A 115343-nucleotide genomic window follows, 5' to 3' on the forward strand; every position below is an offset into this window, starting at 1 on the left:
TTACGTTGTCACAGGGCTTCAACCTTAGGATTTCTCCACCAGTTGCCTGTCAGCTAATGAGCGTCTTGGTACTTACTCAGATTGGACTTTCACCAATTAGCAATTAACGGCTTGCCTGGGCACGCAATAATAAAAAAGCCTGCAAGCAGGCTTTAATCTCTTAACTTCTCCCATAATTCAACTACAAAAAACTTCACTTTTACGGGTTCTTCATCTTCTGGTGTATAAATTTTCTCAGCATAATGATTTTCCTGTTTTGGATCACTTGTGTCATTGGGCCCCAGAAGCTCATTCTTTTGGGCTATCTCGTCTTGCTGCCTGCTATTGATAGTGGCTTTTTCAGAAGCCTTTTTGCCGTCATGAGCAGCTTCATTTTCAGGCGGATTGCTAGCTTCCTTTTGACTGGTTTCCTTTACCGATTTGGAGTTTTTCTCTCCAGCATTCTCCTCTATTTCTTGACGGTTCCCTTCATTCTCCCCGTCTTCAAATCCTGGCGATCTGACGGCTGTTCCGCTTGAGAAATCGAGGAAACAGAGTGGCGGAAACAAAACGCACCACCAGTTCGCTCCCTTTCCTTCACCGAGCGTAATTAGAATCGCTTCATACTCGCCCGCTGGATAGAGATACTCCCCATAAAGCTTTGTCGGGAACTGCACTTTACCGAATTCAGCTTTTGCCTGCTGCGAAGAACCGTTTTCCTGCAAAACTTTTCTGGCTTCCGCTTCTATTTCAGGCAAATGGCTTTGAATAACCATTCTCGCTTCATCCAGATTTGTCAGTTCAGAAACCCATTCGGTTATCCTTTCATTTACAGCGTCACGGACCATCCTCTTCAGTTCCTGATCTCCTTGCCGGTCACTATTAGCAAGGATTCTCAGCCGGATTGCCTCCCCCGGAATCACAATTTCCTCTTTGCCCGCCGCTTTTGTCTGAGGCGCATATAGATTCGCGATTGTCGCGATTGATAATACAACAAGGTACAGCCATACTAAAGTTTTGTTTTTCATTTCCCCCACCATCCCTTCACTATCAACAGTGTGGTCAGAATCGGAGAATCGTAAACTAGCATATTGGCCTTTTTGCAAAAAAGGAGGGGGGTATCGGGTGGGTCTGGCTTGAAATGAAGAAAGCGGTCTATACGCGAGGCGGCTTCGGACAGCCGTAGCGAGATTTGGTTGATGGCTGTCCAAACATGAAGCACCTTGGGACAAGGCGTGAATTAATTATTCGTAAATTGTCCCAACTTTGTCCATCTCGGGACAGCTGACGGCTGTTTTGGTGAATTACTGTCCCAACATGAAGCACCTTGGGACAAGGCGTGGATTAATTACTGGTAAACTGTCCCAACTCTGCCCACCTTGGGACAGCTGAGGTCCGCGTGGGTGAATCACTGTCCCAACATAAAGCAACTTGGGACAAGGCATGGATTAAATCGTCATACACTGTCCCAACTTTGCCCATCTCGGGACAGCTGAGGCCTGTTTTGGTGAATCACTGTCCTAACATGAAGCAGCCATCAAATTAATTTATACATATAATACTCATCAATGTAGCAACCATCAATTTTCAATGAATGGTGCTTCGTTCCTTCTATCATGAAGCCCATTTTTTCGTAGAGGGCTATGCCGGCCTTATTATGCGTTATGACTGTCAGTTCTAATCGGTGGATTCCTGCCCGCGGCGCCCATTCTTCGAGTGCTTCAAACAGCAGCGTCCCGACCCCCGTTCCCCGGTGGGCCTCGGCGATACCGACAACGAGATATGCACAGTGCCGTTTTCTAGGAGCGCCGCCTCCTATAGCAATGAGGTAGCCAATCAGCTCATTTTCTTTTTCCGCAACAAAGAGGACAGAACATTCATCTTGGGCAAACCGGCTGATCATCTGTTCACCCTGTTCGGGAGTCAGTTCCCTTTCACCGGCGCCAAACATCATAGAATCAGATGTCGCTTCCACATGCTTGATTAGTTCTGCGAGCCGGGCACCGTCGCCCCGGACTGCTTTCCGAACCTTCGTGGCCGCTTCCCCCTTCTTACTTACCGCTTGTAAGTTCTACAAATACCATTCGGTCTTTCCCATTTATATCATTTACGACTTCAACTTCGGCAGTAGGGAAGGTTTTTTTGCAAAAAGAAGCAATGGCCTCCCCTTGCCCAGCCCCTATTTCAAACCCAACCAATGCCCGCTCGTTCAAGACTGCCGGCAGCTCAGCCATAAAACGTTTATAAAAATCAAGGCCATCACTTCCCGCAAAAAGGGCCCTATGCGGCTCATGCTCGGTTACTACATCTGACATCGACGTAATGTCATCATCTGGAATGTACGGTGGGTTCGAAAGGATGATATCAAACTTAGAACGAGACGCAAGGAACGGCTGGAGAAGGTCGCCATGGACAAACTCAACGTCGGCTCCCAGTCGGCTGGCATTTTCCCTCGCCACCTTCAAGGACTCCTCCGCTATGTCCGTAGCGGTTACGTTTAGCTTCGGCTCCTCTAACTTCATTGATATCGCAATCGCTCCGCTTCCGGTACCGATATCGGCCAACCCAAGTCCATCCGCTTCTCCAAACAACTTCCTAATCCGCTTGAGCGCACCCTCCACTAACTCCTCGGTCTCCGGACGGGGGATGAGCACCTCTTCATTGACCAAAAAAGGCCTTCCATAAAACTCTTCGTGCCCGATAATATATTGAACCGGCTTCCCTTCTGCATGCTGGCGGACCATCTCTTCAAACCGCTCCCAAATACCGGAAGGAAGGTCCTCGCGCATTTCAGTAAACAAACGGGTACGGTCCCAGCCTGCACTGTGCCTAAGCAAAACTTCACCTGCAAATTCTTCCCGGCCGGCTTCCTTTAAAAAAGAAGAAGCCCAGTTGAGGGCTTCAAACACTTTTTTACTCATCGGAAGCACGTTCCAGCTTTGCGGACTGGTCTTCCATAATTAATGCATTAATGACCTCATCAAGCTTTCCTTCAAGAATTTGGTCAAGCTTCTGAATGGTCAAGCCGATGCGGTGGTCAGTGACTCGGTTTTGCGGGAAGTTGTAGGTGCGGATCCGCTCAGAACGGTCTCCCGTCCCTACAGCTGATTTTCTAACCTCGGCATATTCAGCCTGCGCTTCCCGCTGGAACTTATCATAAACACGGGCGCGAAGGATTTTCATCGCCTTATCCCTGTTCTTATGCTGGGACTTTTCATCCTGCATGGACACCACAATCCCAGTCGGGATATGTGTCAGGCGGACCGCTGACATTGTCGTATTGACGGACTGGCCACCGGCGCCGCTCGATGCAAACGTATCGAAACGGATATCTTTATCATGGATTTCAACTTCAACATCTTCCGCTTCCGGCAGGCATGCGACTGTCGCGGTGGATGTATGAATCCTTCCGCCTGATTCCGTTTCCGGGACACGCTGGACACGATGGGCGCCGTTTTCGTACTTAAGCTTTGAGTAAGCGCCTGTTCCGTTGATCATAAAGATGATTTCTTTAAATCCGCCAAGTCCGGTTGAATGCGCGTCCATCATTTCCGTCTTCCAGCCCTGTGATTCCGCATACCGGCTGTACATCCGGTAAAGATCGCCCGCAAACAGCGCGGCCTCGTCACCGCCCGCAGCTCCGCGGATTTCAATAATGACGTTCTTATCATCATTCGGATCCTTCGGAACGAGGAGAATCTTCAGTCTTTCTTCAAGCTCTTCCATTTTGTCGGAAAGCTCGCTCACTTCCTCTTTCACCATCTCGCGCATTTCAGCATCAAGCTTATCATCGAGCATTGCTTTTGCATCGTGCAGTTGTTCTTTCACTTCTTTATATTCGCGGTAAACCTGGACAGTTTCCTGTATATCCGATTGTTCTTTCGAGTAGTCACGCAACTTTTTCGTATCACTTATAACGGCTGGATCGCTTAAAAGTTCATTTAGCTTTTCATAGCGGTCCTCGACAGCCTGGAGACGATCAAACACTAGCATTCACCTCAGTTTTTAGTCCATATCTTTTTTATTATAATACAGCCGGAAATCTCAGTCAAAGAGACGTTTGGGATACAAAATATGCGCTTAAATTTAGCTGTTGATTTCCGCTTCGCAAAGGAAAGCTTCTGAGATTAAGCATCGCAGGGACAGGCGGGTTTTGCCTGTCACGAGGCACACGCTTTCCGCGGGGCGTCAGTGGAGCCTCCTCGGGGCTAAAAGCGCCTGTCAGTCTAGCTACAGTGCCTAGGGGCTCGGGGTCTTAAGCCAATCCGTCAAGAAGGCAAACTGCGCCTTCTGGCCGGCTTGTCTTAAGCCTGTCGCCCCTGACCAAGGCGCTTCCGCTTTTCATGGGTCTCCACATTGCCGCTACATCCCACCGGAGTCGGGGCCCTCCACTTCAATCAACGTAGTATAAATATTAAAAAAAGAGGCCTGTCCATTCACAAAATTGGATAGCCTCTTTTCTCTTATAATGCTTTTATATTTGTTATAGCTTTATTGGATTCTTTAACCGCTCTAGGCACCTCATGATGGTGTCTGCAGCGCGGTTCATATGCTTCAGACGCGCCAACCAGTATGATGGGATCATCATAGGAAGCCGGACGGCCATCAATCAGGCGCTGGGTTCTGCTAGCCGGTGATCCACATACGGCGCAGACAGCCTGGAGCTTTGTCACAAGCTCGGCAATCGCCATGAGCTCCGGCATTTTGGCAAAAGGCTCGCCCCTGAAATCCTGGTCAAGGCCAGCAGCGATCACCCGGTAGCCGCTGTTGGCAAGATGCTGGATGACATTGACGATTTCATTGTCAAAAAATTGAACTTCATCAATGGCGATCACATCTATTTCTACATCAATATGGTCGAAGATGGCTGTCGAATGGGAAACTGGCATGGCAACAAAAGATGATCCGTCGTGGGAAACAACAGACTCTTCACTATAGCGATTATCGATTTTCGGCTTAAAAACAGCAATCTTTTGTTTAGCGAACTGCGCCCTGCGCACACGGCGGATCAATTCCTCGGACTTCCCCGAAAACATACTGCCGCAAATGACCTCAACCCATCCGCTTTGCTTCATTACATACATTCTGCTGCCTCTCCTTCCACTCTACCCTGATCATTATTATGTATTGATAAAATCGTTTTTAAGCATTCTTTGGCAAAATCGGGCCGCTCTTACTGTAGCTTTACCCTATTCATTATTCGAAAATTCCCAGATGACATGATTCGAGGAAATTCACGTATTGGAAAGTAAAAAAACAGGCAAGCGATGTTGATTCTTGCCTGTTTTTGAACAGTTGTAATTATTGTTGTTGCTGCTTAATGCCGTATTTCTTATTGAAACGGTCAACACGGCCGCCAGCTTCAGCAAATTTTTGACGTCCTGTATAGAATGGATGGCACTCGGAGCAAGTTTCAACGCGGATTTCGTTTTTTACTGATCCGGTTTCAAATGTATTGCCGCAAGCACAAGTCACCTTTACTAGCTTGTAATTAGGATGGATTCCTGCTTTCATTCTTGTCATCTCCTTCCGCCCTGAGTCATTTCGAAACAGAGTTATCACATGGGTCCATATAGGCCCTCGGTAAAAAAACACTGTTATCATTATAACAAGCGCATTGTCGTTTTGCAAGATGGGATTTTTGACCTTTTTCAAAAAAACTTGATGTTGATTTCCACTCCGGGCACGCGCTTTCCGCGGGGCGTCAGTGGAGCCTCCTCGGCGCTTAAGCGCCTGTGGGGTCTCCACCTTGCCGCTTCATCCCGTCGGAGTCGGTGCCCTCCGTTCCAATCAACGCGATAAAATATCAACTCTAGCTTTAACCCCTATAAGTTGGTCCTACTGCTGTTGCCTGCGGGTGCCGCTCCCTTTCATTTCCTCGCTTACTTGGGCGAAAAATTCCTCGTTGGATTTTGTTTGCTTCAGTTTTTTGAGGAATCGTTCGGCGAAATCCGGGCTGTCGGTCATTGATTTCCGGATTGCCCATAGTGTATCAAGCTGTTCTTTTGGCAAAAGTAGCTCTTCCTTCCGCGTGCCAGAACGGCGGATGTCGAGGGCAGGGAATATTCTTCTTTCGGCAAGTGAGCGGTCCAAATGGAGCTCCATATTACCTGTTCCCTTAAACTCTTCATAAATAACATCATCCATGCGTGAGCCAGTGTCGATGAGCGCAGTCGCAAGGATCGTCAGGCTGCCGCCTTCTTCAATGTTCCTGGCCGCGCCAAAGAAACGCTTTGGCCGATGGAACGCTGCCGGGTCAATCCCTCCGGAAAGCGTCCGGCCGCTTGGCGGAATGACCAGGTTGTAGGCTCTTGCCAGCCTGGTGATGCTGTCCATCAGGATAATGACATCTTTCTTGTGTTCGACAAGGCGCATAGCCCGTTCCAGGACGAGTTCAGCAACCTTGATATGGTTTTCAGGCACTTCGTCAAACGTTGAGCTGACAACATCGCCTGCAACTGAGCGCTCGATGTCGGTCACTTCCTCGGGACGCTCATCAATCAAGAGGACAATCAGCTCCGCCTCCGGATGGTTGGCTGTAATGCTGTTTGCGATTTCCTTCAAAAGCATCGTTTTCCCGGCCTTAGGCGGTGCAACAATCAATCCACGCTGTCCGAAACCAACCGGTGCAATGACATCCATAATCCTTGTGGATAGATGCTTCGGCGTAGTCTCCAGTTTAATTTGCCTGTCTGGATAAAGGGCGGTTAGAGCCGGAAAGTGAACGCGTTCCTTTGCCGATTCAGGGTTCTCGCCATTGACTGCCTCTACATGCAACAGGCCATAGTAACGCTCACTTTCCTTTGGAGGCCTGACTTTCCCGGAAACCTTATCACCATTCCGTAAATCAAAACGGCGAATTTGGGAAGCGGAAATATAAATATCCTCCGAGCTCGGCGAATAGTTAATCGGACGGAGGAAACCAAAACCTTCTGATTGAATGATTTCTAGGACGCCTTCCATAAAGAAGAAGCCCTGCTGCTCCGCACGCGCCTTCAAAATGGAAAAAATAAGTTCTTTCTTTGTCAGTTTGCTGTAATACGATACTTTATACTCACGGGCAAGCTCATAGAGCTCTTTTAACTTCATGTTTTCGAGACTGGTAATTGTTAATTCCATGTAGGACACCACACTTTATTATTTTGTTTCTTCTCTTTGCCGCACCCTGAAGGATGCTCTGATTCCTTTTATATGAAAACGGACTGAAAGCCTAGGGGTTCCTATCCAATTTTGCAAAAGTTAAAAAAGGCCTTGTTTCAAGCAGAGAGGGATATTTTTTGTTTTGAAGGATTCTGGAAGTTTAATTGGAAGATTAGCAGATGCTTACAAAGCAATTTCTATTTTACCCGTTCTCACGGAAAATAACCATAGTTTTATGAAATAGGGTGCTTTTCCCGCATAAGCGGAGCCCGGACCGGATGGGGCCAGGCTGAGTTTTTTAGCCGATGACTAGGTTTGGTTTTTTATGCAGGCTGTGGCGCCCTTCTACGAAGCGGACAGTGCCTGATTTCGCGCGCATGACGATGGAGTGCGTCGAGCCGTAGGAACCTTTGAACTGAACGCCTTTTAGAAGTTCCCCATCTGTCACACCTGTAGCCGCGAAAATGGCGTCTTCCCCGCAGACTAGGTCTTCCATCCGGAGTACCTTATTGAGATCGAGACCCATTTTTTTGCATCGTTCCACCTCTGCATCGTTTTGCGGGACGAGCTTGCCGATAATTTCCCCGCCGAGGCACTTCAGGGCAACGGCTGCAAGGACACCTTCTGGCGCTCCTCCAGACCCGAACAGGATATCCACTCCTGTAGTGTCGAAAGCAGTATTGATTGCTCCCGCAACATCCCCGTCGTTAATGAGCTTAATCCTTGCCCCTGCCTCGCGAAGCTGGGCAATGATGTGGGCATGGCGCTCCCGGTTGAGAACCGTTGCCACCACATCCTCAATATCTTTATTTTTCGCCCGGGCAACCGCTTTCAAATTATCGAGAACAGATGCGTTAATATCAATTTCCCCAACTGCTTCGGGGCCTACTGCAATTTTATCCATATACATGTCTGGGGCATGGAGTAAATTGCCATGATCAGCTACTGCAAGGACAGCAAGCGCATTCCAGCCTCCGGAAGCGACGATATTCGTTCCTTCGAGCGGATCGACAGCGACATCCACCCTTGGTCCGTATCCCGTGCCAAGTTTTTCACCGATATAGAGCATTGGCGCTTCGTCCATTTCCCCTTCGCCAATAACGACTGTGCCCTTCATTGGGACTGTGTCAAATACATTCCGCATCGCGGAAGTTGCGGCATCATCCGCTTCTTCTTTTTTTCCGCGGCCCATCCAGCGGGCCGAAGCGAGTGCAGCTGCCTCTGTTACCCGGACGAGTTCCATCGTTAAGCTTCTTTCCATCGGTTTTTCCCCCATTATTGGTCTATTACTTCCAATCTTTCAATTTCGGGCAGCTAGTCTATCAGGCAATTTCAAAAGACGCTTCCCGACGTGGCAAGCGCCTTCCGTTTTCGGCCTACGTATTTTTGAGCTGCTCGACTTCTTCTTCCGTCATGGCTTCTCGCCAAACAGTCGCACCGAGTCCGTTCAGTTTTTCCACAAGATTGCTGTAGCCTCTGTCGATATGTTCCAGGCCGGTTACCTCGGTGATGCCTTCCGCTATAAGTCCGGCAATGACGAGGGCCGCGCCGGCTCTGAGGTCGCTGGCTTTCACCTTTGCTCCCTGGAGTTGGACGGGACCTGAAACAATTGCAGAACGCCCTTCAACCTTAATGCTGGCATTCATTCTTCGCAATTCATCAATATGTTTAAATCTCGCTCCATAGATAGTGTCCGTAACCATGCTGGAGCCTTCCGCCTTTGTCAAAAGGGATGTGAACGGCTGCTGCAAATCTGTTGGGAATCCCGGATAGACAAGTGTTTTAATATCAACTGGTTTCAACTTTGAAGAGCCGCGGACATAAACCTGGTCATCACCCGCTTCTATATAAACACCCATTTCACCAAGTTTGGCAATCAGGGACTCCAGATGCTGGGGAATCACATTGTCAACGAGGACGCCTTCACCCATAGCGGCACCAAGGATGATATATGTACCAGCCTCGATCCGATCAGGAATAATCGTATGGCGGCAACCGTGAAGAATGTCGACTCCATCAATACGGATGACATCTGTTCCGGCACCTTTGATCCTTGCACCCATATTAGTCAGCAATGTTGCCACGTCGATAATTTCAGGCTCTTTTGCGGCGTTTTCGATAATTGTCCGCCCTTTTGCGCGAACAGCGGCAAGCATAATGTTGATTGTTGCCCCAACACTGATAACATCCAAATAAATACGCGCTCCCCTTAGTTCTTCCGCCCGCAGATAGATCGCGCCCTGTTCATTTGTCACGTGGGCGCCAAGAGCTTCAAATCCTTTAATATGCTGGTCAATCGGCCTTGGCCCAAGATGGCAACCACCCGGAAGTCCAATTACGGCCTTTTTAAACCTGCCGAGCATGGCTCCCATCAGGTAGTAGGAAGCCCTGAGTTTTTTTACTTTTCCATTCGGAAGCGGCATTGAAATCATGCGGGACGGGTCAACATTCATCTCATGATCGGAGAGTTGCACCTTTCCGCCAATCTCCTCCAGCAGCCCTTTAAGAATTTCCACGTCGGAAATGTCAGGAAGCCCCTCGATTGTTACGGGGGAATCCGCAAGAATTGTGGCAGGTATTAAGGCAACTGCGCTGTTTTTGGCTCCGCTTACGCGAACGGTTCCTTTAAGGGGATATCCGCCGGCAATTTTAAGCTTTTCCATTTTCGACTCCCTTTCCAGCCATCGAACATGTTATTTCGGCTGACTGGAAGGAGCCAGCCGAAATTTAAGGCATTATTTTCCATTAGCAATAGACGCAATCCGACAGTTTGTCATATCCATTAGTTTACACGAAAAATCCCTTTTCATGTACTGATAACTAAAAAAGTTCCAAAAATGGTAAGCAAATTTCATTTGCTAAGTGCAGTTTTTTCTTATCGGGAATTCCAATCCTTCAGGAATGCCTCAATCCCTTTGTCTGTCAGAGGATGGTGGAAAAGCTGCATCAGCACTTTGTAAGGAATTGTTGCGATATGGGCTCCTCTTAAAGCAGCTTCCGTTACATGCATCGGATGCCTAATCGAAGCAGCAATGATTTCAGTCTCAATACCATGGACGGCAAAAATCTCTGCGATTGTTGAAATGAGATCAAGCCCATTTTGGCCAATATCGTCCAGCCTGCCGAGGAACGGAGATACATAAGAAGCACCCGCACGGGCAGCGAGCAAGGCCTGGTTCGCATTGAAAATAAGGGTCACATTCGTTTTAATTCCCTCTTTTGAAAAAGCATGGACGGCTTTTAAGCCTTCCGGTGTCATCGGAACTTTAATCGTAATATTCGGAGCGATTTTTGCCAGCTCCATGCCTTCACGAATCATTCCTTCCGCATCAAGAGCAATGACTTCAGCGCTTACAGAACCTGGAACCAGATCTGTAATTTCCTTTAGCCTGTCCTCGAAGGAAACATCTTTTTCTTTTGCGACAAGGGTTGGGTTGGTTGTTACACCTGATAAAAGACCAAGCGCATAGGCTTCACGGATTTCATTCATATTGGCAGTATCGATAAAAAACTTCATAGTTCGCCTCCAAATCATGTTTTGGGCCTTTTGACAAAAAAATGAATTGAAACCGCCACTGACCCAGGGGCGGTTTCACCTATTTTACAGCATACAGTTCAGCCAGGATTACTCTGCTTTACCCGAAGAACCGAATTCACGCATTTTGCCAATGACAGTTTCCTTAATGGCATCACGGGCAGGCCCGAGGTATTTACGTGGATCATATTCATTTGGTTTGGCAGCCAGGACTTCGCGTACGACTTTGGCGGATGCCATCTGGTTTTCTGTATTCACATTGATTTTTGCTGTTCCAAGTGAAATAGATTTTTGGATGTCCTTGAGAGGAATTCCTGTCCCGCCGTGAAGTACAAGTGGTACTCCAGTCGCCTGTCCAATTTCCTCCATTTCCTTGAAGCCTAGGTTCGGTTCGCCTTTATAAGGTCCATGTACAGAGCCTAAAGCCGGAGCAAGGCAGTCGATGCCGGTTCTCTGGACGAGTTCTTGACATTCTTTTGGATCTGCATAAATGACACCGTCTGCGATGACATCATCTTCCTGTCCGCCAACGATACCAAGTTCAGCTTCAACGGACACACCTTTTGAATGGGCATAATCAACCACTTTTGAAGTCGTTGCGACGTTGTCTTCGAACGGACCATGGGAAGCATCGATCATAACAGATGTAAAGCCTGCATCAATGGCCTCTTTACACTTCTCAAAACTTGAACCATGATCAAGGTGGATGGCAACCGGAACAGTAGTGTTGTAGTCTTCCATCAGCCCTTCAACCATTTTTACAACGGTTTTGAAACCGCCCATATAACGCGCTGCACCCTCGGATACCCCAAGGATAACAGGAGACTTTTCTTCCTCCGCAGCCATAAGGATTGCCTGTGTAAACTCAAGGTTGTTCAAGTTGAATTGTCCAACCGCATAGCCTTCCGCATTAGCTTTTTGGAGCATTTCTTTCATGGAAACTAAAGGCATATCTTTATTCCTCCTTTTAGTTAGCTGTCTCTTTTTTAACCCGTGCTCCCATCTTCTAGAAGCATGTCCTCATTGCCGGCTATATATGTATCAATGGCAACGGTCAAAAAGAGGAAAACAGCCTTTCAAACACCACTAGTATCATAACAAACCAGATGCGAAAATTCCATCAATCAAAAAGAATTACGCAAACTGACATAATGTAAGCGTGAACACTAGAGTTTTACCCCAAACCTGGGAAATGAAACGTGAAAGGCGCCTTCCGCAACTGCGCATTCATGGATGTTTGAGTCTTCACTTGTTGGAGGTATATTCCTTTACGGCACTGCGGATATCATCAATATCAAAAGGTTTTGCAAAATGAGTGAGTGCACCAAGGTCCTTTGCCTCCTGAATCATATCAAGCTCCCCGTAGGCAGTCATGATAATCACTTTAATGTCAGCGTCAATTACCTTCATCCTTTTAAGAATCTCGATTCCGTCCATGCCCGGGATTTTCATATCCAGAAGGACAAGATCAGGCGAATGTTTCTTTACAATTTCAAGAGCCTGGATGCCATTGGCAGCCTGGAACGTTGTATACCCTTCTTTTTGAAACACTTCATTCAAGAGAATGCGAATTCCAAATTGATCATCAACGATTAATATTTTACGTTTCATGCCATCTCGCCCCATTTTCCCATTTATTTTATCTCTGCACTTTAATTTTTCTTTTTTTGTCCCATCTGACTATTTCTCCGTTTCTTTGCAATTTCCTGCATTTTTCCGGCGTTGTTTTTCCGACATTTTTTGCATGGGATGAAAAGTTGTCTATAATGGGAGGAAAACAGTTACTTACGGAGGTTATCATGCTTAAAATGTTCTCAACACAGCTTGCCGGGCTGTTTGGCAGAATACACGATAAACAGGATGAAAACTTTGAGGATGCCGCAAGGCTTTTGGCACAGGCGGTTGCCGGTGACGGGCGCATTTTCCTTTTCGGGGTAAAGGAAATGGAAGCAGTCGGGCTTGAGGCTTCGATTGGGACCGAGCCGCTTGACCGGGTTGTCATCTGGGACGGGAAGGAACGGAATGATTTTTCCGCTGCGGACAGAGCGCTAATCGTGTCAAGGTACTCGGCAGATGCGGAAGCTGTGAAAGCTGCGCAAGTTTTGCAAAATAACGGAATCCTCTTCGCGGGAATTTCAACAGCCGTTGAAGGAGAGGCAGATGGCGGATCACTCGCTGATTTGGCGGATGTCCATCTAGACCTTATGCTAAAAAGAGGACTCCTTCCCGATGAAACCGGCGGAAGGTTCGGATATCCGGCCCCGTTGGCCGCGTTGTTTGTTTACTATGGTTTGAAGTTTACAATTGATGAAATATTGGCGGATTATGAGTAAGGAAACGGGATTTGGCGCAGGTGAGGGGTTGGGTATTGACGCGAGGATTCCGTAACGAGCCGATGTACAGGGATTCTGGAAACGAGGTTCATTGCTGAGATTTTTGAAAACTTGGTCTAGTTGTTCCGAAAGAGTGAGTTGGACAGACGGCGAGTAAATATCTGGGGAAGCGTTCCAATGCGGGGCTTCTTGGGACAAACTGCAAGGAAATATACGGGCTACTGTCCCAACATCGAGCAGCTTGGGACAGACTGCAAGGAAATACACGGGCAACTGTCCCAACATGGACCCAACATCGAAAAGCTGTCGCGAAAGCAACGAATTCAAATAAGTTTTCTACCAAAACGAAGATGCGCAACCCTAGCCCTAATCCATTTACACAAAAAGCCGGCCCTCTCAAAATAGAGAGGAACCGGCTTTACTTTTGCAAAACAGATTGGGCAACTGGGCGCCACTTTACACTAATTATTGATTGTTTAAAGAAGCATGAATGAACTCGCGGAACAATGGTTGTGGGCGGTTTGGCCTCGATAGGAATTCTGGATGGTACTGGGAGGCCACAAACCACGGATGGTCCTTTAGTTCAATTGTTTCAATCAGCCTGCCGTCCGGGCTTGTCCCAGAAAAGACGAATCCGGCTTTTTCCATGTCTTGGCGGTAATGGTTGTTGAACTCATAGCGGTGGCGGTGGCGTTCATACACAACCTTTTCACCATATGCGTCAAAAACCTTTGTTCCTTCAACCAATTTGCATGGATACAGGCCGAGGCGAAGTGTCCCGCCAAGGTCTTCGACATCTTTTTGCTCAGGCAAGAGGTCAATGATTGGGTGTTCCGTGTTCGGATCAAGTTCAGCGGAATGCGCATCCTTCAACCCAAGGACATTCCGCGCATATTCTACCGTTGCAAGCTGCATGCCAAGGCAAATGCCAAGGAATGGAACCTTCTGTTCACGCGCATACTTGATAGCGGAGATTTTCCCTTCGACTCCCCTGTCACCAAATCCGCCTGGAACGAGGATGCCGTCCGCATCGCCAAGCAACTCGGAAACATTTTCCCCGTTTACTTCCTCAGCGTTGACCCACTTGATTTCAACGTCTGCGTCATAGGCATAGCCTGCGTGTTTCAAGGCTTCTACAACGGATAGGTACGCGTCCTGCAGCTCGACATACTTGCCGACAAGGGCAATCTTTGTTTTTTCAGAAAGATTCATGACCTTTTCGACGAGAGCCTTCCATTCAGTCATGTCTGCTTCTGTGCATTGCAGCTTCAGGTGATCGCAGACAATCTGGTCAAGATGCTGCTCTTGCAGTGAGAGCGGGACAGAATACAATGTTTCCGCATCCTGGCACTCAATGACTGATTTTTTATCAATGTCACAGAACAGGGCGATTTTGTCCTTCATATCCTGGGAAACAGGCATTTCAGTGCGGACAACAATGACATTCGGCTGAATGCCAAGGCTGCGCAATTCCTTCACACTATGCTGGGTAGGCTTCGTTTTCATTTCACCGGCAGCTTTAATGTATGGAATGAGCGTGCAGTGAATGTACATCACATTGTTATGGCCAATGTCACTCTTGATCTGGCGGATCGCTTCAAGGAAAGGCAGTGATTCGATGTCGCCGACGGTCCCGCCGATTTCCGTGATGACGACATCCGCATTCGTTTCATGGCCTGCGCGGAATACACGTTCCTTGATTTCATTCGTAATGTGCGGAATGACTTGGACCGTTCCGCCTAGATAATCACCGCGGCGTTCCTTTTTCAGGACAGTTGAATAAATTTTCCCGGTCGTCACGTTGCTGTTTTTCGTCAGGTTGATGTCGATGAAACGCTCGTAGTGGCCAAGGTCGAGGTCTGTTTCGGCACCATCTCCGGTCACATACACCTCACCGTGCTGGTATGGGCTCATCGTTCCCGGGTCAACGTTGATGTACGGGTCAAACTTCTGGATGAATACATCCAACCCCCTGTTTTTCAAAAGACGGCCAAGGGAAGCGGCTGTAATTCCTTTGCCCAGCGAGGATACAACCCCGCCTGTTACAAAAATATATTTTGTCATAATAAATCCCCCTCTAATACAGTTTGTGCAATCCTGGTTTGTTTACAGCTTTTTCGCAAAAAAAATAAAGGCGGCAAGCGGCAATCTTCATACGAAAGGGGTCATAATTCCCCAAATAAAAATAAAAAAGCGCCCATCCTGCAATGGTAGCAAGGGAGCGCTTGATAGCTATATGTGTGTCCGTTCCTTTTTTAAGGAGCCCAAAAATGATTCTACAGGCATCGACATGGAATGTCAACCAATTAAAGGTCTTCTTCTTCCTCGTCATCTGCAAGTTCTTCTTCCTCTAATACCTCAAGGCTTTCTTCTTCGAGTTCCTCTTCCAGTTCGCCTTCGAGTTCCTCATCAAGATCCTCGTCAAGCTCTTCAGCTTCATCAAGTTCGAAATCCTCAGCCTCTTCGATATCATCGAACTCTTCTTCTTCTTCTTCATCAAGGACTTCCTCTTCTTCTTCCTCTTCGAAGTCGTCGAGATCGTCATACTCCAAATCTTCTTCGAGATCTTCATAATCTTCAAGGTCATCTTCGACCTTTTTCTTCGCCTTTTTCTTTTTAGGCTTCACTACAGCAACCTGTTCTTCTTCAACCGTATCAACAGGATACCAGACACGGAGGCCCCACTTGTTTTCACCAAGGCAAATGAAACGGCCATCTATATTTAAATCGGTATAAAATTGTGCAATCCTCGCCTTGACTTCATCGGCGGATATGTTGCCTACAGCAGCAATTTCATCCAATAATTCATTAAAGGATACTTGCTCCCTCTTGCTCTTTAGCAACTCATAGGCCATTTCAATCAAAGACATTTCCTTTAACTGCTCTTTTGAGTACTGTTCTAAACTCAACGTCGGCACTTCCTTTCTCATTTGAACCACCGGGTCCAGGAAGGGGTTCTTCCAAAATACATATTCTTCATTATAAACAAATTCATCCCGTTTATGCCAGTTCTATTTTTGCATTTCGGGAAAATCAAGTACGAGGACCGTTTCCCTCGCCACTTTCCTTCGCTTTTCTCTCCTTTTCAGCAGAGAGTTCCTTGATGGATAAATAAAGAAAGAGGATCGCGAGCAGGAGAAACGATATAGCCCCCAATTGATGCTGATATAAATAATAGAGTGGCCAGGCTAATAATATAAGGATAATGACAACATATTTAGGTTTCATTCGTTTTCACCAGCCGTTCTCCAGTTGTATGCCCATATTATATATGAAACGGCAAGAAATTTAATGCTTTTCAATCATTTTTGGAAAAAATATTTTGGGAAGTGCGGACAATGGGGATGGCAGCGGTGCCATCCCCATGGTTAAAGAGCGTTATTGGTTAGCTATATAGGTTGAACTTAATTTTTACACAAATTAGCCAAGGAAGCAGGTTGATTGAAGCGGAAGGCACGAAGACTCCCGCGGAAAGCGAAGTGCCTCATGACAGGCAAAAACCGCCTGTCCCTGCGATGATTAATCTCAGAAGCTTTCCTTTGTGAAGCGCAAATCAACCAAGATCACCATGAAAAGAAAATTTCTAGTTCAACCTATATAGTTACATATTCCGCCTGTACTGGCCGCCCACTTCATACAGCGCGTTAGTGATTTGGCCGAGGCTTGCAACCTTTACTGTTTCCATTAGCTCGGCAAAAATATTCCCGCCTGATACAGCCGTTTCCTTCAATCGCTTAAGGGCCTCCGCAGTTTGGCCGGCATGCCCGTCCTGGAATTTCCGCAGGTTGGCGATTTGCAATTCTTTCTCTTCCTTGGATGCCCTTGCAAGCTCCATATTATCCATCTCATCTTCTGACGGAGGATTTGGGTTCAAATACGTGTTGACGCCAATGATTGGCAGTTCACCGGAATGCTTCTTCATTTCATAAACCATCGATTCATCCTGAATTTTTCCGCGTTGATACTGGGTTTCCATTGCACCTAGCACGCCGCCGCGGTCATTGAGCCGTTCGAATTCCTGAAGGACGGCTTCCTCAACCAAGTCTGTCAGTTCATCGATAATGAATGCACCCTGAAGCGGGTTTTCATTTTTGGACAAGCCATGTTCTTTCGTAATGATCATCTGAATCGCCATTGCCCTCCGTACCGATTCCTCTGTCGGAGTCGTAATCGCTTCATCATACGCATTTGTATGAAGCGAGTTACAGTTATCTTGCAATGCCATCAGCGCCTGCAGCGTTGTCCGGATGTCATTGAAATCAATTTCTTGTGCATGAAGAGAGCGCCCGGATGTCTGTACATGGTACTTCAGCTTCTGGCTCCGTTCATTCGAACCGTATTTATCCCGCATCGCCGTCGACCAGATCCTTCGGGCAACCCGGCCAATCACTGTGTATTCTGGATCAAGCCCGTTTGAGAAAAAGAAGCTCAAGTTCGGCGCGAAATCGTCAATCTTCATGCCGCGGCTTAAATAGTATTCAACATACGTAAACCCGTTAGCAAGTGTAAAGGCAAGCTGCGATATCGGGTTCGCTCCCGCCTCGGCAATATGATAACCCGAAATCGACACGGAGTAGTAATTGCGGACCTGATTGTCGATAAAATACTGCTGTATATCGCCCATCATCCTGAGCGCGAATTCAGTCGAGAAAATGCATGTATTCTGACCTTGGTCTTCCTTTAGGATATCCGCCTGGACCGTTCCGCGGACACTTTTAAGCGTAAAGGCGCGCACTTCGGCAAATTCTTCTGGCGTGAGCATCCGTCCGAGCTCCGCTTCTCTTTTCTCGACTTGCTGATGGATGGCTGTATTCATGAACATCGCCAAAATAATTGGCGCCGGGCCGTTGATTGTCATTGAAACAGACGTTGACGGGTGGCACAGGTCAAAGCCTGCATACAGCTTTTTCATATCCTCAAGCGTACAGATGCTGACGCCGCTCTCGCCGACTTTCCCGTAAATATCCGGGCGATAATCCGGGTCTTCCCCGTAAAGCGTCACAGAATCAAATGCTGTGCTTAAGCGCTTGGCATTGTCATCTTTTGATAAATAGTGAAAGCGGCGGTTGGTCCGTTCTGGCGTCCCTTCGCCAGCAAACTGCCGTTTCGGGTCTTCGCCTTCGCGTTTAAACGGAAAGACGCCTGCTGTGTATGGGAAAGAGCCCGGCACATTTTCTCGGTAAACCCAGCGGATAATTTCTCCGTAGTCCTTATATTTCGGCAGAACCACCTTCGGAATATCGAGGCCGGACAGGCTCTTGGACATCAAGGCCGTCCGGATTTCCTTATCACGGATTCGGACAACGTACTCGTCTGCCTTGTAATCTTTCTTTAGCTTCTCCCATCCACCAAGAATTTTCTTCGTCTCAGGCGTCAATTCCGCTTCAGTTTGCTTCTTAAGGCGCTGTAATTCGGCAATGGTTTCTTCACTTCCGCCGCTGCCCAACGCTTCCAAGACACCTTCTAGCTGGAACAGCTTCCGGGCAAGGTTCGCCTGTTCCTCCGCTTTTTTATGATAATTGCGGACCGTTTCGGAAATTTCCCTTAAATAATAGCGGCGGTCCGTTGGAATAATCACATTTTGCTTTTCCACACGGGCTTTTTTTGCAAAAGAGGTCTGCCAACCTGTGCCAGCTTTCTCATTAATTTTTTCAATTAATGCCGCAAAGACAGCATTCGTTCCCGGATCATTGAACTGGCTTGCGATCGTCCCGTAGACCGGCAGATCATCCGGATCCTTTTCAAATAGCAAATGGCTGCGCTGGTATTGCTTTTGCACTTGGCGCTTCGCATCCTCGGAGCCTTTTCTCTCAAACTTGTTAATCACAATCAAGTCGGCAAAATCGATCATATCGATCTTTTCAAGCTGGGTCGGGGCACCAAATTCGCTCGTCATCACATACATGGAAACATCGCAAATTTCGGTAATCGCCGCATCTCCCTGGCCAATCCCGCTCGTTTCCACAACGACAAGGTCAAAGCCCGCCGCCTTCACAACCGCGACAGCATCCTTGATGGCCAGCGACAATTCACTTCTTGACGCCCTCGTCGCCAGGCTGCGCATATAAACGCGCGGGTTGAAAATGGAATTCATGCGGATTCTGTCCCCGAGAAGCGCGCCGCCTGTTTTTTGCTTTGTCGGATCGACAGAAAGGATTGCCACTTTCTTATCGGGAATTTCATTGATGAATCTCCGGATCAGCTCATCCGTCAGCGAGCTCTTCCCTGCTCCGCCTGTCCCGGTAATCCCGACAACCGGAACAGGCGCGGCGATGGACTTCACTTTTTCGATTATTTCCGTTGCTACAGCAGTTTCCTTATCGGCGCCTACCTGGTACTCGGCAAGCGTGATCATTTTGGCAATCGCCTTCGTGTCCCCTTGTTGGAGAGATGCTATTTCGGCTGCCGGATCCTTCGGCAGTGTCATAAAGTCGCATTCCTTGATCATTTGGTTAATCATGCCCTGAAGGCCATGCTTGCGGCCATCCTCAGGCGAGAAAATCCTCGCAATTCCGTAATCATGAAGCTCCTTTATTTCGCGCGGGATAATGACACCGCCCCCGCCGCCGTAAACGCGGATATGGCCCGCTCCTTTTTCCTGCAAAAGATCAACCATATATTTAAAATATTCAACATGGCCCCCTTGATAGGAGGAAATTGCTATCCCCTGCACGTCCTCCTGGATCGCCGCGTTCACGACTTCCTCCACTGACCGGTTGTGGCCGAGATGGATGACCTCAGCTCCACTTGATTGGAGGATTCTTCTCATGATGTTGATTGAAGCATCGTGGCCGTCGAATAAACTAGAGGCTGTTACGAATCGGACATGGTGGACTGGCTTGTAAGTTTCCTGCGTACTCATCTTTCTCCTCCTCCCATTTTTGCGGGCCCGCTTAATTGCCCGCCAATGTTCCCTTTGCCTATTCCCGACAGCAGCAATTCTGTCTGATGGTCGATATATTCCTCAAGCGTGAATCGTTTTGCCAAAGACCAGCGCCGGAAAGCCCACATCTGGCCGAGGACGATAATGTCATGGGAGATTAATTCCGCTTCTTTCTCGGATAAATGAATCTCGCCATTTTCCACACAGCGGGCCAGCAGCTTCCCGAACATGGACGCCATTTCATTTTCTTTCCGGAGGACGTAAGGAAGCGCGTCATGCGACAATGACTTCGCTTCCTGGTACATGACAAGCACCTCATCCTGCATTTCATCCACAATCCGGAAATAATCGGCAATCGCGAGCTTTAAATGTTCAAGTGTCCCGCCCTTTCCTGTCAGGCCCTTCAGCAATTTGCCCGACACCTGGTCATAGATACTGTCACAGACAAGATAGAGGACATCCTCTTTCGTGCGGATATATTCATAGAGGGTACCGATGCTGAAACCCGAGGCCTTTGCGATTTCCCTCGTGGTTGTACGGTGGAACCCCTTTTGCTTGAACAGCGCGACCGCTCCCCTGATCATCTGGCTGCGCCTCCTTCTGACTAGAAGCTCATCTTTGACAGAAGCCTTGACCTCCCGTTTTTTCAAAAGCCCCACCCCCCTTTTTTAGCGACTGTTAGTTGTATTTTCTTAAAAGATAATTTTGCGAAGTTCCTTTTAACGACCGAACGGATGAAAATTTCCTGGCCTTCGGGCTCTAAATGACCTCTTAGCGACCGAACGGACGAAAATCACCTGGCCTTGGGGCTCTAAACGGCTTCTTGCCGGCCGATTTACTCATGAGCGCCAATACCCATTCCCCGTTCAGAAAGAATCTTCTCTGTTATTTCGTCAGCATCCTCGAGATGACGAGGCGCTGGATTTCCTGGGTGCCTTCGTAAATTTGGGTGATTTTCGCATCGCGCATGAAGCGTTCAACCGGATAATCCTTCGTATACCCGTAGCCGCCGAACACCTGGACTGCTTCGGTGGTCACATTCATGGCTGTATCCCCGGCAAAAAGCTTCGCCATCGCGGAAGCCTTGCTGTAAGGAAGCCCTTCCGACTCCAGCCATGCAGCCTGGTAGGTCAAGAGGCGGGACGCTTCAGTCGCCGTCGCCATGTCAGCCAATTTAAAGGAAATCCCCTGGTTGGCTGCAATCGGCTTGCCGAACTGGTGCCGCTCTTTCGCATAATCAACAGCCGCATCAAGCGCTCCCTGGGCAATTCCGACCGCCTGGGCTGCGATGCCATTCCGGCCGCCGTCCAGTGTCATCATCGCAATCTTAAATCCTTCGCCTTCTTCGCCAAGGCGGTTTTCAACCGGGACGCGGCAGTCTTCAAAGATAATTTCAGTCGTCGGTGACGAGCGGATGCCAAGTTTCTTTTCTTTTTTGCCTACCGAGAAGCCAGGTGAGTCTTTTTCGATGATAAACGCCGTTGTTCCGCGCTGCTTGCTTGTAGGGTCGGTCAGGGCGAACACGACATAAATATCAGCAATGCCGCCGTTTGTAATGAAAATCTTTGCGCCGTTCAGCACATAATGGTCTCCGTCAAGGCGGGCAGTCGTTTTCATCGCGCCCGCATCGGAACCGCTGCCCGGCTCTGTCAGGCCGTAGGCGCCAATTTTTGAGCCTTCTGCCATTGGGCGGAGATATTTCTGCTTCTGCTCTTCAGATCCGAATTTATAAATCGGCCAGCCGGCGAGTGATGTGTGCGCCGACAAGGTTACGCCTGTTGACGCGCAGACTCGGGAAAGCTCTTCGACAGCAATGCAGTACGCCAAGTAATCGCTGCCGATGCCGCCGTACTCCTCAGGCCAAGGAATCCCTGTCAGGCCTAGCTCGGCCATTTTGTCAAAAATCTCCCGATCAAAGCGCTCTTCCTCGTCGCGCTCTGCCGCGGTCGGAGCGACTTCGTTGCGTGCAAAATCGCGGACCATTTTTCTGATCATTTCATGCTCTTCTGATAGTTTGAAGTTCATATTGATATCCCCCTGCTCAGGTTTGGAATTGACGTATGTACCGCCAGACTGCTAAAGGTTTTTGCTTCAGGACTTGAGGCGCTCCTTGCATCCGCTTCAGCTTCCGCGGTTTTTCTTTTTGCCAAAAGTCTGTTACAGCTGTCTTGCGATGACGTGCCTTTGGATTTCGCTTGTGCCTTCGTAGATTTCGGTGACTTTGGCGTCGCGGAAATAGCGCTCGACCGGGTAGTCCTCGGTGTAGCCGTAGCCGCCGAATACTTGGATGGCTTCGGTTGCGGTTTGGACTGCCGTTTTCGAGGCGAACAGTTTTGCCATTGAGGCTTCCTTGCCGCATTTCAGGCCCTCTGACCTTAAGGTTGCGGCACAGTAGACGAGGAGCCTTGACCCTTCAACCGCGGTTGCCATGTCGGCCAGCTTGAAGGCGATTCCCTGCTGGGCAGCAATTGGTTTGCCGAACTGGCGGCGCTCCTTCGCATATTCGGTTGCCGCCTTTAAAGCCGCTTCGGCGATACCTAACGCCTGTGCGCCGATGCCGATCCGGCCGGCGTCAAGGTTGGACATGGCAATCTTGAAGCCTTCCCCTTCCTCGCCAAGCAGGTTTTCCTTCGGCACTCTCATATCCTCGAACGTCAGCTGGACTGTCCGCGAGCCATGCAGCCCCATTTTTTTCTCATCTTTACCGATGATCAGGCCAGGTGTGTCTTTTTCAACGATAAACGCGGAAATCGCATCCTGGGCCGTCCTGGCAAAAACGATATAAATATCGGCTTCACCGCCGTTTGTAATGAATACTTTCGTTCCGTTCAGTACATAGTGATCCTCTTTTTGGATCGCCCGCGAATTCAGATTCCCTGCATCCGAGCCTGCGCCAGGTTCCGTCAGGCAAAAGGCGCCGAGCCATTCGCCGGCGGCCATCTTTGGTACATATTTCTGTTTTTGTTCTTCTGTGCCGAAATAAAGAATCGGATTTGTTCCTACCGAAGTATGGACCGAAAGAATGACCCCAACAGCGGCACTGACTCTTGAAATTTCATGAATGGCGATGATGTAGGACATGAAATCCATGCCGGCACCGCCGTATTTCTCGGGAACTGGGATGCCCATCAGCCCGAGTTCCGCCATTTTTGTAAGGACTTTACGAGGAAATTCCCCTTGTTCCATTTTTTCAACAAATGGCGCGATTTCCTTTTCGGCAAAATCACGAACCATTTTTCTCATCATTTCTTGTTCATCTGTAAACGTGATATCCATCTACCATCCCTCCCAAAGAGCGGTTCGCCTACCTTCCTTCTATCGCAGAGGGGGACAGGCGGTTTTCGGACCTCTTTCATAGACCAGTTGCCAGGCCAGAAGCCTTTTAGTATTCATAAAACCCGCGGCCTGTTTTTTTGCCGAGCCAGCCGGCCTTTACATATTTCCGGAGAAGCGGGCAAGGACGGTATTTACTGTCGCCGAAGCCTTCATAAAGGGTTTCCATGATGTAGAGGCATGTATCAAGCCCGATAAAATCGGCCAGCGTCAGAGGGCCCATCGGATGGTTCATGCCAAGCTTCATCACTTCATCAATTGCTTCTTTTGTCGCGACTCCTTCATAAAGCGTGTAAATGGCCTCGTTGATCATCGGCATCAGAATCCGGTTCGAAACGAAGCCCGGGAAATCGTTGACTTCAACAGGTACTTTATTGAGCACTTTTGTCATGTCCTTAATTTCCTTGTAAACTTCATCAGCCGTCGCAAGTCCGCGGATGATTTCCACAAGTTTCATAACCGGAACAGGGTTCATGAAGTGCATCCCGATTACTTTTTCCGGCCTTTTTGTCGCCGCTGCGATTTCCGTGATCGGAAGCGAAGAAGTATTGGTTGCGAGAATCGCATGTTCAGGGGCGAGTTCATCAAGCTTCCTGAAGATTTCTGTTTTCACTTCCATATTTTCAACTGCAGCTTCAATTACGAGATCAACGGTGGCGGCATCTTCAAGTGAGGTTGAAGATGAGAGCCGGCCAAGTGTTTCCTCTTTTGCCGACGCTTCAAGACGCCCTTTTTCAACTGCGCGGTCAAGATTCTTGTTAATTCCGTTCATTCCCCGTTCAACAAATTCAGGTTTCAGGTCATTTAGGATAACCGTGTAGCCTGCCTGAGCGCATACTTGGGCAATACCCGAACCCATTTGCCCGGCGCCGATCACCATGACTTTTTTGATTGCCATTCTATCCCCTCCAGTAAGCAGGGCGGAGTCCGGGTGAATCCGGAGGCCGCCTCTTTAGCCTTGTAATCTAGTAAACTGATTTCTTGATACAGAATTATCGTTTCGGCACCTCAATCATGACGGCATCTCCCTGGCCGCCGCCGCTGCAGATGGCGGCGATGCCGATTCCGCCCCCGCGCCGCTTCAATTCGTGCATTAGAGTCACAATGATCCTTGCGCCGCTTGCGCCAATCGGGTGGCCAAGGGCGACCGCACCGCCATTGACATTCACTTTTTCAGGGTCCAGGCCGGCGATTTTATTGCTCGCAAGCGCGACTGCCGAAAATGCTTCATTGATTTCGAAGAGGTCGATTTCCTCAAGGGAACGGCCAGTTTTTTGCAAAAGGGCATTGATGACAAGGCCCGGCGTCTGTGGGAAGTCCTTCGCCTCAACCGCAATGGACGTATGGCCGAGAATGACTGCGCTAATCGTCCGGCCTTCTTTCACAGCCCGCTCCTCACTCATCAGCACGATTGCGGCCGCACCGTCATTAATGCCGGGTGCATTTCCGGCTGTGATGGTTCCGTCTTTATCAAAAACAGATTTAAGGGCGCTCAGTTTTTCAATCGTTGTGTCTTTCCGCGGTGATTCGTCTGTGTCAACAACTAGCGGCTCACCTTTCCGCTGCTTCACTGAGACAGGAACAATTTCTTCGGCAAGGCGCCCGCTCTCGATCGCTTCACTGGCAAGCTTTTGGCTCCTCAACGCCCAAAGGTCCTGTTCCTCTCTCGTAATTCCAAATTCCTCGGCGGTTGCATTTCCGTACGAACCCATATGGACCCCCGTGAAGCCGCAACTCAAACCGTCTGTCATGAGCAGGTCCTTCAGCTGCGCGTCACCCATCCGAAGACCCCAGCGAGCTTTCGGAACAATGTACGGCGCGTTGCTCATCGACTCCATTCCGCCAGCCACGATGATTTCCTCATCCCCGGCCCGGATGATTTGGTCGCCGACTGTAACTGCTCTCATACCGGATGCGCAAACCTTGTTAATTGTTTCTGTCCGCACTTCCCACGGAATGCCTGCATGGCGTGCTGCCTGCCGTGAAGGTAGCTGTCCCTGGCCCCCCTGAAGAACGGAACCAAGGATGACCTCACCCACTTTATCTGGATTTACGTTCGCCCGAGAGAGCGCCTCCTTGACCGCAATCCCCCCAAGTTCAGAAGCTGACAGGCTGCTCAATGCCCCGCCGAATTTTCCAAAAGGCGTCCTGACCCCGCTTAAAATAACCGTCCTTGCCATTCAACTCATCTCCTTTGTGAAATCTTCTGTTCCCATAACCCGTTCGACTGAACGCTCGCTCAGTCCGCCAGCAAAAAATGTAAGCGTTTACCTTATGTAATATTTTATCGCAAAGAAAGCAGGAACTGAAATATAAGACGCAATATTTTTAACCTTTGCTTAATTTTGCGCTAATCAGTTCCTGCTTTTTTTCATTCATCAAACTACTTTGCTGTTGCTTCCCGCTTAGCCAGACGCTTTGATTAAGAGACGAGCGGGGCTGGCTGGCCGACTACGGACCGCTCGAGCAGTTCGGCGACATCGTATGTGCCGACATTCTCCTCGACTTCCTTTGCCTTCGTGCCATCGGACAGCATTGTCAGGCAATATGGGCAGCCTGATGAGATGATGGACGGATTGACCGCGAGCGCCTGCTCGGTTCTGGCGACGTTAATCCGGTGGCCCGTTTCCTCTTCCATCCACATAAGACCTCCCCCGGCGCCGCAACACATGCCGTTCTCGCGGTTGCGCTCCATCTCGACGAGCTTGACGCCCGGAATGGCTTTCAGGATTTCCCTTGGCACATCGTACACATCGTTATAACGTCCAAGGTAGCAAGAGTCGTGGAACGTAATCGTTTCTTTTACCTCATACCGCGGAACGAGTTTGCCGTCGCGGACGAGTTCATAGAGCAGCTCGGTATGGTGGATAACTTCTGCCTCTAGCCCGAAGTCAGGGTATTCATTTTTGAAAATATTATAGGCATGTGGGTCAATCGTTATAATTTTCTTCACATCGTTTTTCTCAAATTCCTCGATATTTTTTACGGCAAGCTCTTGGAACAGGAATTCGTTTCCGAGGCGGCGCGGCGTATCCCCGGAGTTCTTTTCCTTGTTTCCGAGGATGGCGAACTCGATGCCGGCTTCATTTAAGAGCCTTGCAAAAGAAAGGGCGATTTTCTGGCTCCGGTTATCATAGGAGCCCATTGAGCCTACCCAGAACAAGTACTCGAACTCCTCGCCTGCTTTTTTCAGTTCCTTCACTGTTGGCACGTAGACATCTTCACGTGCTTCACGCCAGTCTTCGCGCTCCTTCCGGTTCAGCCCCCAAGGGTTTCCCTGGCGCTCAATATTAGTCATTGCGCGCTGGGCATCCGGATCCATTTTCCCTTCTGTCAAAACGAGATAGCGGCGCAAATCAATGATTTTATCCACATGCTCGTTCATGACCGGGCACTGGTCCTCGCAGTTCCGGCAAGTCGTGCACGCCCAAAGCTCCTCCTCGGTGATGACATCACCGATCAGGCTTGGATTGTATGCCGAGGCCGCAGCCGCTTCATCCGCGGCGGCACCTTGTGCGGCAAGGGCAAGTTGGTTCCCTTTCGTGTTGGCAAAAGCAAACGCCGGGACCCATGGCTGCTTTTGTGTCACAGCCGCCCCGTAGTTGGTCAGATGGTCACGGAGCTTCAGGATGATATCCATTGGCGAGAGCATTTTTCCGGTACCGGTTGCCGGACACATATTCGTGCAGCGCCCGCATTCCACACAGGCGTAGAAATCAATCATTTGCAGCTGGTTGAAATCTTCAATTTTGCCAACGCCGAAAGTTTCAGCTGTTTCGTCTTCAAAGTCAATGGCCTTCAGCTTTCCGACAGGGCCGGTGCGGCTGAAATACGTATTGACCGGGCCGGCGATGAGGTGGGCGTGCTTCGACTGCGGCACGTACACAAGGAATGCAAGCAATAGCAGCAGATGAATCCACCAGGAATAGTAAAACAAGGTAACGGCAGCTGTTTTGCCAAGCCAGCCAAAGCCAGCTGCAATCGTGGAGGCGACAGGTTCGGACCACGTGCCTTCCGCGCCGTGCCAAATGATGCCCATCGCATTTCCGAACAGGACGGACAGCATGAGTCCGCCAATGAAAATGAGGACAAGCCCAGCTTTAAAGTTTTGTTTGAGTCGGACAAGCTTTTCCACATAGCGGCGATAAAATGCCCAAACAACCGCGACGAGGATCACAAGAGCCACGAGTTCCTGGAAGAACGTAAAACCACGGTACAGCGGGCCAAGCGGCAGGTGTGAACCTGGCTTAATCCCTTTCCAAATAAAATCGATGGCGCCGAATTGGACGAGGATGAAGCCATAAAAAAACATGACATGGATGATACCGCTTTTTTTATCTTTCAGCAGCTTTTTTTGTCCGAAAACATTCGTCCAAATATTTTGCCAGCGCTCTTTGGCCGCTGCATCAAACTCTGCTTTCTTGCCGAGCTTGATGTAGGCAATCCTTGTCTTAACTACATAAACAAACAGGCTGACTGCGTAAGCGGTTACAATTAGGAACGCAATAAAATTAATCCATAAAGGTCCGTTCACTCGAAACTCCCCTTCCCTTTTCTGTTCTATACCCACAATCCCGTTAGAAGAAAATTTCAAACCTATTTAATTTTCAGAACTATGTATACTTTTATTATATGATGAATGAGCATTCAGTCAACAATTTTGTCACTCTCTTTCAACTCATATATGAGCCTTATTAGGTAAAAGCTAACAGGAACAGCGATACAGGAGGTAGTCCGCATGTTTTTTATGCTATTTGCCGGATGTCTTTTTTTATTGATTGCCTGGCTGGCGGCCGACCTCCATTTTGGCAGGAAAAGGAGAATTGAGAAGGCCAGGTTCGAACCAATGCCTATACGAAAAGGCACAATCAAGATTTTGACTAGGGGCAGCGAATTGTTTAAAGATTACTTCACTGAGCTCAGGCGGGCAGAACGCCATATTCATGTATTATTCTATATCGTTAAGGAAGATGCCCTCAGCCATGAATTCTTTGACCTTCTAAGCGAGAAGGCTAAGGCGGGCGTGGAAGTCAGGATGCTGGTTGATTGGATAGGAAGCAAGGCTTTAACGAAGGATACCGCCGCTTCCCTTAAGCAGGCCGGAATTCAGCTCGCTTTTTCCAACAAGCTGAAGCTCCCTTTTCTGTTTTACACCCTCCAGGCAAGGAACCATCGGAAAATCACCGTCATTGATGGCGCCACCGGTTATCTCGGGGGATATAATGTCGGCAATGAATACATTGGCGGAAATCCGAAGCTTTCCCCCTGGCGTGATTACCATCTCAAAATCACCGGGGAATCAGTCCAGGATTTACAGGAAGTGTTCCTCACAGATTGGAAAGACGCTTACGGAGAAGACTTGCGCCGGCTTCCCTTCTATTTTTGCAAAAGAGGCGTCGGTGATGCCGAGCATCAGCTTCTACCCACTGCCGGTTTCATGCTTGAGGAAACCTGCCTCGAACTTCTAAAAAGCGCCAGGCAGAAAATTGTGATTGGTACTCCATATTTTATCCCAAGTAAAAAACTGTTCGCTGAACTGATCGCCTGCCTGGGACGCGGGGTTGAGCTGTCCATCATTGTTCCCGGCATCGCCGACCATCCACTTGTCAAAGAAGCATCCTTTAGGTATTTGCGGCCGCTTATCAGGAAAGGCGCTAGGATATACCAGTACATGTACGGTTTTTATCATGCAAAAACGATCCTGATTGATGATACGGTTTGTGACATCGGCTCAGCCAACTTCGATAAAAGAAGCCTGTTTTTAAACAGCGAAATCAATTGCTATATGTACAGCCAGGAATCAATTGTCGAGGCCGCCGCCATCATCGAAAACGATATGAAAGCATCCAGGGAACTTAAACTTTCAGAATTGGAAAAACCAGACATCCTCCGCTCCACAAAAGAAATACTAGGATGGTCTGTTTCACTGTTTCTATGAAGCAGGGGGACGGTTCTGCTGCTTCATTCGGGTCCCGAATGAAGCGCTGGAACCGTCCCCTGCCTCACACCTTTTAGGGGGGATGATGTGTGAAGATACGGTTTGGCTATGTTTCGACGGCGTTGTCGCTCTGGGAGGCTTCCCCTTCACGGACGATGACTTTCGCCCGGTACAAGCTGCTAGGTGAAAATGAACGGCGGGAGAGGCTGCTGGCTTTGACGGCGGAAAACCTTAGGAATACTTTGCGTATTCTATATTACAATATTGCTCATGGCATTGAAGTGTACAGGTTGTCGAGCTCAATCGTCCCGCTTGCCACGCATCCAGAGGCTGAATGGGATTATGCAACACCGTTTCGGGAACAGTGGCTTGAAATTGGTACGTTCGTGAAGAAGTACCGGCTCAGGGTCAGCTTCCACCCGAACCAGTACACGCTGTTCACCTCACCGCGCAAGGAGATTACGGTGAATGCCGTGCGAGATATGGAATACCATTACAAAATGCTAGAGTGCATGGGACTTGAAGAGTGGGGAACTCTCAATATTCATGTCGGTGGAGCTTACGGGGATAAGGAATCTGCCTTGGGGCGGTTTCATGAAAATATTAAGCAGCTACCCGGCCATATTAAGGCTGCGACCACGCTTGAGAATGATGATAAAACGTATACGACCGAAGAGACGCTCGCTGTTTGCGTCAGGGAAAACGTACCGCTCGCTTTTGATTACCACCATCACGTGGCGAATCCGTCGGAGCGGCCGTTGGAGGAGCTTTTGCCAAAAGTGTTTTCAACGTGGGCAGGAAGGCTGCAGGTGCCGAAAATACACGTCTCTTCCCCGAAAACAGAGAAAGCCTTCCGCTCGCACGCAGACTATGTTGATCTCGAATTCATTATGCCGCTGTTGAAGCTGCTTCGTGAGATTGGGCAGGACGTCGATTTTATGATTGAGGCAAAAACGAAGGATTTGGCTTTGCTTAGACTCGTTCCTGAGGTGGCAGCCATCCGCGGGGTGAAAAGGATTGGCGGGGCGGCGATTGAGTGGAAGTAAGTTATGTGAGTGTGGGTGTGTTCGGACAGCTATCGAGAAAATAGATGGTTCCTTGTCCGAACTTGTAGCACCTTCGGACAGCTATCGAGAAAATAGACGATTCTCTGTCCGAACTTGGGGCATCTTCGGACAGCTATCGAGAAAATAGACGATTCTCTGTCCGAACTTGGGGCATCTTCGGACAGCTATCGAGAAAACAGACGATTCTCTGTCCGAACTTGGGGCATCTTCGGACAGCTATCGAGAAAATAGACGGTTCTCTGTCCGAACATGGGGCACCTTCGGACAGCTTTCGAGAAAATAGACGATTCTCTGTCCGAACTTGGGGTATCTTCGGACAGCTATCGAGAAAATAGACGGTTCTCTGTCCGAACTTGGGGCATCTTCGGACAGCTATCGAGAAAATAGATGGTTCCTTGTCCGAACATGGGGCACCTTCGGACAGCTTTCGAGAAAATAGACGATTCTCTGTCCGAACTTGGGGTATCTTCGGACAGCTATCGAGAAAATAGACGGTTCTCTGTCCGAACTTGGGGCATCTTCGGACAGCGAACATAGAAAAAGCCATCTTGCTGTCCGAACTCCGGCTCTGTACAAACAAACATTAAACAACTTAAAATCAAATGAAAGGAAGCCCCCATAAAGGAGGCTACCCTTTCACGGACCTATCTCCTATCTCAATGTCTCTTCCTCAATCAAATTCATGACTGGAACCGTTTCTTCCTGCTCGGGGTTTTCGCGCCAGAATACCCGCGCTGTTTTTTCACTTTCGTCAACGTGCTGGATCATGACCCGGCTGCCTTCGTATGTGACAACAATATTTTCAGCTGACTCCAGGATTTCCTTTGCCCGGCCTACATTCATCTGCTCCACTCCTTAAAAGATTGTCCCGCTTACTATTTACCGGATTCGCCTTTTTTATCCAACACAATTCGATATTCTTTGAGGCCTTGAACAATCCTTCCAATGAACGAAAGGCCATGCAAAAAGCCCTCCGGGAATTCACACCGGAGGGCCAAAAACTATATTATTTACATCTTTTCAGGCGCGGATACGCCAATCAAAGACAATGCATTTTTCATCGTAATCTTTACAGCTTTCACCAATGCTAGGCGAGCCTTCGTACGCTCAGGCTGTTCTTTGTCGACAACCTTATCGGCGTTGTAGAAGCTATGGAAAGCGGAAGCGAGGTCAAAAACATAATTGGCAATCCGGTGCGGTGTGCGCTTCAAGGCTGCATCACTTACTGCCTGCGGGAACTCGCCAAGCTTCTTCAGCAAATCGACTTCTTTCTCTGAGCCAACTTGCTTCAAATCAACCTCTTTTTCCACACTAAAGCCCTGCTCAGCCGCCTGGCGTAAAATGCTCGAAATACGCGCGTGCGCATATTGGGCATAGTAAACCGGGTTGTCATTCGACTCGGATACAGCCAGGTCAAGGTCAAAGTCCATATGCGTATCAGCACTGCGCATCGCAAAGAAGTAACGGGTCGCGTCGAGTCCGACTTCTTCGACAAGCTCACGCATCGTAACAGCCTTGCCGGTACGCTTGCTCATTTTCATTTTTTCGCCGTTTTTGAATAAATGGACGAGCTGGATGATTTCTACTTCCAAAACATCACGTTTATAGCCGAGCGCTTCGATCGCCGCTTTCATCCGCGGAATGTAGCCATGGTGGTCGGCACCCCAGACGTTGATGAGCTTTTCAAAACCGCGGTCCAGTTTATCTTTGTGATAAGCGAGGTCCGGAGTCAAATACGTATAGGAGCCGTCCTGCTTAATCAACACACGATCCTTATCGTCGCCAAATGGAGTGGAGCGCAGCCAGGTGGCACCGTCTTCCTCATAAATATGGCCGTTGTCACGGAGCGTTTTCAGTGCTGTATCAATTTTGCCATTATGATAAAGCGAGGTCTCGGAATACCAGACGTCGAATTCAACGCGGAAGTCGTGAAGGTCCTTCTTCAACTTGGCCATTTCTACCTTGAGTCCGTGCTCACGGAAGAAATTGAAGCGCTCATCCTCAGGCATATGGACGAACTTATCGCCATATTCAGCAGCAAGCTCCTTGCCGATTTGTATAATGTCCTCACCATGGTAGCCGTCTTCCGGCATCTCCTTCTCCATGCCGAGAGCCTGGAAATAGCGCGCCTCAACGGAGAGGGCAAGGTTGTTAATCTGGTTTCCGGCGTCATTGATGTAGTATTCGCGCGAAACATCGAAGCCAGCTTTTGCAAGAATATTACACAGTGAATCGCCGACCGCGGCGCCGCGGGCGTGGCCTAGATGCAGGTCTCCCGTCGGATTCGCCGATACAAATTCGACCTGGATTTTCTGGCCTTTACCTGCATTCGTTTCACCATAGCGATCTTCTTCTTCAAGGATCGAAGGAATCAGTTCTGTCAGGTAACTGTTATCCATGTAAAAGTTAATGAAGCCAGGGCCGGCCAGCTCAATTTTTTCAATTGAAGCTTTTGTACTGTCAAAATTGGCGACAATCGCGTCAGCAATCATGCGCGGTGCTTTTTTTGCGACACGGGCCAACTGCATCGCCATATTGGTCGAATAGTCACCGTGCGCCTTCTCTTTCGGAATTTCAAGAATTACTTCGGGAAGCTGGTCTTCGGAAGCCAGGCCGGCTTTCAGGACAGCCGCTTTGATTTCCTCTTTCAGGTTCTGTTGCACCTGTTCAACTAGATTCATTCCATTTCCTCCTCAAACGTGATCGATAAACTATATGTACCGGCGGGCGCGCCCGCAATGTGCAAATCGTATTTCAGCAAAAACATGCCGCCCTTCCCATTTTCCCGGATTGCCTGGGCGAGCCTTTCTGTGACTGCTTTAACCGGCAGAGTTCCATAAGGAGTATTGTAGCTGCCGCGTGTTTCTGCCGACAGCCTAAATGGGATCCTCATTTTCACGGCACCGCTTCTCAGGAGCAGCGCTTCTCCGCTGTCCATTTTCAAAATGGTCCGGATGCTTCCTCCCTCCGCCTTTTCCTCATACTGAAGATAGACGGCACTGCCTTTTCTATAAAAAAATCCGCTTGCTCCGGTGATGATTTCATCCTTCATGCCGGATTGGACAATTGATGTAGTAATCGTAACCGTGACAGGCTTCGGGTCCATCCGGTCCACTCCTTCTCAACGCAAGAAAATTGCTCTATTAGTGTCTTATAAGTATGAAATTATATCATGAAATCTAAACTTGCTCTACCCTGCTCTTGGGGTGTATCACTTTATTATATCTTTTAGCACGCAACAATTCAAAAAGTGCCTGCTTCGCGATGGAAACAGGCACTTTTTTTGGCGGGTGAAGCTTAAATCCCCGTTCTTTGTTCCAACCTTGGACATCTTGGGACAGTTAATGGCTCTTTTAGTGAAGCACTGTCCCAACATGAAGCTGCTTGGGACAGGTTGAAGCTTTTATCCTCGTTCTCTATCCCAACCTTGGGCAGCTTGGGACAGTTGACGGCCATTTAGGTGAAGCACTGTCCCAACATGAACAGTCTTGGGACAAGTTGAAGCTTAAATCCTCGTCCTCTGTCCCAACCTTGGGCAGCTTGGGACAGTTGACAGCCATTTAGGTGAAGCACTGTCTCAACATGAAGCTGCTTGGGACAGGTTGAAGCTTTTATCCTCGTTCTCTGTCCCAACCTTGGGCAGCTTGGGACAGTTGACGGCCATTTAGGTGAAGCACTGTCTCAACATGAAGCTACTTGGGACAGGTTGAAGCTTTTATCCTCGTTCCCTGTCCCAACCTTGGACATCTTGGGACAGTTAATGGCTCTTTTAGTGAATCACTGTCCCAACATGAAGCAACTTAGGAAAAAACTTCACTAACTCATCATCCTGCTTCTCATATTCCAAATGCCTATTTTGCCAAATAGCTTACTTCACCCAGCCAAGCAGCATTTCACGGATGAGCTTGCTTGCGGTGTTGGCGGTCTGCTCGGAGTTGTCGTAAATCGGCGCCACTTCAACGAGGTCAGCTCCGACGACCTTTACATCGGAACGGGCAATCTCATGAATCGAAGCAAGCAGTTCATGGGAAGTGATGCCGCCCGCATCAACCGTCCCGGTCCCTGGAGCATGGGCCGGGTCAAGTACGTCAATGTCGATTGTGACATAAACCGGGCGTCCGGCAAGCTTCGGCAAAATTTCCTTCAGCGGCTGATGAACGTCGAATTTCGAAATATGCATGCCGACACGTTTCGCCCAATCAAATTCTTCCTTCATGCCGGAGCGAATCCCGAAGGAATAAACGTTGGAAGGTCCGATATGCTCGGCAATTTTGCGAATCGGCGTTGAGTGGGAAAGCGGCTCGCCTTCATAGCTCTCGCGCAGGTCAGTGTGCGCATCCATATGGATAATCGCAAGGTCGGGATATTTCTTATAGACGGCTTTCATCACCGGCCACGAAACAAGGTGCTCACCGCCCATACCGAGCGGAAACTTCCCTTCTGCCAAAACCTTGTCCACAAATTCTTCAATCAGATCAAGGCTTTTTTGCGCGTTTCCAAAAGGAAGCGGAATATCTCCAGCATCGAAGTATTTTACGTCCTCAAGCTCGCGGTCTAGATATGGGCTGTATTCTTCCAAGCCTATGGAAACTTCTCGAATCCTTGAAGGGCCGAAACGGGAACCTGGACGGTAGCTGACCGTCCAGTCCATCGGCATTCCGTAGATCACCACTTTACTTTCTTCAAAGTCAGGATGGCTTTTGATAAACACATTTCCTGAATACGCTTCATCAAATCGCATCGTACACTTCCCTTTCCAGGCACAACGAGAGGGAGACTTGGCCTCCCTCCCCCTGTACGTTCATCAAATTAATTATTTTATTTCACTAAATCCCCAACGAACTTTGGCAAAACAAATGCCGCTTTGTGGAGTTCTTTCGTGTAGTACTTTGTTTCAATGTCATGGAAACGGTCTTCCGGAACTTCGAGCGGGTCGTATTTCTTCGAACCAATTGTAAATGCCCACATGCCGCTTGGGTATGTCGGGATGTTCGCAATGTACAGGCGGGTGATTGGGAAGATTTCCTTCACATCGCGCTGGACATTACGGATTAGGTCGGCCTTGAACCATGGGTTGTCGGACTGGGCAACAAATAGGCCATCCTCCTTCAGCGCCTTGGAAATGCCGGCATAGAAGCCTTTTGTAAACAGGTTGACCGCAGGACCGACCGGCTCGGTTGAATCGACCATAATAACATCGTACGCATTTTCGCTTTCGGCAATATGCATGAAACCGTCGCCAACCTTCACGTCAACGCGCGGATCGTCAAGCTTGCCGGCAATTTCCGGCAAAAACTTCTTCGAATATTCGATCACTTTGCCGTCGATATCGACAAGGGTCGCTTTTTTCACTTGAGGGTGCTTCAGCACTTCACGGATTACGCCACCGTCGCCTCCGCCGACGACAAGGACGTTTACAGGGTTTGGATGCGTAAATAATGGCACATGCGCGACCATTTCGTGGTAGACAAATTCGTCCTTGATGGACGTCATGACCATGCCGTCCAGCAGAAGCATATTGCCCCACTCTTCTGTCTCGACCATTTCAAGCAGTTGAAAATCTGTCTGTTCTGTATGTAATGTGCGTTTCACCTTCATGGTGATTCCGAAGTTGTCGGTTTGTTTTTCAGTAAACCAAAGTCCACCCATTTTCATCTTCCTTTCAAAGTTGATTTCCCGTCAAGCTGCATTTTTTGCAAAAAAATAAGCTTCCTTAAGCAGTCTTCATCTATTGCTATACTTCCCCAATTGGGTAATTGCAAACATGAGAAAAGTATAGTGGAAACGGGCGAAATTGCAAGAAAAATTTTGTGAACGAACTGGTAAATGTTTAAAAAATCCCCTTTCTTTTCATACTGTATGTATGGCCCAATTGCTGGGCGATTTTTCCTGATGAAAAGCAAAGGGGTGAGAGGATGGAAACCATGACTGGCCAGGGGTTTAAGAGAGTGGTGAAATATGTGCGTGCGGCGTTTTTTCTTGGCTTGTTTGGTTCGGCGGCACTTGCGCTTGCCGCGCTCCTGATTCTTGTTTATGCCAAAGTACTTGGCCCGCCCCCGCTCGCTGTTCCTCAGTCGACATTATATTACGCCGAAGACGGGACGGTCATCGGTGAAACCAACTTCGGGCAAAAGAGATATTGGGTGCCGATAAAAGACATTTCCCCTTATCTCGTTGAAGCCACCATTTCGATTGAAGACCGGAAATTTTACGAGCACAGCGGTTTTGACCTGAAGCGGATTGCCGGCGCGACGATTGCTGACATCAAGGCGTTCGGTAAAGTACAGGGAGCCAGTACTGTTACTCAGCAATATGCGCGGAACTTGTTTTTAGGCCATGACAAAACGTGGACGAGAAAACTAAAGGAAGCCCTTTACGCCATCAGGCTCGAAATGAATTATTCGAAGGAAAAAATCCTTGAAGGGTATTTAAATACAATCTATTACGGCAACCGGGCATATGGCATCCAGGCAGCAAGCAAGTATTATTTTGGCAAAAACGCTGCCGACCTGACGCTTGCTGAAGCATCGATGCTCGCAGGAATCCCGAAAGGCCCAGGCGCCTTTTCCCCGTTTGCCTCAATGGAAAGGGCGAAGCAGAGGCAAGGCATTATTTTGCAAGCGATGGCCCAAAACGGTTATATCAAAACGGCTGAGGCAGAAGCCGCTTCCGCAGCCGATCTTGCGCTAACCGGAACCGATCCAAACCGAAAGCTGAAAAAGGCACCCTATTTTCAGGATGCGGTCGCGGCGGCTTTAAAAAATCAGCTAGGGCTAAGCGAACGGGCTATTGCCCTCGGCGGCCTGAGGGTTTATACAACGATTGATACAAAACAGCAGGAAGCAGCGGAACAGCAGATTAAATCCGTCATTGCTTCAGACTCTGACATTCAGGCCGCACTTGTCGCCGTCAACCCGAAAAATGGGCATATCAAGGCAATGGCCGGCGGGCGTGACTACGAAAAAAGTCCGTTCAACCGAGCTGTCCAGGCTCTCCGGGAACCCGGGTCAACAATCAAGCCGTTTCTTTATTACGCGGCGCTCGGGCACGGATACACTCCATCAACAACTGTAAGGAGCGAGCTGACAACGTTTCGGTTCGACAACGGCCAGCCTGATTACACGCCGCATAATTACAATAATAAATATGCGAATGGCGACATCACTCTCGCGCAAGCACTGGCTGTTTCCGATAACGTCTATGCTGTGAAAACCCATCTGTTCCTCGGGGAAGAGACACTCGTTAATGCGGCTGCGAAATTCGGGCTCACGACCCCAATGGCAAAAGTGCCGTCCCTGGCGCTCGGCACATCGGGGGTTCGCGTCATCGAAATGGCCAACGCCTACAGCCTGTTCGTAAATGGCGGGAAAAAAGTTGAGCCGACGCTTATCACTCGGGTCGAGACCGCCGATGGCAAAATTATTTACGAAAAAGAAGACAAGGATGAACAAGTCCTTGATCCCGCCAGGACGTATGTGATGACGCAAATGCTGATGGGTGTATTCGATACGAAGCTGAACGGCTATGCAAATGTGACCGGAAGTACGATTTTGAAAGGAATGACCCGTCCTTATGCTGGAAAATCGGGTTCGACACCGACAGACAGCTGGATGATTGGCTTCACGCCGCAGCTCGTCTCTGCTGTTTGGACCGGCTACGACGATGCCCGGAAGGTTGAAAATGTGCCGGAAAAGTCATATGCGAAACAAATTTGGATCCGGTTCATGGAGGAAGCACTGCATGGCCAGCCGATTAAACCTTTCCGCGCACCAAGGGAAGGCGTCACCGGCGTGTATGTTGATGTAGCAAACGGAAAACTGGCAACAAAAGATTGCCCAGTTAGGCGTTTTACGTATTTCGAATCCGGAACGGAGCCAGTTGAATACTGTACGGAGCATCTCGGTGATGGTGGCCTTGGTGACGGCAACAATCGAAAAGGACTTGATGGCAAGGGCAGTAAGCGGGAGAAAACGTGGTATAAGCGGCTTTGGGATTGGGGCGATTGATGGTTTATGTTTATTGGAGTGGAATAGTTTGGTTAGATGGATTGGGCAGTTTGGGCAGCCTTGACATAGGGGCGGCCTGGCTGCCCTTTTTCTTCTTTAACTTTGATCGTTTAGCAAAACGGATTTTATTTTGTACCACAATCCTATGGCGGATTATTTTAGTTGGCTGGCAGTTCGTTCAGTAAGTGTTTTAACAAAGATGAATGCAAACTCTGGAGTCGGTTGAATGTAGTGCCATTTTGGGCGAATGCCTCGCTAATCTGGTCGAATCCCTCGCTAATTTGGATGAATGCACCACGATTTTGGACGAATCAATCATGAATCCCGACGAATGCACCTAGGAACTTGACGCAATTCATATGTATCGGGACAGCCGGGGCGCAGATTCCTGGGTTGCTGTCCGAACATAGGGCGACTTCGGACAGCTAACGGCTTTTTGCGGGAATCACTGTCCGAAGGGAGGGCATCTTCGGACAGCGAAACGCAGGAAACCTCTTTCTCTGTCCGAACATGGGGCGACTTCGGACAGCTCACGGCTTTTTCGGGGAATCACTGTCCGAAGGGAGGGCATCTTCGGACAGCGAAACGCAGGAAACCTCTTTCTCTGTCCGAACATGGGGCGACTTCGGACAGCTCACGGCTTTTTCGGGGAATCACTGTCCGAAGGGAAGGCATCTTCGGACAACGAAACGCAAGAAACCTCTTTCTCTGTCCGAACATGGGGTAACTTCGGACAGCTCACGTGCAGACACCTCATTTACTGTCCGAACACAAAATGAAAACAAGCCCGCCCCGAAGGACAGGCTTGTTAAAACATACTTTTCATTATACAAACGCGTTGGTTTTATGGCTGACTAGTCACTTATTTGCCAGCGGCAAGCCGAACAAAAGCTTTATTGTACGCCCAATCCCCTTTTAAGCTCATCCGTCGAATTGTCCCATAACGCCTCATTGTGCGCTTTCAGGAAATCAGCCAGAATTTTTTTCGATTTATCGTCCATATGGTCGACCATAATGTAACGCTTCATCGATTTGTCCATCCGGTTGACGTGCTCCGGGAACGACTTGTAGCCGCGGCGGATTTCCCTGTCAATGGTCATTTCGCATGCCGTTACTCCCGCATAATAAGGGCCGGCTTCATTTCGGTCGATGGTCACCCAGACGAGCCAATATGGCTTCGCATTTGGCACTTCGTCTTTATTTGGCAAAAACTTTATGCCTCTTTCAGCAGCGCTCCGGGCGTGCATGGCGCCAACGTCTATGACTGCGTCTCCCTCTTCCACGTCGATAATGACCGGTGAGATATTATCAAGAGTAAGCGCACCCTTTCCAAAGCCTTTATGACCATCAAGCGGATCGGTTTTGATAATGTTAAACCCGATTTTCCTCTTTTTTTGTTCCACTTCATCCTACCTCCCTGCAAAAAAGCTATCTATTAAATAAAAAACGATAAGAAAAATTCATACATGCCGTCTGCCAAGGCTGGCAGGATAACTCTGAAGATTGGCCAGATTGTGTATTCTCCGAGCGGTGTGAGGACAAGGATCAAAAAGATGAGCGATCCGTAATTCTCATACTGGGTCATTTTTGCGCGAAGATCCCCTGGCGCCAGGTCCTCAATAATCCGGTAGCCATCGAGCGGCGGCAGCGGCATCAAGTTAAAGACGAACAGGACTAGATTAAGCCAAATAAATGTATTCAAAAACTCAAGCATTGTGTCAGAAAATGCCCCCTCAACGCCAAATCGGCCAAGGCTGAAGAAAATCAAAAAGCCTAGCGAGGCGAGGAGAAAGTTGCTTACCGGGCCCGCGACCGAGACAAGGATACCGGCCAGGCGCGGATTTTTGAAAAAGAAGCGGTTGACGGGAACCGGACGGGCCCAGCCAAAACCGACGACAAAAATCATAATCGCGCCAATCGGGTCAATATGCTTAACCGGGTTTAGTGTCAGCCTTCCCTGGTTTTTCGCAGTATTGTCGCCGAATTTCCAGGCCGTGTAGGCGTGGGCAAATTCGTGCACTGAAAAGGCCACTACGAGCGTCAGCGCAGCAAAAACGAATTTTTCAAGTGTATTATACGGAAAAAGGCTCAAAATTTTTCCCCCTGTACGTTGTTGTTCTATCTATATGCAAAAAATGCTTGCGGAGCCGCTTACTATTTTGCCCGGCTAACACATTTCTTCAAGTATACAATAATTTGGCAGTGAAATGAAAATCGCCTGCCCCCGCTTGCGGTTTTTTCTGATTTGTGAAAAACTGAAATCACATACATAAGAGGAGGAATGGAATATGCCAATCGTAACTGTGAAAATGCTTGAAGGCCGCACCGATGAACAGAAAAAAAAGCTCGTCGAAAAAGTGACTGACGCTGTCGTCGAAGCCGCCGGTGCTCCGAAGGAAAACGTCACTGTCATTATTGAAGAAATGGCTAAGAACCACTATGCGAAAGCTGGTGTCAGGGCTAGCGAACAATAAGGCCGTTCGCCTTCCAATGATTCAAGTAATATCAGAAAAGCTAAGCCCATTTTAGTGGAGCTTAGCTTTCTCTTTCAGTGAACCGATGTATTCATATGCTTCATTGACTTCTTCTTCAGTGTAACGCTGGCTGCTTTTCAGAGTGAAGACCTTTTCGGTAACCTCGTGCTTTTCGAGATTTTCAAAATAAAGGACCGTCGAAACAAGTTCGAGGAACCTGGCGCTTTGCCCGTTCATATCTGTGAAGCATTCGGTTACGTTCGGCATATCAATGCCGCTCACACCCAGGAATTCCTTGCCTGCTTCGGTGAGGCAATAGCGATATTGGCTGTAGCCTCCCTTGTTTTCTTTGCATTCTTCTAAAAAGCCCATATTGCACAACTCTTCCACGCGGAGAGTCAGTTCTTCAGAATATGGTCCATAGAAATGGAACTGAAATCGTTCCTGGAAGGGGAACGCCATTTTTTTTGCGATAAATATCATCTTCTGCAGTTTTTTTCTCCCGACGATTTCGCCGGAAACCATGACTGCATGCATCAGTCTTGCATGATCACTTAACAAATCTCTTCATCTCCTGCTCCCTTATAAATAAAGAAAGGGTGTCTATTTCCCGTGTCTGCTGGCGCTCGTACCGCCAGACTCGTATCTTGGTGCTAATCAACAACGTTTCCCAGAGTCTAGCTATATATCTTGCCGAGTTCTCACATGGAATTCGATATCAAATCTTTCAAAAATCCAAAATGCTGCGAATCTGCTTTTTTATATTTTTTTTGGAAGAATCGTCTAATAAAAAGTCCGCCGGATAATAGAGCTTGTGATCGGTCCTTCTTTTGCCGGAAATCGCTTCGACAATTTCCGATTCGCGTGAGAGCTCGCGCAAGTCGCCTCTTTTCATCAAAAGATTGATTGGCAGCCGTTCCTCTTCCTCACCAGGACGGTAAAAGTCATACGGCAGATCGGAGGATGAATCGACAACGAGGTAATATTCTGGATCGATGCCCGCTTTCCGGAACAGCCCGGTTAGCTCGGCAAGCTTTTTATATTCTTTAGCCGGGTCAAACTCGGCGAATTTAAACAGGTTCCGGTTCACAAACCGCCTGCACAAATCGCTTAGGATGGCATCCTCTTCCTCTTGCCACATTTGAAAATAGTAAAGAATGATTGACTCATCCAGTTTCAGATAGTCTTCGACGGTCAGTTTTCCTTCAAAGACCGAATAAAAATGCAGCGGCTCATGCCTGAATGCATAGCCCTGGCTGTTGAGGTCTTTTGCGCGGTGGAGGATTTTCGTCAAAATTACCTCCGCTCCCCTTGAAACAGGATGAAAATACACCTGCCAATACATTTGGTACCGGCTCATTATGTAATCTTCAATTGCATGCATACCGCTATGTTTAAAAACGACCTGATCCTCACGCGGCCTCATGACCCGGAGAATTCGTTCCATATCAAAAAATCCGTAGCTGACGCCTGTAAAATACGCATCTCGCAGGAGGTAATCCATGCGATCGGCATCAATCTGGCTTGAAATCAGGCTGACGACCTGCTTTTTGTCGGATGTCTTCGCGATGACTTCGGCGACCTGCTTCGGAAAATCGGTCCCGGCCCTTTGGAGAATCCTATTAACCTCTGTATCCCCCAGGATAATGGCCCTGGTAAATTCCTCATGGTCTAGATCAAAGACTTTTTCAAACGCGTGTGAAAAAGGACCGTGGCCAAGATCGTGGAGAAGCGAGGCACATAATGCGATCAGCCGGTCATCTTGGTCCCATTCCGGCCTTCCCGAAAAAACATCATCCACAATCCTCCGGGTAATTTCATATACTCCGAGCGAATGGTTGAAGCGGCTGTGTTCAGCTCCGTGGAATGTCAGAAAGGTCGTTCCGAGCTGCTTAATCCGCCTCAGACGCTGAAACTCCTTTGTGCCAATCAAATCCCAAATAATTTTATCGCGGACATGGACATAGCTATGGACCGGATCCTTAAAAACCTTCTCTTCATTCAGTTTCTCCGATAAAAAACCCATCCATCTCCCCTGCCCCTCTAAATCTCTCTCTATTATATCCCCATTTCCTAACAGAATCATCCCTCTTTCACCAAAAATCTACAATGATGCAGGGGACGGTTCCAGCGCTTCATTCGGGTCCCGAATGAAGCAGCAGAACCGTCCCCTGCATCACCCTGCATCAAAAAATCACCCTGAGGCAGCGTGGGTGATTTTGGCAGGCGTTTATTTTATTTTTTTACGGACTTTTTCCATTAGTTCTTCTTCGGTGAGTGCCGCGAGCGGGCGGTTGTTAACGAATGCGAATGTTTTTTTGCGGCCGGGGCCACAGTAAGATTGGCAGCCGATTTCAATTTTCGCTTCTGGATCAAGCTGCTTTAGGCGTGGAATGAGCGTTTTAAGATTGACTGCCTGGCAGTCATCACACACGCGGAATTCATTTGGCATTCCATTCAAATCCTTTCCGGTCTTCGATCTATATAATTTAATTTTTTTATTCATAAACTAGCCGACACAGTTAATTGATTGTAGCGGAAGGCACGAAGACTCCCGCGGAAAGCGAAGTGCCTCGTGACAGGCAAAAAGCAGCCTGTCTCTGCGATGTTTATTCAAGAAAGCTTTCCTTTGTGGAGCGAAAATCAAACTGTAAATAATCTAGGTTCATATCCTACCGTATTTTACTGCTTCTTTGCCCCCAATGCAAGCCGTCTGGCTGTTTACAGTCTACTATCCTTTTAATTCCCTGTATAAAACAGAAAAAAAGTGACCAAGATAATGCTAGGTAAATAAAACTTTTAAAACAGGTGCAGGAAAAGGACTTTTTTGCACAAGGAGGCTTGGTTTTTTTATGAATACAGAACCAAAAGTAGAAAAGGAGTTGTTCGATATGAAGGTGCGCCAGGATGCCTGGACAGAAGAAGATGACTTATTGCTAGCGGAAACGGTTCTCCGCCATGTGAGGGAGGGCAGTACCCAGCTGAATGCGTTTGAGGAAGTTGGCGACAGGCTGAACAGGACGTCGGCCGCATGCGGGTTCCGTTGGAATGCTGTTGTCCGCCATAATTATGAGAAAGCGCTGCAGCTTGCGAAAAAACAGCGTAAACAGCGCCAAAGATTGCTTGGAAAAGACCAGGGCGGCAAGAAAAAGCTTCTTTATACGCCTCCAGTCGAACTGGATGCCACGCTTATGGAAGTAACCCCGCCCGTCACAATGGAAGCAGCCGGGGAATTGATCCCTGATATTCCTGAAGAGAAGGAACAGTTTGATTTGGAAAAAATGGTTGAGGAACTGAATGCTAAAACTGCAGCAAACCAGCATGCCAGATTTGCAGGCTCAGAAGTCCAATACGGCTATTCCCGGCAGGCAGCCCCTCAAGGACTGACCATGCAAGCCGTCATTGCCTTTTTGCAAAATTACGATAGTACAAGCGTTCACGCCCAAGCCTTAAAAAGTGAGAATGAAAGATTGAAGCGCGAAATTGCCAATTTGAAAAAGCAAAACGAAGAAATGGAAGCAAAAATTCAAGATCTTGAGCAAAATACCGGCGTGATTCAAGAAGATTATGAAACATTGTTAAAAATTATGAACAAGGCACGCAAGCTCGTCCTTTTTGAAGAAGACGAACGCCCTGCGACAACATTCAAAATGGACCGGAATGGGAATCTTGAAAAAGTAGCTGAGTGATTTACATGATCCAATTCTAAGCTTGATAGAAAGTCTGATGCTTGCGGGGAGAGCACAGCAATATATAAAGCCGTAAACTCAAATTGGGTTTACGGCTTTGTTAATTCCGCATTGCGGTCAAGGATTCTCGCATAATAACTCGGAAAGAGGTCCAGTTCATGCGGGGTCAACTGGCCGGAGTAGAGAAGGCTGCTGTTGTCCTTCAGCTGGCGCAATAGCCTGAGCATCACATCCTGGACGGTCAGTGGGGTGCCGAGCAGTTCCGACAGGCTTGCCATCACTTCAGGACGCACTTCCGGATAAGCAATTTTGGTCTTCTCCCCTTTTAGGGCGCGCAAATAAAAATCGCGGACCAGTTCAGCCCTTGCCCCTACGCTGTTTTCGATGACGCTTAGGTAGATTTGAACCGCCACCCCTTTACGAAGCCGGCGCTGGGAAATGCCTGCGAATTTTTTACCGCCGATGCTTAAGTCATAGCTGCCAGGACAATACGAACCGACAATTTCCCTGGCTTCAATCGTTTTGCCAAAATCCGCAAACATGTGCTGAATCAGCATCCACATCGCATCATACCCTCGATTAATATCAATACCTTTTTCTATTTCGGGCAGAATAAGGGAAATATTCAGGACGCCTTCATCCAGAGCAACAGCAAGGCCGCCAGAATTCCGGACAATCACTTCATATCCCCTGCTGCGGAGAAATTCAACACCTTCGTTGAGGTTCGGGACCCTCGTATCCTGGATTCCCAGGACGACTGTGTCCCGGTGAACCCAAGTTCGGGCTGTAGCAGGGGCCAGGTGCGAACCGACAGACGCGCATAATGTATCATCAATCGCAAATGATTCTATAGCAGGCATCAGAATGCCAGTTGTTGATTGGTCAATCAGCCGCCATTGGTCTTGGCGGAGCAAAGTGAGTGCCTCATTCCTCATAGAAAGTCTCCTTCAGTATTCGTGTCAAATTATTATAGCATAGCCGGAAATATGGAATGAAGAGCATCACTTTTCAGTGGGTTTCAATGGAAAATACGAAGGGTTTTAAAAAAATTCTCTTTTCCAAAATGTTTTTCGTGCAATTTTAGTTCACCTTGAGATAAAATGTTTACTTAAGGAAACATTTTCGGTGAAGTGAATATATTGATTACAGGGAGATACAACAAGATATGTTTTTACAAGGCTAGTTGTTGCTATTGCCCATATATTTTAAACTTTTTTCTTTCGAGAGGGGTAGTAAGGGTGTCCGAGGAAGTATTATTTGCTTTAGGGTTGACATTATTTGCAGGGCTTGCCACAGGAATCGGGAGTTTACTGGCCTTTTTTACGTCAACAACAAATACGAAGTTTTTATCTCTCACGCTTGGTTTTTCGGCTGGAGTCATGATTTACGTATCGATGATTGAAATTTTTGTAAAGGCCAAGACTGCCCTGGTTACGGCAATTGGACCCCATTGGGGCAATTGGGCGACAGTAGGTGGTTTTTTCGGTGGAATCCTATTAATTGCTTTGATTGATAAATTCATCCCAAAGCAAACCAATCCGCATGAGTTGAAAATTGTTGAGGAAATGCAGCCTGGGAAAACGGTCCAGGATGCCGAACTGCTGAAAATGGGTACCTTTACCGCTTTGGCAATCGGTATCCACAACTTTCCTGAAGGGATTGCGACGTTTACGTCCGCCCTGCAAGATCCTAAACTTGGCGTGGCGATTGCCATTGCGATTGCCATTCACAACATTCCAGAGGGAATCGCTGTGTCGGTGCCGGTTTATTTTGCAACAGGCGATCAAAAAAAAGCCTTTAAACTATCCTTCCTGTCGGGGCTTTCCGAGCCGGTTGGCGCACTTGTAGCCTATCTTTTCCTCATGCCGTTTCTGAATGACGTTATGTTCGGCATCATCTTCGCGGCTGTGGCGGGGATCATGGTCTTCATTTCCCTTGATGAACTGCTTCCGGCTGCAAAAAAATACGATGAAACGCACCTGCCAATCTACGGCTTGATTGCCGGGATGGCTGTCATGGCGGTCAGCCTGCTGCTGATCATTTAACCTTGCAAAAAAGAGCCAAATATCAATTTTTTATAAAGCATTCCACCATGCGAAAAGCCCGGCACACAAAATGCCGGGCTTTCTAATTCGTATTGTCTGCTAATTATACACTTGTCCCAACACTGTCAGCCGCTATCATGTAATGCTCTCTTTACTTGCTCAGCGTCTGTGCCGCTGTAAGGAGGGCAAGATTGTAGACATCGTCTGTATTGCAGCCGCGCGACAGGTCGTTTACCGGCCGGTTCAGCCCCTGCAATAACGGGCCGACAGCTTCGAAGCCGCCAAGCCGCTGGGCAATTTTATAGCCGATATTACCAGCCTCAAGACTTGGGAATACGAAAACATTCGCATTGCCCTGAAGGATGGAATCAGGCGCTTTGGCAACCGCCACTTCCGGCACGAACGCGGCGTCAAATTGGAACTCCCCGTCGATGATGAGGAGAGGGTCGCGCCGTTTCGCTTCGTCAACCGCTGCCATTACCTTTTCCGTCTCAGGCGATCTTGCCGAACCCTTCGTCGAAAAGCTCAGCATCGCAACACGCGGTTCTATATCGAACATCCTTGCTGTCTGCGCGCTTTCAATCGCAATTTCAGCGAGGTCGAGGCTATCCGGGTTGATATTGATTGCACAATCCGCAAATACATACTGCTCATCGCCGCGCACCATCAGGAATACGCCGGAAGTCTTTCTTACGCCCTCCTTCGTTTTAATGATTTGCAGCGCGGGCCTCACCGTATCCGCTGTTGAATGGGCCGCTCCGCTTACAAGCCCATCCGCTTTATTTAGATAGACAAGCATCGTGCCGAAGTAGTTTTCATCCAGGAGCAGCTTCCGGGCATCCTCTTCGGTGGCCTTTCCTTTCCGGCGCTCGACAAAAGCCGCAACTAGCTCGTCCATCATCAAATAATTGGCGGGATCATAAATTTCCGCTGCTTCAATCGATATATCAAGTTCCCTTGCTTTTGCCTGGACGTTTTCAATATTGCCAATTAAAACGGGCGTAATGATTCCCTCGGCGGCAAGACGGCCCGCAGCCCGGAGAATTCTTTCATCATAACCTTCGGGAAAAACAATCCTCAGATTATGTCCCGAAATTTTCTGTTTAATCCCTGAAAATAAATCGCTCACGTTTTGTTTCCTCCTTCTTTCCTTATATTTCTAGCATACTTTACTGCCGGCAAAATTCAAGGTGAACGCAACCCTCGCTCAAATGTTGGTTTATTCAGAAAGCTTAATCCAAAACAGATGTCACCTTTATTAAATTATCCTTTATCTGGTCTTATTAAACGGCGCCTTGTCGCCAGGGGTTTGGTTTGGGGCAATTTGGCGAAACTATGATATAGTAGATTGGTGTATGAATCAGAACAATTGGGGAGTGATTTGAATGAATGAAGCTGCACAGACGCTTGATGGCTGGTATTGCCTTCATGATTTCAGGAGTGTGGATTGGACAACCTGGAAGATGACGCCTGCCGATGAGCGCCAGGCCGCTATAGATGAATTTAAGGGTCTGGTTGAGAAGTGGAATGGCACGATGGAGAACAAGGAAGGCAGCCATGCATTGTATACGGTAGTCGGACAGAAAGCGGATTTTATGATGATGATCCTGCGCCCGACAATGGAGGAATTGAATGAAATCGAAACAGAATTCAATAAATCCAAGCTCGCTGAATACACGATTCCAACTTATTCCTATGTGTCAGTTGTAGAGCTGAGCAATTACTTGCATGACGGGGAAAACCCATATGAGAACCCTCATGTCCGTGCGCGTCTTTACCCGATGCTGCCAAAGTCGAAGTATGTATGCTTCTATCCAATGGACAAGCGCCGCCAGGGCAATGACAATTGGTTCATGCTTCCGATGGAAGAGCGCAAGAAGCTTATGTACAGCCACGGCATGATCGGCCGCCAATATGCGGGCAAGGTAAAGCAAATCATTACCGGGTCCGTCGGCTTTGACGATCATGAGTGGGGCGTTACGTTATTCTCAGACGATGTCCTTCAATTTAAAAAGCTCGTCTATGAAATGCGTTTTGATGAAGTGAGCGCGCGCTATGGCGAATTCGGCTCCTTCTTTGTCGGCAATCTTTTGGCCGAAGACCGAATCGATGCTTTCCTAACTATATAGTGTTTCTTTTTAGCCCCGGATGTAACGTCCGGGGCTTTTTTGCCGGCAAAAGACCTCCCTGCCAAAGTGAACAGGGCCAGTCATAATCTCTCTTTCCTTCTCATATGATTCAAGTAGCGAATCTTCACTTCCCTGGCAGGCACAAGCCTTTGCGCCGGGAGTGTGGAAATCGGCAATAATGCGGCGGAATCGCCCAATTCGATTGGGCAGTTTCCTATGCTTATTTTTAGAGGAGGGAATGAAATGAATCCACATGGTTTTAGCACCGGCCAGATGCAAGGATTTCAGCCCTATACAGGTACCGGCGGGGCACCAATCAGCCCCCAGCAGCAACAGCCTTTTGGAGGAGGGCAAATGGGACAAATGGGAGGATTCCCGATGGCACCAGGCACAGGGGGGTTCCAAGTACCGCCACCGCCAAGCCTCCAGCAGGTAACGGGTCCCCAAATTCCTGGAATGCTTCCGGTTGAGGAATCGTTTATTGAAAACATCCTCAGGCTGAACCGGGGCAAGCTCGCAACCGTCTATATGACCTTTGAAGGAACGAGGGATGGCCAAAGGAGGCAGCAGGTTTTTAAAGGGATTATTGAAGCTGCGGGCCGTGACCATTTAATCCTTAGTGATCCGCAGACTGGAACGCGCTACCTGCTATTGATGGTTTACCTTGACTACGTAACATTTGATGAAGAAATAGAATATACTTATCCATTCGCGGGCGGGAGTCCGACTGGCCGTTAATGCGGGATGAATTGGTTCATATTCCCCATATAAAAAGGAGAAACGCATCACAAAATGCGGTTCTCCTTTCTTTTTGCAAAAAAACTATAAGTATTTCGCTGCACCGATGATGATTAGTACCCAGGCCGCTAGGAAGGCAACTCCTCCAAGCGGGGTAATGGCGCCGAGCACGCTGATTTTCGTTAAACTTAACGTGTAGAGGCTGCCGCTGAACAGGATAATGCCGGCAAGCATCAGCCATCCTGCGGTCGAAAACAGGGAGCCTGCGGGAACCTTCCCGAGTAAAAGCCCAATTACTAAAAGACCGGCCGCATGGAACATTTGATAGGTCACACCTGTTTTCCATATTTCAAGATATTTTGGCGGAAGTTTTCCTTCCAGCCCGTGTGCGCCGAATGCCCCAAGTGCTACTGCCAAGAATGCATTAATTGCCCCGATGATAATAAAAGTTTTCATTTATAAAACCCTTCTTTCTAAAAGTCAAAAATGGAATCGCCGTTTGCCCCGTCGTTTTCCTCAAGCCTCTGTTCCTGATTACCCTGCATTCGGACTGGCCCTACTGGTCTTACCTCAATCAACCGTTCTGGTTCAGGGATCCCGGCTTTTCCTCCATCAAGAATAACCTCACATAAGGTTTTAATCGAGGATATTTTTTCACGAAGCAATTCCTCACGATCGGCGGATTTTGCCAAAGCGAGTTCATCGCCGATTTTTGACAACAGCTTATTGATATGTATGTTCAACTTCATCACTCCCTGCCTGCTTGAAACAACAATTCCATTTTACATGATTCCATTCTGAATCGCACATCCCTCGTCCCAGTAAAACGGCCTAAAAGGCTAGAAGCTCCATTAGCCCCTAGCCCTACTATAATATTTTTTTCAGAATGTGTTCTAATGATGTGGAGGAACCATTTCTTCCACTGACTCAAGCGGCGGCAGTTCCCAGTCGATATCCGCCTGCCCCATTGATGTTAACAGCTCATTTGTTTTTGAAAAAGGCCGGCTTCCGAAAAACCCTTTCCTCGCCGAAAACGGACTTGGATGCGGGGCAGTTATTATGCGGTGCCGGGATGAATCTATTAATTCAATTTTACTTTGGGCTGGTTTTCCCCATAAGATGAAAACAATAGGCTTGTCCCTTTCGTTTAGCAAGGTAATAACCTTATCGGTGAACTGCTCCCAGCCTTTACCGCGGTGGGAATTGGCCTCTCCCTGGCGGACAGTCAGCACTGTATTCAAAAGGAGCACCCCCTGCTCGGCCCATTTGGCAAGATAGCCGTGATCCGGTGTTTCAATCTCGAGGTCGCTGCATAGTTCCTTAAATATATTTTTAAGTGACGGCGGCGGATTGATGCCTGGTTTCACTGAAAAACTCAACCCATGCGCCTGGCCGGGGCCATGATAAGGGTCCTGGCCAAGAATGACCGCTTTTACGTCATCATACCCCGTCAGCATCAGCGCATTGAAGATATCTCTGTATTCTGGGAAAATCGTTTTTGTACGATACTCCTCTATCAAAAATTCCCGCAAGTTTTGGAAATAATCTTTTTCAAATTCCGGTCCAAGCAGTTCTGCCCAGCTTGGCGGCAGGTTATTTTCAAGCATCGTATCCCTCCTTTTCTATACCTATTCCCTTTTTTCTATCATTCTATCATCCAGGTCTTACAAACTGAAATCTGGCATTTCCATGTTTAAGGAGGACAGGAAAGGATATATAAAAAATGTGCGAAGAAACAGTGAAGGAGGAATTCATAATGGTTAAAGTAGATGTAGTAGAAAATGGCGTTCAAGCGAGGGAAAAGCTATCCTTGTTCGCGACAGAAGGGTATGCGAAAGACGAGGTTTACCTTTTTGCCCATGATAAGGAGCGGACGGAAGATCTTGCCGAAGCGCTTGATGCGGGTGAAGTCGGCCTGAAGGAGCAGGGTCTGATTGACACAGTCACAAACGTCTTCAAAAAACGCGGTGACGAGCTGCGTGCGCAATTCGAGGCATTGGGGCTTACAGCGGACGAGGCAGAGCGTTATGAAAAAGAACTAGATAAAGGCCGCTTAGTGCTCGTTGCCTGCAAGAAATAAAGTAATGATCCCCGGAGGTTTTATTCTCCGGGGATTTGTATGTCCTACTTGTCGCACCCGTTGCTAAAAAGGATAAAACATTCTCAGAAGAAAGATTTCTCCATCCCTTACTCCTTTATAGCCGCCTTTACTTGCAACTTCTTTATTCTTCCTGGGACTACCTGGTTTTTTCATTTTCTCGATTTTTTCCCATGCCTCGAGGCTGTTGCGCCTGTATTCTTTTGTCATTCCTTTTCACTTCCAATCGTTATATTTGGTCAAGCCTTTTCATTATTCCAAGGTAAGTCACTCAATCATTCCTTACTTACATATTAAACAGGCAAGAATTATGCAAAAAGTGAAAAAACTAAAAAGTTTTTGCACCTTTTCTTTTCAAAGAAATTGCTAAATGTCGTTAAAATAAAAAAATCCCGCCAGGTGGCGGGAAATGCAAATAATTATATTTTTGAAACCGAAGCAGGTTTGTTCCACAACTTATCAAAGGGGGTTCCATACCCGTATAGTGAAATTTCTAGCGAATTAAGCGAGGTTTGCAGCATTTGTTTATTGCGGAACAGAAATATGACAAGAAAATCCCTTTTTAGCGATTTCTCTATTCTTAAATAATGCCGGTATCGTTTTTGCGGGGAACTTTCACGGAAAATTTGCTTCTGTACCTTTTTGAGTCCTGTTATAAGATCATCATTCAAAAACCATTTAAACCTTGATTGCAATTCAATTAATTCAAGATCGGCATCACTGCCGGATATTAGTTCCTTCGATAAAAAAATATCACACACATTATAGAAATCGCCGGTACCAATCTCTTCAAGGGAAACTGAATGTATGGCCACATCAACTCCCAGTTTTGACCATTGTTCCTTAAGGATTTCCGCGCTCTTCACATGCGTGTTCCCCTGCTTTGTAAACAGATGGATCGTCTCTCTGCTATAACCTGAATTTTGCAAATATATACTTGCTAGTTCAGGGTTGTATTTAGGTGTGTGTTCCCTCTCGCTCAGGAAGGAATCTGCCGGCCGGGCTGAGGATTGCAACTTTGAAGTTAGTCCTTGTTTATCCAGGCCGTAATAAAGTGCTTTTCGAAAATCGTTGTTTTGGCATATCCCGGATTTATTCTGGTTAAACGTAAGGAACGTTGCCCCTCTTTCAAAATCATGTGATTCAATCCGGTTAATTGTTGATAAATGAGCTGGAAGCTGCGCATTAAAATGGATAATCTCAGGAACAAAATAAAACTGAAGCTGGTCAAGAAGCGGCCTTTCCTTAAAATAAATAGCATGCGCATCAAGGACAAGTCTTTTTTTAGTATGCTCCGCTACTTTGAATGGTCCGCTTCCTATAGGATGCCGGTTGAAATCATCTCCTAATGCCTGATGGATTTTTTCTGGAACAATGGACGCTTCCGGATATCCCAGTAAGTGAATAAAAAGGAAATTGGGTTCTTTTAAATAAATTGAAACGTGGTAAGGCTGCTGAACATCAATCCGCTTTATATTTTTGAACATCCTTGGGAGAATTCCCCGGCCTCCCTGGCTGATCATTTCCTCAAATGAATATTTAATATCAGAACCTGTCAGCTCCATCCCGTTATGAAAAAAGACCCCTTTCCTGATATAAAAATGAAGCGCCTGTCCGGAAGGTTCAATTTCATAATGGTGGGCTATGTGCGGTTCAATCTTCCCTGTTTCTTCATTAAAACGAACAAGTGTGTCAAATATCTGTTTGACGATTTGTGTTTGTTCTATGTATAAGGGACCTCTTGGGCTTAGAGTGATTCCAGGTGAAGGATACAACACCCTGGCGACATCAAGGCTTCTGTTATTCTTTTCTATTTCATGAAATCCGAAGTATCCAGGGAGCAGTTGGAAATATTGTTCGCGAGCATCCATATCCAAATATTTTAGCTGAGAGAAACTCCAGGCAAAATCGCCGGCATCAAGCTTCTGCCTGGCTATTTTAAAGAACACCTCTTCAGCCTTACGAATAAAAGAAAGGGAGGAAGCGTGGCCCCTCCCTGCCTTTGGCTTCCACTCGACCCAGCCTTGAGCGTCCATTTCCTTGATAATGTATTTGACATTGCGCTCAGAACATTCGAGTATATTTGCGAGCCCGGAAATCGTAATATGGACAGTTCGAATTGGGGATTCACCCAGCAATTCTTTATTCAATTTCAAAAAATGTTCAGCAAGCTGCATACATGTTCTCCCCACTATCGCGTAATTATTCGACAGTAACCGAGTAGTCCCTGTCACCTACCGGTCTAGTCCCTCATCCGGGTTTTGAGTGACAGCCTCAACGGGTTTTGGCTGTTTGTTGTCACTCATTCGGGCTTTGCGTGACAACCTTAACGGATTTTGGCTGTCTACCGAATTCTACCCCATAATCCTCTGATACACCGACTTCGCATGGGTCAAATCCTTCGTTCCATGAATGAGCGCGCGGCCGTCTTTAAATATGACCATCCGCTCCACGCCAAGCTCGACTGAAAGTAGATAGGGATTCCCTTTTACCGAATAACCTAGCGAATCAAGCTGGCCGGCGAGCTGCTCGAGTGACACTTCCCCTTGTACGGACGGACGGATTTGGACTGTATCCCGGCCGCAAAGAATGGTTGTTTTCGTCCTATTTTCTTTATCAAGATACGGGTAGGTTGGTTCCTCACCGCAAGAAAGGCAGCCCGCGAACTTTGCTTTTGACATCTTCATTGACGTGTATTCGTTACGCCATAAATCAAAGCTGACAAAGGTAGCGCGGATCGCATCCCAATCCTCGACAAGAATTTTGAAAGCCTCGGCAGACTGATGGGAAATGGCCATTTGGACAGCCGGCGCAATGATTCCGCCCGTATCACATGTCAGCCCTTGCAGAGGGATGGTCCGGAGCAGGCAGTTCAGGCATGGCGTCACACCCGGGATTATCGTGAAGCTCATTCCGTGGCTGCCGACACATGCCCCGTAGATCCACGGAATCCTGTATTTTTGGGAAACATCATTAATTGCCATCCTTGTTTCAAAATTATCTGTCGCATCAATGATTAAATCGGTCCCTTTTGCCAGTTCCTCTAGCACTTCCGGATTGGCATCGCCGATAATCGCTCTAATTTCTACGTCTGAATTGATTGCTTTCAGCCGTTTTTCAGCCGCGGCTGCTTTCGGCAGTTTTTCGGATACGTCTTCCTCTGTGTATAGTTGTTGGCGCTGCAGATTGCTTGCCTCCACATAATCCCGGTCAATGATTGTCAGCCTGCCGATTCCCGCCCTAACCAGAATCTCGGCATTGCCTGAACCAAGGGCGCCCGCCCCGATCATCAACACGTGCTTGGAGCCGATTTTCGCCTGTCCTTCTTTTCCTATGCCAGGGAAAAGGATTTGTCTTGAATATCGTTCTGCCATAACTCTGTCCCCATTTCATTTCAAGCATTTCCGGAAGTGTATAGGTTGAATTTAAGATTGGGTTAAATTAGGAACCATGTAGTTGATTTTCGCTCTAGGCATTTCGCTTTCCGCGGGGCGCCAGGGGAGCCTCCTCGTCGCTTAGCTCCCGCGGGGTCTTCCCTTGCCGCTACATCCCGCCGGAGTCTACATGCCTTCCTCTTCAATCAACCAGTTTTCAAATGAATATGACCAAAAATCATGTCTAACCTATATTTATTCAAAAGAAGACTTCCCGTTTCAGGAAGCCTTCATTCAACATTATTATCCCAAGATGCGGGTATTCAGCCTCCGCTGACCGGCGGAATAAAAGCAATGACATCCCCTTCTCGGATGGTCTCATCATTTGATGAAAACTCTTCATTGATCGCTGCCATCACAGAGTCCATTTTTGGCAGATTATATTTTTCGGCGAGCTCTGCCTTTAGCTCCCCAACTGTTTTTCCGGCTGCATCAACCGTAATGGAATCCACCCCAGCGGCATCGCGCAAATGGGCAAAAAACATCACCTTATTCATTCAGATCCTCCTCTTCTGGCTTGCCTGTTGGATAAGCGACGGTTTCAAGCTGATTGCCAACCCATTCCTCACCATCCACCCAATGCTCCTTTTTCCAGATCGGGACAATTTCCTTGATCCGCTCAATCGCATACCGGTTCGCCTCATAGGCATCGGCGCGGTGAGGCGTTGATACAGCAATGACGACGGCGATATCGGTAATATCAAGCTTGCCAACACGGTGGCTGATCGCGACTTTGGAACCAGCCCAGCGCTCCTCTATTTCCCTGCCGATTTGCTCAAGCTTTTTAACAGCCATCGCTTCATATGCTTCATAAATCAAATACAAGGTTCTTTTTCCCTTGGTCAGCTCGCGGACCGTTCCAATGAAGGTCGCAATGGCACCGGCCTCCCGCTGGACGACTTTATCAATAACTGATTGAATAACAATCGGTTCCTTAGAAATTTTAAACATGACATACCCTCCCCGAAACCTTTTCCCGGCGGAATTCAACCGATTTTCGGAACTGCGCCGGTGACAACTTTATAACCGCCAATCTTTTCGACATTTTGTCTGAAGTCATCCGACTGGATGACAGAAATGAGCATCTTGCCTTTTTCGCTCTCAAAAAAATCTTTTGTCATAACTAAATCATACTCTTCATCTGCAATCGGTACAAACGAAAGCCCCATTGCTCGCGCTGCCGGGTAAATGCCGAGTCCTACTGCTTCAGGGTTCCCTTTTATCTCCGCAGCAACACTTAGATGGGAGAACATTTCTCGGGAGTAGCCGGTGATGTTGTCGGGAGTCAGCTCTGCTTCCTTTAAAAGCAGGTCGAACAGGATTCTTGTTCCCGCTCCCCTCTGACGGTTGACAAAGTGGGCCTTTTTCTCGGCCATATCCTTAACCGATTCAATGCCAAGCGGATTTCCTTCCGGGACGAACCAGCCTTGTTTCCGTTTTAAAAAAGGATAAAGGACGATGTCCATGCCGTCCAGCAGCTTTTTGACATAGGACAAGTTATATTCTTTCGTTTCAGGGTCGAGCAGATGAATACCCGCTACATGCGCCTCTCCCTTCAGGATGGCAAGCAGCCCTGCCATGCTGCCAACATGGGACGAAATGATTTTCATATCATTCCGGTTTCTCTTGATTTGGGAGGAAAGCAGGTCAATCGTTAAATCATGGCTTCCGCTGAAGACGATGCTGCTATCCACTTCTTCCAAAGGCCTTAATAGTTCTGCTTCTGCCAATTCTCCCTGCTCATACCCAAGCACATTAGTCGGTACAATCAGCAGGCCATCCGCCCGCACATACGACATCGTCACACCCGCGGCCCTTGTCAGCGGGTTAGCCACATATTGCCCGTTCACATAGCCGATATTTACCCTGATAAAGTCTTCCTGGCCCATCGTCGAAACAATCCGCCTGCCAAGCTTCACTTGAACGGTTTGCCTCTTTGGTTCCGGTATTTGCAAATATTTGCAAACCAATGGCCTGACAAACCATTCCAGGGCAAGATACGCGGAGACGGGATAGCCCGGCACCCCGACGACAGGCTTGCCGTTTATTTTGCCCAAAATCACAGGCTTTCCAGGCCTAGCTGCCACCCCATGGGTGAAGACCTCGCCAATTTCATGAATAATATGGACTGTAAAATCCTTGGAGCCAGCCGATGAGCCGGCATTGATGACGACAATATCGGCGTTTTCAGCTGCGTTTAACAGCGCTTCCTTTATCTTTTCAGGCTCATCTTTCACAATTCCGCTCAAATGCGGCTCCCCGCCCCATTCCTTTACAAAATTGGCAAAGACGGTGCCATTGAATTCAATAATTTTTCCGGATTGTGGCTTTTCCGTTACTTCAATCAGTTCATTGCCAGTCGGAATAATCGCCACTGCCGGTTTTTTAAAGACTTCTACTTCTGTTATCCTGGCCGCCAGCAAGGAACCAAGGTCAGCCGGACGCAATTTATGGCCCTGCGGGAAAATCATTTCTTCCTGGACAATATCCTCGCCAATCGGGCGTATATGCTGCCATGGCGTCGCAGGCTCAATAATCTCGAGAGTTTGGTCATCAATAACATTTACATTTTCGATCATAATAACTGCATTGTATTGCGGCGGAATGGCATTGCCGGTATCAACATAAGCGAATTGTTCGCCAAGGGCCAGCCTAAGCGGGCTTTGCTCATGGGCGCCATATGTGTCCGCAGCCTGTACCGCAATTCCATCCATTGCGGAAGCATGGTAATGGGGCATTGACTCTGTGGCAAAAACGGGCTCAGCCGTAACCCTGCCGAGGGCTTCTTCTACCTTGGTCCATTCCTTCTGCGATGGCAGGTCGAAAGCCGCGAGCAATTCATCCCTTGCCTCAATTCTAGGTTTGTCCTCAAGATAAATTTTCCGTTTATACTGCTTCTGGTCCATGTGCCACTCCCCCTACCTTGTTGCAATGACCGGGACGTACTCGCCCTGGGCTATGCCCTCTTTTTCTGAAACGATTTCTACAATTCCATCGCTTTTCACCAGTGTTGTGATTAGCCCTGATTTGCCGATAATCGGCTCGGCCCACCATTCGCCTTCCTTTTCAAACAGGCTGACCCGAATATAATCGGACCTTCCTGGTGCCGAGGGGATGTTTTTCGTGATCCTGGCAAAAATTCTGTCAGCCTTGGGGCGGAGCGTCTCGCCCTTAAGCCTCTTTAACACCCGTTCGCCAAAAAGGCGGAAAATGATCATCGCAGATGCGGGATGCCCCGGCAGCCCAATAACCGGCTTTCCGTCCGCCATGGCCAAGATCGTCGGCTTGCCTGGCTTGACGGATATCCCATGCACAAAAACTCCGGGACCGCCTAATGACTGGATGACATCTGTTGTATAGTCTTTTGCCCCGACCGAGCTTCCCCCGGACAGGATTAAACAGTCAACCTCGTCAAAAAGCTCTTTTGCCCTTCGCTGGAATTCTTCATAATCATCCGGGACGATGCCTCCATACACAACATCGACCCCCCAATCATTCGCCAGCCCCGCAATCGTAAAATAATTGATATCGCGAATTTGCCCAATCGCCAAATCCTGAGTTTCAAACGGAACAATTTCATCACCCGAGGATAAATAGCCCGCCTTTAACTTCCGGTAAACATTCACATGCGTGATGCCCAAAGAGGCCAATGCGCCGACTTCCTGCGGCCTCAGCCTAGTTCCTTCGGCCAGCACCAACTCTCCAATCCGGATGTCTTCCCCTTCACGGATCACGTTCTCGCCTGGTGCAACCTGCCTATATGTATTGAGGAGGCCGGCAATTTCCTCACAGTGTTCAATCATCATGACACTGTCACTGCCGGCGGGAAGCATCCCACCCGTTGGGACATAGACTGCCTCTCCAAAGCCAACCGGGATGGAGGCGGCTTCACCCATCCGTACCTCGCCGGTTACAGTCAAAAACCCGGGCATCGATTCTGATGAACCATAGGTGTCTTCTGCCCTGACAGCATAACCATCCACTGTTGAACGGTCAAAGCCGGGAACATTTTCACGGGCAGTAACATCCTCGGCTAAAATATAGCCCATCGCATCCTCAATCGCCCTGTTCTCTACACTTTTGATTTTTTCTATCTTTTCATCAATTAGCGCGAAGGTTTCTTCAACTGTTTTGACTTTGAAAAATTGCATCTGCCTGACTTCCTTTCTCCCTAAACCGCTTCTTTTGTTTATTCCTGTTCTTTACCTTTAGCCTGTTGAACCGCTAGTTCATATTCTTCAGGCACATTCATATTAAAAAAGATTCGGTCAAGCGGACCGTTCGAATAAATTTCCAGGTCTTGTTCGGTCAAATAAAGGACATCCAGCTTTTCGAGTAAAGCCTTTAGCCTCAAGCTGTCCGACTTGATACATTCCTCTATTTCTTGCACGATCGTTTTTTGATACACGGCAAAGAGGGGATGTTGTCTCCCCTCGATGACCGGAATGACCGCATCATGGTGCCCGAGCCGTTTTATCATACTTTCCGCCAGCTCCGCTGAAACAAATGGCATATCGCATGCGACGGCGAGATTTGCATCAGAGCTGGAAGCTTTAAGCCCCGCGTGGATGCCTGCCAGCGGTCCTTGGCCTGGATACTCATCTGTTATTGTATTTATTTGCAAAAATTCATAAGCTTCCGGGTCATTGGTTACAAGAATCACTTCATCAAAGATTTTAATGAGCTCATCTTTAATTCTTTCAATATTCGTTTTGTCTTGGATTTTTAACAACGCTTTATTCGTGCCCATCCTGCTTGATTTCCCACCGGATAAAAGAATGGCAGTCGCTTTCATGTAAACACCTCTTACTTCACCAATTTTACCCTGAATGACTAATTATCAAGTTTTCCGCTTCCGCCGGTGTGATAACCATTTTCCTGGGCGACAAAATCAAGATGAAGAGTGTTAAGGTCCAGCATTGAAGCAGACGGCTTATTGATAAACTGTTTCGTGTCAACAATTTTTATATAACCGTGGCATTTTTCACAAACTTGAATTTGGGAAGCCGCATCGCCTTCAACTGTCATGACCCTCATTGTTTCATGATCATCATTTCCGCAATGCGAGCAGGTAAGCCTCTTATCATTCCAATGGACAAGGCAGCGCGGACAATAAAGCTCTTTTTTCCCTTCCTCCAGCTGGGCCACTCTTGCCGGCTCGCCGCAAACAGGGCAGCCAGCACCATGGACTGCTGTGTGTATTTCAGGCTGAGCCTTTTCAGCAGCAAGCTGCAAATAAGGCCTTAATGCTGTTTCGGCGAGGAAGTGCGGAATCCATTCCTCTACTTCATGTTCTTCTGCAAAGCCTTGGAAGTAAATATGATTAAACGCTAGCGCTTCATCAATCCAGCGCTGCGCCGTGCTTTCGTCCATTACATTGGCTAGAAAAGCAAGCTTCTCTTCCATTCTATCATTATTATTCACTAATAACCCTTTAATTTCCTCTATCCACTGTAAAAATAGTGGAATATCGAAGTTAAAAACTGCCAGCGCTGCCACTGGGACCCCTGCTGACATTGCGGCTTTATCTAGTTTGATTTCGACTGCCTGGTCATTCAGGCTTTTCTTCCAATTTTCTTGCAAACCGATGATTTCCTTGTGCAATTTTTGATAGTCTTTTGAGACGACGGATGTTTTCACCCCGGTTGCACCTCTTTTCATTTAGTGTACTGCATTGGCGATAAACATTGATTTCGCTTCAGGCGCTTCGCTTTCCGCGGGGCGTCAATGGAGCCTCCTCGGCGCTTTGGCGCCTGTGGGGTCTCCACCTTGCCGCTACATCCCGCAGGACAAACAGCTTCCTCGAATGGGCTTTGCACGAAGAAAATGCGATAGCATTTTCGAGGAGTCTTCGCGCCTTCCGCTACAATCAACTAGGTTCAATTTTCTTTACAATTTATATTACTTGCACTTTTCTACTTGTCTAGCTGCAGCGGCTAGGGGCTCGGGGTCTTAAGCCAATCCGGCAAGAAGGCAAAGGACGCCTTCTGGCCGGCTCGTCTTACGCCTGTCGCCCCTGGACAAGCCGCTTTCGCTTTTCTATTTGTCTAGCTGCGGTGGCCAGCGTCTAGTGGACTTCGGTCTCCTCCTTACGATAAGTCAACATCGATTCACTCCGTTCATCGTGTTTCCTTTATCCCACCGTTAAGGGACAGTAAGCCCTAAAGGGCAACTGTCCCTAAAGGTCCGATTCGTTCAACTAACCATCAGTGGAAAAACCCCACTGATGGAAGTTTCACTTTATCTCGTTCGGAGCCCTCCAGTCCATACGCCGCTATACGGCCTCCTCCGCTTTTCTAGGCAGAATGGCTGCCTATATAGACAGCCATTCCCTTTTTGCTTCTATTCAAGCGCTAGGTTTGCTGTTGGGCTTTTAGCCGGGCAGTAGTTTCCTAGGCTCCTTTGTGTTTCTTCTTCTTATCTAGTTTATCCAGGTCAGGGAAATTGCCTTTTTTCACTTCTTCATCATACCAGTCAGCATAGTGCCCTTTTGCCCACCAGGCAGGTACCTTTCCGGTAATGACGCCTGTGAAGCCCGGAGCGGAATGCTTATGGACAACGCTGAGATAAATATGTCCGACGACGACTGCTATTGCAAGCCCAAATCCGACGTTATGCAGGAAATAACCCCACTGGACAACAGCTCTCGGGAACAGATCCGGGAACCACATTGGGAAACCGGAACCAATGATCAGGAATGCCGTAAAAATCTGAATCCAAGAATTGATTTTTTCCCCTGCGTTGAAGAACGACTGCCTTACCGGTTTAAATTTAAAACCGAATAATTCTTTACCAGTCTCCTTGAAGAAATCGACATCGCGTTTTTTCCAGGTGACGAGTTCCTTCAGCCAGAGTTTGAAGCCTTTCGGATCAAAAATCAGCCAAATAAAGGTTGGAGTGACGAACGCCACCGCGAAGATCCTGTGGAGCAGGCGGGCATTGGCAGGGCCTCCAAGGACTGGATACAGCCAGTTAAAGAAATCTGTATACATCGGCAGGGCAGTAATATACAGGGCGAAAAATGAAATGGCATTGATACCGTGCGCCCATACGAACGCTTTTGAAAAACGCCTTACTTTAAGATCCGGCCTGATTTTCTTACTCATTGCTGCCACCCCCCTCTTCGTCATGCTGGTCTTCGTCTTGCTTGCCTTTATTAAATAGTCTGCTAGATACAAACATTCCGAGGACACCCATCGTTGTTGCGCCGATCATCATTTTACCAAGCGGCTGTGCATAATCCTTCCATAGGACTGCTGAAGTAGGGACTTTTGGGTTTTCAGGCAGGCCATATACCGACGGTTTTTCTGCCAGTACATAAACAGTATGGGTTCCGCCGACACCAGGAGGATTGTAAACCATAGCATTCGGATATCTGTCTTTTATTTCTTGAACACGCTTTTCTGCTTTTTGAATCATTTCTTCCTTGCCGCCAAATTCCATTGCCCCAGTATGGCAAGTCGTTACGCAGGCAGGCTGCATGCCTTCTTCAAGGCGGTCCGTACACATTGTACACTTATGGGCTTTTCTGTATTCCTTGCCGTTTTTGTCTTTATATTCCTTGAGGGAAATGACTTCAAACGGACAGTTTTGCACACAATATCCGCACCCTACACATTTCTCGTGGTCGATGACAACCGATCCGAATTCAGTGTAAGAGATCGCATTCTCAGGACAGACCTTCTCACACGCCGCATCTTTACAGTGGAAGCATGAGGAGTGGCGGAAAAGATAATCAAGGCCGCCCTTCGAATTTTCATGTTCGATATATTCGAGAACATTCCACGTGTCAGCTGTTACTTTTGGATGGGACTGCGCGCTTCCCATGAATTCTGTTTCTTCCGCTGGCAGGTCGTTCCAGTTTTTACAGGCTACCATACAGGCACGGCAGCCATCACATTTCGTGACGTCTACATATTTTACATATGCCGGCATTATGCTTTCCTCCTTATGTCACAAAGGAATGCTTTATATTCAGGGATCGTCGTATTCGCATCCCCGATATGAGGTGTCAGGTGGTTAGCTGAATCACCAGTTGCATATCCTTTGTAACCAAAGTGCCAAGGCATGCCGATCTGGTGGACCTTCTTGCCTTTAATTGTATAAGGCTTGAAGCGTTTCGTAACCATCGCATATGCCTCAATCTCACCCCTGGCAGAGCTGACGATAACTTTTTCTTTATTCTTGATGCCTTTTTCCTTCGCCAGTTCTTCACTGATTTCAACAAACATATGACCGACAAGCTCCGATAGCCATTGCTGGTTCCGCGTCATGGAACCGGATTGCCAGTGCTCACTCACGCGGTATGTTGTCGCGACAATCGGGAAATCCTTCTTTTCGCCTTTCAGGTTGAAATCACCTTCGAAAAGCTGGATGGCGGGATTGATTTCCTGTTTTGAGAACACATTTCCTGCTGGGCTTTCAAAAGGCTCGTAATGCTCAGGGAACGGCCCATCATTCAAGGTTGGCGCGAATATGCCTGCCACTCCGTCCTTCATCATGATGAACGGATTCTGTCCGCCTGGTTCTGATGGAGAAACAATTGGCTTGAAATCCGGTACGTCATCCCCAACCCACTTTGCCTGGACGGCATCCCAATGAATAACCGCTTTATTCTCGCTCCACGGTTTACCGCTTGGGTCTGCAGATGCACGGTTATAAAGGATACGGCGGTTTGCAGGCCATGCAAACGACCAGTTCAGGAAGTTCGGGCCTCCTGTTTTTGCATCACGGTTCTTCGCCCTGTTTTTGCCTTCTTCCGGATAGAATCCGCAGTAGATCCAGTTTCCGCTGCATGTAGAACCATCATCAAGCAAGTCGCCAAACGTAGCCATCTGCTTGCCGGTTTTTACATCATATCCGTTCATTTCCTTACAGACGAGATCAATGTCCGGATGGTGGCCTTCGCCATAGTTCCAGTACAGAGCATTAATCGTTCTTGCAGCTGGTGTGCTTTCATTTTTATAAAGCGATTTGATTCGCGTAACAAACTCATGGATCATCTCTAGGTCGGATTTCGCTTCACCCTTGGAATCAATTGCTTTCCAGCGGTACTGCATCCAACGGGAACTGTTTGAGACAGACCCTTCTTTTTCAAAAGAAGCGGAGGCAGGCAGAAGGAATACTTCTGTCGCAATTTTATTCGGGTCGGATCCTGCTTCCTTTTTCCAGAATGCGGATGTTTCTGTTTCCCAAAGGTCAGCAGCAACTAGCCATTTAAGGTTCGAGAGCGATTCTTTTTCCTTTCCGGCATTCGGGCCTCCAACTACTGGATTGGTTCCGAATAAGAAAAGGCCATCCAACTCGCCTTTATGCATCGCATGGAACAAGTTGATGTGAGAATAGTTTTTGTTCCCCTTAGGCAGGTTCTGGTACCCAAATTCATTGTCCTTTGTCGCATTCGGCCCATACCATGCTTTCAGCAAGCTGACGAGGAATTTAGGCTTATTGCTCCAGTAGCCTGTTTTAGGTGTTTCTTTTTCATTGTAGCCAGCAAGAGTAGCGTGTTCAGGAACAGTTGCTTTCGGTACTCCAATATAACCTGGCAGATCGCCGTAAAGGAGAGCAAAATCTGTTGATCCCTGAACGTTCGATTCACCGCGCATTGCGGCAAGTCCGCTTCCTGGAAGGCCAACATTACCTAAGAGTAACTGCAGCATTGCCATCGCACGTACGTTTTGTGAACCGACAGTATGCTGGGTGATTCCCATCGCATACATGATGACGCCTGATTTTCCGACTTTCCCAGTTGAACAGAATGCTTCAGCGACTTTCAGGAAGTCTTCTTTCGGAGTCCCTGTTACTTCCGCCACTGTATCGTAATCATAGCGCGCATAATGTTTTTTCATCATTTGGAAGACAGAACGCGGGTGCTCAAGAGTCAGGTCTTTGACAGGCTTGCCTTCTTCATCCGTTTCAAACGCCCATAATGTTTTGTCATAGCTTCGTTTTGCTTCATCATATCCAGTAAACAATCCATCATTAAAGTCATAGCTATCCTTTAAAATAAAGGAGGCATTTGTATATTTAGCAACATACTCTTTGTGAATATAATCCTTTTCCATTGCGTAATTAATCATTCCCGCAAGGAATGCAATATCCGTACCGGAACGAAGTGGCGCATAAACATCAGCCATTGCTGAAGATCTTGTAAAACGCGGATCGACAGAAACGATTTTCGCTCCCTTTTCCCTGGCTTTTGTCAGCCATCTAAAGGAAATCGGATGGTTCTCGGCAGGATTTGCTCCCATGATTAGTGCACAATCCGTATATTGCAGATCATTCCAGTGGTTAGTCATTGCTCCACGACCAAATGTAGGTGCCAGACCGGCAACCGTAGAACTATGTCATATTCGTGCCTGGTGTTCGAGATATACGACGCCAAGCCCTCTCATCATTTTTGCGAGCAAATAACACTCTTCATTATCAAGCGCGGCACCGCCCATACTTGCGATACGCTCAGTTTTATTGACAATCATGCCGTCTTCTTTTTCGATAAAGGACGCATCACGGGTTTCTTTGACGCGTTTTGTAATCGTGTCGTACATCCATTCCCAGTCTTTTTCCTCCCATGTATCACTTCCAGGGGCGCGATAAAGAGGTTTTGTCAAACGTTTTTCTGAAGTGTAAAGCTGCCTTAAAGTTGTTCCTTTAGAGCAAAGCTTTCCTTCATTTATCGGGTTATCTGGATCTCCCTCTGTATAAACAACCGTATTGTCTTTTGTGTGGACAAGAATTCCGCACCCAACACCGCAATAACAACAAATAGTCGGTGTTACTTTCGCTTTGGCAATTTTTAACTCTTTCGATTTGGCATAAGCTGATTTTTCATCAAAGCCAAGTTCAACGATGGCCAGTGTGGCCGCTGTGGCACCTGACAGTTTTAAAAACTGCCGGCGATTCAGGTTTATTTCAACCATCTCTCTGTCTCCTTCCCTTAATTAACTAGAGCATCCCTTATTCCCCAATTTAACGAGTCATCCGCTTAAGCTGCCTAGATAATTCCCCCTTTCAATTTACTTCTGCAGCGGCAGGTTCCCTTAAATCACGGTAGACCCTGCCCTCAGAGGTATAAATGGCGGCCATCTTCCCCCGTAAATAGCCTACAACCTCAATATTTAAATATTTGGCCAACTGGATTGCTTGCTTCGTTGCAGCTGTCCTTGAGCCGATGACGGCAAAGCCAAATTTTGCTGCCTTGGATAACATTTCATAGGAGATACGGCCTGTTGTTAAGAGAACCAATTCCTCTGGTTTTAGCCGTTTCCTGATTGCATGCCCGATGATTTTATCAACTGCATTGTGCCTGCCGATATCTTCCCGAATGGCCATATTGCCTTCTTCATCGATAATGCATGCGCCATGCATGCCTCCGGTTTCGAGATAAAGTTCTGATGCCTGGGCAAATTCAGCCCGTTTTTTCAACAGGTAACTTAGTGGATACACTTTGCCGGAATGGACCTTTTCAAACTGCTTTACGTCTGTCATGGAGAAAAATGTGACGCCTCTCCCGCATCCTGCTGTATAGTGTTTTTTCTTGGAGAACATCTTTTCACCATCGAATGATTTGTTCAATGTCACTTGCAAAGTCCCGGTTCCTTCCTGAAACTCGACTCTATCTATATCGTCTGCGGTTTCGATCATCCCTTCAGAAAAGAGATAACCGTAAGCCCAGTCTTCCAAATCGGATTTTGTTAGCTGGAAAACGGCAATTTCATAGCCGTTGACGGACAGATTAATCGGGTACTCGTCGGGACAGCCTTTTCTGTTCATTGCCTTTCCTCCTTTTCTACTCACTGCTATTTACATCTACTTCCATTGTAGAAATAGCTGTAAGTATGAGCAGTGATATCTGTCACTCCATCCAAAAAGGGTGGATAACAACAAGGAACCCTTGTAAACAAAGGAGATTTCAGTGTCACCTTATAAAATTTATAGGAAAAACCAGGTGAATGGTGGCTTTAATATGGCAGATTGATTGCAGCTTTGTGTCATTTGTTTGTATAATTTGTGAAACAATCAGTTAATCACAGTGCCCATGATACAAACCTGGTGATATTTCCTTGAGAGCACTTTCGAAATTTACCACTCTATTACCCTTACTTTCTATTTAGAGTAAGTTGAACGGAAATATTTTGCAGTAATATTTATCACGGCAAAGACTTATCTCCACAAATCTGTAACACAATTCCCACCCATTTACGGCTCGCTGGCAAAATGAACGTGGGGCTTCTATCCAATTTCTTTACAAAAAACGGGTATACTAAGTAAAATGAGGGTTGGGTTAGTTAAACAGCCGGATTTTGGGATGGATCATTGAAAACAATCCGCCATGAATCCCTTCATAAGGAGGCAACAGCATGTCAGTTAAGAAAGTAATGACGATAGCAGGTTCAGATACTAGCGGGGGGGCCGGTATTCAGGCCGACCTGAAAACATTCCAGGAACTCGGAGTTTACGGAATGACAGCATTGACGACAATCGTGACAATGAAGCCCGATGGTTGGGGCCACGAAGTTCATCCACTGCCAGTTGATACGCTGAAAAAGCAGCTCGCTACAATTCTTTCAGTGGGCATCGATGCAATGAAAACGGGTATGCTCGGCACGGTGGAAATCATTGAACTCGCCGCAAAGGTCATTGATGAAAAGAAAGTTGGCAAAGTGGTCATTGATCCGGTCATGGTGTGCAAAGGGGAAGACGAAGTCCTTAACCCTGAAACAACCGATGCGATGCGGGAGTTGCTTGTTCCACGGGCGACCGTCATCACACCGAATTTATTTGAAGCAGGACAGCTTGCAAAAACAGGCCCGATCCGCAACATGGAACAAATGAAACAGGCCGCGGCTATCATTCACGATAAAGGCGCTAAATTTGTTGTCATAAAAGGCGGCAGCAAATTCGACTATGAAGGCAAAGCCGTAGATTTGCTGTTCGATGGAAAGGATTATAAATTGTACGAGACGGAAAAGCTCGGCACAACTTATACGCACGGGGCTGGCTGCACGTATTCCTCCGCAATCACAGCGGGGCTGGCAAAAGGACAATCGGTCCAGGATGCGATTGATACGGCAAAAGTATTCATAACTGAAGCCATCCGCCATGGATTCAAATTAAATGAGTATGTCGGTCCAACTTGGCAGGGTGAATACAGGAAATTGGCAAAAAACTAAAGGAACAAACACGGAAGGCCGGATTTTCTCATCCGGCTTTTTTCGATTTAACCAACCTTTTTTGAAAGGGATAGCTGGTTAAATAGTGCTTTGCTTTCGCATTTCATTCTCGTTTTTAGTATGATAAAAGAATTAACGACAGTTTAAGAAAAGAAGACTAGGCAACTGCCATTGGGAAGGGGATCGTATGGAACCAGTTATCATTAACGCAGTCCAGGCAGCCATTGACAAATTTTGCGGCAAAGAGGTTTATATCCATCTGGAAACAACAAACGGTGCCTATGCAGCCCATCATGACCAATCCTTTTTTTCATCAGGCGCTCATATCCGCAATGCCAAAGTCCAATATGATTTCGGCAAAATCACCGGGGATGGGCCATACAGAGTGGGCCTGAAAATACCTTTTGGCTGGGTATATGCAGAGGGTATTACCCATTTCGAGGTGGACGAAAAGGGGCGCTTGCTGATGGCGGGCCATGATTTTAGCGGGAAACTCGCTGTGGCGCTTCAAATCAGCCCGACGCCGTTTGAATAGACTTTTATTTTGCACGAGAATTGTTTTGGGTAAATAAAGCTCAATTTTTTAGCAGCAACCAATCCAAAAGGAGAGTGGATTATGGAAAAGGAACGCCATGTGCTCGTAATCTTCCCGCATCCAGATGATGAAGCGTTTGGAGTTTCGGGCACAATTGCCATGCATACCAAAAATGGGACACCTGTGACATACGCCTGCCTGACACTTGGCGAAATGGGCAGGAATATGGGCAACCCTCCTTTTGCCACACGTGAATCTTTGCCAGGAATTCGCAAGGAGGAACTGTTGGAAGCGGCAAGAGTTCTTGGCATTGGCGATTTGCGCATGCTCGGCTACCGTGATAAGACAATTGAATTTTTGGATGAAGGAAAGCTTGCAGCACAAATTACTTCCATTATTCAGGAAGTCAACCCGTCTTTGATCATTACATTCTACCCAGGCTATTCCGTTCATCCCGACCATGAGGCCACCGCAAGGGCAGTCGTCAGGGCAGTACGTGAAATGGCGCCTGGCAAAAGGCCGAAACTCCATTGCGTCGCTTTTTCCCACAACTGTGAAGAGGAACTAGGCGACGCCGATATCGTGTATGACATCACACCCGTTGCTGATATCAAGCTCGACGCTATCCGCGCACACCGCTCCCAAACGCAGCAAATGGTCAAAGATATGGAAGAAAAACTGAAGAACCAAGACCCGCAAATGATGGTCTGGGTTAACAATGAACGGTTTTGGACGTATAAGTTTTAACAGATTCCCCGGCAAAATTTTTCTGATGGAAACGAGACACCCGGAGCATCCTAGCATGCTGCCGGGTGTTATTTTGCCGTTCTCTGCGGTTTTATTAGGAGAAATGTTTCCGGACGGGCACCGTAGCGATTCTTGATGACTTTTCGAACGGTATTTTTGCCGAAAGGGCACTAAGAGTGCTTTTTGATGACTTATCGAACGGAATTTTTGCTGAAAGGGCACCAAGAGTGCTTCTTAGTGACTTTTCAAACGAGATTTCTACCGAAAGGGCACCAAGAGAGCTTCTCAGTGACTTTTTAAACGAGATTTTTGCCGAAAGGGCACCAATACTAAAGGTTTCAACATCTAATGCCAATTGGCAGATATGGCCCTTCCGTGACTCTTAATTCAGGAAGTTGACTTCCCCTCCAGCATGTCTTTCAAATAAACCATCTGATTGCCGTCTTCTCTTTTTAGCATATTGACAAGAAACCTTTTTGTCAGGCCCATAACAAAGCCGCTCGTTTTAATAGCCATTTCAAAGGTTACCTTCGTAGCGCCTTCAGCTGTCTCTTCAAACAAATACCGATAAACGGACTGAAGCCCGTTCATTTCACTTTTATAAGCAAACAATTTGTTCTCCTCAAAAGCAGTAATTTCGATTTCTGTTTCAGTTTCCCGGCCGCGGATCATCCGGGTTTCGACAACCTTGTCGCCTGACTTCAGCTTCTCCAGGCCACCTTTATCTATCTTAACAACATTCGGCATAATCTCCGGCATATTCTCCATACTCGCCACATACTCAAACACAACCTCAACAGGCTGCTCAATTAAAACACTCGACTGAAAATCCACCATTCTAAAACTCACCTCATAACATCATCTATTACACATTACTTTTATTATAACTTTTTTAATGACTCTTTTCCCAAGTGAGGCAAGGGGACGGTTCCAGTGCTTCTTTCGACTCCCGAATGAAGCAGTAGAACCGTCCCCTGCTTCTTTTTTCTGCCAATTCAGTATATAATGAGTATAATGGTGAGTGATTACTCACTGCAATTCTTGTGAGACTGGAAAGGTGGATGGGGATGGCAGGTGACCCGATTGTTTCAATTAGGAATGTTTCTAAGTCATTTGGCAAACAGCAAGTTTTGCAAAATATTAATCTCGATATTTACCCTGGGGAAATCTTTGGTTTACTCGGTCCTTCAGGGGCAGGGAAGACGACGGTTGTTAGGCAGCTTGTCGGGCTGGAACTCCCAACAGAAGGGGAAAACTGGCTGTTCAATGAGGAAATGCCTTCTCTTAAGCTGGTCGAAAAGGCGGGGTACATGGCTCAGGCGGATGCCCTTTATCAGGAGCTATCAGCGAGGGACAATCTCGAATTTTTCGGGGCGCTGTATGGCTTAAAGGGAAAAAGACTGAAAGAACGGATTGAGGCCGTCATGGAGATCGTCCAGTTGAGCGGCGATTTGAACAAACTAGTAACCAACTATTCCGGGGGAATGAAACGCCGGCTCTCACTGGCAGCAGCTCTGCTGCATGAACCGGAACTGCTCATCCTCGATGAACCAACAGTAGGAATTGACCCGGTCTTAAGAAAAAGCATCTGGGAACGGTTTTATGACCTTAAAGCACAAGGGACAGCCCTTATCGTCACAACCCATGTCATGGATGAGGCGGAAAAATGTGACCGGCTTGGCATGATTCGGAACGGCCGTCTTATTGCGGTTGGAACCCCGCAAGAACTAAAAGAGCACACTTCCTCAGATACAATTGAACAGGCATTCCTTGTTTACGGAGGTGCGGAATAATGCGGATCCAGGCACTTGTGATCAGGATTTTAAGGCAGTTTTTGCGCGACAAACGGACAATGGCACTGATGATCCTCGCTCCCATCCTAATTCTGACGATGCTGAACCTCGTCTTTAACGGCAGGGATTATATTCCGAAAGTGGGGCTTGTCGATTTCCCGGCACAGGTAAAGGAACAGTTGAATCTCGATGATGCTAAAGTCAAGGACTACACATCAACAACTGATGCAGAGAAAGCATTGAAAACCGGTAAACTGGACGGCTATCTTACACTAAAAGAAAACAAGCCCTCAATCACCCTGGAAGGAAGCGACCCGACTGCAAACCGGGCATTCATGCTTTGGGTCCAAGAAGCTTTTAAGCCCTTCATGCCAAAATCGGACATAGGGGAAATGGCTGTCGATTATCTGCACGGATCGGACTCGATGAGCCAGTTTGATTACTTCGGACCCGTCCTGCTTGCTTACTTCGCCTTCTTCTTTGTCTTTTTAATCGCGGGGGTTTCCTTTTTGCGCGAGCGGACGAGCGGGACGCTTGAAAGGCTTTTGTCGAGCCCATTAAGGCGCTGGGAGATTGTTGCCGGATATGTACTAGGCTTCGGCATTTTCACGACAATCCAAGCGACGGTCATCACTTGGTACGGCATTTATATCCTTGATATGCTGATGGAAGGATCCTTCCTGCTTGTTTTGCTGACGATTCTACTTCTGTCATTTACGGCGCTGACACTCGGAATCCTTCTGTCTGCTTTTGCAAATAATGAAATGCAAATCATTCAGTTCATTCCGCTCGTCATCGTGCCGCAAGTATTTTTCTCCGGCCTGTTCAACCTGGAAACAATGTCGGAATGGCTGAGCTGGATTGGCCCGTTCACTCCTCTCTACTATGCCGCCAACGCAGTCCGCGATGTCATGGTGAGGGGGTACGGCTTCGGTGAAATTTATCCGGATCTCCTGCTGCTGTTCGGCCTATCTCTTCTATTTATGGTCTTGAATGTTGCTGCATTGAAAAAACACAGAAAAGTATAACGAAAAGGGGAATACAATGTCTGACCAGGATTTATTTGATGAAGAACTTTTTGAAGGGGAAGAACTAACGGAGAAACAGAAAAAAATACTCATCGCCGCAATTGAATCCTTTTCCGAAAAAGGCTTCGCGGCGACCTCGACGAATGAAATCGCCAAAAAAGCGGGCGTTGCCGAAGGAACCATCTTCCGGCACTATAAAACAAAAAAAGAATTGCTGCTCAATATCGTTTCACCCGTCATGGCAAAATTGGTCGCGCCCTTCGTGATTCGCGATTTCGACAAGGTTTTGAACAAGCGGTTTGATACATTTGAGGAATTCCTGCGGGCCGTATTCAAAAACCGCCACGAATTCATCGAAAAAAACAGCCAAATCATCCGCATCCTCCTTCAAGAGATCCCGTTTCAGCCTGAACTGCGCGAGCAATTCAAGGAGCATGTGGCAGCAAAATTGTTTGAGCGTTTTACGAAGGCCGCTGCCTATTATCAAGAGAAGGGGCAGTTGCTTGAAATCCCGCCGGCGAGCGCGCTCCGAATGACTGCTTCTTCAATTATCGGCTATTTTATTGCAAAATACGTGATCTTTCCGGAATCGGAATGGGATGATGAAGTTGAAATGGAACGGACCATCCAGTTCATTTTACGGGGACTCGGAACGGAAACGAAATAAAAATAGAGGCTGCCGGGATGGCAGCCTTCTTGCTCTGAAAGATTACTTTAGCCGTATTCGATACAGCTTATCATCCGTTTCATCCGGATTTCCGCGGCCGTCGGTGTTATTGCTGACAAAGTACAGATCGTCCCCGTCAATCAGCACATCACGGATCCGGCCCAGTCCGTTCACGAGTTCACGGGTTGTTTTCCTCGTTAAATCAAACTCCCGGACAGCGTTTCCCCTCAGCGTCGCGACAACCAATTTATCTCCATACACGGCCACACCCGATGGAGCCCAAGTCACATCGCCCGAATGGAAAACCGGCGTTTCCATTCCCTGCCTCTTCTCATCCCCGATAATGACCGGCCAGCCGTAATTTTTGCCCGGTTTGATTACATTGATTTCATCATGGGCGGACTGCCCGTGCTCACTCGCAACCATCGTCCCGTCTTGAAGCCAGGCAAGGCCTTGAGGATTGCGGTGGCCATAGCTGTAAACAGAAGAGCCGGGGAAAGGATTGTCATCCGGAATGCTTCCGTCCAAATTCATCCGGAGGATTTTGCCACCGAGAGTGTTCGGGTTCTGGGCAAGCTCAGGGTTGGCCGCATCGCCGGCCGTAATATAAAGCTTCCCATCCGGACCAATTTCCAGCCTGCCGCCATGATGCACCGGTCCGCTCGGAAGCCCGTCAATGAGCGTCAGCTCCTCTTTCCACACACCATCGCGATGAGAAAGCACGACAACCCGGTTTTTCTGGCCGGCGGCATCATTATACGTATAATAGGCGAAAGCTGACTGTGTGCGAGGAAAATCAGGGTCAAGGACAAAGCCCAAAAGCCCCGCTTCCGAAGCGTCAGACAGCTTTTCCTTCAAAACGACCTTCTGCAGCTCCACCTTGCCATTTTCAATTTTGACAATGGCACCAGGACGCTCGGAAATATAAAACGCCTCACCCGATTTTGCAATCGACCAAGGAACCCGAAGATTTTCGGCTAGTACTTCCGCTTGAACCTGTGTGGCCGCAGGCTTGTCCTCCGGCTGTGTTTTGCCAGGCTCTGCTTCCCTGCCCGATGAACAGCCTGCCAGCAGCAACGCCCCCAGCAAAATCGACCCGATTTTCCTCAGCATTCATATCAACTCCTTATGTACATCCTCCGCAACCAGTACCGCCCGTCAAAAACGATACAACCTGCCGCACAAATCCGGGAGCAACTCAAAGCCACATCGAACCGGCTTTTCCACTTTAAAGCCCAAGCGCCTCCACAATCGCCTTCGCGACTCCGCTCTCTTCATTCGTCTCCGTTATCCGGCTGCACAGCTCCTTAATTTCGCCAGGCGCATTTTCCATCGCAACCGAAACGCCAACCCGTTCAAACATCGACACATCATTATAATTATCGCCAAGCGCCATCGTCTCCTGAAGTGAAATCCCTTTCCCCTCAACAAACTTCTTAAGCGCCAGCCCTTTTTGCGCACCGATTGCAGTAATTTCAAGATTGTCCGCTCCTGAAGAACTGATTGCGATATCCTGAATGCCTTCCAGATCCGTTTTTGCCGCGTCCAGCTTGTCCGATTCAAGTGAAAACGCCAACAACTTTAAAATCTTCGTATCCGGGTCCCCGAAAACCTCCTGGTAATCGCCCACCTTTTCAATTAGACCCTTACGGAATCGTTCCTCCGCAACCGCGGCCGCCTTTTCAAACTCTGTCCCCGGATTGGCACTCAAAACAATATTTGTAATAATTTCCAGCGCCTTTGCATAACTGTCCGTATACGTACCCTTATTCGTATATAGCTCGAAGTACACACCATTTGCGGCCAGCCTTGCAGCAATGTCACGCGCTTCCTCCGTCCCAAGCGCGCTCGTCGACACAACCGCACCGTCCGCATCACGCACCTCCGCGCCATTCACACAAATCATTGGGCAGCTTACCCCGGCCTCCTCCAGCACAAACCGTGCCTCCTGATACGACCGACCAGTCGCCACCACAAACTCCACCCCAAGCTGCTGGGCCTTGAAAATCGCCTCTTTAGTCTCCGGCGTAATCTCCTGTCCTGCTGTCAACAATGTCCCGTCCATATCGGACGCAATGCACCTAATCATGCTGTCACCTCATTACCTTTCTATCAGCCCATTCTACCCTAAATCCTCCTACCAAGCCCAACCCAAAGGCTTTTGTGGCAAAATGAACCTTGTTTCCATCCACCCGGCCGTCAGCTCAGGTACTTCGAGCCCTCCCGCCTGCTCAGTGCGGCAAGCTCCGTACGTTCGATAAAGTCCTTAACAGATCCGGGATTCGTTTTCGAGTATTCCCTAAGCGCCCACCCAATCGCTTTCTGGATAAAGAACTCCTTACTGCTTGTGTTTAGGCGTATGTTTTCGTACAACCGCTGTTCGTCTGTCTCTTTCTTATACTTTAACTGATAGAGAATCGCGGTTCTCCGCAGCCACATATTGTCTGAAACAGCCCATTTGTCCATTTCTGCAGGAATTGTGTCAGGGTATTTTGCGGCAAGCACCCCGACAGGCTTTTGCGCGAGGGCATCAACCGTATCCCACCAGGACTTTGTTGTAATGAGCTCTTTTAGCAGGCTAAGAGAGCCCGCTTCTAGCTTTTTACTGAACTTTTCAAGGTATCCGAGGGCAACATATTGGTATTCGCGCTCATGTGCCGCCCAAAGTTCTCTGACAAAACTCTCTTGAAAAGGCTCCTTCACCAGCCCTGTAGTGGCAAAAAACTTTCTTTCCAGTTCGGCCCGGAGCGGCTTTTTTACCCCGAGAAACGGGAAATGGTTTTTCATGTACTTCTCCATTGCCACCGCGTTTTCCGTGTTTCGCTGCTCTTCAAAAAGAGCTTTTAGTACAGACACATAATCCATCATCCAAATTCCCTCCGTCTTCTAATTTTCGCATCCTACGGCCTGGTTCAAACCGTAAATTCCTGGCAGATAATTGATTCTCCTTCTTCCTCATCCTCATATTCCTCATAGTGGATTCCATTCTGAATGTATGCCTTCCGCCAAAAAGCAATCGCCCGGTCATTTCCGCTGAGCTGTCCGACAAAATAGCTGCCCTTTTTCTGTTCAAACAGTTGTTCCACCGCCTTGGCTGCGACCCCTTTCCCGCGAAACCGGTTATAAAGAAAAAAGTCATTCACGACATAATTGATATTTTTCGTAAAGGGAGGTTCGAGTAAAAGCAAAAATCCTGCCCGCTCTTCACCCACCATGATGAAATATGGATTAACGCCCTGTTTACTCCAAAACACAGAGAACGAGTCAAATTCGTACGTTCCATCAGGGGTTTCTTCAAGTGAATTAGAATAGGCTGATAAATCATGAAGATAGAGAGCATACATGTTTTTCAGGATTGTTGCATCTTCAGGGCCTGTCTTATTTAAATATACGTCCATTTGTTTTCAACTCCAAAATTCTGGCTGTTGATTTCCACTCCGGGCACACGCTTTCCGCGGGACGTCAGTGGAGCCTCCTCGGCGCCAAGGCGCCTGTGGGGTCTCCACCTTGCCGCTGCATCCCGCAGGAGTCGGTGCCCTCCATTCCAATCAACGCAATTAAAAACCAGCATAGTTCTTTAACTTAACCAACTCCAAAATTGGTATCTTAACCTTATTCTCTCTTATAGAGGCGATTTCCTCTGTATGAAAAAGACCTCTTTTGCCAAACTACAAATGAAGCAGAAAAGCGCAAGCGCCTCGGTCATCGCCGTACAAACTGGAAGGACTTCGACTGAGATAAAGGAATCACGAAGAGCGTAAGCGATTCGATGATGACTTATCGTAGGGAGGAGACCTGAAGTTTGCTAGTCGATAGGCGCTGAAGCTAGACATTTTTTACATTTTCATCTTTTAAGAAAGGGGGGTCTATTTTGACAAAAAAATTCAACAAGGGAAGCCGAAACCAGAATGCTCCTGAAAACGGCCATTATCAAATGGAAATTGCGACTGAAAATAGCGGAGATAACAGCAAGGGAAACAAGCGGGACAAAAAACAAAAGACGAAGAGTATATAGTAGGGGCCAAAAAATACAAATTCCCGGCTGCCTGTTACCCGCAGCCGGGCAAATTAGTTACTTTCATCTAAATAACTCCTTTCTGACTTGATCGCAGATTTGCCGGACGGTTTCGGAAAAAGCGAAGACAAACAGCGTAAGACTAATCAGAATCAGTTTTTTGAGCCACGTCTCTTCAATTCCCAACGAAAAATAGCCGATAATTATTGCTATAAAGAAGACGATAAAGAACATTGCCCGGCGTTTCGGTCCCATGCCCATCACCTCCTGTCATGCAACTGTTATACTATTTATATGTTCATCCTCCTTCTCTGAACGTTCATTAGTTTGTGAAATCAAGCACAAATATTATCAAATAAATCCGGCATTTCCCTCATGCCGGACTCAGTCGCTTATTTCTTTTTCCTCTTTTCAATTATATCGAATCCGTATTCATACATTTGATACGAATAACCCGCAGCGACCGCGCCAATAATTGCTAGTAAAATCCAAATCGTCTTTTTAATCCAACCAACATCAACGACTAGTGCCAGAAGTAGTAGTATGAGAGCCAAACCAAATGTGTAAAGCCAACGCTTGAACACTGTTAACTCTTTCATTTTTTTCCCACCCTTCTTCGGTTAAGGATTTACTTATCTATGAGTACGGTTTAAACTATAAAAGGTTCCGTTAATTTTCTTAATTTTACCATAATTCCGTAATTAATTCCAGCCTACTTTACTGGCTGCCACGGGGGAGGCAATAAATTGGCTAAACAAAAATTAAAACAACTATCCAAGCATGTAAGGTATCTGCCAGCAGACCATGAAACGGACCGGCCTGTTCTTGGTGCTGTCATTGGAAATGATTATACGCTGATTGTTGATGCGGGCAATTCACCCGCACATGCGGAGCTATTCCTTAATGAATTAAAAGAAATAAAGGCACCTGAATCCAGGCTGCTTGTCCTGACCCACTGGCACTGGGACCATATTTTTGGCATGAAGAAAATGAATTTGCCCGCTATCGCCCATACGAAAACAAAGAAGTACATTGAAAAACTAAAAGGGCTCCAGTGGACAGACGAAGCACTTGACGAACGCGTCCGAACTGGCGTCGAAATTGAATTTTGCGCGGAAATGATTAAAAAGGAATTTGGTGAAAGGCGCAATGAAATTGAGATCGTCTCGCCAGTAATAACCTTCGAGAATTCCCTTGCCATCGACCTGGGCGGAGTACGTGTCAGGCTTCAGCATGTCGGCGGAGACCATGCCGATGATTCAATTGTCGTTTTTGTTGAAAAAGACAAGGTCTTGTTCCTCGGTGACTGTTATACACAAAACATGTATGCGAAAAAGTGGAACTATACAGCTCCGGTTTTTCTAAAGCTGCTGGATGAGCTTGAACATTTCCAGGCTGCTGTCTATCTTCATTCCCATTGCGATCCGGCAACACAGGCGGAGTTTTTTCAGGAGCTTTTTGAAATGAGGATCACTACTAAAGCTGCGGTGGAGAACAAAGGTAATCGCGAGGCCATTCATTCTGCGATGAAAGAAGGACTTGGCAGGGAGCTAAATGATGATGACCTGGAATTAGCAAGTTATTTAGGGTAAATGGAAGAAGGCGTGCAGAGGTTGAAATCTGCACGCCTTCTGTTCGTTAAAAACACCTGAAAGAACGGATTCTCCGTAGGTCGGTTCCATAAAATGTCCAGCCATTTCTTCTGAAGCGCCAGCCTGCAATCGAATTCCGGCCGATAAAGGTCGGATAAAACCAGAAGCTTCGGCCACTATTAAGCCAAATATACGTAAAACGATGGCGGCATCGCCAAATCGCACCGGGGTCTACAGCGAACGAGGTCGCTCCGAACGACTCCTGGGGTGTCGCGAACGGCGGCGGACCCGATGGCGGGCCATCATTTCCTCCCCCCGGGAATCCTCCGCCTCCTGGGAATTGTCCGCCCGGAAATTGGCCTCCTGTTTGTCCTCCACCCGGGAACTGGCCTCCTGGAAAACCACCCCCCGGGAATTGGCCTCCTGTTTGTCCCCCGCCCGGAAATTGTGGAAACTGCCTGTCGTCACCGACCATCTGCTCATCCGGAATTGATCCGTAAGGGTACTGATTATTGTTGTATTCCAAAGGGATTCCTCCTCCTTATATTACACATTTGTCTGGGCTACTTCTCTGATTCGGCGGGCAATTTTCTCCTTAATCCCGTCAACCTTCTCAAAGTCCATAGCCGCACCATATATCTTCTCCAACTCATCATGCATATCTTTTGCCCGGGCCAGCCAGGAAATGGCCTCCTTCATCTTTGCTTTATAACGGGCTGAAATACCGTCGATTTTTTCCTTAAATCGTTCATCTGTTCCTTCAGGAATCAGCAGTTCATACGTATCAATAATCTCATCGCCTTCCCGGCTGGGGAAGTATTCGTGTGGGGCCGTACTGTCAAAAATGGCAACCCCAAGTTCCCGAAAAATCAGCATATCCAGACTATGGGGATCGAAACCGCAGTGGTAAACTTCAACATCAATGCCACGCTCTTCAGCACTCCTTGCCATTTTCTTCAGCATCGTTGATTTTCCGCTCCCAGCCCTTCCTTTAATAAAATACCGTTTTGGAATATCCTCGGTCAGGTTAGGGACAAAATCGACCGCGCCTATTGGAGTAGCCGCACCGAGAAAGCGGTGGCGGACGTCACTTTTTTTATTGTGTTTTATTTTGCCGAATAATTGGTCAATCAGTTTTTCAGTCAGCTCATCCGCCTTCTGAAAATCCATAGTTTGGATATAAATCTTCTCCCACTCATCGTGGATATCCAACGCTTCTTTAAACGTGGCATACGCCTGATTAAATGTCTCGGTAATCTCCCTGTTCAATGTCAGGATTGCTTCCTTTTGTGAGTGCAGGACGGCTGAATCCCATGCTTCACCCAGGTTTACATATTCTTCGATCACCCCGGGGGCTTCAGGCTCGATGACATGTGGATGTGTCCCATCCACAATGCCTGTTTTTAAAGCAGGTATCACAATCCCGTCAATGGACTCATTATCGGATGAACAATGAAGAAACTCGAGATCAAAGCCTTTTTCAAGCCACTCCTTGCCAATCTCTTTCATTAAAGATGACTTACCGGTGCCAGGCCCTCCCTTCAAAATAAACAGCAAGTCAAGACCTTTCAGATTAGATGGATATAAACTGTAAAAACCCCGCGCTGTATTCCCGCCCGCATAGTAGTTCCTGACCTTGCCTGCCACTCATACACACCCCTTATTCTGACAAATGGATTGTTTCATCCACTATCATATGCACCGTTCCTTGATAGGTGAATGCCTAGTGAGAGAATTAGGCTTGGCCAATTTTCAACATTTTCTGCACCGAGTTTAAACGGGAGAAACGCGGGAATACATGGAATAACAGCTTTTCTCCGCCCCGGGGCGGTTGATATAGATGTAAGGAAAGCGGAAGCGTCCGTTTAGCGCCGTATGGAATGGAGGGCCCCGATGGAGATAAAGGATACACGAAGAGCGATGTTGACTTATCGTAGCGAGGGGACCGAAGTACACTAGTCGCTGGACGCTGAAGCTGGAACAGGAAAAGACTCCGAAATTTGGAGTCTTTTCTTTTTAATTGGGAATCATGTATGATGTTAAAAAAACGGAGGTGGATTATGAGGGATGTAAAGCTTGAACAGATTTTTAAACACCACATTGCCCAGAAGTTCCTGAACCGGTCAGGAATGGCTCACGCGATTGCCGTTGCTTATCATGCTTTTCATCTCGCCCGGGAGCATGGAGAGGATGCCGATATCGCGGCAAAAGCCGGTTTTATGCACGATATGGGACATTACACATGGTATAGAAATGGGAAATGGGATTACGAGTTGTATCGAAAAAATGATATCCATGCGATAAAAGGGGCTGAAAGAGCCCACAAGCTGCTGATTCGCCTAGGGGAAAATCCGGTTAAGGCGAAGACAATCGCCCTCGCCATCCTGTTCCATACGGATTCCTTTCTCCCGACCAACGATATTGTCCGTACACCCCTTCAGCAAATTGTGAAGTGGGCCGACGAAAAGGATGAAGAAGAAGGCGGCATGCACCATTACCGCACCATCGAATACGACCGTGCTTTAAAAAGCATTATCCGCCTTGATCAGAAGATTGATGAAATTTTGGAAAAGGAAAACCCCGACCAGAACCAGCAAAGGGCCTGACCGGGTGCTTTTAAAATGTCTGGCTTATTACATTAGCGGGAACTTCACAAAGCTTTTTGACTGAAAAGGCACCAAGAACACCGGAAAACTACATATTCTTTATGCTTTTTCTTTTAATTTTAGCGGCAAGTCCTGGATCGATTGGACAACCATGTCGAGTCGGGTTTCAATCCGATAAAGCAGATACAGGGTGACTGCCACCGGGAATCCGACTTCACTTATGATAGGCATAATCTGATCCATACGAGCACCTCCTTCTCGAAAACTTATAATAAGAGCCGGCTTCGATCCGAAACCGGCTCCCTCCCCCTATTAAACGATTTCTACATCCGTTACATTCCGCTCAATCACCCTCGCGCCTTCCACTCCAGTGTAGTTCCCATTTACGGAATAAAACACGTTAGAAGCGATGATTTGCTCCATGGCCAGCTTGACTGTTGCCTCACTGATTGGCTCTGCTGGATTTTCAATTGCCAGTCTAGAGACCTTGCCTGTTTCAGTCTTAAAACTCAATTCAAGTGTTTTTGCCATCCTGTTCACCTCCTCCCCTTACCGGATGTTCAACCGATTAACCGAGTATTTCGGAGCGGTCAGTCCTTTCGACTGTGCTCAGCGGGTCTTTGCATAATGCTGCAATCGCAGACGCAGCCTGGTGCATTTGATCCGGTGTTGCTTCCTTTTTCAAATTGTTAAACGTTTTTGACTTATAAACAGGTTTTCCCTTTTCGTCCACGCCTGTTTCAAAACTAAGGCGCAGCCTTGATTCAGCTAGAAGTGCTTGTGCCATGTCCCTCACCTCCTCTCACCCTTTATATATAAATCAGGGAGGAAAAAGGACATGGTCCAGGTAATTATTTCGCCAAAATAAAAAGACGCATTCCTCAATGCGCCTTTTTTACGTTATTTAATTTGCCTGTAAAGCCACGTGGGCGTGCCCCGTGGCGTAAGTCAGTCGGTTAATTGCACCATTTTGGCAGTAAGCAATTCCTTTAATACATTTGGGGATAGTTCGATTTGGCAGCCTATTTTTCCTCCGCTGACAATCATTTTTTCAAGTTGTTCCGCATTAATGTCAATGAATGTCGGATATAGCTTTTTCATCCCAATCGGTGAGCAGCCTCCACGTATATAGCCCGTCAGCTTCTGGATCTCTTTAACGGCAACCATCTCAACCTTCTTTTCCCCGGCTGCTTTCGCGGCCTTTTTTAAATCAAGCTCAGCCTCGACCGGGATCACAAACACATAGTAATTCTTGGATGTCCCTTGGGTGACGAGCGTCTTAAATACAGTCTCCATCGGCTTGCCAATCTTTTCGGCAACCGATATCCCATCGACCTTGCCATCCGTTACCTCATAGGACAACATTGAGTAGTTTGCCTTCATTGAATCCAGCAGCCTCATTGCATTTGTTTTTGTTTTTGAAACGGCCATTCCAACCCGCCCTCTCGTTCAAAAGCTTTTAAAACGAAGCAGTGGAACCGTCCCCCTGCCTCATAGGAATAGCCTATTTCTTCTGAGGGAAAATTTCAAGCGCCGTATTGGAGTTCGATTTCTTGATAATAGGATTGTAGTGATTGAGTGATAATTTTTTTGGTGATAGTGCGGTGGGTTTTTTGAAGCAGTTTTTCCGCGTAGTTCCAAGCTCTTTTCTCTATTAGGAACTGCAGCCTTGCTTTTTCTGTTTCACTTTTTGCCGCATCGAGCCTGTCTGCCAGAATGCTGAGTGCCTGATCCTCGGCATGGCCTAGTTCGTGGGCAAAAACGATACATATGTAGGCCTCAAGGAAAGCCAGTGATCCGAACAGCTGTATGCACTGTTTCTTAATTTCTTCTATATAAAGTGTAATGGTATGAGTCGTTAACGAGTATTTTCCGCCAACAAGCCTGGATTCCGGATGGTGGCCTTCCATCTCGATCTTTGCCTTGCTCCCTGATTGGATCAGAAGCGGTTGCAAAAGGCTTCTATATTCTTCTTTCATAGTTCCGCCCCTTTTTTACATAATAGAGTAAAGTATACTTCAAAGGATACAGAGGAGAAAATCCCTCTTTTTACTCATTTTTGTCGAAGAAACGCAGATTTAATCATATGGAGAGAACAAAAAGCACTGTCGTACGCAGGATTCAAAAGTGATTCGTCCTGAATTGAGGGCATTCCGCCTGATTCCGCAGTGATTCGTCCAAAATGGCACTTCATTCGTCCGCAGCCGTAAAATCCAATTTGAAACCGAACATTTCTCCTCAGGAGAGATTTTCTAAACCATGAAAAGAGAGGAGCAAACATCTGCTCCTCTTCCTTTTATATTATGACTATAGTGATTTTATTCATATTACTTACTGAAACCAGGCCTGGAACCATCTTGAGGATGCGACTGCGTAGTCGGCGCGGGTGACTTTTTTTGCCGGCTCAAAGGTGGCTTCGATTGTTGGTTTTAGTTCATACAGGCCCTGCTTCACGTTAAACGTCGCATTCAGAATGTTCAAATCGAGTGCAAGCTGGACATAGCCTTTCAGGTCTGCCGGAATGCCAGCATTATCCTTCAGTGTGATTCGTTCATTGTTATAAAGTACCTTTACATCACCCGTATGCTCCTTGGCCAGTTGCTGGAGCCCCAAAGCCTGAACAAGTGAATAAGCAAGCTCGGCGCGTGTCAGTGTGCCGTTCGGGTTGAAATTCCCGGCAGCATCAAGCTTCATGACGCCATTTTGCGTAATTTTGCCATCCTTGATGGCCGCTCCTTTTGCCATGACAGCTGAGGCATAAGGAAGATCAGTTGCTGAAACATCCTTCGCCGCCCCGGCCAGGCTCTGGCGGATTCCCGCCCCCATGACTAAGTATCGGGCTAGTTCTTTCCTTAGCAAAAACTGATTTGGTTTAAATGTACCGTCAGAATAACCGTCCACAAGACGCTCGTTGACAGCCATTTGGATGGCAGATGCGGCTGCGTGGCCTGAAATATCACCGAGTCCGGTGTAGCCGCTGACTTTCGTAAAAGCGAGCGAGCCTGCAATCGTTTCCGGAAGCGCCAGACCAAGAGGATTTAGTTCGTTCCCGCGCAACCCTCTTACTTCAGCCTTCCATTGTCCTGCCTTAGGGGAAGTAACCGAAACCGTCCTGTCTGGATAGAGGGCGAATAACAGGTTTACTCCCGAGCTGTGCTCTGTTCCATCCGGTGCAATCAGCACAAGATTGACTGGGTTGCCAGTCTGGCCAAGCAAACCAAACGCATCGATGCGCGCTGTCAGCTGGGAAACTCCTTCCGGCACTGTAAAGATGTGCTGGCTTTTCAGTAATGGGTTATAAGCAAGTTCAAAAGGTACACGATCTGTTTTTGCCGAAACATTGCTATTAAACTTCTGGTATTCATTGACTGTTTTTCCGTAGGCTTTGCTGAACATAACCGCTTCCAGTGCAGCATGGGCATTGACATAGCCGGTTCCCACTTCCCATGTTTCATAACCCGGCATATTTGTGGCAGTGTCCTGGAGAGCTTTTTTTATGTCGTCAGGCGACAATGCCGGGTTTGCTTCGAGGAGAAGGGCTACTATTCCCGCAACATGCGGAGTCGCCATTGAAGTGCCGCTCATCGATGTATAGAAAGGAAGGTATGCCGGCTCAATCATTGTGGCGTCCGAATCGATAGCCAGTGAAGAAACTGGCGCCAACACGCGGGTTGAAATGATATCAACGCCGGGGGCTGTGATCGTCGGCCGGTCTTCCCACATATACGTTGCTCCGTCCATTTCAAACGTTCCGCCGGCACCCTTCGTTCCCCTTGAGGAGAAGTCGGCAAGCGAACCATCCTTTTCACCTGCGCCAACCGAAATGACCCAAGGCGCCTTGGCGTATGGATTGTGCGTATTTTCCGCAGGCCCTTCATTTCCAGCCGCAAAAAGGACCGTGATGCCGCGGTCATGCGCTGCTTTGCTTGCAATATTGATTGGATCGGCTGGGTCGAAATCACCGGAGCCGCCCCAAGAGTTCGTGATTACGCGAATATTGTATTTTGTTTGGTTCGTAATGGCATAGTCGAAGCCTCCAAGTCCGTCCAGTACGAAGAGGGCCGCTCCAGATCCATAGCCAATCAGGTCTGCTCCAGGGGCTACTCCTTCATACTTCCCGCTCGAGCTGGCTCCTGTTCCGCCGACTGTCCCCGCAACATGGGTTCCATGTCCGGAATTTGTATCGGTATTAGGGACATCTTCCAAATACGTTACCGGAAGCAGGCCAGGGGCCAAGGAGGCCAAATTAATGCTTCCAAGCACGTTTTGAACAAGGTTTTTGCCAAGCTGGTGGTCACGGTGGGTACCATCAACCCCGCTGTCATTGACTACAACTCCGACACCCTTGCCGGTTACCGGAAGTCCTCCATTTGCTTTTTGCATCGCTGAGTCCGTCCGAGCCTTATCGACGCCCGTCAATTCAGTTGCATCGTAATTAGAGTATTTCAGTTTACGGTTCAGATAGAGCGACTTTACCCCTTCTTTTGAAGCAAGCTGCTGGATCTGATCCTTTGTCGCCAGGACGCCGGCAATTGGCAAGGACTTCATTGTAACGCCTGTAGAAATGCCAAGCTGTTTCAGGAGGCCCAGCTGACTGGCTGTAGGAGCGCCTTCCCCTTCAAAAGTGACAATAACCTGCAGGCTGCCAGCGACTGTCTCCATCGCCTTGGCGAGATGGCCGTCGACCACTGCCGGAAGTACTGCCGCTTTTGCTTTTTCCATACCCGGAGCCAATAATGAGAGCACTATGAATAAGCTGACCAAACCGGAGAACCATTTTTTCATCTTGTAATCCCCTTCCAAGGTTCATTCTCTTGCTACTATCATTATCGTAAATATAGTGAATGCTAACTATTCAGCTAAGGATATAAAATGCCTTGGAAAAAGTACTATTTTGCCATCATACGAAAGTTATAGGATTTGAGAGTTGGATAGGCTGTGGTAGTAGCGGAATCATAGAATATTCCTATCAAAGAGCAAAAACAACAATAGCCTCCGTATCATTCCGATTCGGAGGCAGTTTTTGGGTAGAGAAATAATTGATTTTACCATGCGGACGGCTACCGACTATAAATCCTACTCCGCAGCCGGATGGTAGCTCGCAAAATAGCGCGTGATGGCGACCGCATAGTCGGCGCGGGATACTGTTTTGCCAGGCTCGTACTTAGCGGTGATGGTTGGCTTCAACGCATACCGATCCTGCACCACTGAGAAGTACGCATTCAGGATGTTCAGATCGAGAGCAAGCTGGACATGCCCCCGAAGTTCGGCAGGGATGTTGGCTGCATCCTGGATTGGGACCCGTGACCCATTATATTGGACCGTCAGTTCCTGCCCTTTCAACTCATTTGCCTTTTCTTCAAGCCCCAATGCCTGGACCAGTGAATAGGCTAATTGAGCGCGGGTTACTTTTTCATCGGGCGAAAATTTGCCAGCCAAGGAAGGCAGCATGACGCCTTTTTGGTTCTGGGCCACATTTTTCAGAGCCGCGCCTTTGCCTAGAACTGCTTCTACATAAGGACGGTCGGCCGCTTTGACATCAGACACACTGGAAACTCCAGCCAAAGGCAGCTGTTGGCGGACGCCTGCTCCCATGACTAAATAGTTGGCTAATTCGGAACGCTTCAAAGCAGCATCGGGGTCAAAATTTTTCGTGCTTTTGCCATCGACGAGCCTTTTACTTACGGCAAGTTTAATGGCTGACTCGGCAGGGTGTCCGTTTATGTCATTCAAGCCGCTAAAGCTTCCAGCAGTTTTCGTTACTAGTTCAATAGCCAGTTTTTCCGGGAGGGCAAGCGAACCTTGCAGGCCTTCCACACTTACCTTCCAGGTTCCTGCCGCTGGATTAATCACTTGAACGGTCCGGTCAGGATAGAGTGAAAATAACACGGATATCCCCGAGGTATGCCTAGTTCCGTCCGGCGCCGTCAAAACGAGGTTGACAGGATTGCCGGTCTGGCCGAGCAGTCCGTATGCATTCAGGCGGGCCACGAGTTCAGTCTGCCCCGAACCAACAGGAAAGCTGACCTCATTTTTTAGATTCAAAGGGCTGTAATCAAGGGTGATCTTTTCAGACTTAGCTGTCATTTGCGCATTGGAGTTGAACGTCCGGTTCATATTTAGGATAGACCCATACTCCCTATTGTTCAGTGCAGCATCAACGGCCGCGTAGGCATTCACATATCCGGAACCAACTTCCCATGATTCATAGCCCGGCATGTTCGTTGCGGTCTGTTCGATAATCTTCTTTACTTCAAGAGGGCTGAGTGACGGATTTGCGTCCAGGATGAGGGCCACTATCCCAGCAACATGGGGTGCGGCCATGGATGTACCGCTCATCGTTGTATAGTACGGCAGGTAGGCAGGCGGAATAAGATTGACATCATCAGTCGCGCCAAGTGCCGCCAGTGGGGAAATAACCCTCGTTGAGATAATGGTTTCGCCTGGTGACGTGACGGTTGGACGGTCCTCCCATTTCCACGTCCCAGACCCTACGGCCACCGTACCTCCTTTTCCTTTCACGCCGCGCGATGAGAAATCAGCAAGCTCGCCTTGTTTAGTACCGGCCGCAACCGTAATGACCCATGGTGCCTTTTTATAGTTTCCAGAAATCGTCGAATCCCCAGGCCCGGAGTTTCCCGCGGAAAAGACGGTGACGATGCCTCTGTCGTAAAGCTTTTTGGTCGCAATATTAATTGGATCATAAGGATCAAAGTCGGTCCCTGCATCCCCCGTATCGCCCCATGAATTTGTAATGACGCGAATGTTGTATTCAGCCTGGTGGGTGAGGGCGTAGTCGAAACCGCCAAGTGTATCCAGCATGGCAACCGCTGCCCCAGATCCATAGCCAATCAATTTCGCGCCGGGGGCAACCCCTTCGTACTCCCCTTTTGACATCGCGCCAGTTCCCCCGACAATCCCGGCAACGTGAGTTCCATGTCCGGAACTCGTGTCTGTATTCGGTACATTTTCAACCCATGTCACAGGCAAAAGTTCACTCAGCGCGTTCAAGTTGGTCGCGCCGAGAACGTTTTGGACAAGGTGCCCGCCGTACTCGATGTCTTTATGTGTACCATCGACGCCGCTGTCATTGATGACTACGCCAATCCCATTGCCGTTTACCGGCAGGCCATCGTTTAATTTTGTAAAGGATGGCTCGGTCCTGAGGCGGTCGACTCCGGTCAATTCCGTTGCTTCTTTATTTTCGTATTTAAGCTTTTTATTCGGATAAATGGAGAGCACATTTTCGTTTTGGGCTAGCCTTTCAATTTGTGCCTTCGTTGCCAACACGCCTGCAATCGGAAGCTGATTTAATACAAACCCTTTTGACAGTCCTGTCCCTTTCAAAATAGACATGATTTTTGATTGGCTTCCCGCATCTTCTTTGAAGGTGACAATAACCTGCTGCGGCTCAACAACGGATGTCAATTTTGCCAGCAGCCCAGGTTCGATTACCGCTGTCCCTGCCGCGCTGGCGCGGTTCGGCTCTGCATGGTGAAATGGCTGGATCAATAGACTAATGAACAAGAGTAATGATAGTAAGAAGGATTTTTTCCTCATTCGCTTACCCTCCAGGTTCTCAATTTTCTACTTTATCCCCATTATCACATTGATTAGCTGGAAGTAATATTCTCCACAGGCTGTATATTAGGACGCAAAAGTACTAATTTTCGTACGCCTAAAGTAGTACCTAACCGTACAGCAACCTGCCAAAGGCAAATAGTTTCTAAAAACAAAGCCAGGCTTCCGGGGAAACCTGGCTTGATTGGCCACAAGTTTTAAGGCAAGGGTACGAGCTGGTTTTGAACCGCATAAATCACGACCTGGGAACGGCTTTTTACATCCAGCTTTTTAAAGATTTTACTCACATGGATTTTTACTGTCTTATCACTAATAAATAACTCCTGGGCAATTTCCTTATTGTTCATCCCCTGGACAAGGCAAAGAAGCACTTCCCTTTCCCGTTCAGTCAGCAATTCATCCTTCTTTTCCTTAGGAGCTTCAGCGGGCTTCTGTTGAAAATTAAGGAATTTTTTCGTCATCGACGGCGCTATGACGGATTGGCCTCGGGCTACCGACCGGATCGCCTCGATCACATGCTGGGACGGTGCATCCTTTAATAAATAGCCATCGGCTCCTTCACGGATTGCCGACATAAAATACTCATCGTGATCGAACATCGTGAGCATTAATATTTTGATTGCCGGGTATTCCCTTTTAAGAATACCTGTCACTTCAATTCCATTTTTATCAGGTATATTAATATCCATCAAAATGACATCCGGCATGAGATCGGGGACTTTGGACAGGGCATCCATTCCCGAAACCGCCTCCCCGACCACCTTGATGTCCGATTCAAGATCAAGGATGTTTTTCAACCCGTCGCGGAGCACCGCGTGGTCATCTACCAGCATAAGCCTGATCATCCATTTTTCCTCCTTCAATTCCCATTCTAGGTACTGTCAGGGTAATCTCCGTCCCTGTTCCTTCCTTGCTGTCAATCTGAAGGGATGCCTTTATTTTTTCTGCAGCTTCGTTCATATGCAAAATGCCAAAGTGAGGCTCATTCCTCGCCTTAATCATCGCCTGGAACAAGGAAAAGCCAATGCCATTATCCTTTATTTTCAAAAAGACATTCTCACGCTGAAAGCTGAGCATAATGTCTATTTTAGTGGGCTTGGCATGTTTTAATGCATTTTGGACGCTTTCCTGGAAAATATCGAAAATAACCTTTTCCGTCATGGAACTCAGCTCAATTTCCGCCCCTCTTTTTTCCAAAAGGATCTCAACTGCATGCTCTTTTCGGAGGGAGTGCATCCTTGATTCAATGGCTGTCATCAGCCCTACCCGCTCTGTCGGATACGGCCGCAAAGCATAAATCGATTCACGGACTTCCTTCAAGCTTTTTCGGAGTTTATCTGTACTGTCATGAATAAGCTTTAGTGATTCTTCAGGCGTCTTTAAGAATTTCCGTTCCGCTGTTTCCAGATTAAGGACCGCCCCGGCAAGCGTTTGGGCAACCCCGTCATGGATATCGCGGGCAATCCTGTTCCGCTCTTCCAATATAAGCCGCTTTTCCTCCTCGGAGAAAAGCCATTTTGTCTTGATCAGGACAGCCAGCTGGTTTGCAAGTGTAACTGCGGATTGAATATCGTCTTCTGTAAAGCTCTTTGTCCTGCTCCGCCCAAAAACGAATAAACCTAGTAGTTCTTCTTCGAGCATGAGTGGCGCATACATCTTTGTTCTAATATCATTAAGGAAATAACCCGAGGCCGGCCCTGCCTGCTTCCTCGAGTTATGATAAATTACCATATGCCGGATGGTTTCCAGGGCAGCAGCCTGCCCTTCATCGAAATCGGCATCATCATTGACCAGTCCGGCAGAATACCGTCTTTCCCATTTTCCATTTTGCTTTGTCCAGAGAATACATGCATCGACATCAATGAATTCGGGAAGGTTTTTCCCAAGAAATCCGAGCCACTCATCGGAGGCAATTTTCTTATTCAACTCCGATGATATTCGGAAAAGTGCTTTCAACTTCGCTTTTTCCTTCCTGAGTCGGACAATGATGGAACTCAGCAGCGCAAAGCCAACCAACGGGGCAAAAAAGAAAAAGAAAGTTATAACATCCACTTCTCCCCTGTTTTGATTGCCGAGAACGACAAACAGGAAAAGGTAGATATAGGAAACAATCAAACTATTTACTTCCTGAAGCGTTTTTTGCCTCCACATCATAAATGTATATGGCTGTGGACGGGCGATGAGGATAAAGTCCACTAGCAAATTATTTATGATGTAAAAAGGGATAATGGTGGCTGTTATATGGACAAGCCCGCCAATCACAGCCGATTTAGCATCCAGGCTCGTGAGATCCATCATCCAGCGAGCGACCAAAACGGCGCTGTAGAAGCTTATGACAAGCTGGGCCGGATTGAAGAAGATAATCCTGACCGGCCTTCTTTTTACAACATTGACCATACATATCACGGACGCATAGGACCATAGGGCATATTCCAACCCATGCATGACCAAGATGGCATAGACAAGCGGGAAGGAGATGGTCGTGAATCCGCGCCAGACTGGCATCGGATAAAACTCGACTATTCCGAGGAATATGACCAGGAGGCCCAGGATCAATGGCTCATTTGGCCGCTCCATTCCTGAAAGGGTATAGAGGAGGAGCAGGCCTCCTGCAAGTGAAATACCCGTCATAGCATACCTGGCCAGTTTTTCTTTTCGATTTAAAGAATCTTTAGCGGCCATAAAACCCGTCCTCCCAATACCCGATTCTAAATTTTCAGTTAATTATACTTTATGTTATTTAAGCTAGCCAAACAATAAAAAAGCCTTTTCAATAAAAAAACCCAGACCGGTCAAATGGCATTCCACTGTCCGATGCTGGGACAAACCCCTTTTGGTTTGTTTATATATAGTATGACAGGGAATCAACGTATTTCCTATTCAGCAAAAGCAATATTTTATCTACTACTTTTGTATTACTAGCGAAAATAGTTATCATTTGTCACAAATTTGAAGGTATTTATGTCACTCTTTTGTCAATGTATGAGAAGAAATGAGGGTGAATTATAGACTAAGCTTAAGATGTATTAAATACCAGTCCTTTCCCTTGTATAAACTTGTGAATCTTTTCACATAACAACCTTTCAAATATGGAAATATACTAAACTTCTCAATTTGTTTGAATGATAGGCTGAAATTCACCTTCATCTGAACAAGAATGGGAACTTACTACTTTTACAGAGGGTGAAGTAAATGAAATACGATTTAGTTTTATTGCATGCACCAAGTGTTTATGATTTCCGCGAAAACTCTTTATTGGCTGGCCCGATTAGTGATGTTGTTCCCTCATCCCCGGTTTTTGAAATGTATCCAATTGGGTTGACGAGCATTGCCGATTATCTTGAACGATACGGGCTTAAAGTTCGAATCATTAATATTGCCAACCGGATGCTGATGGATCCTAAATTCGATGTGGAAAAAAAGCTGCGCGGAATCAATACCCGGGCTTTTGGCATTGACCTCCATTGGCTCCCCCATGCGCACGGAAGTATCGAACTCGCTAAAATCGTCAAGAACCTGCATCCTGAAACCCCAATTGTCTTCGGCGGGCTCTCATCAACTTACTACCACAAAGATTTAATTGAATACCCATTCATTGATTTCGTCATGCGCGGTGATTCGACGGAAAAGCTAATGCTCATGTTGATGAATAAACTTGAGTTCGGCAATTCACATTACGAGGAAATACCGAACCTCACCTGGAAAAGAGGAACTGAGATTGGCTATAACCCCCTTTCTTATGTTCCTAAAGACCTTGATGAATTTGATGTGCCAGGGTACAGGTATACAATCCGATCCGTGTTTAAATACAAGAACTTTATGGATCCGCTGCCTTATAACGGGTGGCTTCAGTACCCAAATACAGCAATCCTGACTGCACGCGGCTGCACACAGAGATGCCTTATTTGCGGAGGATCGAAGGAAGGCTATGACCAAAACTGCAACCGGCAATCACTCGCCCTTAGGTCGCCCGCAAAGCTAATCGAGGATATCCAATTTATCCAGCGTTTCAGCCGGGCCCCTATTTTCATTCTTCATGACATACGGCAGGGAGGCAAACAGTACGTAGAAGAATTCTTCAGCCGCTTGAAACAAATTACATTGAAAAATGAACTAGTTTTTGAGTTATTCCAATATGCAGATGAAAAGTTCTTTGAGCAGATTAACGAGGCTGTCCCCAAATACAGCATCGAACTGACACTCGAAACGCATGATGAGAAGATCCGCAAGTATAACGGGAAATTTAGTTGCACGAATGAGAAGGTGATTGATTCCCTAAATTTTGCCCTGAAGCATGGCTGCAAGAAAATTGACCTTTTTTTCATGGTTGGCATTCCAGGCCAAACATATGAAAGTGTCCTGGAAAATGTTGATTTTGCAGAAAGGATCCACCTTGAATGCGGCCAAGATCCGCGCCTGTTCTATTTCATCGCACCGCTTGCACCGTTCCTTGATCCTGCGAGCGCCGCTTTCGAAAATCCGGAGCTGCACGGCTATAAAAAGCTGTGCCATACATTGGAAGATCACCGGAAGGCGATTACACAGCCTTCATGGAAGCATATGTTAAGCTATGAAACGGTCGACATGACAAGGGATGATATTGTGAATTCGACCTATGAATCTGCCAGGCTCCTAAACAAATTCAAGCTCAAATACGGACTGATTGACCAGGCTAGCTATGATGATATTGAAAACAAGATAGAGAAATCGATCCACTATATTGAAAGAATTGACCATATGATGACTCTGCCTGAAGATGAGTATCAAATTGAACTTGCTAATATAAAGAAGGAAATTGAAGAGCTGAATAAACACAGCATTTGCGGCAGCAATGAATTGAAATGGGAAGTCCAGAAAAACTATGCCAATTTCTTTTCCTTGGCAATGGTTGGGCTCGAGCAGCTGTTCGAGGACTATTCAATTAAATTCCGCAAGCAATTCCATCCAAAAGTACGGCATCAGGTCAAGCTTGATTTGTAAAAGGAACCCATTTAGGGTTTCTTTTTTTATTCATTTTGTACCTCTTCCCTCAAACCACCCCCGATTTTTTTACTAAATTCCTAAAAACACTTTTATTATCCGAATATATTTTTTCCACTCCAATAGGATTACTAAATTGCTTGAAGGGTAAATACTCCTATCAGAAGATGTCGAAAGGAGTTTGACCTTGAGCATGAAATTTGGAAAGATACTTTCTTTTTGTTTACTGTCTGTCCTGCTTTTGTCGGGCTGTGCCGAAAAGGCCAAGCTGGAGGACGGTTCTAAGCTTATTCGCAAGGGAGAGTTTACTTTTGCGGCTTCGGGCGAGTTTAAGCCCTTTAGTTATATGAAGGATGACCTAACGATGACCGGCTTTGATGTTGAGGTCGGCAAGGCTGTCGCGAAGGAGCTAGGCCTAAAGCCTGTGCCAAAGCGAATAAAATTTAAAGGGATTGTTGAAGGCGTGAAGACAGGAAGAGCGGACGCAGCCGTCGCTTCTCACACCATTAATCCCGAGCGGAGTAAGCATGTCTCCTTCTCGACCCCCTATTACTACTCAGGACCACAAATCTTTGTACGTCCTGACAGCGAGATTAAAACGGTCGACGACTTAAAAGGAAAAGAGGTTGCCGTAGCAAAAGGATCCACCTATGCGGATACTGCAAGCAAATATACATCTAACCTGAAGATGTACGACAGTGACATCACTGCTCTGAATGCATTAAGCATTGGAAGACACGATGCAGTCATAACAGACTTTGTCACCGGAAAAAGCGCGGCAAAGGAAGGGTTCGAAATTGAGGGGCGGCAGTTGATTGAGCGCAGTGAGCAGGCAATCGTCCTTCCCCAGGATAATCCGGCCCTTCTAAAAAAAGTCAATGAAGCGCTTGAAGCGTTGCGGCAGGATGGAACCTTAAGCAAAATTTCCATGAAATACTTCGGTGAAGATATTACGAAAAAACCTGATTGATCGTGGGGTAGCCATATAAAAAGAAATCAGGCATCACAGCCAAATTCCGTGCAGAAAGGAAGAAATTATTTTGCCTAGTTTTTCTCATTTTTTTAAGACATTAATGAGCAGCAGCGGCCTCTTTATGGACGCCATGCTCCTAACTTTAAAACTGACTGTCGTATCCATTTTGGTCGGTATACTTATCGGATTGTTTTTCGCCCTTCTAAAGATTTCCAGAGTGAAGTGGCTCGGCTATATTTCCGACGTCTATGTGTTTCTTGTCAGGGGAACACCGCTCATTGTCCAGATTTTCATTTTATATTTTGGGATCAGCGGATTATTCCTCCTTCCTGACTTTTGGGCAGCCTCCCTTGCCTTGGCTTTCCATAATGGCGCCTACATTGCCGAAATTTTCCGCGGCTCCATTCAGGCAGTTGATAATGGCCAAATGGAGGCAGGCCGTTCGCTCGGTATGGGCAAGTGGCTGGCGATGAGAAGGATTATTTTGCCACAAGCCTTCCGCAGGGCGCTGCCGCCGCTTGGGAACCAATTTATTATCGGTCTGAAAGATTCGTCCCTGGCCGCCTTCATTTCAATGGATGAGCTGTTCAATGTTGCGACAACACTCGGGTCAAACAATTTCGATGAAATGACGTATTTGCTGATTGTCGCCGTTTATTACCTGATTCTCGTAGCCTTGCTCACATTTGTCGTTAATCGCTTTGAGAAAAGGCTGGCAGCAAGCGACCGATAGGAGGAATTGTGGATGGAAACACGTGAAATGATTAAAGTTGAAAATCTGAATAAATCATTCGGAGATTTACATGTATTAAAAGATATCAATTTAACTGTGTTTGAAAATGATGTGGTCTGCCTCGTCGGCGCCAGTGGCTCAGGGAAAAGCACCCTGCTGCGTTGCCTGAATTTCCTGGAGAAGAAGGATCATGGCAAAATTGTTATAAATGGCAAGGAGGTCCGGCGTGAAACGCATGATATTAATGAAGTGCGCCAGCATGTCGGAATGGTTTTCCAGCACTTTAATTTATTCCCGCATATGACCGTACTGGAAAATATTATTGAAGCCCCTGTTCATGTTAAAAAGATTTCGAAAGAGGAAGCCTCCAAGGATGCGTTGGAGCTTTTGCGAAAAGTCGGGCTTAAGGACAAGGCGGATGTCTTTCCAAACAAGCTTTCCGGGGGGCAAAAACAGCGAGTCGCCATTGCGAGGGCGCTGGCGATGAAGCCAGATATCATGCTGTTTGATGAACCTACGTCCGCTCTTGACCCTGAGCTTGTCGGCGAAGTTCTCCAGACGATGAAGGAGCTTGCGGATGACGGGATGACAATGGTAATCGTGACACACGAGATGGGCTTTGCACGTGAGGTTGCGGACAAGATGGTCTATTTGGATGAAGGCATGATTGTCGAGAGGGCTCATCCTGATGAGTTTTTCAGTAATCCGAAAGAAGAAAGAACAAAGGAGTTCCTAAGCACCACAGGGTTGAAATAGGAATCAAGCATACTTAAAAGGGGACCAGCCGAAGCTGGTACCCTTTTAATCATGAGCATTATAAACGGAGTGTAAATGAAAAAATTTAAGCAAGTTCCTTTGCCCTTGTTTCCTTGCCGAAGAAAAACACAGCTGCCGCCCCTATCAGAATGGAAATGCAGAAGACTGTAAAAATGACATGGATGGAGTACCCTTGGGCGGAAAGATACGGGACGAGGAGCGGGCCAAGAATCCCTCCAACTCTTCCGAATGAAGCAGCCATGCCGGCACCTGTCCCCCTGACAGACGTCGGATACTGTTCCGGGGTATAAGCATACAGTGCTCCCCACGCGCCAAGGTTAAAGAATGACAGAAATGCACCAGCTGTCATCAGGACCCATAATGTATCTGTTGTCCCAAAGAAGTAAGCACTCGCCGCTGTTCCCGTAAGATAGACGACAAGCACGAATTTCCTGCCGATTTTTTCAATAAAATACGCTGCCGTGAAATAGCCCGGAAGCTGGGCAAGTGTCATGATCAATACATATTGAAAGCTCTTAATCATGCTGAACCCTTTCATAATCATCACACTTGGAAGCCATAAAAACATGCCGTAATAGGAAAAAACAACGCAAAACCAAAGGATCCATAGCACGGCCGTCTCGCGGAAGTATTTTTTGGACCACACTGTTTTTACCCCTTCTAAGGCAGTGGGCTTTTGCTTTTCTTTCAGTGTCAAGTAACGGGGTGAATCCGGCAGGTTAATCCTCAGGTAAATGGCGTAAAATGCCGGAAGCGCTCCTAGAATAAGCGCGGCCTGCCAACCAAACGTTGGTATGATAAAATAAGAAATGACAGCTGCAATCAGCCAGCCTGCAGCCCAGAAACTCTCAAGCAGCACAACCACCCTGCCCCTTTTTTCAGCAGGTACAATTTCGGAGACGAGAGTCGATGCAACCGGCAGTTCCCCGCCCAGCCCCATTCCAATCACAAAACGAAGGACGAGAAAAATGGCCAGTGAAGTCGTTAAAGCGGACAAACCGCTGCCGACTGAAAATAATAATAACGTTATAATAAAAACATTTTTCCGGCCAACCCTGTCTGCCATTAGCCCAAACAGTAAGGCTCCGACTGCCATTCCGATGGAGTTGACACTGCCTATCCAGCCCATTTCCTTTGGTGTCAAATCCCAATCTATTTTGAGTGCGGCAATAATGAACGAAAGCATGCCGACATCCATGGCATCGAACATCCAGCCGAGTCCGGCAATCCCTAATAATCTTTTCTCTGAAATGCTTTTTGACTTTTTCATTTTATCCCCCTGCTACGATGAATTTTGTCCCTTTTTTGGACAGCCCCTTAGCTGTCTGTTTTTTATTTTAACAGGTGTCAAGACAGTTATCATCATTTATTTTCAGGAATATTTCCCGGGAAACAAATTTCGGCAAAAAACAACAAAAAACCACCCACCTGTTTAGGATGGATGGTTTATTGGATTATTATGCTAGTGGCCGCCGAGGTAGGCCATTTTTACTTGCTCGCTCGCATGGAGTTCTTGTGCGGAACCTGATAGAACAACCCTTCCTGTTTCAATGACATAAGCCCGATTTGCAATCGATAAGGCCATATGGGCATTTTGCTCAACGAGGAGAATGGTCGTACCGGCTGCGTTGATTTCGGTAATGATCCGAAATATCGTTTTAACAAGCAAGGGTGCCAGACCCATCGATGGCTCATCAAGAAGCAGAAGCTTTGGCCTAGCCATCAGTGCCCTGCCCATGGCCAGCATCTGCTGTTCCCCACCTGATAAAGTTCCTGCCTGTTGCTTGAGGCGCTCCTTGAGCCTCGGAAAAATTTCATAGACTTTATTGAAATCCTCCTTTATCCCTGCTTTATCCTTACGGAGGAAGGCACCCAATTCAAGATTTTCTTCAACCGACATATTGGCAAAAACACGGCGGCCTTCCGGAACCTGTGAGATTCCCATCTTTACAATGCCTTGCGCCGCCTTGCCGCCAATTCCCTGGTTCTCAAATAAGATTCCCCCCTGCTTAGGCTTTAGCAGTCCAGAAATTGTTTTAAGTAATGTACTCTTGCCGGCTCCATTGGCACCAATCAGTGTCACAATTTCTCCCTTGTTTACTTCAAGGGATACACCTTTTAACGCCTGTATATTTCCATAATAAACGTTGATCCCTTCTACTTTCAGCATTAAGATACCTCCTCGCCCAGATACGCCTCAATAACTTTTGGATTATTCCTGATCTCGTCCGGTGTTCCCTGGGCAATCAGCTGGCCGTGGTCAAGGACATAAATTCTTTCACAAACCCCCATGACAAGGGGCATATCATGTTCAATCAACAGGACTGTCAGATGGAATCTTGTACGGATAAAGGAAATAAGGTTCATAAGTTCCTTTGTCTCCTGTGGGTTCATACCTGCAGCCGGCTCATCAAGGAGAAGCAGCTTCGGATTGGCTGCGAGCGCGCGGGCAATTTCCAGCCTTCGCTGCTGCCCGTATGGAAGATTTTTCGCCTTCTCATCCCGGAAACGATCAAGCCCGAAAATCTTTAAAAATTCGACCGCTTTCTCATCCATTTCCTTTTCCCCGCTAAAGTGTTTCGGGAGACGGAAAACAGAGCTTGGGATTCCATGCTTGGCAAGTGAATGGTAAGCCACCTTGACATTGTCTATGACGGACAGTTCACCGAACAGGCGGATATTCTGAAACGTCCTGCTGACTCCCTTCCTTGTTATTTTGTAAGGAGGCAGCTTTTTCAGGCTGTCGCCGTCTAGCAATATTTCTCCTTCAGTCGGAACATAGACCCCAGTCAGCAGGTTAAAAAAGGTTGTTTTTCCCGCGCCATTCGGGCCAATCAACCCGACCAGTTCGCCCTGGAACAACTCCAGATTGACATCCCATACAGCTTTCAGGCCCCCGAAGCGGATCCCGGTTTTTTCAACCTTAAGCAACGGTTTGTCCTGTGCCATCATGATCCCCTCCCGCCTTCTTTGACTTTTTAAAGAATGAAGTGATTTCCCTCGTTCCAAGCAACCCTTGAGGCCTGTACAGCATGGTCAGGATCAGAATGACACTGTAGAAAATCATCCTTGTCTCGGGATAGGCTTGCAGGAATGTCGAAACAATTGTCAGCAGGATAGCGGCAATGACCGACCCCGACAAGCTTCCGAGTCCACCAAGCACAACGATGATCAATATATCGAAAGATTTCAAAAATCCAAAGTTCGATGGCTGGATGAGGTAAAAGTTATGGGCAAACAAGCCTCCTGCTACCCCGGCAAAGAATGCACCGATAGCAAAAGCTACAACCTTATAATAGGTTGTATTAATTCCCATTGCATCCGCGGCCGTTTCATCTTCCCGGATGGAGATACAGGCCCTTCCATGAGTTGAGTTTGTAAAATTGACAATGACTAGAAGAGTGATGAGGACGCAGGCAAATGTCCAAGTCCAGGTGCTCATCTGCATGACCTGCATGCCGCTTGCCCCGCCAACATAATCAAAGTTCAATAAGGCGACTCGGACAATTTCGCCAAACCCCAAAGTTGCAATCGCCAGATAATCCCCTTTTAGGCGAAGGCTTGGAATGCCGATGATCAAGCCCGCGACCGCTGCGGCAAGCCCGCCAATAACAAGGGCAGCAGCGAAAGGAAGCTCGAACATCATTGTCATGATAGCTGCTGTATAAGCTCCAACCGCCAGGAAACCGGCATGTCCAATTGAAAACTGTCCCGTGATCCCGATGATTAAATGAAGGCTGGCAGCAAGCATAATATTAATTCCCATCGTCACGATGGTATTCACATGGAATATGTTCAGGATTTCCCCCGTTATTAATGCCTGAATGACAGTATAGATGACAAGAGCCAGTAAAATTGAGAGCCAGAAACCTTTTGCGCGCTTAACATAATTCATAGTGCTCCCCCCTACACTTTCTCTCTCACATTTTTGCCGAACAGTCCGGATGGGAGGAAAATAAGAATCAGGATTAAGACAATAAACGCAACCCCATCGCGCCATAGGGAGTAGCCCGTCGCGCTGACAAGTGCCTCGATGACTCCAAGCAGAAGGCCTCCTACCATCGCGCCTGGAATAATGCCGATTCCCCCTAGAACCGCTGCAACAAATGCTTTCAGCCCGGGAATGATGCCCATTAATGGTTCAATCTTCGTATAATAGGTTCCAAAAATGACCCCTGCGGCTCCTGCAAGGGCCGACCCCATCGCAAAAGTCGCCGAAATTGTATTGTTCACATTGATTCCCATCAGCCTCGCTGCATCCGCATCGTGTGAAACGGCCCGCATCGCTTTGCCGATCTTTGTTTTATGGACAATGAACTGAAGGATGACCATCAAGGCAACAGATACACCGAGGATGAACAAAGACTGGCTGCTGACTGATACGCCAAACAAATTGATTGTTTCCTTAGGAAGCACGCCGGAAGGGTAAGCTTCCGGCTGGGCTCCCCGGACATAAATCACACTGTACTCAATCAGAAGCGAAACCCCAATCGCCGTGATCAATGCGGCAATTCGAGTGGCATTCCTGAGTGGTTTATAGGCAATCCTCTCAATTAGAACGCCGAAAATCGAGCAGACGACCATTGATATGAGTAGGGCAGGAAAAAATGACAGCTCCAGGATTGTGATAGAGTAAAAGCCGGTAAATGCCCCGACCATAAAAACATCGCCATGGGCAAAATTAATTAATTTTACAATTCCATAAACCATTGTATAGCCGAGTGCTATTAAGGCGTATATGCTCCCCAGTGATATTCCGTTAATCAATTGTTGTAGAAATTCCATAATCAAACTCCCCTTGAAAGGTACTGTAGTAGGTGTTCCTTATGTTTTTCCTCCTTTTTCATCCGTAGCTTGACTTTTATATAGGTTGAACTAGAGATTTTCTTTTCTAGGTGAATCTTGGTTGATTTGCGCTTCAGGCACTTCGCTTTCCGCGGGGCGTCAGTGGAGCCTCCTTGGCGCCTGTGGGGTCTCCACCTTGCCGCCGCATCCCGCAGGACATACAGCTTCCCTGAATAGGCTTTGCACGAAGAAAATGTGATAGCATTTTCGAGGAGTCTTCGTGCCTTCCGCTCCAATCAACCTGCTTCCTAGACTAATTTGTGTAAAAATTAACTTCAACCTATATAGAAGGAATTACTGTATCGCTTACCAATAGATGATTAGCTGTTTAACCCGAAATAGGGGGACAATGCCCCCTATCCCGCCAGCTATCAGGAAGCGATTGGCTCCTGATTCCAGCCTTCCTACGGATTAACTTTTGTTTCGAACTTCTGCTCGCCGCCTTCATACTTCAGGATGGCCGCTGACTTAACCGGGTTATGGTTTTCATCCAAAGTCAATGTTCCTGAAACAAGTTGAAGATCTTTGGTTTCTTCCAATGCCTTTCGGATTTTTTCCGGATCTGCACTGCCAGCGCGCTTAATTGCATCCGCTAGGTATAAACCAGTGTCATAACCTAAAGCGGCAAAGGCATCCGGTGATTTGCCCTTATACTTCTTCTTGAAAGCTTCTACGAAATCTTGAATTTTCTTGTCAGGATCCGCTGAAGAGTAATGGTTTGTAATGAATGTATTGTTCAGAGCGTCCGCGCCGCCAATTTCAACAAGCTTCGGAGAATCCCAGCCATCTCCGCCCATGAATGGAACATCAAGTCCAATTTCGCGCGCCTGCTTCACAATCAGGCCTACCTCTTCATAGTAACCAGGCAGGAAAACAAAATCAGGGTTTTCGGATTTCATTCGTGTCAAGGTTGCGCGGAAATCTGTGTCTTTCGCTACATATGCTTCTTCGGAAACAATTTCGCCGCCTTTTGCTTTAAAGGCCTCCTTAAATGCTGCAGCAAGCCCTTTAGCGTAGTCGCTCGCTGTATCAACATAGACAGCCGCCTTCTTGGACTGGAGCTTGTCAGCCGCGAAATTCGCCGCCACGGTTCCCTGGAACGGGTCAATGAAGCATGTTCTGAAAGCAAACGTATTCAATTTGCCACCTTTGCTCGTCACATCAGGGTTGGTCCCGGTAGGAGTAATGATTGGCACTTTATGCTTCTCAGCCAATTGAACCTGTGCCAGGGTATTCCCACTGGTTGCTGCCCCGACAATCGCTGCCACTTTGTCCTGGCTGATCAGCTTGACCGCTCCTGCCGTTGCCTCAGCGGCCTCTGACTTATTATCAAACTTTACGAGTTTAATTTTCTTGCCATCGATACCTTCTTTGTTAATTTCATCCACTGCCAACTGGAGGCCCTCGGAAATAGATTGGCCATAGGATGCCACCCCGCCCGAAAGCTCAAGGTTCGCCCCTATTTTAATGGTATCTTTTCCTCCTCCCGATCCACTGCTCCCCTGGCTGCCGCAGCCTGCCAAAACCCCGGCAATCAAAGAAAATGATAGAAAAATTCCTGCCAATCTCCTTTTCTTCATCACGTTTCCCCCTATTTTCTTTTTTGCCAATTTTAGTATACTCTCGCTGCTCAACAGAATATTATCTATTCATAATAAAAATAATATTCTGAAAACATTGTACATGATTCCCTTATTATCGTCTAGTCCTGAAATGATTTTCTTATTTATTTTTGTAGCCAGTAACCAACATGAATCGACAATTGGACATTTTGAACCTTTAGTTTCAGTCTTTCCGCCAGATTGTATTATAATGGAATGTAAGGAAAGATTATATTAATACTATACATAGGAGATGCTTCCCATTGAAAAACGAAATAATTGAACGATTTATTTCTTATGCAAAAATTAATACCCAGTCGGATGAGAATAGCTCCTCCTGCCCGTCCACACCTGGACAATTGGAACTGGCGCGAAATCTTGTTGAAGAGTTGAAGCAGGTTGGCATGCAAGAGGTTACGATGGATGAAAACGGGTATGTGATGGCAACGCTCCCTTCCAATACCGACAAAGATGTTCCAACGATTGGATTCCTTGCCCACCTCGATACAGCGACAGATTTTACCGGGAAGAACGTTAATCCCAAAGTGATTGAAAACTATGATGGCAACGATCTTTTGCTTAATGAAGACCTTAACATCGTGATGAAAACAGCAGACTTTCCCCAACTGCCAGAATATGCTGGGCACACCCTTATCACGACTGATGGGACAACACTACTGGGCGCAGACAATAAAGCAGGCATTGCGGAAATCATGACAGCAATGCGTTATCTGATCTCCAAACCAGAAATTAAGCACGGGAAAATTAGGGTTGCTTTTACTCCTGATGAAGAGATTGGCAGGGGGCCGCACAAATTCGATGTCGGTGCATTTGGTGCAAAATTTGCCTACACAGTTGACGGAGGGCCGCTTGGTGAATTGGAATACGAAAGCTTCAATGCCGCTTCCGCCAAACTGACTTTTCGTGGAACGAATATTCACCCTGGCACTGCAAAAGACAAGATGGTCAACTCCATGAAAATTGCCATGGAGTTTAACCGAAGGCTTCCAGAAGAGGAAGCTCCGGAACGAACTGAAGGGTATGAAGGTTTCTATCATCTTATTTCTTTTTATGGGGATGTCGAGGAAACGAAGGTTTCCTACATCATTAGGGATTTTGCCAAGGAAAACTTCGCTGCGAGAAAAGCCAAGATGAAAGAGATTGCCCAAGAACTGAGAGAAATCCATGGCCAGGATGCAATCCAACTGGAGCTGAATGACCAGTATTATAATATGCGGGAGAAAATTGAGCCAGTGAAGGAAATTGTCGATATTGCCCATGAGGCCATGACTAGCTTGGGGATTACGCCAATTGTTAAGCCGATCAGGGGTGGGACGGATGGTTCGCAACTGTCCTACATGGGGCTTCCTACCCCGAATATCTTCACAGGCGGGGAGAACTTCCACGGAAGGTATGAATTTATTTCAGTCGACAATATGCTCAAATCAGTTGAAACGATTGTGGGTATTTCCAAGCTGTTTGAACAGAAAGCCTAAAGTCTATATAGACCGAAAGCAAAGTGAGGCAGGGGACGGTTCCCCTGCCTCACTACATTTCTGCATTTTTGGCTATTTTAATGATATCCGCGAGGCTTGTTTTGCCGCTGTATCTCATGACGCCTTTTGAGTAAATCCGGTTGGCGATGAAGCTCAGCAATCCAATCGACGCCAGCAGGACAACAATTGACATAAGGATTTCCAGTACTCCTGCTTCACCGAGGACAATGCGCGAGAAGACGACCATCGGTGAGAAAAATGGAATGTAGGAGCTGACAAGGACAATCCCGGCATTTGGATCGAGCATTGATTTCATTCCGAGCATGAAGGCCCCCATGAGCAAAATTGAGACCGGGAAGATGATGGAGCCGATGTCTTCCATCCTGCTGATCACAGACGTAATTGAGGCAAACAGCAGGGCATAAACGACATAGCCCAAAACAAAATAAAGACTTAAAAATAAAAATATTTTTGGATTCAGAACTGACAAGTCCAGGGGCATGCCGAATATTTGCAAATCACCTGATGTCCAGCCGAGAAACTTGGCGACGCCATATGCAAACGCGACCATGCCAATCTGAAGCAGCCCAGATATCATGGCTGCGGTTATTTTCGCGTACATCATGGTAATTGGCTTTACCTTTGTAATCATGATTTCCATAACCCTGCTTGTTTTTTCTCCGGCGATGCTTAACGAAACCGTGTTGCCAAACATAATGATAAACATATACATCAGAAATAGGAAGAAGTAAACGAGTCCTAGTGATTCGGTCTTTTTAAGCGCAATTTCTTCCACTTTGACCGGGGTTAATAACGCATTGGCAACAGCAGGATCCACATTGTTTTTTGTCATGACCGCATTCAAGTATTGCGGCTGGACAATTGTATTGACCAGGCCCAGCACCTGAAAGTCAGCCATCCTCCGAAAATAGTACTCTACCTCGGGTGACTCACCGCTGCCCTTTAGGATGATCAATGCATCCACTTTGCCATCCTTTACTCTTTTTTTGATGCCTTCGGTTTTTGCCTCATCGACTTCCTTTATGTCGGCAAATTCAGCTTTAACCCCCTTGGTTTCAAACGAATAGCCGGAAGACTGATTGCTGACATAAACGGTCATTTTTTCTTCTTTTCCGAAATAATGGGTGAACCCAAAATAGCCAAAGATGGCGGCAAACAGGACAGCCGCGGTAATGATGAACCCCTTGCCGGACAAGCCTTCTTTTAAATGAAACTTCAATACCGTCAGAAACTTTTCCATTTACCCCACCCTCTCCACAAAAATTTGATGCAGTGTTGGTTCGAGCAGGGAAAAGTTTTGCAACTGGATCCCCGCTTCTGCGGCCGCGTTAATGATGTCCATGCCTTCATTTTCGTTATGTACTTTGGCAGTATAGACTGTGCCGTTTTGCTCAAATGGCATGTTAAACTTATGGAAAACAGGTGCAAGCGGCAGCTCGGATGTAATCCTTAAATTTTTGTAGCCATAATCATCCTTCACCTTTTGAAGCTTCCCAGATACTTCTATTCTGCCCTGCTTCATCATGCAGACATTTTCGCAAAACAGTTCAATAGACTCCATGCGATGGCTCGAAAGAATAATCGTCTTGTTCTGTTCAACAAGCTCTTCAATCACTGTTCCAAGCATTGTGGCATTTACGGGGTCGAGCCCGCTAAATGGCTCGTCAAGGATGATAATTTCCGGATCATGGAGTAGCGTTGCGATGACTTGGATTTTTTGTTGATTTCCTTTTGACAGCTCACTTGCGAGTTTGTTTTTATATTCGATCATTTCAAATTTCTCAAGCCAATACTCAATCCGTTCATTCGCCAGTTTCCGGTTCATTCCTTCCAGCTGGCCAAAATAACGCAGCTGTTCGGCAATTTTTGATTTCGGATAAAGGCCGCGTTCTTCCGGAAGATACCCTATTGAAAGCCCATCCCTTCTGAAAGGCTTACCATTCCAAAGAATTTCCCCATTGTCCGGCTGAACAAGCCCCAACATCATTTTGATCGTTGTTGTCTTACCGGCGCCATTTCTGCCGAGCAGGCCAAGTACTTGGCCTTTCGGCAAGCTGACTGAAATATCGTTGACTGCAATCGTATCGCCGTACCGTTTTGTTAGATTACGAATTTCCAAACCCATATTTTTCCCTCCTTCATTCTCTTTAACTATAATTCAACATAATTAACCTCTCAATAATTATTTTACAATTCAGGTTATTATTCCCACCGGAAAAACCCGCTTTCGCGGGTTTCTTTTCATTACAAGGCCGTTAGGATTAGCGGGGCACATGACTTTCGTTCAATTAATTCAGCGGGGATTATGACCCCTTTCGGCTCAGTTTCGGGATCCTCTATTTTTTCAATTAAATATTGGGTTGCTTGATAGCCCAGATTGAAAGTTCCAATATCAATTGATGTTAATGGAGGATTTGAATGTTCAGAGAGTGAGAGGTTGTTAAAACTCACGATGGAAATATCCTCAGGCACTCTTATATTACATACCTCAAAACTACCAATCATTTCATGAGCAAGCAGATCATCCAGTGTCACAATGGCTGTAGGTCGTGATGGAAGCTCCATCAATGCCTTTACCGCATCCTTCCCATTTCCGGATACCATATCATTTGTAAAGATATATTGCTCCCTATACGATATTCCTGCCTCTGCAAGTGCCTCTCTGTATCCTTTCAGCCGATCGATTGTGACTACAAAATCCCGATTTCCACCAACAAATGCAATCTCCGTATGCCCCAAATTTAATAAGTACTCAGTCATTTGCTTCGTAATCCCCACATTATCATTGTCGATATATGTGATGGAATTTTTGTTTCGATAAGGTCTCCCGACAACTGTGAAAGGAAAGCCGTTCTCCATTAGATATTCCATCGTTCGGTCAGTTGTTCTCGAATACAACAGGATTATTCCATCAACCCGTCTTCCCATCACCATGGAAACCACTTCTTCATGAATTTCGTCCTGAGTCGTGCCCGTTGATAAATAAATTCCATACTTTGTCGCATGGGCCTGCCTGCTGATTCCTCTCAGCACTTCCGGAAAGAAGGGATTTTGAAAGGCTTTTTCAGCAGATGCTGGCATAATTACTCCAATGGTCCGAGTACTTTTTGCCGCAAGGCTCCTTGCTTGGAGATTGGGGTAATAGCCAAGCCGCTCCATTACTTCCTTGACACGCTGTTTCGTCTTTTCACTAATACGGGGGCTGTCAGCTATGACCCTTGAAACGGTGGAAGGTGCCACTTTTGCCTCTTTTGCAACCTCTTTTATCGTAACCATCCTGCTTCCTCCCGGTTCTAAAAGCTTCTATTTATTTCTATAATGTTAAACTAAGATTTTGATTAGAATAAACCTTGTGGTTGATTTCCACTCTAGGCGCTTCGCTTTCCGCGGGGCGTCAGTGGAGCCTCCTCGGCGCATGGGCGCCTGTGGGGTCTCCACCTTGCCGCTGCATCCCGCCGGAGTCTTCGCCGCCTTCCGTTCCAATCAACCAGCTTTACAGACATGATCAATTCTTTAATAACCAAGCTTCCCTACTTGACTGCCCCTTCAGAAATCCCTTTAATAATCTGCTTCTGGGCAAAGAAATAAGCAATGATGACTGGAATGATTCCAAGCGACAGGCCGGCCAGCGCCAAATGCCACTGCTTTGTATACTCCCCAAAGAAGAAGAACATTTTCAACGGAATCGTTTCCATTCCATCCTGGTTAATGACAAGCGATGGCAGAAGGTAGTCGTTCCAAATCCAAATTGTATTCAATATCCCTACTGTTACTGTGATAGGTTTGAGCATCGGGAAGATAATATACCAGAAAACCTGGAATTTATTGGCCCCGTCAATCGTTGCAGCCTCATCCAGCGATTTTGGGATATTATTCAGCGTGCCATGGTAAAGGAAAATAGACAGGCTGGCTCCAAAACCGAGGTACATGAAAACAAGTCCCGATCTGTTTAACATATCGAGTTTTCCAAAAATGGTCACAAGCGGAATCATGACTGACTGGAAAGGAATCAACATAGCCGCCACAAAAAGGAAAAAGATAACTGTACTAATTTTGCTCTTATTGCGTGAAAGGGCATAGGCCGCCATCGATGAAAACACAATGATAATTGCGACGCTGGCAACCGTAATGATCAGCGAGTTCATGAATGTCTTCAAAAAATCCAGCCGGGTAAAAGCTTCAATATAGTTATCAAGATTGAATGCCTCCGGAAGTTTTAGAGTATCTGCAAAAATTTCACGTTTTGATTTAAATGAGTTGACGATCATGAGATAAAAGGGAGACAGCCATAAAAGGCCAAGAATAAGCCCCAGAACTTCAATCGGTAATTTAGATGTTCTGCGCATTATAGTTCAACCTCCCTTTTCTTGTTTATATAAACCTGGGTCAATGAGATGATTGCAACAATGATGAAGAAGATGACTGCTTTCGCTTGCGCATAAGACATATTCAGTTCCACAAATGCAGTTTTAAATATTTCCATAGCAACCATTTGGGTCGAATTATACGGCCCGCCGGCAGTCAATGATAAGTTTTGGTCATAAAGCTTAAAAGTATTCGACAGTGTCAGGAACATGCTAACCGTAAACGCTGGAGCAACAAGCGGAAAGACGATATATTGCAGCCTTTGAAATGGTCCTGCGCCATCAATCTCTGCTGCTTCAAGAAGTTCATTCGGCACCCCTTCGAGATAGGCAATATAAATAACCATAATATAGCCTGACATTTGCCAGCTCATCAGGATGACAAGCCCCCAAAACCCTGTTTGTGTCGTTGATAACCACCCCTGCAGGCTCTCAACCCCCATCAGGCTGCCAATCCCATCAAATACCTTCATAAAAATAAACTGCCAGATAAAACCCAAAATCAGACCACCAATTAGGTTCGGCATAAAAAAGATCGTTCTCAAGAAATTGCTTGACTTGATTCTCGAGGTAACGATTAATGCCAAAGAGAGGCCAATGAAATTAATTAGGATAATAGAAACGATGGAAAACTTGACCGTAAACCAGAGGGCATCCATGAATTTTTTATCCTGGAAAACCTTCACATAGTTTTCAAACCCAATAAAACCGCCTGTCTCAATGCCGTTCCAATTTGTAAATGAATAATAGACCCCTAGGCCAAGCGGTAAAATAACGACCATTGATAATGCCAAAAGAACAGGAGCAAGAAATAGCCAATATGATAGGTCTTTTGTACGGAGCATGGTAAAAACCCTCCAAATTATTTGCTTCGTTTACGGTATGGGCATCCACATCCATTGTAGTGGAATCCAGACGCTATCGCGTTCACCATCCGTAATTGCTGAATTTCACAATACCGGGTAAAGATGTATATTTCATAACGGCCTTTGGACAGCCGTTTTGTGCTCAAATTCATAAATACTGGTAATTTTTTCCGGTAGCAACAAAGGGACTGATTTATAAGGTGTTTGCCTTATGAAACCAGACCCTTTGCAACTGCCATTAAAATTTATTATTCATTTGGCTTTGTTGATTTCCACTCCGGGCACACGCTTTCCGCGGGGCGTCAGTGGAGCCTCCTCGGCGCTCTAGCGCCTGCGGGGTCTCCACCTTGCCACTACATCCCGCCGGAGTCGGTGCCCTCCGTTCCAATCAACTTATGAATAAATCCATTGCCTGATTATTTACGTGCGTCTTCCCATGCCTTCTTCGATTCCTTTACAACATCGTCCCACTTTGCCTCGTCGCTGACATACTTCTGGATCTGGACTCCGAGAGTTTCTTGTCCCCAGCCAGTTGGATAGCCCATGAATGTCCAGCCGATCGTCTTACCTTCTTGAGAATACTTATAAATCTCTTTTGATAGTGGATCTGATATTTTTGAAGAGTCATAGCCGTCATAGGCAGGAATAAACTTAAATTCGTTAAGAACGGTTTCTTTGCCTTCATCAGAAGTATAGAGCCAATCAAGGAACTTCTTCGCCTCTTTAATTGTCGCTTCATCTTTATTGCTGTTAACGCCCCAATACATTGGAATACCTACTGGCAGAGCGTCTTCCTTGTAGCCCTCAACAGGAATTGGGAGGATTCCAATGCCGTTGTCAGCGAATTCCTGGTCAATTCCAGCGATAGAGCCGTAAACCCAGTTCCCCTGTTGAATCAGAGCAACCTTCTTAAGGGAGAATAGTTCTTCAACCTGCTTTGCGTAGTCAAGGCTCACGGTTGGCTGCGCAGAAAACTTATTCTGCAGGTCAAGTACCTTTTTAAAGCTGTCGCCATATGTGAAGTCGACTTTTTTTGCATCGAAGGCTTTCAATACATTGCCATCGAATTCACCTGCAAGGAACGCATTGGACAAGTGCAGGCCAGTTACCCAAGTTTCCTTTGCAGGAAGGGCAAAAACAGCTTCAAGGCCGAGATCCTTTTTCTTGCTGTCAAGCGTTTTTACTGCTTCTTCAAGAGCGGCAAAGCTCTTAATTTCTTCAGGCTTGATGCCTGCTTTTTCAAAAACTTCTTTATTGTAAATAAAGCCATAGCCTTCCTGGTTAAATGGAAGTCCCATTACTTTACCGTCTACAGTAACGCCATCAAGCGTTCCTTCAAGGGCAGCCTTGGAAGCCTCTGTATCGGAAATGTCAGCAAGCTTTGCTTTCCAGTCCGCAACGTCCTGAGGCCCGCCGATGTTGTAAATTGCAGGCTCTTTGCCAGAAGCAAATTTAGACCTTAATGCAGCACCATAATCCTCGCCGCCGCCAACGGTTGTAATGTTGATTTTCACACCTTCATTTTCTTTCTCATACTGTTTTGCCACTGCTTCGAACTGATCCTTGAATTCCACTTTGAATTGGAAAATATCAAGTGTTACGTTTCCATCTTTCGATCCGGTTTTCTTCGATCCTCCCGAGGAAGAAGAACAGCCTGCTAATACAAGGCTCAACAGTAGGACACATGCGAATAAGCTTGAAATCAGTTTTTTCTGCTTCATGACTTGCCTCCAATAATGGTAATTTTTTTGCGCAAAAAAAGCGCCGAAACTGCCAAGGAAAATAGTAATCTGCCAAGAAACATTCGCGAAATCGCTTGCACAACCATCCTAAAAAAAGCCTCTCAAAATCGCAAGGCTTGTACATATAGCCGTTAGGGACCTCCTCCTTAGCAAGAACGAGTTAGCAGTGAAAACGTTTGCACAGCCTGGCCTATTCATCGTAACACGTCACCGGGGCGGCTGCAATATTTATCTGGTGAATTTAGTAATCTTTTCCCATTTCCCATTCTTCCGGCTCGAACAAACTGACAGAAAGCTTAACCTTATGGCCGCTAAAAGATACTCCTTCTTCTTCAAGCATAAACCTTTGATAGCCACTTGCCTCTTCGTCCCTTATGGCAATTTCCCCTTGTGCATTGACGACCCTATGCCAGGGGAGGCTGTATTTGCTGCTCATCGAGTGAAGAATTCTAACAACCTGGCGCGCCGCACGGGGACTGCCTGCAAATTTTGCAATTTGCCCATATGTCATCACTTTCCCGGGGGGAATTTGAGCAATCAATTCAATCACGCGTTTTGTAAATGGAGACATTGTTTTTCCCTCCCTCACCCAACGGGTATCTATTAATTAGGAAATTTATTAATTCTGCATATTCTTTAAATTTATATGCACTCCCATCCTACTATACAGTATGATAAATGGTAGAAGGATGGAAAGGGGCTGCAGTTTTATGGTTGGAGCCAGATTTTTTAACTTTATTTTGTTTTTCGCCGGGCTGGCAGTCGCTTTCAACGTGAAAACTATACCATTGAATGCAGATCATTATGTGAAAGTACTCGTTTTATTTTGGCTTTTTTCTACGATGTACCATCATTTGCGCGTCTTGCACAAAACTGGGAACACAACCGTTGATTACGGAATCAGCTACAGCCTTTCTTTTGGGATTTTTGCCGGGCCGCTTGGCTTGTTCATCTTTGAAACCATTTACCGTTTTACCGTTTATTTTAATAAAAAGCGGACGGGGACAGATGATCCCGAAGAATTTTCTGATACGTTTTATAATATCGGAGCATTTGTGCTTACCTACTCCGCTGCATATTATTTGTACAACCTCTTGCGCCCGGTATTTGAATTGTTTCCATTTGGTTACTGGATTTTAATCTTTTTGCTCGTATGCATCACCTCGCTCTTGATTGATTTGCTGTTAATCATTGTTTTCCTCCTAACCAGTGACATCAAAACAGTCCGCGAGGCAGTCGATTTTATTAAAAGCAGGAGCATCCTTGATATGGGCAAAACTGCCTTTACGAATGGACTCTTGCTCCTCTTTCTACGAGAAGGGGAATGGGGGGCGCTTTTCGCGTTATTCTTTCTCAATTATCTTGTCAGCCGTTCATTTTATTCGAAATCACAAAGCATCAAGAATAAAATTGAACGAGATAAATTTGAACAAATGGCGTATACCGACTTTCTTACTGGCGCCAATAACCGTGCCTTTATGGATAAAAGGATGGCCGAGTTGGATGAAACCGGGGAATATATCGGGATTGTCGTCGCTGACATCGATAATTTCAAGCATATTAATGATACCTACAACCACTCCGTCGGAGACCAGGTCATCCGGCATTTTGCCAAGACACTGAAAAGCTACATCAATGGAAATGATAACTTGTTCCGGAGCGGCGGCGAGGAATTCACCCTGTTCCTTAGAAACAGAAATTATCGTCAATGCCTCGATTTAGTTGAAAGGATCCGGCGCGGGATTGAGGAGAGCGCTGTGGAGGCTGAATATGGCCCTGGCACAGCTTCCATTTCCTATACCTCTTCGTTCGGCCTTTATTTTTACCGGATTCATCATAAAGTTTCTATGGAAAAAGGCTATATCCAGGCAGACCAATTGCTGCTCACCTCTAAGCAGCATGGCCGGAACAGAATCACGGCGCTTGACGGCTCAAACAAGCAAGGGAACATGCCCGTTTCAATACCAAAACAAAAGCTGGTTCCTTAACGGAAGCCAGCATTTGTTTTCACTAATTATCGAAACTGACGGGCTCCTCCCCCTCCATTGATAGTTCCTTTAACGCTTCAAGTATGCAATAAATCAGCTCGCCATACATCATATGGTCATTCAGAGAGAGGGGAGTTTCCAGCTGCTGCAGCGTGTTGCCTTCAAAGATGTATATATCCCCTTGTTCATCCAGACCCATATCAAAGCCAAAATCGATAAATGTACCGCATTCACCCTCCAAATAGTTAGCAAGAGCGATGGCGAGCGATTTCATTTCCCCCACTTTTTGCGCTATTCCTTCATCCGAATCATTAAACTGCAGCTTCAGCAAATCCTCTACATACCTGCCACTTACCCCTCTGTTTCCTTGTGTGGTAATGCCGCCTTTTACCCCAAGCCATCCTATAATCGGATCAACCTTCCATGTTCGGGCTTTCTCTTTTACTGCGATAACTCGATAATCTATCTTTCTGTCTTTATAGCTTTTCAGGTGGATAGGCTGCTGGAAAATATGGTTCTTTTCACATGATGCCAATAAGTCATTTAGTTGCCTTGATGTGTAGGTGAACACTTCGCTCGTAAAGTTCTTCCTGGCAAAATAGTTCCTGCCTTCCTTCCAGATCAGATGCATTCCAGCGCCGCCGCCCTTATTAATCGGTTTCAAAAATACCATACCGTATTTTCCGATCATGCGATCCAGGTTATTTCTCGTTATCACGTTTTTCGTTTCCGGCAAATACTTGCGGAAGGCCGGTTCTTTATTCAAAATAGAGAAGAACTTCCATTTATAATAGCATGGCGGGTTAAACAGACGGCTTCCGAAAGAACTCTTGAGAGCCTTCGTGGCTTTTACTTTCCGATATAAAATGGACGGAAATGGCAAGACTGCCCTCTCCCATGCCATTGTCTCAAAGTTAAAAACACAGCCTTCCATTTCACCCGAATGAAAGTCAATCTGATTTTCGGCTGCGAAGAAAAGCATGCCACCCAATTTCCGAATGGATTGCGCATAGGGAAGATATAAGTTCGGATTTTCCCGCAAATCGGCCTCCATTTTATTGCCGTCTTGATGATAAAGCATGCCAATGACAGGCCCGATCACAAGCACATCATCAAGTAGGCGAACGTTATATGTTACCGACAACACAATCTTTAACTTTTCTATGCTCCTGCTTGGCAAAATAAGTGTGTTTCCGGCAGCCTTTCTGTTGATAAGTACCTTCATCCTCGCTTTTCGCATTCCATATGATAAGGTAATTTCCTGTCCCTTCAACAGCCCTACTTTCCGAGCCGTTCGTTTATTCATTTGAATGACTCGGTCCGGAGAATCTGCAGCAAGCAATCTATACAATGACATTCTTACTCCCCCGATCTTCATTACTTGGCTAGTAGCCCATTCACTCCTGTATACACAGCTTATGCATCCAGTTCGAACATTGATAAAGGTAAATAAGAGTGCGCGTCTAGCTGGGCTCTTGCTCTCCGAACCCCGCAAGGTAATAGGCATATTCATATAAAAGATTAAGAGAATGGACTCCCTCTTCTTCCAACCCTGGAAACTTGAAGATACTCCGCCCTGGTTTGGAGTTCGCTTCAAACATCCATACCCGCCCGTCTTTGGCTATGCCGATATCTAGACCAAGTTCACCTACGGGCTTCCCGATACCCTCCTCAATCGCAATGGCTAGGTCAATTGCGGCAAATTCAATTTTGTTCCTTACCTTTTGGGCCTCATCTTCGAAAATGCGAGTCAGAATATCGTTGCATGTATATACTCGCCCGCCGAGACGGACGTGAGTCGTGACACTTTCTGCTCCCGCAGCCTTTGCGGCTATCCCAGATACAACCCAATTATTTTGTATGTTTTTGTTCATGTTCACCCGAAAGTCAATATTCCTTCCGTTGTACTGAATCAGGTGAATTCCCTGCTGCACAACATATCGCCTAGCCTTTTCTGTGGCCGTTATATTGTTTAGTAAGAGACTCAGAGAATCATAATGAATTATTTGCCTTTCTGTGTGACACGTATAACCCATTCCGGCCTTTGTGATCTTATAGATGCCGAGTCCTTCCGTACCATCTTTCGGCTTTATGAATATTTCATCATGTTTTTGCAAAAGCTGTTTAATCGTCCGTTTTGTTGCGGAGAATCGCGTTTCGGGTAAATATTCTTTTACGACAGGATGGTATTGCAAAAGCTTGTGGATCGTTTGTTTGCTGAAAAAGTGCGGATTAAATAGCTTCACCTCTCCATCCTCGTGAATTCTTTTAAAGAGGGATTTTACTTCGCTGCTCCTTTCAGCAGACCGATACGTAATCCGATTATAAATGACATCCGGAATCGGAACAGTATGCTTATGCCAACGCCGCTCTCCTTCGTCCCAATCCAAAAACCTTCCA

112 protein-coding genes and 2 pseudogenes (1 of these 114 running past the window's edge) are annotated in these 115343 nt (G+C 47.0%); 29 read left to right on the top strand and 85 right to left on the bottom strand.

All coding sequences use genetic code 11. From position 1 onward, the window contains the following. Positions 1-152 precede the first annotated feature (152 nt). The 12 genes and pseudogenes from spoIIR to D1B31_RS11680 all read right to left on the bottom strand — a co-directional run bounded on the left by spoIIR (position 153) and on the right by D1B31_RS11680 (position 12265). Complete coding sequence (gene spoIIR, locus D1B31_RS11625) at positions 153-1007, bottom strand: stage II sporulation protein R (protein ID WP_192894771.1); 855 nt, start codon at positions 1005-1007, stop codon at positions 153-155. A gap of 509 nt (positions 1008-1516) precedes the next feature. Then, a pseudogene (locus D1B31_RS11630) lies at positions 1517-1978 on the bottom strand (N-acetyltransferase family protein); the annotation flags it as partial. 52 nt (positions 1979-2030) lie between these two features. Beyond that, a complete protein-coding gene (gene prmC, locus D1B31_RS11635) occupies positions 2031-2900 on the bottom strand; it encodes a peptide chain release factor N(5)-glutamine methyltransferase (RefSeq protein WP_118920967.1) in 870 nt (289 codons plus the stop codon). Next, the gene (prfA, locus tag D1B31_RS11640) at positions 2893-3966 is read right to left on the bottom strand and encodes a peptide chain release factor 1 (protein ID WP_118920968.1); all 1074 of its coding nucleotides are present in this window, start codon (positions 3964-3966) and stop codon (positions 2893-2895) included. Before prfA ends, prmC begins: the two co-directional genes overlap by 8 nt. A gap of 476 nt (positions 3967-4442) precedes the next feature. Next, positions 4443-5063, bottom strand: coding sequence for a thymidine kinase (locus D1B31_RS11645; protein WP_118920969.1), 621 nt, complete (start codon positions 5061-5063; stop codon positions 4443-4445). A gap of 217 nt (positions 5064-5280) precedes the next feature. Then, positions 5281-5493, bottom strand: a complete 213-nt coding sequence (gene rpmE, locus D1B31_RS11650) for a 50S ribosomal protein L31 (protein ID WP_118920970.1) — start codon at positions 5491-5493, stop codon at positions 5281-5283. A gap of 324 nt (positions 5494-5817) precedes the next feature. Then, positions 5818-7098 (bottom strand): transcription termination factor Rho, encoded by a 1281-nt coding sequence (rho, locus tag D1B31_RS11655; protein WP_118920971.1) that lies wholly within the window; start codon positions 7096-7098, stop codon positions 5818-5820. A 319-nt stretch (positions 7099-7417) separates the two neighbouring features. Beyond that, the gene (gene glpX, locus D1B31_RS11660; protein ID WP_118920972.1) at positions 7418-8380 is read right to left on the bottom strand and encodes a class II fructose-bisphosphatase; all 963 of its coding nucleotides are present in this window, start codon (positions 8378-8380) and stop codon (positions 7418-7420) included. 115 nt (positions 8381-8495) lie between these two features. Continuing rightward, on the bottom strand, positions 8496-9782 hold the full coding sequence (locus D1B31_RS11665) for a UDP-N-acetylglucosamine 1-carboxyvinyltransferase (RefSeq protein ID WP_118920973.1): 1287 nt from the start codon (positions 9780-9782) through the stop codon (positions 8496-8498). A 212-nt stretch (positions 9783-9994) separates the two neighbouring features. Further along, complete coding sequence (gene fsa / locus D1B31_RS11670) at positions 9995-10636, bottom strand: fructose-6-phosphate aldolase (protein WP_118920974.1); 642 nt, start codon at positions 10634-10636, stop codon at positions 9995-9997. A 108-nt stretch (positions 10637-10744) separates the two neighbouring features. After that, positions 10745-11605, bottom strand: coding sequence for a class II fructose-bisphosphate aldolase (locus tag D1B31_RS11675; protein ID WP_118920975.1), 861 nt, complete (start codon positions 11603-11605; stop codon positions 10745-10747). Positions 11606-11899: 294 nt separating this feature from the next. Beyond that, the gene (locus tag D1B31_RS11680; protein ID WP_118920976.1) at positions 11900-12265 is read right to left on the bottom strand and encodes a response regulator; all 366 of its coding nucleotides are present in this window, start codon (positions 12263-12265) and stop codon (positions 11900-11902) included. Positions 12266-12453: 188 nt separating this feature from the next. Here D1B31_RS11680 and D1B31_RS11685 point away from each other — a divergent pair, with 188 nt between their 5' ends. Next, positions 12454-12987 (top strand): DUF2529 family protein, encoded by a 534-nt coding sequence (locus D1B31_RS11685; RefSeq protein WP_118920977.1) that lies wholly within the window; start codon positions 12454-12456, stop codon positions 12985-12987. A gap of 465 nt (positions 12988-13452) precedes the next feature. Here D1B31_RS11685 and D1B31_RS11695 read toward each other — a convergent pair whose 3' ends face one another. From D1B31_RS11695 to D1B31_RS11710, 3 genes are all read right to left on the bottom strand, one after another. After that, positions 13453-15051, bottom strand: a complete 1599-nt coding sequence (locus D1B31_RS11695) for a CTP synthase (protein ID WP_118920979.1) — start codon at positions 15049-15051, stop codon at positions 13453-13455. Positions 15052-15293: 242 nt separating this feature from the next. Further along, positions 15294-15896 (bottom strand): DNA-directed RNA polymerase subunit delta, encoded by a 603-nt coding sequence (rpoE, locus tag D1B31_RS11705; RefSeq protein WP_142922585.1) that lies wholly within the window; start codon positions 15894-15896, stop codon positions 15294-15296. Positions 15897-16020: 124 nt separating this feature from the next. Then, positions 16021-16215, bottom strand: a complete 195-nt coding sequence (locus D1B31_RS11710; protein ID WP_118920981.1) for a hypothetical protein — start codon at positions 16213-16215, stop codon at positions 16021-16023. A 170-nt stretch (positions 16216-16385) separates the two neighbouring features. Here D1B31_RS11710 and D1B31_RS24715 point away from each other — a divergent pair, with 170 nt between their 5' ends. Then, a complete protein-coding gene (locus D1B31_RS24715) occupies positions 16386-16532 on the top strand; it encodes a hypothetical protein (protein ID WP_204563006.1) in 147 nt (48 codons plus the stop codon). A gap of 56 nt (positions 16533-16588) precedes the next feature. Here the strand turns inward: D1B31_RS24715 and icmF are convergent, their stop codons facing one another. From icmF to D1B31_RS11745, 7 genes are all read right to left on the bottom strand, one after another. After that, complete coding sequence (gene icmF, locus D1B31_RS11715) at positions 16589-19849, bottom strand: fused isobutyryl-CoA mutase/GTPase IcmF (protein ID WP_118920982.1); 3261 nt, start codon at positions 19847-19849, stop codon at positions 16589-16591. After that, positions 19846-20520, bottom strand: coding sequence for a TetR/AcrR family transcriptional regulator (locus D1B31_RS11720; protein WP_118920983.1), 675 nt, complete (start codon positions 20518-20520; stop codon positions 19846-19848). The genes icmF and D1B31_RS11720 overlap by 4 nt, the downstream gene beginning before the upstream one ends. 235 nt (positions 20521-20755) lie before the next feature. Further along, the gene (locus D1B31_RS11725) at positions 20756-21895 is read right to left on the bottom strand and encodes an acyl-CoA dehydrogenase (protein ID WP_118920984.1); all 1140 of its coding nucleotides are present in this window, start codon (positions 21893-21895) and stop codon (positions 20756-20758) included. Between the two features lie 132 nt (positions 21896-22027). After that, complete coding sequence (locus tag D1B31_RS11730) at positions 22028-23146, bottom strand: acyl-CoA dehydrogenase (RefSeq protein ID WP_118920985.1); 1119 nt, start codon at positions 23144-23146, stop codon at positions 22028-22030. Positions 23147-23252: 106 nt separating this feature from the next. After that, positions 23253-24101, bottom strand: coding sequence for a 3-hydroxybutyryl-CoA dehydrogenase (locus tag D1B31_RS11735; RefSeq protein WP_118920986.1), 849 nt, complete (start codon positions 24099-24101; stop codon positions 23253-23255). 94 nt (positions 24102-24195) lie between these two features. Beyond that, positions 24196-25383: an acetyl-CoA C-acetyltransferase gene (locus D1B31_RS11740; protein WP_118920987.1), complete on the bottom strand. Its 1188-nt coding sequence runs from the start codon at positions 25381-25383 to the stop codon at positions 24196-24198. A gap of 242 nt (positions 25384-25625) precedes the next feature. Then, on the bottom strand, positions 25626-27737 hold the full coding sequence (locus tag D1B31_RS11745; protein WP_118920988.1) for a (Fe-S)-binding protein: 2112 nt from the start codon (positions 27735-27737) through the stop codon (positions 25626-25628). A gap of 204 nt (positions 27738-27941) precedes the next feature. On the opposite strand from D1B31_RS11745, the gene D1B31_RS11750 reads away from it, so the two are divergent. Both D1B31_RS11750 and uvsE read left to right on the top strand, forming a co-directional pair. Then, a complete protein-coding gene (locus tag D1B31_RS11750) occupies positions 27942-29141 on the top strand; it encodes a phospholipase D-like domain-containing protein (RefSeq protein ID WP_118920989.1) in 1200 nt (399 codons plus the stop codon). 89 nt (positions 29142-29230) lie between these two features. Further along, entirely contained in the window at positions 29231-30187 is a 957-nt protein-coding gene (uvsE, locus tag D1B31_RS11755; protein WP_118920990.1) for a UV DNA damage repair endonuclease UvsE, read from the top strand. A gap of 672 nt (positions 30188-30859) precedes the next feature. Here the strand turns inward: uvsE and D1B31_RS11760 are convergent. The 3 genes from D1B31_RS11760 to D1B31_RS11770 all read right to left on the bottom strand — a co-directional run bounded on the left by D1B31_RS11760 (position 30860) and on the right by D1B31_RS11770 (position 33314). After that, positions 30860-31051 (bottom strand): H-type small acid-soluble spore protein, encoded by a 192-nt coding sequence (locus tag D1B31_RS11760; protein WP_118920991.1) that lies wholly within the window; start codon positions 31049-31051, stop codon positions 30860-30862. Positions 31052-31218: 167 nt separating this feature from the next. After that, a complete protein-coding gene (gene argS, locus D1B31_RS11765) occupies positions 31219-32889 on the bottom strand; it encodes an arginine--tRNA ligase (protein WP_118920992.1) in 1671 nt (556 codons plus the stop codon). Next, positions 32886-33314, bottom strand: coding sequence for a YwiB family protein (locus D1B31_RS11770; protein ID WP_118920993.1), 429 nt, complete (start codon positions 33312-33314; stop codon positions 32886-32888). Before D1B31_RS11770 ends, argS begins: the two co-directional genes overlap by 4 nt. A 278-nt stretch (positions 33315-33592) precedes the next feature. Here D1B31_RS11770 and D1B31_RS24245 point away from each other — a divergent pair, with 278 nt between their 5' ends. Then, on the top strand, positions 33593-33772 hold the full coding sequence (locus D1B31_RS24245) for a hypothetical protein (protein ID WP_158587522.1): 180 nt from the start codon (positions 33593-33595) through the stop codon (positions 33770-33772). A gap of 304 nt (positions 33773-34076) precedes the next feature. Here D1B31_RS24245 and speB read toward each other — a convergent pair whose 3' ends face one another. Together speB and speE are read right to left on the bottom strand one after the other, a co-directional pair. Next, positions 34077-34949: an agmatinase gene (gene speB / locus D1B31_RS11775; protein ID WP_118920994.1), complete on the bottom strand. Its 873-nt coding sequence runs from the start codon at positions 34947-34949 to the stop codon at positions 34077-34079. Between the two features lie 77 nt (positions 34950-35026). Beyond that, the gene (gene speE / locus D1B31_RS11780; RefSeq protein ID WP_118920995.1) at positions 35027-35857 is read right to left on the bottom strand and encodes a spermidine synthase; all 831 of its coding nucleotides are present in this window, start codon (positions 35855-35857) and stop codon (positions 35027-35029) included. A 266-nt stretch (positions 35858-36123) separates the two neighbouring features. Between speE and D1B31_RS11785 the strand changes: the two genes are divergently transcribed. The 3 genes from D1B31_RS11785 (at position 36124) to D1B31_RS24255 (ending at position 39072) form a co-directional block, all read left to right on the top strand. Continuing rightward, positions 36124-38214, top strand: coding sequence for a transglycosylase domain-containing protein (locus D1B31_RS11785; protein WP_118920996.1), 2091 nt, complete (start codon positions 36124-36126; stop codon positions 38212-38214). Next, positions 38211-38399 (top strand): hypothetical protein, encoded by a 189-nt coding sequence (locus tag D1B31_RS24250; protein ID WP_158587523.1) that lies wholly within the window; start codon positions 38211-38213, stop codon positions 38397-38399. The genes D1B31_RS11785 and D1B31_RS24250 overlap by 4 nt, the downstream gene beginning before the upstream one ends. Positions 38400-38724: 325 nt before the next feature. Continuing rightward, positions 38725-39072, top strand: a complete 348-nt coding sequence (locus D1B31_RS24255; protein WP_118920998.1) for a hypothetical protein — start codon at positions 38725-38727, stop codon at positions 39070-39072. Between the two features lie 35 nt (positions 39073-39107). Here D1B31_RS24255 and D1B31_RS11800 read toward each other — a convergent pair whose 3' ends face one another. Together D1B31_RS11800 and D1B31_RS11805 are read right to left on the bottom strand one after the other, a co-directional pair. Further along, positions 39108-39617: a YwhD family protein gene (locus D1B31_RS11800; RefSeq protein ID WP_118920999.1), complete on the bottom strand. Its 510-nt coding sequence runs from the start codon at positions 39615-39617 to the stop codon at positions 39108-39110. A gap of 32 nt (positions 39618-39649) precedes the next feature. Further along, positions 39650-40306, bottom strand: coding sequence for a site-2 protease family protein (locus tag D1B31_RS11805; RefSeq protein WP_420846097.1), 657 nt, complete (start codon positions 40304-40306; stop codon positions 39650-39652). Between the two features lie 196 nt (positions 40307-40502). On the opposite strand from D1B31_RS11805, the gene D1B31_RS11810 reads away from it, so the two are divergent. Beyond that, positions 40503-40688: a 2-hydroxymuconate tautomerase gene (locus D1B31_RS11810; protein ID WP_118921001.1), complete on the top strand. Its 186-nt coding sequence runs from the start codon at positions 40503-40505 to the stop codon at positions 40686-40688. A gap of 51 nt (positions 40689-40739) precedes the next feature. On the opposite strand, the gene D1B31_RS11815 is transcribed toward D1B31_RS11810, so the two are convergent. The 3 genes from D1B31_RS11815 to D1B31_RS11825 form a co-directional block, all read right to left on the bottom strand. Then, the gene (locus tag D1B31_RS11815; protein ID WP_118921002.1) at positions 40740-41249 is read right to left on the bottom strand and encodes a YwgA family protein; all 510 of its coding nucleotides are present in this window, start codon (positions 41247-41249) and stop codon (positions 40740-40742) included. 166 nt (positions 41250-41415) lie between these two features. Then, positions 41416-42714 (bottom strand): HD domain-containing protein, encoded by a 1299-nt coding sequence (locus D1B31_RS11820; protein WP_118921003.1) that lies wholly within the window; start codon positions 42712-42714, stop codon positions 41416-41418. A gap of 204 nt (positions 42715-42918) precedes the next feature. After that, the gene (locus D1B31_RS11825) at positions 42919-43140 is read right to left on the bottom strand and encodes a YuzB family protein (protein WP_118921004.1); all 222 of its coding nucleotides are present in this window, start codon (positions 43138-43140) and stop codon (positions 42919-42921) included. Between the two features lie 439 nt (positions 43141-43579). On the opposite strand from D1B31_RS11825, the gene D1B31_RS11830 reads away from it, so the two are divergent. Continuing rightward, positions 43580-44377 carry an RsfA family transcriptional regulator gene (locus D1B31_RS11830; RefSeq protein ID WP_118921199.1) on the top strand — a complete coding sequence of 266 codons (798 nt, stop codon included), beginning with the start codon at positions 43580-43582 and terminating at the stop codon, positions 44375-44377. Between the two features lie 89 nt (positions 44378-44466). Here the strand turns inward: D1B31_RS11830 and lipL are convergent, their stop codons facing one another. Further along, on the bottom strand, positions 44467-45312 hold the full coding sequence (gene lipL, locus D1B31_RS11835; protein ID WP_118921005.1) for an octanoyl-[GcvH]:protein N-octanoyltransferase: 846 nt from the start codon (positions 45310-45312) through the stop codon (positions 44467-44469). Between the two features lie 303 nt (positions 45313-45615). On the opposite strand from lipL, the gene zupT reads away from it, so the two are divergent. Next, positions 45616-46422 carry a zinc transporter ZupT gene (gene zupT / locus D1B31_RS11840; RefSeq protein WP_118921006.1) on the top strand — a complete coding sequence of 269 codons (807 nt, stop codon included), beginning with the start codon at positions 45616-45618 and terminating at the stop codon, positions 46420-46422. Between the two features lie 151 nt (positions 46423-46573). Here zupT and pta read toward each other — a convergent pair whose 3' ends face one another. Continuing rightward, positions 46574-47551 (bottom strand): phosphate acetyltransferase, encoded by a 978-nt coding sequence (gene pta, locus D1B31_RS11845; protein ID WP_118921007.1) that lies wholly within the window; start codon positions 47549-47551, stop codon positions 46574-46576. Positions 47552-47807: 256 nt separating this feature from the next. Here pta and hemQ point away from each other — a divergent pair, with 256 nt between their 5' ends. Then, positions 47808-48551: a hydrogen peroxide-dependent heme synthase gene (gene hemQ / locus D1B31_RS11850; RefSeq protein ID WP_118921008.1), complete on the top strand. Its 744-nt coding sequence runs from the start codon at positions 47808-47810 to the stop codon at positions 48549-48551. A gap of 243 nt (positions 48552-48794) precedes the next feature. After that, entirely contained in the window at positions 48795-49289 is a 495-nt protein-coding gene (gene gerQ / locus D1B31_RS11855; RefSeq protein WP_240035251.1) for a spore coat protein GerQ, read from the top strand. A gap of 84 nt (positions 49290-49373) precedes the next feature. Here gerQ and D1B31_RS11860 read toward each other — a convergent pair whose 3' ends face one another. From D1B31_RS11860 to D1B31_RS11870, 3 genes are all read right to left on the bottom strand, one after another. Next, the gene (locus D1B31_RS11860; RefSeq protein ID WP_118921009.1) at positions 49374-49745 is read right to left on the bottom strand and encodes a DUF423 domain-containing protein; all 372 of its coding nucleotides are present in this window, start codon (positions 49743-49745) and stop codon (positions 49374-49376) included. A 17-nt stretch (positions 49746-49762) separates the two neighbouring features. Beyond that, complete coding sequence (locus tag D1B31_RS11865; protein WP_118921010.1) at positions 49763-50038, bottom strand: YwdI family protein; 276 nt, start codon at positions 50036-50038, stop codon at positions 49763-49765. 144 nt (positions 50039-50182) lie between these two features. Then, on the bottom strand, positions 50183-50896 hold the full coding sequence (locus D1B31_RS11870; RefSeq protein WP_118921011.1) for a uracil-DNA glycosylase: 714 nt from the start codon (positions 50894-50896) through the stop codon (positions 50183-50185). 149 nt (positions 50897-51045) lie between these two features. On the opposite strand from D1B31_RS11870, the gene D1B31_RS11875 reads away from it, so the two are divergent. Continuing rightward, complete coding sequence (locus tag D1B31_RS11875; RefSeq protein ID WP_118921012.1) at positions 51046-51369, top strand: YflT domain-containing protein; 324 nt, start codon at positions 51046-51048, stop codon at positions 51367-51369. A 63-nt stretch (positions 51370-51432) separates the two neighbouring features. On the opposite strand, the gene D1B31_RS24260 is transcribed toward D1B31_RS11875, so the two are convergent. The 14 genes and pseudogenes from D1B31_RS24260 to fdhD all read right to left on the bottom strand — a co-directional run bounded on the left by D1B31_RS24260 (position 51433) and on the right by fdhD (position 66593). After that, a complete protein-coding gene (locus tag D1B31_RS24260; RefSeq protein ID WP_158587524.1) occupies positions 51433-51597 on the bottom strand; it encodes a hypothetical protein in 165 nt (54 codons plus the stop codon). A 209-nt stretch (positions 51598-51806) separates the two neighbouring features. Then, complete coding sequence (locus D1B31_RS11880) at positions 51807-53543, bottom strand: ABC transporter substrate-binding protein (protein WP_158587525.1); 1737 nt, start codon at positions 53541-53543, stop codon at positions 51807-51809. A 198-nt stretch (positions 53544-53741) separates the two neighbouring features. Beyond that, positions 53742-54761: a thiazole biosynthesis adenylyltransferase ThiF gene (locus D1B31_RS11885; RefSeq protein ID WP_118921014.1), complete on the bottom strand. Its 1020-nt coding sequence runs from the start codon at positions 54759-54761 to the stop codon at positions 53742-53744. Positions 54762-55084: 323 nt separating this feature from the next. After that, complete coding sequence (gene moaD / locus D1B31_RS11890; protein WP_118921015.1) at positions 55085-55318, bottom strand: molybdopterin converting factor subunit 1; 234 nt, start codon at positions 55316-55318, stop codon at positions 55085-55087. Further along, on the bottom strand, positions 55311-55772 hold the full coding sequence (locus D1B31_RS11895) for a molybdenum cofactor biosynthesis protein MoaE (RefSeq protein ID WP_118921016.1): 462 nt from the start codon (positions 55770-55772) through the stop codon (positions 55311-55313). Before D1B31_RS11895 ends, moaD begins: the two co-directional genes overlap by 8 nt. A 35-nt stretch (positions 55773-55807) precedes the next feature. Next, positions 55808-57727, bottom strand: coding sequence for a molybdopterin biosynthesis protein (locus D1B31_RS11900; RefSeq protein ID WP_118921017.1), 1920 nt, complete (start codon positions 57725-57727; stop codon positions 55808-55810). Between the two features lie 12 nt (positions 57728-57739). After that, positions 57740-58972: a molybdopterin molybdotransferase MoeA gene (locus D1B31_RS11905; protein ID WP_118921018.1), complete on the bottom strand. Its 1233-nt coding sequence runs from the start codon at positions 58970-58972 to the stop codon at positions 57740-57742. A 38-nt stretch (positions 58973-59010) separates the two neighbouring features. After that, positions 59011-59616, bottom strand: a complete 606-nt coding sequence (gene mobA / locus D1B31_RS11910) for a molybdenum cofactor guanylyltransferase (protein ID WP_118921019.1) — start codon at positions 59614-59616, stop codon at positions 59011-59013. Between the two features lie 38 nt (positions 59617-59654). Next, positions 59655-60482: a formate dehydrogenase accessory protein FdhE gene (locus D1B31_RS11915; RefSeq protein ID WP_240035252.1), complete on the bottom strand. Its 828-nt coding sequence runs from the start codon at positions 60480-60482 to the stop codon at positions 59655-59657. A 731-nt stretch (positions 60483-61213) separates the two neighbouring features. Continuing rightward, the gene (locus D1B31_RS11920; RefSeq protein ID WP_118921020.1) at positions 61214-61927 is read right to left on the bottom strand and encodes a formate dehydrogenase subunit gamma; all 714 of its coding nucleotides are present in this window, start codon (positions 61925-61927) and stop codon (positions 61214-61216) included. Further along, on the bottom strand, positions 61920-62756 hold the full coding sequence (locus D1B31_RS11925) for a 4Fe-4S dicluster domain-containing protein (RefSeq protein WP_118921021.1): 837 nt from the start codon (positions 62754-62756) through the stop codon (positions 61920-61922). The genes D1B31_RS11920 and D1B31_RS11925 overlap by 8 nt, the downstream gene beginning before the upstream one ends. Then, positions 62756-65155 (bottom strand): annotated as a pseudogene (gene fdnG / locus D1B31_RS11930) (formate dehydrogenase-N subunit alpha); the annotation flags it as partial. The gene D1B31_RS11925 and the pseudogene fdnG, both read right to left, overlap by 1 nt. 12 nt (positions 65156-65167) lie before the next feature. After that, positions 65168-65740, bottom strand: a complete 573-nt coding sequence (locus tag D1B31_RS25285; protein WP_204563008.1) for a twin-arginine translocation signal domain-containing protein — start codon at positions 65738-65740, stop codon at positions 65168-65170. 91 nt (positions 65741-65831) lie between these two features. Next, a complete protein-coding gene (gene fdhD / locus D1B31_RS11935) occupies positions 65832-66593 on the bottom strand; it encodes a formate dehydrogenase accessory sulfurtransferase FdhD (protein ID WP_118921023.1) in 762 nt (253 codons plus the stop codon). A gap of 587 nt (positions 66594-67180) precedes the next feature. On the opposite strand from fdhD, the gene pdxK reads away from it, so the two are divergent. The 3 genes from pdxK to bshB2 all read left to right on the top strand — a co-directional run bounded on the left by pdxK (position 67181) and on the right by bshB2 (position 69275). Then, positions 67181-67993: a pyridoxine/pyridoxal/pyridoxamine kinase gene (pdxK, locus tag D1B31_RS11940; protein WP_118921024.1), complete on the top strand. Its 813-nt coding sequence runs from the start codon at positions 67181-67183 to the stop codon at positions 67991-67993. A 187-nt stretch (positions 67994-68180) separates the two neighbouring features. Further along, complete coding sequence (locus D1B31_RS11945; protein WP_118921025.1) at positions 68181-68528, top strand: YojF family protein; 348 nt, start codon at positions 68181-68183, stop codon at positions 68526-68528. An 81-nt stretch (positions 68529-68609) separates the two neighbouring features. Next, the gene (gene bshB2, locus D1B31_RS11950; protein ID WP_118921026.1) at positions 68610-69275 is read left to right on the top strand and encodes a bacillithiol biosynthesis deacetylase BshB2; all 666 of its coding nucleotides are present in this window, start codon (positions 68610-68612) and stop codon (positions 69273-69275) included. Between the two features lie 94 nt (positions 69276-69369). Here bshB2 and D1B31_RS24265 read toward each other — a convergent pair whose 3' ends face one another. Further along, positions 69370-69630: a hypothetical protein gene (locus D1B31_RS24265; protein ID WP_158587526.1), complete on the bottom strand. Its 261-nt coding sequence runs from the start codon at positions 69628-69630 to the stop codon at positions 69370-69372. Between the two features lie 32 nt (positions 69631-69662). Beyond that, positions 69663-70112 (bottom strand): SRPBCC family protein, encoded by a 450-nt coding sequence (locus D1B31_RS11960; RefSeq protein ID WP_118921028.1) that lies wholly within the window; start codon positions 70110-70112, stop codon positions 69663-69665. A 230-nt stretch (positions 70113-70342) separates the two neighbouring features. Here D1B31_RS11960 and D1B31_RS11965 point away from each other — a divergent pair, with 230 nt between their 5' ends. From D1B31_RS11965 to D1B31_RS11975, 3 genes are read left to right on the top strand one after another with little or no spacing between them, the layout of a single operon-like run. Next, positions 70343-71068, top strand: coding sequence for an ABC transporter ATP-binding protein (locus D1B31_RS11965; protein ID WP_118921029.1), 726 nt, complete (start codon positions 70343-70345; stop codon positions 71066-71068). Next, positions 71068-72096 carry an ABC transporter permease gene (locus D1B31_RS11970; protein ID WP_118921030.1) on the top strand — a complete coding sequence of 343 codons (1029 nt, stop codon included), beginning with the start codon at positions 71068-71070 and terminating at the stop codon, positions 72094-72096. Before D1B31_RS11965 ends, D1B31_RS11970 begins: the two co-directional genes overlap by 1 nt. A 16-nt stretch (positions 72097-72112) precedes the next feature. Next, the gene (locus D1B31_RS11975; protein ID WP_118921031.1) at positions 72113-72763 is read left to right on the top strand and encodes a TetR/AcrR family transcriptional regulator; all 651 of its coding nucleotides are present in this window, start codon (positions 72113-72115) and stop codon (positions 72761-72763) included. 42 nt (positions 72764-72805) lie between these two features. On the opposite strand, the gene D1B31_RS11980 is transcribed toward D1B31_RS11975, so the two are convergent. The 4 genes from D1B31_RS11980 to D1B31_RS11995 form a co-directional block, all read right to left on the bottom strand. Next, entirely contained in the window at positions 72806-73876 is a 1071-nt protein-coding gene (locus D1B31_RS11980) for a PQQ-dependent sugar dehydrogenase (RefSeq protein WP_118921032.1), read from the bottom strand. Between the two features lie 115 nt (positions 73877-73991). After that, on the bottom strand, positions 73992-74852 hold the full coding sequence (locus D1B31_RS11985; RefSeq protein WP_118921033.1) for a Cof-type HAD-IIB family hydrolase: 861 nt from the start codon (positions 74850-74852) through the stop codon (positions 73992-73994). A 110-nt stretch (positions 74853-74962) separates the two neighbouring features. Next, positions 74963-75631 (bottom strand): DNA alkylation repair protein, encoded by a 669-nt coding sequence (locus D1B31_RS11990; protein WP_420846099.1) that lies wholly within the window; start codon positions 75629-75631, stop codon positions 74963-74965. 44 nt (positions 75632-75675) lie between these two features. Continuing rightward, positions 75676-76161 carry a GNAT family N-acetyltransferase gene (locus D1B31_RS11995; RefSeq protein WP_118921034.1) on the bottom strand — a complete coding sequence of 162 codons (486 nt, stop codon included), beginning with the start codon at positions 76159-76161 and terminating at the stop codon, positions 75676-75678. Positions 76162-76634: 473 nt separating this feature from the next. Between D1B31_RS11995 and D1B31_RS24620 the strand changes: the two genes are divergently transcribed. Next, positions 76635-76778 carry a hypothetical protein gene (locus D1B31_RS24620; protein WP_192894772.1) on the top strand — a complete coding sequence of 48 codons (144 nt, stop codon included), beginning with the start codon at positions 76635-76637 and terminating at the stop codon, positions 76776-76778. 63 nt (positions 76779-76841) lie between these two features. Here the strand turns inward: D1B31_RS24620 and D1B31_RS12005 are convergent, their stop codons facing one another. Together D1B31_RS12005 and D1B31_RS12010 are read right to left on the bottom strand one after the other, a co-directional pair. Then, a complete protein-coding gene (locus D1B31_RS12005; RefSeq protein WP_118921036.1) occupies positions 76842-77033 on the bottom strand; it encodes a hypothetical protein in 192 nt (63 codons plus the stop codon). A gap of 137 nt (positions 77034-77170) precedes the next feature. Continuing rightward, positions 77171-77377, bottom strand: coding sequence for a hypothetical protein (locus D1B31_RS12010; RefSeq protein ID WP_118921037.1), 207 nt, complete (start codon positions 77375-77377; stop codon positions 77171-77173). A 147-nt stretch (positions 77378-77524) separates the two neighbouring features. Between D1B31_RS12010 and D1B31_RS12015 the strand changes: the two genes are divergently transcribed. After that, positions 77525-78370: an MBL fold metallo-hydrolase gene (locus D1B31_RS12015; protein WP_158587527.1), complete on the top strand. Its 846-nt coding sequence runs from the start codon at positions 77525-77527 to the stop codon at positions 78368-78370. A 46-nt stretch (positions 78371-78416) separates the two neighbouring features. Here the strand turns inward: D1B31_RS12015 and D1B31_RS12020 are convergent, their stop codons facing one another. Both D1B31_RS12020 and D1B31_RS12025 read right to left on the bottom strand, forming a co-directional pair. Beyond that, positions 78417-78896 carry a hypothetical protein gene (locus D1B31_RS12020; protein WP_338036471.1) on the bottom strand — a complete coding sequence of 160 codons (480 nt, stop codon included), beginning with the start codon at positions 78894-78896 and terminating at the stop codon, positions 78417-78419. Between the two features lie 20 nt (positions 78897-78916). Continuing rightward, positions 78917-80017 (bottom strand): PRK06851 family protein, encoded by a 1101-nt coding sequence (locus tag D1B31_RS12025; protein WP_118921039.1) that lies wholly within the window; start codon positions 80015-80017, stop codon positions 78917-78919. 413 nt (positions 80018-80430) lie between these two features. On the opposite strand from D1B31_RS12025, the gene D1B31_RS12030 reads away from it, so the two are divergent. Further along, the gene (locus D1B31_RS12030) at positions 80431-80976 is read left to right on the top strand and encodes an HD domain-containing protein (protein ID WP_118921040.1); all 546 of its coding nucleotides are present in this window, start codon (positions 80431-80433) and stop codon (positions 80974-80976) included. 99 nt (positions 80977-81075) lie between these two features. Here D1B31_RS12030 and D1B31_RS12035 read toward each other — a convergent pair whose 3' ends face one another. The 9 genes from D1B31_RS12035 to D1B31_RS12080 form a co-directional block, all read right to left on the bottom strand. Next, positions 81076-81219 carry a YvrJ family protein gene (locus D1B31_RS12035; RefSeq protein WP_118921041.1) on the bottom strand — a complete coding sequence of 48 codons (144 nt, stop codon included), beginning with the start codon at positions 81217-81219 and terminating at the stop codon, positions 81076-81078. Positions 81220-81288: 69 nt separating this feature from the next. After that, positions 81289-81507: a DUF2922 domain-containing protein gene (locus D1B31_RS12040; RefSeq protein ID WP_118921042.1), complete on the bottom strand. Its 219-nt coding sequence runs from the start codon at positions 81505-81507 to the stop codon at positions 81289-81291. 37 nt (positions 81508-81544) lie between these two features. Continuing rightward, positions 81545-81763 carry a DUF1659 domain-containing protein gene (locus D1B31_RS12045; protein ID WP_118921043.1) on the bottom strand — a complete coding sequence of 73 codons (219 nt, stop codon included), beginning with the start codon at positions 81761-81763 and terminating at the stop codon, positions 81545-81547. A 161-nt stretch (positions 81764-81924) separates the two neighbouring features. Continuing rightward, complete coding sequence (ybaK, locus tag D1B31_RS12050) at positions 81925-82407, bottom strand: Cys-tRNA(Pro) deacylase (RefSeq protein WP_118921044.1); 483 nt, start codon at positions 82405-82407, stop codon at positions 81925-81927. A 95-nt stretch (positions 82408-82502) separates the two neighbouring features. Further along, positions 82503-82955: a hypothetical protein gene (locus D1B31_RS12055; RefSeq protein ID WP_118921045.1), complete on the bottom strand. Its 453-nt coding sequence runs from the start codon at positions 82953-82955 to the stop codon at positions 82503-82505. Between the two features lie 352 nt (positions 82956-83307). Continuing rightward, entirely contained in the window at positions 83308-85761 is a 2454-nt protein-coding gene (locus D1B31_RS12065) for a S8 family serine peptidase (RefSeq protein ID WP_240035253.1), read from the bottom strand. Positions 85762-86052: 291 nt separating this feature from the next. Beyond that, positions 86053-88536: a S8 family serine peptidase gene (locus tag D1B31_RS12070; protein WP_118921047.1), complete on the bottom strand. Its 2484-nt coding sequence runs from the start codon at positions 88534-88536 to the stop codon at positions 86053-86055. A gap of 218 nt (positions 88537-88754) precedes the next feature. Beyond that, positions 88755-89402, bottom strand: coding sequence for a response regulator (locus D1B31_RS12075; protein ID WP_118921048.1), 648 nt, complete (start codon positions 89400-89402; stop codon positions 88755-88757). Beyond that, positions 89377-91239 (bottom strand): sensor histidine kinase, encoded by a 1863-nt coding sequence (locus D1B31_RS12080; RefSeq protein WP_118921049.1) that lies wholly within the window; start codon positions 91237-91239, stop codon positions 89377-89379. The genes D1B31_RS12075 and D1B31_RS12080 overlap by 26 nt, the downstream gene beginning before the upstream one ends. 510 nt (positions 91240-91749) lie before the next feature. Here D1B31_RS12080 and D1B31_RS12085 point away from each other — a divergent pair. The 4 genes from D1B31_RS12085 to D1B31_RS12100 all read left to right on the top strand — a co-directional run bounded on the left by D1B31_RS12085 (position 91750) and on the right by D1B31_RS12100 (position 95999). After that, on the top strand, positions 91750-93537 hold the full coding sequence (locus D1B31_RS12085; protein ID WP_118921050.1) for a TIGR04190 family B12-binding domain/radical SAM domain protein: 1788 nt from the start codon (positions 91750-91752) through the stop codon (positions 93535-93537). 193 nt (positions 93538-93730) lie between these two features. Then, the gene (locus D1B31_RS12090; RefSeq protein WP_118921205.1) at positions 93731-94507 is read left to right on the top strand and encodes a transporter substrate-binding domain-containing protein; all 777 of its coding nucleotides are present in this window, start codon (positions 93731-93733) and stop codon (positions 94505-94507) included. A gap of 70 nt (positions 94508-94577) precedes the next feature. Next, the gene (locus D1B31_RS12095) at positions 94578-95243 is read left to right on the top strand and encodes an amino acid ABC transporter permease (RefSeq protein WP_118921051.1); all 666 of its coding nucleotides are present in this window, start codon (positions 94578-94580) and stop codon (positions 95241-95243) included. Between the two features lie 12 nt (positions 95244-95255). Further along, entirely contained in the window at positions 95256-95999 is a 744-nt protein-coding gene (locus D1B31_RS12100; RefSeq protein ID WP_118921052.1) for an amino acid ABC transporter ATP-binding protein, read from the top strand. Between the two features lie 85 nt (positions 96000-96084). Here the strand turns inward: D1B31_RS12100 and D1B31_RS12105 are convergent, their stop codons facing one another. The 6 genes from D1B31_RS12105 to D1B31_RS12130 all read right to left on the bottom strand — a co-directional run bounded on the left by D1B31_RS12105 (position 96085) and on the right by D1B31_RS12130 (position 102445). After that, complete coding sequence (locus tag D1B31_RS12105; RefSeq protein WP_118921053.1) at positions 96085-97290, bottom strand: MFS transporter; 1206 nt, start codon at positions 97288-97290, stop codon at positions 96085-96087. 192 nt (positions 97291-97482) lie between these two features. Next, positions 97483-98190: an ABC transporter ATP-binding protein gene (locus D1B31_RS12110; protein ID WP_118921054.1), complete on the bottom strand. Its 708-nt coding sequence runs from the start codon at positions 98188-98190 to the stop codon at positions 97483-97485. Next, positions 98190-98969, bottom strand: a complete 780-nt coding sequence (locus tag D1B31_RS12115) for an ABC transporter ATP-binding protein (RefSeq protein WP_118921055.1) — start codon at positions 98967-98969, stop codon at positions 98190-98192. Before D1B31_RS12115 ends, D1B31_RS12110 begins: the two co-directional genes overlap by 1 nt. Next, complete coding sequence (locus D1B31_RS12120) at positions 98944-99915, bottom strand: branched-chain amino acid ABC transporter permease (RefSeq protein ID WP_118921056.1); 972 nt, start codon at positions 99913-99915, stop codon at positions 98944-98946. Before D1B31_RS12120 ends, D1B31_RS12115 begins: the two co-directional genes overlap by 26 nt. Positions 99916-99926: 11 nt before the next feature. Then, entirely contained in the window at positions 99927-100805 is an 879-nt protein-coding gene (locus tag D1B31_RS12125; RefSeq protein ID WP_118921057.1) for a branched-chain amino acid ABC transporter permease, read from the bottom strand. A gap of 464 nt (positions 100806-101269) precedes the next feature. Beyond that, positions 101270-102445: an ABC transporter substrate-binding protein gene (locus D1B31_RS12130; protein WP_118921058.1), complete on the bottom strand. Its 1176-nt coding sequence runs from the start codon at positions 102443-102445 to the stop codon at positions 101270-101272. 284 nt (positions 102446-102729) lie between these two features. Between D1B31_RS12130 and pepT the strand changes: the two genes are divergently transcribed. Next, the gene (gene pepT, locus D1B31_RS12135) at positions 102730-103962 is read left to right on the top strand and encodes a peptidase T (protein ID WP_118921059.1); all 1233 of its coding nucleotides are present in this window, start codon (positions 102730-102732) and stop codon (positions 103960-103962) included. Between the two features lie 52 nt (positions 103963-104014). On the opposite strand, the gene D1B31_RS12140 is transcribed toward pepT, so the two are convergent. The 7 genes from D1B31_RS12140 to D1B31_RS12170 all read right to left on the bottom strand — a co-directional run bounded on the left by D1B31_RS12140 (position 104015) and on the right by D1B31_RS12170 (position 111526). Continuing rightward, positions 104015-105223 carry an ABC transporter permease gene (locus D1B31_RS12140; protein ID WP_118921060.1) on the bottom strand — a complete coding sequence of 403 codons (1209 nt, stop codon included), beginning with the start codon at positions 105221-105223 and terminating at the stop codon, positions 104015-104017. Continuing rightward, positions 105224-106108 carry an ABC transporter ATP-binding protein gene (locus D1B31_RS12145; RefSeq protein ID WP_118921061.1) on the bottom strand — a complete coding sequence of 295 codons (885 nt, stop codon included), beginning with the start codon at positions 106106-106108 and terminating at the stop codon, positions 105224-105226. Between the two features lie 119 nt (positions 106109-106227). After that, a complete protein-coding gene (locus D1B31_RS12150) occupies positions 106228-107259 on the bottom strand; it encodes a LacI family DNA-binding transcriptional regulator (RefSeq protein WP_118921062.1) in 1032 nt (343 codons plus the stop codon). Positions 107260-107513: 254 nt separating this feature from the next. Then, positions 107514-108329 (bottom strand): carbohydrate ABC transporter permease, encoded by an 816-nt coding sequence (locus D1B31_RS12155; RefSeq protein ID WP_118921063.1) that lies wholly within the window; start codon positions 108327-108329, stop codon positions 107514-107516. Beyond that, positions 108329-109192 carry a carbohydrate ABC transporter permease gene (locus tag D1B31_RS12160; RefSeq protein WP_118921064.1) on the bottom strand — a complete coding sequence of 288 codons (864 nt, stop codon included), beginning with the start codon at positions 109190-109192 and terminating at the stop codon, positions 108329-108331. Before D1B31_RS12160 ends, D1B31_RS12155 begins: the two co-directional genes overlap by 1 nt. Before the next feature lie 437 nt (positions 109193-109629). After that, the gene (locus tag D1B31_RS12165) at positions 109630-110934 is read right to left on the bottom strand and encodes an ABC transporter substrate-binding protein (RefSeq protein WP_118921065.1); all 1305 of its coding nucleotides are present in this window, start codon (positions 110932-110934) and stop codon (positions 109630-109632) included. Positions 110935-111196: 262 nt separating this feature from the next. Next, complete coding sequence (locus D1B31_RS12170) at positions 111197-111526, bottom strand: MGMT family protein (protein WP_118921066.1); 330 nt, start codon at positions 111524-111526, stop codon at positions 111197-111199. A gap of 139 nt (positions 111527-111665) precedes the next feature. Between D1B31_RS12170 and D1B31_RS12175 the strand changes: the two genes are divergently transcribed. After that, on the top strand, positions 111666-112943 hold the full coding sequence (locus D1B31_RS12175; RefSeq protein ID WP_118921067.1) for a GGDEF domain-containing protein: 1278 nt from the start codon (positions 111666-111668) through the stop codon (positions 112941-112943). A gap of 22 nt (positions 112944-112965) precedes the next feature. On the opposite strand, the gene D1B31_RS12180 is transcribed toward D1B31_RS12175, so the two are convergent. Next, the gene (locus tag D1B31_RS12180) at positions 112966-114321 is read right to left on the bottom strand and encodes a YheC/YheD family protein (RefSeq protein WP_158587528.1); all 1356 of its coding nucleotides are present in this window, start codon (positions 114319-114321) and stop codon (positions 112966-112968) included. Positions 114322-114406: 85 nt separating this feature from the next. Further along, positions 114407-115343, bottom strand: the 3' portion of a protein-coding gene (locus tag D1B31_RS12185) for a YheC/YheD family endospore coat-associated protein (RefSeq protein WP_158587529.1). The gene runs 254 nt beyond the window's last position; the window shows 937 of its 1191 coding nt (coding positions 255-1191); the start codon falls outside the window, past its right edge — the gene reads right to left on this strand; it ends in the stop codon at positions 114407-114409.

Origin of the sequence: Neobacillus notoginsengisoli (assembly GCF_003515685.1) — a bacterium.
Classification (GTDB): domain Bacteria; phylum Bacillota; class Bacilli; order Bacillales; family Cytobacillaceae; genus Bacillus_D; species Bacillus_D notoginsengisoli.

Bases quoted from the DNA above. Each gene is read 5' to 3' on its own strand.
- spoIIR (WP_192894771.1), bottom strand. From the start codon at position 1,007: ATGAAAAACAAAACTTTAGTATGGCTGTACCTTGTTGTATTATCAATC.
- prmC (WP_118920967.1), bottom strand. From the start codon at position 2,900: ATGAGTAAAAAAGTGTTTGAAGCCCTCAACTGGGCTTCTTCTTTTTTA.
- D1B31_RS11645 (WP_118920969.1), bottom strand. From the start codon at position 5,063: ATGTATGTAATGAAGCAAAGCGGATGGGTTGAGGTCATTTGCGGCAGT.
- rpmE (WP_118920970.1), bottom strand. From the start codon at position 5,493: ATGAAAGCAGGAATCCATCCTAATTACAAGCTAGTAAAGGTGACTTGT.
- rho (WP_118920971.1), bottom strand. From the start codon at position 7,098: ATGGAATTAACAATTACCAGTCTCGAAAACATGAAGTTAAAAGAGCTC.
- glpX (WP_118920972.1), bottom strand. From the start codon at position 8,380: ATGGAAAGAAGCTTAACGATGGAACTCGTCCGGGTAACAGAGGCAGCT.
- D1B31_RS11665 (WP_118920973.1), bottom strand. From the start codon at position 9,782: ATGGAAAAGCTTAAAATTGCCGGCGGATATCCCCTTAAAGGAACCGTT.
- fsa (WP_118920974.1), bottom strand. From the start codon at position 10,636: ATGAAGTTTTTTATCGATACTGCCAATATGAATGAAATCCGTGAAGCC.
- D1B31_RS11675 (WP_118920975.1), bottom strand. From the start codon at position 11,605: ATGCCTTTAGTTTCCATGAAAGAAATGCTCCAAAAAGCTAATGCGGAA.
- D1B31_RS11680 (WP_118920976.1), bottom strand. From the start codon at position 12,265: ATGAAACGTAAAATATTAATCGTTGATGATCAATTTGGAATTCGCATT.
- D1B31_RS11685 (WP_118920977.1), top strand. From the start codon at position 12,454: ATGCTTAAAATGTTCTCAACACAGCTTGCCGGGCTGTTTGGCAGAATA.
- D1B31_RS11695 (WP_118920979.1), bottom strand. From the start codon at position 15,051: ATGACAAAATATATTTTTGTAACAGGCGGGGTTGTATCCTCGCTGGGC.
- D1B31_RS11710 (WP_118920981.1), bottom strand. From the start codon at position 16,215: ATGAAACCTAAATATGTTGTCATTATCCTTATATTATTAGCCTGGCCA.
- icmF (WP_118920982.1), bottom strand. From the start codon at position 19,849: ATGAGTACGCAGGAAACTTACAAGCCAGTCCACCATGTCCGATTCGTA.
- D1B31_RS11725 (WP_118920984.1), bottom strand. From the start codon at position 21,895: ATGAACTTCAAACTATCAGAAGAGCATGAAATGATCAGAAAAATGGTC.
- D1B31_RS11730 (WP_118920985.1), bottom strand. From the start codon at position 23,146: ATGGATATCACGTTTACAGATGAACAAGAAATGATGAGAAAAATGGTT.
- D1B31_RS11735 (WP_118920986.1), bottom strand. From the start codon at position 24,101: ATGGCAATCAAAAAAGTCATGGTGATCGGCGCCGGGCAAATGGGTTCG.
- D1B31_RS11740 (WP_118920987.1), bottom strand. From the start codon at position 25,383: ATGGCAAGGACGGTTATTTTAAGCGGGGTCAGGACGCCTTTTGGAAAA.
- D1B31_RS11750 (WP_118920989.1), top strand. From the start codon at position 27,942: ATGTTTTTTATGCTATTTGCCGGATGTCTTTTTTTATTGATTGCCTGG.
- D1B31_RS11760 (WP_118920991.1), bottom strand. From the start codon at position 31,051: ATGAATGTAGGCCGGGCAAAGGAAATCCTGGAGTCAGCTGAAAATATT.
- argS (WP_118920992.1), bottom strand. From the start codon at position 32,889: ATGAATCTAGTTGAACAGGTGCAACAGAACCTGAAAGAGGAAATCAAA.
- D1B31_RS11770 (WP_118920993.1), bottom strand. From the start codon at position 33,314: ATGGACCCGAAGCCTGTCACGGTTACGATTACTACATCAATTGTCCAA.
- speB (WP_118920994.1), bottom strand. From the start codon at position 34,949: ATGCGATTTGATGAAGCGTATTCAGGAAATGTGTTTATCAAAAGCCAT.
- speE (WP_118920995.1), bottom strand. From the start codon at position 35,857: ATGGGTGGACTTTGGTTTACTGAAAAACAAACCGACAACTTCGGAATC.
- D1B31_RS11785 (WP_118920996.1), top strand. From the start codon at position 36,124: ATGGAAACCATGACTGGCCAGGGGTTTAAGAGAGTGGTGAAATATGTG.
- D1B31_RS24255 (WP_118920998.1), top strand. From the start codon at position 38,725: ATGGGGCGACTTCGGACAGCTCACGGCTTTTTCGGGGAATCACTGTCC.
- D1B31_RS11810 (WP_118921001.1), top strand. From the start codon at position 40,503: ATGCCAATCGTAACTGTGAAAATGCTTGAAGGCCGCACCGATGAACAG.
- D1B31_RS11820 (WP_118921003.1), bottom strand. From the start codon at position 42,714: ATGGGTTTTTTATCGGAGAAACTGAATGAAGAGAAGGTTTTTAAGGAT.
- D1B31_RS11825 (WP_118921004.1), bottom strand. From the start codon at position 43,140: ATGCCAAATGAATTCCGCGTGTGTGATGACTGCCAGGCAGTCAATCTT.
- D1B31_RS11830 (WP_118921199.1), top strand. From the start codon at position 43,580: ATGAAGGTGCGCCAGGATGCCTGGACAGAAGAAGATGACTTATTGCTA.
- lipL (WP_118921005.1), bottom strand. From the start codon at position 45,312: ATGAGGAATGAGGCACTCACTTTGCTCCGCCAAGACCAATGGCGGCTG.
- hemQ (WP_118921008.1), top strand. From the start codon at position 47,808: ATGAATGAAGCTGCACAGACGCTTGATGGCTGGTATTGCCTTCATGAT.
- gerQ (WP_240035251.1), top strand. From the start codon at position 48,795: ATGAATCCACATGGTTTTAGCACCGGCCAGATGCAAGGATTTCAGCCC.
- D1B31_RS11860 (WP_118921009.1), bottom strand. From the start codon at position 49,745: ATGAAAACTTTTATTATCATCGGGGCAATTAATGCATTCTTGGCAGTA.
- D1B31_RS11865 (WP_118921010.1), bottom strand. From the start codon at position 50,038: ATGAAGTTGAACATACATATCAATAAGCTGTTGTCAAAAATCGGCGAT.
- D1B31_RS11870 (WP_118921011.1), bottom strand. From the start codon at position 50,896: ATGCTTGAAAATAACCTGCCGCCAAGCTGGGCAGAACTGCTTGGACCG.
- D1B31_RS11875 (WP_118921012.1), top strand. From the start codon at position 51,046: ATGGTTAAAGTAGATGTAGTAGAAAATGGCGTTCAAGCGAGGGAAAAG.
- D1B31_RS24260 (WP_158587524.1), bottom strand. From the start codon at position 51,597: ATGACAAAAGAATACAGGCGCAACAGCCTCGAGGCATGGGAAAAAATC.
- D1B31_RS11885 (WP_118921014.1), bottom strand. From the start codon at position 54,761: ATGGCAGAACGATATTCAAGACAAATCCTTTTCCCTGGCATAGGAAAA.
- moaD (WP_118921015.1), bottom strand. From the start codon at position 55,318: ATGAATAAGGTGATGTTTTTTGCCCATTTGCGCGATGCCGCTGGGGTG.
- D1B31_RS11895 (WP_118921016.1), bottom strand. From the start codon at position 55,772: ATGTTTAAAATTTCTAAGGAACCGATTGTTATTCAATCAGTTATTGAT.
- D1B31_RS11900 (WP_118921017.1), bottom strand. From the start codon at position 57,727: ATGGACCAGAAGCAGTATAAACGGAAAATTTATCTTGAGGACAAACCT.
- D1B31_RS11905 (WP_118921018.1), bottom strand. From the start codon at position 58,972: ATGCAATTTTTCAAAGTCAAAACAGTTGAAGAAACCTTCGCGCTAATT.
- mobA (WP_118921019.1), bottom strand. From the start codon at position 59,616: ATGAAAGCGACTGCCATTCTTTTATCCGGTGGGAAATCAAGCAGGATG.
- D1B31_RS11915 (WP_240035252.1), bottom strand. From the start codon at position 60,482: ATGAAAAGAGGTGCAACCGGGGTGAAAACATCCGTCGTCTCAAAAGAC.
- D1B31_RS11920 (WP_118921020.1), bottom strand. From the start codon at position 61,927: ATGAGTAAGAAAATCAGGCCGGATCTTAAAGTAAGGCGTTTTTCAAAA.
- D1B31_RS11925 (WP_118921021.1), bottom strand. From the start codon at position 62,756: ATGCCGGCATATGTAAAATATGTAGACGTCACGAAATGTGATGGCTGC.
- D1B31_RS25285 (WP_204563008.1), bottom strand. From the start codon at position 65,740: ATGGTTGAAATAAACCTGAATCGCCGGCAGTTTTTAAAACTGTCAGGT.
- fdhD (WP_118921023.1), bottom strand. From the start codon at position 66,593: ATGAACAGAAAAGGCTGTCCCGACGAGTACCCGATTAATCTGTCCGTC.
- pdxK (WP_118921024.1), top strand. From the start codon at position 67,181: ATGTCAGTTAAGAAAGTAATGACGATAGCAGGTTCAGATACTAGCGGG.
- D1B31_RS11945 (WP_118921025.1), top strand. From the start codon at position 68,181: ATGGAACCAGTTATCATTAACGCAGTCCAGGCAGCCATTGACAAATTT.
- bshB2 (WP_118921026.1), top strand. From the start codon at position 68,610: ATGGAAAAGGAACGCCATGTGCTCGTAATCTTCCCGCATCCAGATGAT.
- D1B31_RS11960 (WP_118921028.1), bottom strand. From the start codon at position 70,112: ATGGTGGATTTTCAGTCGAGTGTTTTAATTGAGCAGCCTGTTGAGGTT.
- D1B31_RS11965 (WP_118921029.1), top strand. From the start codon at position 70,343: ATGGCAGGTGACCCGATTGTTTCAATTAGGAATGTTTCTAAGTCATTT.
- D1B31_RS11970 (WP_118921030.1), top strand. From the start codon at position 71,068: ATGCGGATCCAGGCACTTGTGATCAGGATTTTAAGGCAGTTTTTGCGC.
- D1B31_RS11975 (WP_118921031.1), top strand. From the start codon at position 72,113: ATGTCTGACCAGGATTTATTTGATGAAGAACTTTTTGAAGGGGAAGAA.
- D1B31_RS11980 (WP_118921032.1), bottom strand. From the start codon at position 73,876: ATGCTGAGGAAAATCGGGTCGATTTTGCTGGGGGCGTTGCTGCTGGCA.
- D1B31_RS11985 (WP_118921033.1), bottom strand. From the start codon at position 74,852: ATGATTAGGTGCATTGCGTCCGATATGGACGGGACATTGTTGACAGCA.
- D1B31_RS11990 (WP_420846099.1), bottom strand. From the start codon at position 75,631: ATGATGGATTATGTGTCTGTACTAAAAGCTCTTTTTGAAGAGCAGCGA.
- D1B31_RS11995 (WP_118921034.1), bottom strand. From the start codon at position 76,161: ATGGACGTATATTTAAATAAGACAGGCCCTGAAGATGCAACAATCCTG.
- D1B31_RS12005 (WP_118921036.1), bottom strand. From the start codon at position 77,033: ATGGGACCGAAACGCCGGGCAATGTTCTTTATCGTCTTCTTTATAGCA.
- D1B31_RS12010 (WP_118921037.1), bottom strand. From the start codon at position 77,377: ATGAAAGAGTTAACAGTGTTCAAGCGTTGGCTTTACACATTTGGTTTG.
- D1B31_RS12030 (WP_118921040.1), top strand. From the start codon at position 80,431: ATGAGGGATGTAAAGCTTGAACAGATTTTTAAACACCACATTGCCCAG.
- D1B31_RS12035 (WP_118921041.1), bottom strand. From the start codon at position 81,219: ATGGATCAGATTATGCCTATCATAAGTGAAGTCGGATTCCCGGTGGCA.
- D1B31_RS12040 (WP_118921042.1), bottom strand. From the start codon at position 81,507: ATGGCAAAAACACTTGAATTGAGTTTTAAGACTGAAACAGGCAAGGTC.
- D1B31_RS12045 (WP_118921043.1), bottom strand. From the start codon at position 81,763: ATGGCACAAGCACTTCTAGCTGAATCAAGGCTGCGCCTTAGTTTTGAA.
- ybaK (WP_118921044.1), bottom strand. From the start codon at position 82,407: ATGGCCGTTTCAAAAACAAAAACAAATGCAATGAGGCTGCTGGATTCA.
- D1B31_RS12055 (WP_118921045.1), bottom strand. From the start codon at position 82,955: ATGAAAGAAGAATATAGAAGCCTTTTGCAACCGCTTCTGATCCAATCA.
- D1B31_RS12065 (WP_240035253.1), bottom strand. From the start codon at position 85,761: ATGAAAAAATGGTTCTCCGGTTTGGTCAGCTTATTCATAGTGCTCTCA.
- D1B31_RS12070 (WP_118921047.1), bottom strand. From the start codon at position 88,536: ATGAGGAAAAAATCCTTCTTACTATCATTACTCTTGTTCATTAGTCTA.
- D1B31_RS12075 (WP_118921048.1), bottom strand. From the start codon at position 89,402: ATGATCAGGCTTATGCTGGTAGATGACCACGCGGTGCTCCGCGACGGG.
- D1B31_RS12080 (WP_118921049.1), bottom strand. From the start codon at position 91,239: ATGGCCGCTAAAGATTCTTTAAATCGAAAAGAAAAACTGGCCAGGTAT.
- D1B31_RS12085 (WP_118921050.1), top strand. From the start codon at position 91,750: ATGAAATACGATTTAGTTTTATTGCATGCACCAAGTGTTTATGATTTC.
- D1B31_RS12090 (WP_118921205.1), top strand. From the start codon at position 93,731: ATGAAATTTGGAAAGATACTTTCTTTTTGTTTACTGTCTGTCCTGCTT.
- D1B31_RS12100 (WP_118921052.1), top strand. From the start codon at position 95,256: ATGGAAACACGTGAAATGATTAAAGTTGAAAATCTGAATAAATCATTC.
- D1B31_RS12105 (WP_118921053.1), bottom strand. From the start codon at position 97,290: ATGAAAAAGTCAAAAAGCATTTCAGAGAAAAGATTATTAGGGATTGCC.
- D1B31_RS12110 (WP_118921054.1), bottom strand. From the start codon at position 98,190: ATGCTGAAAGTAGAAGGGATCAACGTTTATTATGGAAATATACAGGCG.
- D1B31_RS12115 (WP_118921055.1), bottom strand. From the start codon at position 98,969: ATGGCACAGGACAAACCGTTGCTTAAGGTTGAAAAAACCGGGATCCGC.
- D1B31_RS12120 (WP_118921056.1), bottom strand. From the start codon at position 99,915: ATGAATTATGTTAAGCGCGCAAAAGGTTTCTGGCTCTCAATTTTACTG.
- D1B31_RS12125 (WP_118921057.1), bottom strand. From the start codon at position 100,805: ATGGAATTTCTACAACAATTGATTAACGGAATATCACTGGGGAGCATA.
- D1B31_RS12130 (WP_118921058.1), bottom strand. From the start codon at position 102,445: ATGAAGAAAAGGAGATTGGCAGGAATTTTTCTATCATTTTCTTTGATT.
- D1B31_RS12140 (WP_118921060.1), bottom strand. From the start codon at position 105,223: ATGGAAAAGTTTCTGACGGTATTGAAGTTTCATTTAAAAGAAGGCTTG.
- D1B31_RS12145 (WP_118921061.1), bottom strand. From the start codon at position 106,108: ATGGGTTTGGAAATTCGTAATCTAACAAAACGGTACGGCGATACGATT.
- D1B31_RS12150 (WP_118921062.1), bottom strand. From the start codon at position 107,259: ATGGTTACGATAAAAGAGGTTGCAAAAGAGGCAAAAGTGGCACCTTCC.
- D1B31_RS12155 (WP_118921063.1), bottom strand. From the start codon at position 108,329: ATGCGCAGAACATCTAAATTACCGATTGAAGTTCTGGGGCTTATTCTT.
- D1B31_RS12160 (WP_118921064.1), bottom strand. From the start codon at position 109,192: ATGCTCCGTACAAAAGACCTATCATATTGGCTATTTCTTGCTCCTGTT.
- D1B31_RS12165 (WP_118921065.1), bottom strand. From the start codon at position 110,934: ATGAAGCAGAAAAAACTGATTTCAAGCTTATTCGCATGTGTCCTACTG.
- D1B31_RS12170 (WP_118921066.1), bottom strand. From the start codon at position 111,526: ATGTCTCCATTTACAAAACGCGTGATTGAATTGATTGCTCAAATTCCC.
- D1B31_RS12175 (WP_118921067.1), top strand. From the start codon at position 111,666: ATGGTTGGAGCCAGATTTTTTAACTTTATTTTGTTTTTCGCCGGGCTG.
- D1B31_RS12180 (WP_158587528.1), bottom strand. From the start codon at position 114,321: ATGAAGATCGGGGGAGTAAGAATGTCATTGTATAGATTGCTTGCTGCA.